The sequence below is a fragment of the Paraburkholderia sediminicola genome, from assembly GCF_046027355.1.
Lineage (GTDB): Bacteria > Pseudomonadota > Gammaproteobacteria > Burkholderiales > Burkholderiaceae > Paraburkholderia > Paraburkholderia sediminicola_B.
This window is the reverse complement of the sequence record NZ_JAQQEK010000003.1, coordinates 228,415-341,334: the sequence shown is the minus strand read 5'-3', so window position 1 is coordinate 341,334 and position 112,920 is coordinate 228,415. Positions and strand designations below refer to the sequence as shown.

At 62.0% G+C, this 112,920-nt stretch carries 110 protein-coding genes and 4 pseudogenes (2 of these 114 cut by a window edge); 67 read left to right on the top strand and 47 right to left on the bottom strand.

The window, feature by feature from the left end:
* A protein-coding gene (locus PQR42_RS07460) for an MFS transporter (RefSeq protein WP_408204489.1) crosses the window boundary here: on the bottom strand, positions 1-105 show its beginning. The gene continues 1,272 nt to the left of window position 1, outside the view; 105 of the gene's 1,377 nt are visible here — the first part of the coding sequence; the start codon lies at positions 103-105; its stop codon lies beyond the left edge, outside the window.
* 235 nt (positions 106-340) lie between these two features.
* Between PQR42_RS07460 and PQR42_RS07455 the strand changes: the two genes are divergently transcribed.
* Entirely contained in the window at positions 341-1,123 is a 783-nt protein-coding gene (locus PQR42_RS07455) for an IclR family transcriptional regulator (protein WP_408383225.1), read from the top strand.
* Here PQR42_RS07455 and PQR42_RS07450 read toward each other — a convergent pair.
* The 4 genes from PQR42_RS07450 to PQR42_RS07435 all read right to left on the bottom strand — a co-directional run bounded on the left by PQR42_RS07450 (position 1,097) and on the right by PQR42_RS07435 (position 5,009).
* Positions 1,097-2,203: an SDR family oxidoreductase gene (locus PQR42_RS07450; RefSeq protein WP_408383227.1), complete on the bottom strand. Its 1,107-nt coding sequence runs from the start codon at positions 2,201-2,203 to the stop codon at positions 1,097-1,099. The two genes, PQR42_RS07455 and PQR42_RS07450, sit on opposite strands and share 27 nt — an antisense overlap.
* Before the next feature lie 51 nt (positions 2,204-2,254).
* Entirely contained in the window at positions 2,255-3,118 is an 864-nt protein-coding gene (locus PQR42_RS07445) for an intradiol ring-cleavage dioxygenase (protein WP_408383229.1), read from the bottom strand.
* A 107-nt stretch (positions 3,119-3,225) separates the two neighbouring features.
* Positions 3,226-3,903: a hypothetical protein gene (locus PQR42_RS07440; RefSeq protein WP_408204493.1), complete on the bottom strand. Its 678-nt coding sequence runs from the start codon at positions 3,901-3,903 to the stop codon at positions 3,226-3,228.
* A 227-nt stretch (positions 3,904-4,130) separates the two neighbouring features.
* A complete protein-coding gene (locus PQR42_RS07435) occupies positions 4,131-5,009 on the bottom strand; it encodes an SDR family oxidoreductase (RefSeq protein WP_408383231.1) in 879 nt (292 codons plus the stop codon).
* Positions 5,010-5,126: 117 nt separating this feature from the next.
* Here PQR42_RS07435 and PQR42_RS07430 point away from each other — a divergent pair, with 117 nt between their 5' ends.
* Complete coding sequence (locus tag PQR42_RS07430) at positions 5,127-6,011, top strand: LysR family transcriptional regulator (protein ID WP_408383233.1); 885 nt, start codon at positions 5,127-5,129, stop codon at positions 6,009-6,011.
* A gap of 56 nt (positions 6,012-6,067) precedes the next feature.
* Here the strand turns inward: PQR42_RS07430 and PQR42_RS07425 are convergent, their stop codons facing one another.
* Together PQR42_RS07425 and PQR42_RS07420 are read right to left on the bottom strand one after the other, a co-directional pair.
* Positions 6,068-6,700, bottom strand: a complete 633-nt coding sequence (locus PQR42_RS07425; protein WP_408383235.1) for a Vgb family protein — start codon at positions 6,698-6,700, stop codon at positions 6,068-6,070.
* A gap of 32 nt (positions 6,701-6,732) precedes the next feature.
* The gene (locus PQR42_RS07420) at positions 6,733-7,953 is read right to left on the bottom strand and encodes a helix-turn-helix domain-containing protein (RefSeq protein ID WP_408383236.1); all 1,221 of its coding nucleotides are present in this window, start codon (positions 7,951-7,953) and stop codon (positions 6,733-6,735) included.
* 106 nt (positions 7,954-8,059) lie between these two features.
* Between PQR42_RS07420 and PQR42_RS07415 the strand changes: the two genes are divergently transcribed.
* The 3 genes from PQR42_RS07415 (at position 8,060) to PQR42_RS07405 (ending at position 11,986) form a co-directional block, all read left to right on the top strand.
* A complete protein-coding gene (locus tag PQR42_RS07415) occupies positions 8,060-8,827 on the top strand; it encodes a DUF899 domain-containing protein (RefSeq protein WP_408383238.1) in 768 nt (255 codons plus the stop codon).
* 204 nt (positions 8,828-9,031) lie between these two features.
* On the top strand, positions 9,032-10,669 hold the full coding sequence (locus PQR42_RS07410; protein WP_408383652.1) for a methyl-accepting chemotaxis protein: 1,638 nt from the start codon (positions 9,032-9,034) through the stop codon (positions 10,667-10,669).
* A gap of 258 nt (positions 10,670-10,927) precedes the next feature.
* Entirely contained in the window at positions 10,928-11,986 is a 1,059-nt protein-coding gene (locus PQR42_RS07405) for a porin (RefSeq protein ID WP_408383240.1), read from the top strand.
* Positions 11,987-12,046: 60 nt separating this feature from the next.
* Here the strand turns inward: PQR42_RS07405 and PQR42_RS07400 are convergent, their stop codons facing one another.
* On the bottom strand, positions 12,047-13,393 hold the full coding sequence (locus tag PQR42_RS07400; protein WP_408383242.1) for a PQQ-dependent sugar dehydrogenase: 1,347 nt from the start codon (positions 13,391-13,393) through the stop codon (positions 12,047-12,049).
* Between the two features lie 175 nt (positions 13,394-13,568).
* On the opposite strand from PQR42_RS07400, the gene PQR42_RS07395 reads away from it, so the two are divergent.
* Complete coding sequence (locus PQR42_RS07395; protein ID WP_408383244.1) at positions 13,569-14,462, top strand: SDR family oxidoreductase; 894 nt, start codon at positions 13,569-13,571, stop codon at positions 14,460-14,462.
* A gap of 226 nt (positions 14,463-14,688) precedes the next feature.
* Complete coding sequence (locus tag PQR42_RS07390) at positions 14,689-15,396, top strand: dienelactone hydrolase family protein (protein ID WP_408383654.1); 708 nt, start codon at positions 14,689-14,691, stop codon at positions 15,394-15,396.
* A 154-nt stretch (positions 15,397-15,550) separates the two neighbouring features.
* Here PQR42_RS07390 and PQR42_RS07385 read toward each other — a convergent pair whose 3' ends face one another.
* Positions 15,551-15,658 (bottom strand): SDR family oxidoreductase, encoded by a 108-nt coding sequence (locus PQR42_RS07385; protein WP_408204502.1) that lies wholly within the window; start codon positions 15,656-15,658, stop codon positions 15,551-15,553.
* Between the two features lie 127 nt (positions 15,659-15,785).
* On the opposite strand from PQR42_RS07385, the gene PQR42_RS07380 reads away from it, so the two are divergent.
* The 3 genes from PQR42_RS07380 to PQR42_RS07370 all read left to right on the top strand — a co-directional run bounded on the left by PQR42_RS07380 (position 15,786) and on the right by PQR42_RS07370 (position 19,428).
* The gene (locus PQR42_RS07380) at positions 15,786-16,685 is read left to right on the top strand and encodes a LysR substrate-binding domain-containing protein (RefSeq protein WP_408204503.1); all 900 of its coding nucleotides are present in this window, start codon (positions 15,786-15,788) and stop codon (positions 16,683-16,685) included.
* Between the two features lie 76 nt (positions 16,686-16,761).
* A complete protein-coding gene (locus PQR42_RS07375) occupies positions 16,762-18,348 on the top strand; it encodes an alpha/beta hydrolase family protein (RefSeq protein WP_408383245.1) in 1,587 nt (528 codons plus the stop codon).
* Between the two features lie 87 nt (positions 18,349-18,435).
* Positions 18,436-19,428 carry a helix-turn-helix domain-containing protein gene (locus tag PQR42_RS07370; protein WP_408383247.1) on the top strand — a complete coding sequence of 331 codons (993 nt, stop codon included), beginning with the start codon at positions 18,436-18,438 and terminating at the stop codon, positions 19,426-19,428.
* A 54-nt stretch (positions 19,429-19,482) separates the two neighbouring features.
* Here the strand turns inward: PQR42_RS07370 and PQR42_RS07365 are convergent, their stop codons facing one another.
* Positions 19,483-20,085 carry a phosphatase PAP2 family protein gene (locus PQR42_RS07365; protein WP_408383250.1) on the bottom strand — a complete coding sequence of 201 codons (603 nt, stop codon included), beginning with the start codon at positions 20,083-20,085 and terminating at the stop codon, positions 19,483-19,485.
* A 146-nt stretch (positions 20,086-20,231) separates the two neighbouring features.
* Between PQR42_RS07365 and PQR42_RS07360 the strand changes: the two genes are divergently transcribed.
* Both PQR42_RS07360 and PQR42_RS07355 read left to right on the top strand, forming a co-directional pair.
* Positions 20,232-21,482 (top strand): Zn-dependent hydrolase, encoded by a 1,251-nt coding sequence (locus PQR42_RS07360; RefSeq protein WP_408383251.1) that lies wholly within the window; start codon positions 20,232-20,234, stop codon positions 21,480-21,482.
* The gene (locus tag PQR42_RS07355) at positions 21,455-22,336 is read left to right on the top strand and encodes a GNAT family N-acetyltransferase (RefSeq protein ID WP_408383253.1); all 882 of its coding nucleotides are present in this window, start codon (positions 21,455-21,457) and stop codon (positions 22,334-22,336) included. Before PQR42_RS07360 ends, PQR42_RS07355 begins: the two co-directional genes overlap by 28 nt.
* 73 nt (positions 22,337-22,409) lie before the next feature.
* On the opposite strand, the gene PQR42_RS07350 is transcribed toward PQR42_RS07355, so the two are convergent.
* Positions 22,410-22,715 carry a panthothenate synthetase gene (locus tag PQR42_RS07350; RefSeq protein ID WP_408204511.1) on the bottom strand — a complete coding sequence of 102 codons (306 nt, stop codon included), beginning with the start codon at positions 22,713-22,715 and terminating at the stop codon, positions 22,410-22,412.
* A gap of 129 nt (positions 22,716-22,844) precedes the next feature.
* A complete protein-coding gene (locus PQR42_RS07345; RefSeq protein ID WP_408204512.1) occupies positions 22,845-23,477 on the bottom strand; it encodes a methylated-DNA--[protein]-cysteine S-methyltransferase in 633 nt (210 codons plus the stop codon).
* 281 nt (positions 23,478-23,758) lie between these two features.
* Here PQR42_RS07345 and PQR42_RS07340 point away from each other — a divergent pair, with 281 nt between their 5' ends.
* Both PQR42_RS07340 and PQR42_RS07335 read left to right on the top strand, forming a co-directional pair.
* Complete coding sequence (locus PQR42_RS07340; RefSeq protein WP_408383255.1) at positions 23,759-25,093, top strand: leucine-rich repeat-containing protein kinase family protein; 1,335 nt, start codon at positions 23,759-23,761, stop codon at positions 25,091-25,093.
* 82 nt (positions 25,094-25,175) lie between these two features.
* The gene (locus tag PQR42_RS07335) at positions 25,176-26,165 is read left to right on the top strand and encodes a substrate-binding domain-containing protein (RefSeq protein WP_408204514.1); all 990 of its coding nucleotides are present in this window, start codon (positions 25,176-25,178) and stop codon (positions 26,163-26,165) included.
* 69 nt (positions 26,166-26,234) lie between these two features.
* Here PQR42_RS07335 and PQR42_RS07330 read toward each other — a convergent pair whose 3' ends face one another.
* Positions 26,235-26,666, bottom strand: a complete 432-nt coding sequence (locus tag PQR42_RS07330) for a PRC-barrel domain-containing protein (RefSeq protein WP_408383257.1) — start codon at positions 26,664-26,666, stop codon at positions 26,235-26,237.
* Between the two features lie 193 nt (positions 26,667-26,859).
* Between PQR42_RS07330 and PQR42_RS07325 the strand changes: the two genes are divergently transcribed.
* The 3 genes and pseudogenes from PQR42_RS07325 to PQR42_RS07315 form a co-directional block, all read left to right on the top strand.
* Positions 26,860-28,023 carry an MFS transporter gene (locus tag PQR42_RS07325; RefSeq protein WP_408383259.1) on the top strand — a complete coding sequence of 388 codons (1,164 nt, stop codon included), beginning with the start codon at positions 26,860-26,862 and terminating at the stop codon, positions 28,021-28,023.
* A gap of 266 nt (positions 28,024-28,289) precedes the next feature.
* Positions 28,290-29,462 (top strand): glycosyltransferase family 9 protein, encoded by a 1,173-nt coding sequence (locus PQR42_RS07320; protein WP_408383261.1) that lies wholly within the window; start codon positions 28,290-28,292, stop codon positions 29,460-29,462.
* A gap of 138 nt (positions 29,463-29,600) precedes the next feature.
* Positions 29,601-29,923: pseudogene (locus PQR42_RS07315) on the top strand (ester cyclase); the annotation flags it as partial.
* Positions 29,924-30,075: 152 nt separating this feature from the next.
* Here the strand turns inward: PQR42_RS07315 and PQR42_RS07310 are convergent.
* Positions 30,076-31,302, bottom strand: coding sequence for an NAD(P)/FAD-dependent oxidoreductase (locus PQR42_RS07310; protein WP_408383264.1), 1,227 nt, complete (start codon positions 31,300-31,302; stop codon positions 30,076-30,078).
* A 228-nt stretch (positions 31,303-31,530) separates the two neighbouring features.
* Between PQR42_RS07310 and PQR42_RS07305 the strand changes: the two genes are divergently transcribed.
* Positions 31,531-31,992, top strand: a complete 462-nt coding sequence (locus PQR42_RS07305; protein ID WP_408383266.1) for a MarR family winged helix-turn-helix transcriptional regulator — start codon at positions 31,531-31,533, stop codon at positions 31,990-31,992.
* A 127-nt stretch (positions 31,993-32,119) separates the two neighbouring features.
* Here PQR42_RS07305 and msrA read toward each other — a convergent pair whose 3' ends face one another.
* On the bottom strand, positions 32,120-32,626 hold the full coding sequence (msrA, locus tag PQR42_RS07300) for a peptide-methionine (S)-S-oxide reductase MsrA (RefSeq protein WP_408204775.1): 507 nt from the start codon (positions 32,624-32,626) through the stop codon (positions 32,120-32,122).
* Positions 32,627-33,348: 722 nt separating this feature from the next.
* Here msrA and PQR42_RS07295 point away from each other — a divergent pair.
* Positions 33,349-34,095, top strand: coding sequence for a hypothetical protein (locus PQR42_RS07295; RefSeq protein WP_408493600.1), 747 nt, complete (start codon positions 33,349-33,351; stop codon positions 34,093-34,095).
* A 9-nt stretch (positions 34,096-34,104) separates the two neighbouring features.
* Here the strand turns inward: PQR42_RS07295 and PQR42_RS07290 are convergent.
* Positions 34,105-34,451, bottom strand: a pseudogene (locus PQR42_RS07290) (LysR family transcriptional regulator); the annotation flags it as partial.
* A gap of 411 nt (positions 34,452-34,862) precedes the next feature.
* Between PQR42_RS07290 and PQR42_RS07285 the strand changes: the two are divergent.
* Positions 34,863-35,420 carry a hypothetical protein gene (locus PQR42_RS07285; protein ID WP_408493599.1) on the top strand — a complete coding sequence of 186 codons (558 nt, stop codon included), beginning with the start codon at positions 34,863-34,865 and terminating at the stop codon, positions 35,418-35,420.
* A 608-nt stretch (positions 35,421-36,028) separates the two neighbouring features.
* Here PQR42_RS07285 and PQR42_RS07280 read toward each other — a convergent pair.
* Positions 36,029-36,394 (bottom strand): annotated as a pseudogene (locus PQR42_RS07280) (transposase); the annotation flags it as partial.
* A 74-nt stretch (positions 36,395-36,468) separates the two neighbouring features.
* Here PQR42_RS07280 and PQR42_RS07275 point away from each other — a divergent pair.
* Entirely contained in the window at positions 36,469-37,635 is a 1,167-nt protein-coding gene (locus PQR42_RS07275; protein ID WP_408493598.1) for a TolC family protein, read from the top strand.
* A gap of 55 nt (positions 37,636-37,690) precedes the next feature.
* Here PQR42_RS07275 and PQR42_RS07270 read toward each other — a convergent pair.
* The 3 genes and pseudogenes from PQR42_RS07270 to PQR42_RS07260 all read right to left on the bottom strand — a co-directional run.
* Positions 37,691-37,929: pseudogene (locus tag PQR42_RS07270) on the bottom strand (helix-turn-helix domain-containing protein); the annotation flags it as partial.
* 340 nt (positions 37,930-38,269) lie between these two features.
* A complete protein-coding gene (locus tag PQR42_RS07265; protein ID WP_408204521.1) occupies positions 38,270-38,542 on the bottom strand; it encodes a hypothetical protein in 273 nt (90 codons plus the stop codon).
* A gap of 87 nt (positions 38,543-38,629) precedes the next feature.
* Positions 38,630-39,055, bottom strand: a complete 426-nt coding sequence (locus PQR42_RS07260; protein WP_408204776.1) for an Ohr family peroxiredoxin — start codon at positions 39,053-39,055, stop codon at positions 38,630-38,632.
* Between the two features lie 291 nt (positions 39,056-39,346).
* On the opposite strand from PQR42_RS07260, the gene PQR42_RS07255 reads away from it, so the two are divergent.
* Positions 39,347-40,486, top strand: a complete 1,140-nt coding sequence (locus PQR42_RS07255) for an FUSC family protein (protein WP_408383657.1) — start codon at positions 39,347-39,349, stop codon at positions 40,484-40,486.
* A 39-nt stretch (positions 40,487-40,525) separates the two neighbouring features.
* Here the strand turns inward: PQR42_RS07255 and PQR42_RS07250 are convergent, their stop codons facing one another.
* Positions 40,526-41,437, bottom strand: coding sequence for a LysR family transcriptional regulator (locus tag PQR42_RS07250; RefSeq protein WP_408204522.1), 912 nt, complete (start codon positions 41,435-41,437; stop codon positions 40,526-40,528).
* 162 nt (positions 41,438-41,599) lie between these two features.
* Here PQR42_RS07250 and PQR42_RS07245 point away from each other — a divergent pair, with 162 nt between their 5' ends.
* Positions 41,600-42,700: an NAD(P)H-dependent flavin oxidoreductase gene (locus tag PQR42_RS07245; protein WP_408383272.1), complete on the top strand. Its 1,101-nt coding sequence runs from the start codon at positions 41,600-41,602 to the stop codon at positions 42,698-42,700.
* Between the two features lie 42 nt (positions 42,701-42,742).
* Here PQR42_RS07245 and PQR42_RS07240 read toward each other — a convergent pair whose 3' ends face one another.
* From PQR42_RS07240 to PQR42_RS07200, 9 genes are all read right to left on the bottom strand, one after another.
* On the bottom strand, positions 42,743-42,979 hold the full coding sequence (locus PQR42_RS07240) for a tautomerase family protein (RefSeq protein ID WP_408204524.1): 237 nt from the start codon (positions 42,977-42,979) through the stop codon (positions 42,743-42,745).
* A 60-nt stretch (positions 42,980-43,039) separates the two neighbouring features.
* The gene (locus PQR42_RS07235) at positions 43,040-43,750 is read right to left on the bottom strand and encodes an SDR family NAD(P)-dependent oxidoreductase (RefSeq protein WP_408204525.1); all 711 of its coding nucleotides are present in this window, start codon (positions 43,748-43,750) and stop codon (positions 43,040-43,042) included.
* A 215-nt stretch (positions 43,751-43,965) separates the two neighbouring features.
* Positions 43,966-45,129: a patatin-like phospholipase family protein gene (locus tag PQR42_RS07230; RefSeq protein WP_408383274.1), complete on the bottom strand. Its 1,164-nt coding sequence runs from the start codon at positions 45,127-45,129 to the stop codon at positions 43,966-43,968.
* Positions 45,130-45,371: 242 nt separating this feature from the next.
* Positions 45,372-46,136: a hypothetical protein gene (locus PQR42_RS07225; RefSeq protein ID WP_408383276.1), complete on the bottom strand. Its 765-nt coding sequence runs from the start codon at positions 46,134-46,136 to the stop codon at positions 45,372-45,374.
* A 10-nt stretch (positions 46,137-46,146) separates the two neighbouring features.
* Positions 46,147-47,013 (bottom strand): DUF2092 domain-containing protein, encoded by an 867-nt coding sequence (locus PQR42_RS07220; RefSeq protein ID WP_408383278.1) that lies wholly within the window; start codon positions 47,011-47,013, stop codon positions 46,147-46,149.
* Positions 47,014-47,077: 64 nt separating this feature from the next.
* Positions 47,078-47,374, bottom strand: a complete 297-nt coding sequence (locus PQR42_RS07215) for a hypothetical protein (RefSeq protein WP_408204529.1) — start codon at positions 47,372-47,374, stop codon at positions 47,078-47,080.
* Between the two features lie 111 nt (positions 47,375-47,485).
* Complete coding sequence (locus PQR42_RS07210; protein WP_408383280.1) at positions 47,486-48,052, bottom strand: lipid-binding SYLF domain-containing protein; 567 nt, start codon at positions 48,050-48,052, stop codon at positions 47,486-47,488.
* A gap of 208 nt (positions 48,053-48,260) precedes the next feature.
* Positions 48,261-48,959, bottom strand: coding sequence for a potassium channel family protein (locus PQR42_RS07205; RefSeq protein WP_408383282.1), 699 nt, complete (start codon positions 48,957-48,959; stop codon positions 48,261-48,263).
* A gap of 47 nt (positions 48,960-49,006) precedes the next feature.
* The gene (locus PQR42_RS07200) at positions 49,007-51,529 is read right to left on the bottom strand and encodes a hypothetical protein (RefSeq protein WP_408383284.1); all 2,523 of its coding nucleotides are present in this window, start codon (positions 51,527-51,529) and stop codon (positions 49,007-49,009) included.
* 249 nt (positions 51,530-51,778) lie between these two features.
* On the opposite strand from PQR42_RS07200, the gene PQR42_RS07195 reads away from it, so the two are divergent.
* Positions 51,779-52,540, top strand: coding sequence for a bestrophin-like domain (locus PQR42_RS07195; RefSeq protein WP_408383286.1), 762 nt, complete (start codon positions 51,779-51,781; stop codon positions 52,538-52,540).
* A 63-nt stretch (positions 52,541-52,603) separates the two neighbouring features.
* Here PQR42_RS07195 and PQR42_RS07190 read toward each other — a convergent pair whose 3' ends face one another.
* Complete coding sequence (locus PQR42_RS07190; protein ID WP_408383288.1) at positions 52,604-53,581, bottom strand: transporter; 978 nt, start codon at positions 53,579-53,581, stop codon at positions 52,604-52,606.
* A gap of 210 nt (positions 53,582-53,791) precedes the next feature.
* Between PQR42_RS07190 and PQR42_RS07185 the strand changes: the two genes are divergently transcribed.
* On the top strand, positions 53,792-54,076 hold the full coding sequence (locus PQR42_RS07185) for a hypothetical protein (RefSeq protein WP_408204535.1): 285 nt from the start codon (positions 53,792-53,794) through the stop codon (positions 54,074-54,076).
* A 39-nt stretch (positions 54,077-54,115) separates the two neighbouring features.
* Here the strand turns inward: PQR42_RS07185 and PQR42_RS07180 are convergent, their stop codons facing one another.
* Both PQR42_RS07180 and PQR42_RS07175 read right to left on the bottom strand, forming a co-directional pair.
* On the bottom strand, positions 54,116-54,382 hold the full coding sequence (locus PQR42_RS07180) for a DUF3734 domain-containing protein (RefSeq protein WP_408493614.1): 267 nt from the start codon (positions 54,380-54,382) through the stop codon (positions 54,116-54,118).
* 16 nt (positions 54,383-54,398) lie between these two features.
* Complete coding sequence (locus PQR42_RS07175; RefSeq protein WP_408383698.1) at positions 54,399-54,554, bottom strand: hypothetical protein; 156 nt, start codon at positions 54,552-54,554, stop codon at positions 54,399-54,401.
* Between the two features lie 497 nt (positions 54,555-55,051).
* On the opposite strand from PQR42_RS07175, the gene PQR42_RS07170 reads away from it, so the two are divergent.
* The 11 genes from PQR42_RS07170 (at position 55,052) to PQR42_RS07120 (ending at position 68,428) form a co-directional block, all read left to right on the top strand.
* Positions 55,052-56,581 (top strand): PAS domain-containing sensor histidine kinase, encoded by a 1,530-nt coding sequence (locus PQR42_RS07170; RefSeq protein WP_408493597.1) that lies wholly within the window; start codon positions 55,052-55,054, stop codon positions 56,579-56,581.
* 6 nt (positions 56,582-56,587) lie between these two features.
* A complete protein-coding gene (locus tag PQR42_RS07165) occupies positions 56,588-57,223 on the top strand; it encodes a response regulator transcription factor (protein ID WP_408204537.1) in 636 nt (211 codons plus the stop codon).
* A 190-nt stretch (positions 57,224-57,413) separates the two neighbouring features.
* On the top strand, positions 57,414-57,800 hold the full coding sequence (locus tag PQR42_RS07160) for a response regulator transcription factor (RefSeq protein ID WP_408204538.1): 387 nt from the start codon (positions 57,414-57,416) through the stop codon (positions 57,798-57,800).
* Positions 57,801-57,990: 190 nt separating this feature from the next.
* Positions 57,991-58,467: a glycine zipper family protein gene (locus PQR42_RS07155; RefSeq protein ID WP_408204539.1), complete on the top strand. Its 477-nt coding sequence runs from the start codon at positions 57,991-57,993 to the stop codon at positions 58,465-58,467.
* 29 nt (positions 58,468-58,496) lie between these two features.
* A complete protein-coding gene (locus PQR42_RS07150) occupies positions 58,497-58,910 on the top strand; it encodes a hypothetical protein (protein ID WP_408204540.1) in 414 nt (137 codons plus the stop codon).
* Positions 58,911-58,927: 17 nt separating this feature from the next.
* A complete protein-coding gene (locus tag PQR42_RS07145) occupies positions 58,928-60,175 on the top strand; it encodes an efflux RND transporter periplasmic adaptor subunit (protein WP_408204541.1) in 1,248 nt (415 codons plus the stop codon).
* A gap of 12 nt (positions 60,176-60,187) precedes the next feature.
* Positions 60,188-63,406: an efflux RND transporter permease subunit gene (locus tag PQR42_RS07140; protein WP_408204542.1), complete on the top strand. Its 3,219-nt coding sequence runs from the start codon at positions 60,188-60,190 to the stop codon at positions 63,404-63,406.
* Between the two features lies 1 nt (position 63,407).
* Complete coding sequence (locus PQR42_RS07135) at positions 63,408-64,946, top strand: efflux transporter outer membrane subunit (RefSeq protein WP_408383292.1); 1,539 nt, start codon at positions 63,408-63,410, stop codon at positions 64,944-64,946.
* Entirely contained in the window at positions 64,943-66,250 is a 1,308-nt protein-coding gene (locus PQR42_RS07130; protein ID WP_408383294.1) for a paraquat-inducible protein A, read from the top strand. Before PQR42_RS07135 ends, PQR42_RS07130 begins: the two co-directional genes overlap by 4 nt.
* Positions 66,243-67,844: a PqiB family protein gene (locus PQR42_RS07125; protein WP_408383296.1), complete on the top strand. Its 1,602-nt coding sequence runs from the start codon at positions 66,243-66,245 to the stop codon at positions 67,842-67,844. The genes PQR42_RS07130 and PQR42_RS07125 overlap by 8 nt, the downstream gene beginning before the upstream one ends.
* The gene (locus tag PQR42_RS07120; RefSeq protein WP_408383298.1) at positions 67,841-68,428 is read left to right on the top strand and encodes a PqiC family protein; all 588 of its coding nucleotides are present in this window, start codon (positions 67,841-67,843) and stop codon (positions 68,426-68,428) included. Before PQR42_RS07125 ends, PQR42_RS07120 begins: the two co-directional genes overlap by 4 nt.
* Positions 68,429-68,582: 154 nt before the next feature.
* Here the strand turns inward: PQR42_RS07120 and PQR42_RS07115 are convergent, their stop codons facing one another.
* The 4 genes from PQR42_RS07115 to PQR42_RS07100 form a co-directional block, all read right to left on the bottom strand.
* The gene (locus tag PQR42_RS07115) at positions 68,583-68,966 is read right to left on the bottom strand and encodes a hypothetical protein (protein WP_408383300.1); all 384 of its coding nucleotides are present in this window, start codon (positions 68,964-68,966) and stop codon (positions 68,583-68,585) included.
* A gap of 73 nt (positions 68,967-69,039) precedes the next feature.
* Positions 69,040-69,483: a hypothetical protein gene (locus PQR42_RS07110; protein ID WP_408383302.1), complete on the bottom strand. Its 444-nt coding sequence runs from the start codon at positions 69,481-69,483 to the stop codon at positions 69,040-69,042.
* A gap of 174 nt (positions 69,484-69,657) precedes the next feature.
* Positions 69,658-70,482: an isocitrate lyase/PEP mutase family protein gene (locus PQR42_RS07105; protein WP_408383304.1), complete on the bottom strand. Its 825-nt coding sequence runs from the start codon at positions 70,480-70,482 to the stop codon at positions 69,658-69,660.
* Between the two features lie 363 nt (positions 70,483-70,845).
* Positions 70,846-71,748, bottom strand: coding sequence for a LysR family transcriptional regulator (locus tag PQR42_RS07100; protein ID WP_408204548.1), 903 nt, complete (start codon positions 71,746-71,748; stop codon positions 70,846-70,848).
* 131 nt (positions 71,749-71,879) lie between these two features.
* Between PQR42_RS07100 and PQR42_RS07095 the strand changes: the two genes are divergently transcribed.
* Positions 71,880-72,794: a nitrilase-related carbon-nitrogen hydrolase gene (locus tag PQR42_RS07095; protein ID WP_408383305.1), complete on the top strand. Its 915-nt coding sequence runs from the start codon at positions 71,880-71,882 to the stop codon at positions 72,792-72,794.
* A gap of 20 nt (positions 72,795-72,814) precedes the next feature.
* Here the strand turns inward: PQR42_RS07095 and PQR42_RS07090 are convergent, their stop codons facing one another.
* Complete coding sequence (locus tag PQR42_RS07090) at positions 72,815-73,651, bottom strand: LysR family transcriptional regulator (RefSeq protein WP_408493596.1); 837 nt, start codon at positions 73,649-73,651, stop codon at positions 72,815-72,817.
* Between the two features lie 230 nt (positions 73,652-73,881).
* Here PQR42_RS07090 and PQR42_RS07085 point away from each other — a divergent pair, with 230 nt between their 5' ends.
* The 8 genes from PQR42_RS07085 to PQR42_RS07050 all read left to right on the top strand — a co-directional run bounded on the left by PQR42_RS07085 (position 73,882) and on the right by PQR42_RS07050 (position 84,300).
* A complete protein-coding gene (locus PQR42_RS07085; RefSeq protein WP_408204550.1) occupies positions 73,882-74,847 on the top strand; it encodes a sugar ABC transporter substrate-binding protein in 966 nt (321 codons plus the stop codon).
* Between the two features lie 71 nt (positions 74,848-74,918).
* Positions 74,919-76,538: a sugar ABC transporter ATP-binding protein gene (locus tag PQR42_RS07080; protein ID WP_408383307.1), complete on the top strand. Its 1,620-nt coding sequence runs from the start codon at positions 74,919-74,921 to the stop codon at positions 76,536-76,538.
* On the top strand, positions 76,535-77,536 hold the full coding sequence (locus tag PQR42_RS07075) for an ABC transporter permease (protein ID WP_408383309.1): 1,002 nt from the start codon (positions 76,535-76,537) through the stop codon (positions 77,534-77,536). The genes PQR42_RS07080 and PQR42_RS07075 overlap by 4 nt, the downstream gene beginning before the upstream one ends.
* A gap of 187 nt (positions 77,537-77,723) precedes the next feature.
* Positions 77,724-78,656, top strand: coding sequence for a ribokinase (gene rbsK / locus PQR42_RS07070; RefSeq protein WP_408383662.1), 933 nt, complete (start codon positions 77,724-77,726; stop codon positions 78,654-78,656).
* Positions 78,657-78,778: 122 nt separating this feature from the next.
* Positions 78,779-79,882, top strand: a complete 1,104-nt coding sequence (locus PQR42_RS07065) for a nucleoside hydrolase (protein WP_408383311.1) — start codon at positions 78,779-78,781, stop codon at positions 79,880-79,882.
* Positions 79,883-80,531: 649 nt separating this feature from the next.
* Complete coding sequence (locus PQR42_RS07060; RefSeq protein WP_408383313.1) at positions 80,532-82,205, top strand: CHASE2 domain-containing protein; 1,674 nt, start codon at positions 80,532-80,534, stop codon at positions 82,203-82,205.
* 2 nt (positions 82,206-82,207) lie between these two features.
* Positions 82,208-82,591: a hypothetical protein gene (locus PQR42_RS07055; RefSeq protein ID WP_408383664.1), complete on the top strand. Its 384-nt coding sequence runs from the start codon at positions 82,208-82,210 to the stop codon at positions 82,589-82,591.
* A 74-nt stretch (positions 82,592-82,665) separates the two neighbouring features.
* Positions 82,666-84,300, top strand: coding sequence for a M48 family metalloprotease (locus tag PQR42_RS07050; protein ID WP_408383315.1), 1,635 nt, complete (start codon positions 82,666-82,668; stop codon positions 84,298-84,300).
* 264 nt (positions 84,301-84,564) lie between these two features.
* Here the strand turns inward: PQR42_RS07050 and PQR42_RS07045 are convergent, their stop codons facing one another.
* The 3 genes from PQR42_RS07045 to pdxR all read right to left on the bottom strand — a co-directional run bounded on the left by PQR42_RS07045 (position 84,565) and on the right by pdxR (position 87,063).
* The gene (locus tag PQR42_RS07045; RefSeq protein ID WP_408383317.1) at positions 84,565-84,885 is read right to left on the bottom strand and encodes a DMT family transporter; all 321 of its coding nucleotides are present in this window, start codon (positions 84,883-84,885) and stop codon (positions 84,565-84,567) included.
* A 176-nt stretch (positions 84,886-85,061) separates the two neighbouring features.
* Positions 85,062-85,517 (bottom strand): carboxymuconolactone decarboxylase family protein, encoded by a 456-nt coding sequence (locus tag PQR42_RS07040; RefSeq protein WP_408383319.1) that lies wholly within the window; start codon positions 85,515-85,517, stop codon positions 85,062-85,064.
* Positions 85,518-85,641: 124 nt separating this feature from the next.
* Positions 85,642-87,063: a MocR-like pyridoxine biosynthesis transcription factor PdxR gene (gene pdxR / locus PQR42_RS07035; RefSeq protein WP_408204559.1), complete on the bottom strand. Its 1,422-nt coding sequence runs from the start codon at positions 87,061-87,063 to the stop codon at positions 85,642-85,644.
* 275 nt (positions 87,064-87,338) lie between these two features.
* On the opposite strand from pdxR, the gene PQR42_RS07030 reads away from it, so the two are divergent.
* On the top strand, positions 87,339-87,920 hold the full coding sequence (locus PQR42_RS07030; protein ID WP_408204560.1) for an LOG family protein: 582 nt from the start codon (positions 87,339-87,341) through the stop codon (positions 87,918-87,920).
* A 170-nt stretch (positions 87,921-88,090) separates the two neighbouring features.
* On the opposite strand, the gene PQR42_RS07025 is transcribed toward PQR42_RS07030, so the two are convergent.
* Positions 88,091-88,675, bottom strand: a complete 585-nt coding sequence (locus PQR42_RS07025) for a hypothetical protein (protein ID WP_408383321.1) — start codon at positions 88,673-88,675, stop codon at positions 88,091-88,093.
* Between the two features lie 123 nt (positions 88,676-88,798).
* Between PQR42_RS07025 and PQR42_RS07020 the strand changes: the two genes are divergently transcribed.
* Positions 88,799-89,341: a MarR family winged helix-turn-helix transcriptional regulator gene (locus PQR42_RS07020; protein ID WP_408204782.1), complete on the top strand. Its 543-nt coding sequence runs from the start codon at positions 88,799-88,801 to the stop codon at positions 89,339-89,341.
* A 62-nt stretch (positions 89,342-89,403) separates the two neighbouring features.
* Here the strand turns inward: PQR42_RS07020 and PQR42_RS07015 are convergent, their stop codons facing one another.
* On the bottom strand, positions 89,404-90,627 hold the full coding sequence (locus PQR42_RS07015) for an IscS subfamily cysteine desulfurase (RefSeq protein ID WP_408383323.1): 1,224 nt from the start codon (positions 90,625-90,627) through the stop codon (positions 89,404-89,406).
* A gap of 275 nt (positions 90,628-90,902) precedes the next feature.
* Here PQR42_RS07015 and PQR42_RS07010 point away from each other — a divergent pair, with 275 nt between their 5' ends.
* The 11 genes from PQR42_RS07010 to PQR42_RS06960 all read left to right on the top strand — a co-directional run bounded on the left by PQR42_RS07010 (position 90,903) and on the right by PQR42_RS06960 (position 100,670).
* Positions 90,903-91,433 carry a flavin reductase family protein gene (locus PQR42_RS07010; protein ID WP_408383324.1) on the top strand — a complete coding sequence of 177 codons (531 nt, stop codon included), beginning with the start codon at positions 90,903-90,905 and terminating at the stop codon, positions 91,431-91,433.
* A 32-nt stretch (positions 91,434-91,465) separates the two neighbouring features.
* A complete protein-coding gene (locus PQR42_RS07005; protein ID WP_408383326.1) occupies positions 91,466-92,944 on the top strand; it encodes a 4-hydroxyphenylacetate 3-hydroxylase family protein in 1,479 nt (492 codons plus the stop codon).
* 40 nt (positions 92,945-92,984) lie between these two features.
* Positions 92,985-93,371: a cupin domain-containing protein gene (locus PQR42_RS07000; RefSeq protein ID WP_408204564.1), complete on the top strand. Its 387-nt coding sequence runs from the start codon at positions 92,985-92,987 to the stop codon at positions 93,369-93,371.
* Between the two features lie 2 nt (positions 93,372-93,373).
* Positions 93,374-94,717 carry an amidase gene (locus tag PQR42_RS06995; RefSeq protein ID WP_408204565.1) on the top strand — a complete coding sequence of 448 codons (1,344 nt, stop codon included), beginning with the start codon at positions 93,374-93,376 and terminating at the stop codon, positions 94,715-94,717.
* Between the two features lie 59 nt (positions 94,718-94,776).
* Positions 94,777-96,012 (top strand): ABC transporter substrate-binding protein, encoded by a 1,236-nt coding sequence (locus tag PQR42_RS06990; RefSeq protein WP_408383328.1) that lies wholly within the window; start codon positions 94,777-94,779, stop codon positions 96,010-96,012.
* Between the two features lie 56 nt (positions 96,013-96,068).
* Positions 96,069-96,758 (top strand): DUF2848 domain-containing protein, encoded by a 690-nt coding sequence (locus tag PQR42_RS06985; protein ID WP_408383329.1) that lies wholly within the window; start codon positions 96,069-96,071, stop codon positions 96,756-96,758.
* A 47-nt stretch (positions 96,759-96,805) separates the two neighbouring features.
* The gene (locus PQR42_RS06980; RefSeq protein WP_408383331.1) at positions 96,806-97,576 is read left to right on the top strand and encodes an ABC transporter ATP-binding protein; all 771 of its coding nucleotides are present in this window, start codon (positions 96,806-96,808) and stop codon (positions 97,574-97,576) included.
* On the top strand, positions 97,566-98,327 hold the full coding sequence (locus PQR42_RS06975; protein ID WP_408383666.1) for an ABC transporter ATP-binding protein: 762 nt from the start codon (positions 97,566-97,568) through the stop codon (positions 98,325-98,327). The genes PQR42_RS06980 and PQR42_RS06975 overlap by 11 nt, the downstream gene beginning before the upstream one ends.
* A 14-nt stretch (positions 98,328-98,341) precedes the next feature.
* The gene (locus PQR42_RS06970; RefSeq protein ID WP_408383333.1) at positions 98,342-99,226 is read left to right on the top strand and encodes a branched-chain amino acid ABC transporter permease; all 885 of its coding nucleotides are present in this window, start codon (positions 98,342-98,344) and stop codon (positions 99,224-99,226) included.
* Between the two features lie 8 nt (positions 99,227-99,234).
* Positions 99,235-100,281 (top strand): branched-chain amino acid ABC transporter permease, encoded by a 1,047-nt coding sequence (locus PQR42_RS06965; RefSeq protein ID WP_408383668.1) that lies wholly within the window; start codon positions 99,235-99,237, stop codon positions 100,279-100,281.
* 128 nt (positions 100,282-100,409) lie between these two features.
* Positions 100,410-100,670 (top strand): hypothetical protein, encoded by a 261-nt coding sequence (locus tag PQR42_RS06960; protein WP_408383335.1) that lies wholly within the window; start codon positions 100,410-100,412, stop codon positions 100,668-100,670.
* A gap of 289 nt (positions 100,671-100,959) precedes the next feature.
* On the opposite strand, the gene PQR42_RS06955 is transcribed toward PQR42_RS06960, so the two are convergent.
* The 4 genes from PQR42_RS06955 to PQR42_RS06940 all read right to left on the bottom strand — a co-directional run bounded on the left by PQR42_RS06955 (position 100,960) and on the right by PQR42_RS06940 (position 103,711).
* Positions 100,960-101,145, bottom strand: coding sequence for a DUF3563 family protein (locus tag PQR42_RS06955; RefSeq protein ID WP_408383337.1), 186 nt, complete (start codon positions 101,143-101,145; stop codon positions 100,960-100,962).
* Between the two features lie 153 nt (positions 101,146-101,298).
* The gene (locus tag PQR42_RS06950; RefSeq protein WP_408383339.1) at positions 101,299-102,636 is read right to left on the bottom strand and encodes a sensor histidine kinase; all 1,338 of its coding nucleotides are present in this window, start codon (positions 102,634-102,636) and stop codon (positions 101,299-101,301) included.
* Positions 102,637-102,744: 108 nt separating this feature from the next.
* Positions 102,745-103,467, bottom strand: a complete 723-nt coding sequence (locus tag PQR42_RS06945; protein WP_408383341.1) for a TetR/AcrR family transcriptional regulator — start codon at positions 103,465-103,467, stop codon at positions 102,745-102,747.
* Between the two features lie 64 nt (positions 103,468-103,531).
* Positions 103,532-103,711, bottom strand: a complete 180-nt coding sequence (locus tag PQR42_RS06940; RefSeq protein WP_408204574.1) for a hypothetical protein — start codon at positions 103,709-103,711, stop codon at positions 103,532-103,534.
* Positions 103,712-103,945: 234 nt separating this feature from the next.
* Between PQR42_RS06940 and PQR42_RS06935 the strand changes: the two genes are divergently transcribed.
* The 9 genes from PQR42_RS06935 to PQR42_RS06895 all read left to right on the top strand — a co-directional run.
* Complete coding sequence (locus PQR42_RS06935; protein ID WP_408204575.1) at positions 103,946-104,152, top strand: hypothetical protein; 207 nt, start codon at positions 103,946-103,948, stop codon at positions 104,150-104,152.
* A gap of 304 nt (positions 104,153-104,456) precedes the next feature.
* Positions 104,457-105,968, top strand: a complete 1,512-nt coding sequence (locus PQR42_RS06930; protein WP_408383343.1) for a sugar ABC transporter ATP-binding protein — start codon at positions 104,457-104,459, stop codon at positions 105,966-105,968.
* Between the two features lie 17 nt (positions 105,969-105,985).
* Positions 105,986-107,011: an ABC transporter permease gene (locus tag PQR42_RS06925; protein WP_408204577.1), complete on the top strand. Its 1,026-nt coding sequence runs from the start codon at positions 105,986-105,988 to the stop codon at positions 107,009-107,011.
* A gap of 85 nt (positions 107,012-107,096) precedes the next feature.
* Positions 107,097-108,035 (top strand): ABC transporter substrate-binding protein, encoded by a 939-nt coding sequence (locus tag PQR42_RS06920; protein WP_408204578.1) that lies wholly within the window; start codon positions 107,097-107,099, stop codon positions 108,033-108,035.
* A 110-nt stretch (positions 108,036-108,145) separates the two neighbouring features.
* A complete protein-coding gene (locus PQR42_RS06915) occupies positions 108,146-109,444 on the top strand; it encodes an L-fuconate dehydratase (RefSeq protein WP_408383346.1) in 1,299 nt (432 codons plus the stop codon).
* Between the two features lie 186 nt (positions 109,445-109,630).
* On the top strand, positions 109,631-110,527 hold the full coding sequence (locus PQR42_RS06910; RefSeq protein WP_408383348.1) for a LysR family transcriptional regulator: 897 nt from the start codon (positions 109,631-109,633) through the stop codon (positions 110,525-110,527).
* 323 nt (positions 110,528-110,850) lie between these two features.
* Positions 110,851-111,723, top strand: coding sequence for a cyclase family protein (locus PQR42_RS06905; RefSeq protein ID WP_408383350.1), 873 nt, complete (start codon positions 110,851-110,853; stop codon positions 111,721-111,723).
* A 12-nt stretch (positions 111,724-111,735) separates the two neighbouring features.
* Positions 111,736-112,863 (top strand): CaiB/BaiF CoA transferase family protein, encoded by a 1,128-nt coding sequence (locus PQR42_RS06900; protein WP_408383352.1) that lies wholly within the window; start codon positions 111,736-111,738, stop codon positions 112,861-112,863.
* A 22-nt stretch (positions 112,864-112,885) separates the two neighbouring features.
* Positions 112,886-112,920, top strand: the 5' portion of a protein-coding gene (locus PQR42_RS06895; protein WP_408204583.1) for a thiolase family protein. The gene runs 1,105 nt beyond the window's last position; 35 of the gene's 1,140 nt are visible here — the first part of the coding sequence; its start codon is at positions 112,886-112,888; its stop codon lies off the right edge, out of view.

The window sequence follows — 112,920 nt, the reverse complement described above, 5'->3', positions numbered from 1 at the left end:
GTAAAGCGTGAAGTCGAACCACTCGAGCGCGGTGCCGACGGCCGCCGCCGTGACCGCCCGCGTGCGCATCGCGGCATGCGTGCCTTGTTGCGTTTCCTGAATCATGTTGTCTCCTTAACCGTCGCCGCACGGGATGCAGGTCGCAAGCGATGAGCGCTGCCAACCGTTTCCCGCTCGCTTGTCTGATCGATGAACTCGGGGCGCTTCGAATCGCTGTGCGCGTCGCGCCGCCTTGAAACCAAGGTTAGCACCCTTGGGTGGGATGCCGTTCCAGGGTGGAATTTGATCCCATAATGTGCAAAACTGCCTGCGCAAACCCCCGAAAAAGACGGAGACCGGCATGCCAGGCGTCACGGAGCGCACCCTCGCGGTACTCGAATTTCTCGCCACGCAAATGGAGGGAACGCCGCTCGCGATGATCGCGGACGAACTCGATATCCCGCGCAGCGCATGTCATCGGCTACTCGTCGATCTGAAGCAATGCGGTTATGTGCGGCAGTTGCGCGAGCATGGCGACTACGTGCTCACCACCAAGCTCGTCGGCTTGGGGCTCGGTTTTCTCGCGACGTCCGGCATCGTGGACATTGCGCAGACGATGCTCGACCGGCTCGCCGAGACATCCGGCGAACTGGTGCGGCTGGCAATCGTGGACGGCGACCGGCTGACGTGGGTCGCGAAGGCGCAGGGCGCGCTGAAGGGTCTGCGCTACGACCCGGACATGGGCATGGACACGATCCTCTCGTGCAGCGCCACGGGCCACGCATGGATGATGACCATGACCGACGAACGCGCGCTCGAACTCGTCTCGCGCCAGGGCTTTGGGCAGCCGAAGCAATACGGTCCCAACGCGCCGACCACGATCAGCGCACTGCTGAAGTTCGTGCACGCCGCGCGTGAACGAGGCTACGCGACAATCAACGAAGTCTTTGCCCCCGGCATGACGGCAATGGCCGCACCCGTGCAGCGGCGCGGCTATCCCGCCATGGGCGTGATCAGCATTGCCGGGCCGCTCGTGCGGCTGGACGAAAAACGCATGGCCAGCCTCGGCTCGACACTGCTCGCGGCCGCTTCGGAACTCGCGGCCGCGAGCCACGCGTCACCGCTGTTCAATCGAGGCCGCTAGCCGCGTGCGCGTATCGCTGGGAATGATGCGCTCCGCCTTCAACCGGTCGAACAGCGCGAAGAAGGCGTCGGGCGTGCTCTGATAATCGAGGAAGCCTGCCTGCCGGCTCTTGGTCATATCCGTGAGCACTTCCATCGGGCGGCCAAGGTCCGCGTCGGTGTGCCACCACGAGGCGAGCTTGCCGATGTCGGCCTCCTTCAGATCGAAGCGCGCGGCGATCTCGGCCCATGCCTTGCCGGCGTCCTGCATGCGGCCTTCCAGCGGACGTGCTTCGCCATCGAACGGTACCGCTTCGATACCGAAGTAGCCGGCGATTTGCGACCACATCCATTTCCAGCGGAACACATCGCCGTTGACCACGTTGAAGTCTTCATTGCGCGCTTTCGCTGACGTGGCGGCCCACTCTAGGTGGCGCGCGAGCAGCCGCGCGTCGGTCATGTCGGTGAGGCTGTTCCATTGCGCCTCGGATCCAGGGAAGACGAACGGCTGGCCGGTCTGCTTGCACAGCGTCGCGTAGACGGCGAGCGTCACGCCCATGTTCATTGCGTTGCCGAGCGCGAAGCCGATGATCGTGTGCGGACGATGCACGCTCCAACTGAAATCGTAGCGCTGCGCGGCGTCGAATAAACGGTCTTCCTGCTCGTAGTAGAAGTTGTCGACCGGCTGGCGGCCCTGCTCCTCGCGAAACGGTGTGATGGGCACCGCGCCGGTCGCATACGCTTCGAACGGGCCGAGGTAATGCTTGAGTCCTGTCACGAGCGCGGCATGCTCGAGTGTGCCTGACGGACCTACGGCGTCCATCACATGACGCACCATCGCGCCATTCACGCGGATGTTGTCTTTCTCCGTGGCCTGGCGCGACCACGCGGTCAGGAACACATGACTGAACGCTTGGCCGGCGAGTGCCTCGCTGACGGACTCGGCCGACTGCAGATCGGCCGTAATCGATTCAATCGCCGGCGACACCGGCGTGCGTCCGCGCGAAAGTCCGGCGACGTGCCAGCCGTTCGAAAGCAACTGGTCCGCAAGATTACCGCCGACAATGCCGCTCGCGCCGATGATGAGTGCTCGTTTTTCCATGAGAGTAAAGCTCGGTAAGGGATGGTTGCTGCGATAGGAAAGTGACCCGCGTCACGCGGATCGGTTCAGCACGAAGTCGAATTCGAGCGTGCTGAACGGCGTAGTCATGGACGTACCGTCCGTCGCCGTGCCTGCCTCATGGTGCTTCCACTGTGCGACGAGCGATGAGCGAACGCCGAACACCGCGTCCGAATCGAGGTACTTATCGCCTTCGCGGAACACGTGGGTCACGAGGCGCTCATAGCCCGGCGCCGTGATCATGAAATGCAGATGGGCCGGACGCCACGGATGCCGGCCGAGCGCCGCAAGCATGCGCCCGACCGGTCCGTCGTGTGGAATCGGATAAGGCTCGGCGACGATGGAACGGAAGTGATAGCGCCCGTCGTCGAGACTATGGAGCACGCCTCTGGCGCGATGCGTGTCGTCGCCGGCGTGTTGCACATCATAGAAACCGTCCGCGTCGGCTTGCCAGACTTCGATGCGTGCATTGGCCACCGCTTCGCCGTCCGCTCCCTTGACGGTTCCCGACACGAAGCAGGGCTCGCCGCGTGCGCCGTTCGATACGTCGTCGCCGTTTCGATAGGCGGGCGCGCCTTCGACGAAGAACGGCCCGAAGACCGTCGCTTCCGTGCAGCCCGGCGGCTTGCGGTTCGCCATTGCGGTGACGAGCATCGATAAGCCGAGCGTGTCCGAGAGCAGGATGAATTCCTGGCGTTTGTCGTCGGTGATATGGCCGACGTCGGTGAGGAAACAAATGCCCTGTTCCCATTCGTTCTCGGTCAGATTCACCTCGCGCGCGAACGCATGCAGATGCTGCACGAGGCTCGTGACGATGGTTTTCAGCCGCTCGTCGCCCGCGTGCGCGTGGCGCGCCAGAACCGCTTCGGTGATCGTATTTTCGTCGAGATTGCGCATGACCGTGGCGTCTCCATCCTGTCGGTCATGCGATTATCGGCTTGTTTGGAGGCGGGCGCAGGCAAGCGGGTTGCGCTGCGCGCGCCGTTCGGATTTACAGCTTGAAATTAGTGGTTATTCCACCATTCGGTGGCTTTCTGTTTATCCCAGGCGGGCAGCACTTCACGATCAATCGACGCATTGGTCAGCGCCGGGAAGTCCTTTTTGAATGCCGTCACGTCGTCGTCGAACTGGTCAGTCACGCTGATGTCCCACGTCCCGCCGCTGAAACCGGCGACCGCCTGATCAACCAGCGGAATGACCGGCCCCGCGCGCAATTCACCGTCTTTACGTTCGACGATCGTGGCGTCGATATGACCGAGATACACGATCGAATTCGGCTTGATTTCGACCACTTCGTGAAGCGGCGTAAAGAACATGCCGTGGAACGGGAATATGCCGCTTTGACCGGTAATGCCGCGCATCACATATTTGCCCGGCGCCAGCGGAAGGCGAATGAAATAATGATTACCCGTGTCGCTCGTCGTGGTGGCCTGATCGTCGAATTTGAAATTCAAACGGTCTTCGCGCGAGTCGGCCGCGCCGCGCTCCATATGCACGACGATAGGACTCGGCTGATAACTCGTGTGATAAGCGTTCTTGAGCGTCACCGTCATTAACGCATACGAGTTTTTCGTGGTGTCGACCGAACTCGTCGATGTGGTCGGCGACATGGTGGAAACAGTCGCGCAGCCTGACGTCAATAACGTGCCGGCAATGGCAAAGAGTGCGATGTACTTTTTCATTACGGATTGAAGGGAGTGTGGTTTGTACTTGGGCCAAAATTAGCGTTGTTTATGCGGCGTGAATGATGTGACACACGGAGCATGCCGTGTAAACGACAGCGCGAGAGAAAAACTTGAGCGTGTTTTTAAATTGATGGCTTTAGAAACTCCGACAGTCAATCCGCTTATTCAAAAGCAGCAGTACGTTGAATCGGGCAACCCATTGCCGGGTCGCCCGATTCAAACGCTCAACCCTTCGCCCAGGCCGCCGCCATGTCCGCCGCGAAGCCCCGATAAGATCGCGGCTGCCGGCCGAGCAACGTCGCGAGATGATCGATTTGCGCTTGCGATGCGACCGCGCCGTCCTGTTGATAGCGGCTCATCATCAGGCGCATGTCGTAAGCGAGCCAGCCCGGCGCGGCCGCTTTCAAACGCTGTTCCAACACGTCGAGGTCGTCGCCGCCGTAGCGCACGCTGCGTCCCAGCGCTTCAGCCCAGATCGACACCACGCTTTCCGACGTGATCGCGTCGGGGCCGACCAGTTCATACGTCTCGCGCGGCAAGCCGCTTGCGGCCCGCTCGCGGCGCAGCAGTTCGCGCGCGGCGGCCTCGCCGATATCGCGCACGTCGACCATCGAAATACCTTTGGCGCCGATCGGCATGCCGTACACGCCGTGCGTCAGCAGCGGCTCTTTCTGGCGCACGTCGTTCTGGATGAAATACGCGGGGCGCAACACGGTGGCCGGCAGATCGCAGTGCTCAATCATGCGCTCGACCGTATGCTTGCCGGTGAAGTGCGGCACGTCGACATACTCGGCGCCCTTGAACACCGACAGATACACCACGCCTTTCACGCCGGCTTCACGCGCCACGCTCAGGGTCTGCAGCGCTTGTGTCAGTTCGTCCGGGGCATTGGGTGCGAGCAGGAACAGCGTGCTCACGCCGCTCATCGCGCGGCGCAATCCGTCCACGTCGGACAGGTCGCCCTGGACTGCGGTGACGCCGCCCGGGAATTGCGCTTTTTCCGGCGTGCGAGTCAGCGCGCGCACTTGGGCGCCACTGCCCGCCAGATGTTCGAGAACCTGCTTGCCGACTACGCCGGTACTGCCGGTTACGAGGATTGCCATGACTTTCTCCTTGGGGTTGGATGGGCTGAACGTCAGCCCGTGGACACACAATAGATGTTCCATTTGAGTAGCGAAAGTGCAAAAATCCAGACACTTCGTCTCATATTTGGAACGATCATGGATTTGACGTCGCTCGCCGATTTCAATGCGGTGGCGCTGCACGGCGGCTTCGGCCCGGCCAGCCGGGCGCTCGACCGCCCCAAGGCCACGCTGTCGCGGCGGGTGGCGGAACTGGAGGAAACGCTTGGCGTGCGGTTGATCGAGCGAGGCTCGCGCACGCTGCGGCTGACCGAAGAAGGTCTCGTGCTGCACGAGCGCACGCGGGGATTGATGGCGGAAATTCAGGAGGCGGGTGAGGCGGTGGCGTCGCGCGCGCCGGTGCCACGCGGACGATTGCGGATCAGCGCGCCGGTCGTGTTCGCGCACGTGGTGCTGGTGCGAATCGCGACGCGTTTTGCGTTGGCGTATCCGCAGGTCGAACTCGAAGTGGTTGCGGAAGACCGCGTCGTCGATCCGGTGGAGGACGGCTACGACCTGGTTATCCGCATCAATCCATCGCCTGACCAGCAACTCGTGGGGCGGCGCATTCTCGGCGACGAACGGCTCGTGGTCGCTGCGCCCACGATGTCGATACCTTCCCAACCCGCCGGCGACGCTGCCGCGTTGGCGGTGCCCGCGGTCGTGTTGGTGGCGGCATCGGCGGGTGCGAGTTGGAGCGTGCGCACGGAAGGCGGAGTGAGGGCGCTTGCGCCGATGCCGGTGCTGCGGCTCTCATCGCTGCTGATGGTGCGCGACGCGGTGCTCGATGGGGTGGGCGTGGCGCTCTTGCCTAAATTGCTGGTCGAGCAGGATGTGACGGCGGGACGGCTCGTGTGTTGGGGTGTAGCGGATGGGCCGCCGGTTGAGATCTGGGCGCTGTACAACTCGCGGCGGTTGCTAAGCGCGAAGGTGCGGGCGTTCATGGATCTGCTGCAGGACTTGCCGGGATGCGAGCGCAAATAGGCTGATGCAGATGCCGATTGCGGCTTGCTTTTGCAATCGGCGCCCACCGCACAATCTCACTTAGGCCGGCGCACCGCACGCACCTTGCCGCTGCTCCCGCCGCCGCAAAAGAACCGATCGCCGCCATCGGATTCAAGCCCCGACACGCTGACACCAGACGGCATCTCCAGTCGCTCCTGAACTTCGCCAGTGCGCGGATCGATGCGCCGCAATTCGCTTTCATCGCCCTCCCACGTGCCGTGCCAGAGTTCACCGTCGACCCAGGTGACGCCGGTCACGAAGCGATTGGACTCGATAGTGCGCAAAATCGCGCCCGTCTGCGGATCGACTTGATGGATCTTGCGCTCCCGATACTGTCCGACCCACAACGTCCCTTCGGCCCACGCGAGGCCCGAGTCGGCGCCGCCACCCGGCGCGGGAATCGTGGCGAGCACGCGGCCGGTCTTGGGATCGATCTTCTGGATACGGTCCTCGGCGATCTGGTACAGGTGTTGGCCGTCGAAGGCCGTACCCGCGTGCGCGGCGACGTCGATCGAGCGGACCGTCTTGCCGCTCTCCGGGTCGAGCGCGTTCAACGCGTCGCCCGTCGCGAACCAGACGTGCTGGCCGTCGTACGTCACGCCATGCACCCGTTCCACACCCGCAAAGGGTCCGTACTCGTTGATGATTTCGGCGGCTGATCGTTTCATGGTTTGTCCCTCGTGGTTGTCGTGTTGCCATCCTAATCAACCGGCAACGGAGCGGGGAGTAACAAGGTCGTCGTGAATCCGGGCACGGGCGGCGTCATCCAGCGGCGCGCCCGCCCTCGGCCCAGCGATTGCACCTTGCCTTGCGCCGCGAGTGTATCGAGGGTCCGCTGCACGGTGCGCTGGCTCGCGCCGAGCGCCAGCGCGAGGGCCGAACTAGCCCACGACTCGCCGTCGGCGAGCAAGGCAAGCACGGGCGCATGCTTGTCCTCGACGGGCCGCGCCAGCACGACCACCTCTTGCGCATGTCGCGGCACCAGCGCGAACCCGCGCCGCGTCGCGCTCACGCTGGCCACGGCGCGAAGCACCGAACGCAGCCGCCCGAGTTCGACCCGCAGGCGCGCGCGATGCGATTCATCGGCGACCTTGGCCCTGAAGGCTCGCGCGACGAGCACGTCGCGCGACACGTCCTTCGGCCATGCTTCGGCCAGCGCACGGGCAAGCACGAACAACACCGGGCGGCTGGCGAGCGAGATCACCTCGCCCGCGTCGCGCACAACATGACGGCACGCGTCCACGATCAATGCCTTCGATGCCAGCAGCGCTTCCACCTCGTCGAGCAGCAACGGTCGTTCCTCACCACGCGCGAGCAGTCGCGCCGCCGGTGCGTTCAGAACGAGTGCGGCGTTGTCGACCTCCGTTATCAGCGCAGGGATACCCGCGAGACCCGCTGCGCGCCGGGCTCGTTCGAGCGCGGCGCGCGCCGCTTTGGTCTGAAGACGGCGCAGCGCGACACCCGCCACGACCAGCTCGTGCGCGGTTCTCAAAGACGGTGGGAACGGCGTGGGATCGAGCCCGGCGAGCGCGCGTTCGGCTTCGTCGAGACGGCCGATCAGCAGCAGGCGCCGCACCGCGAGATAGCGCGCATGAGCGGCGTTGAGCCGGTCGCCATGCGCTTCGAGCGTGGCGCGTGCGGCGTCCAGGGCCTTGGTGGGCCAGTTCAGATCGCGCGAGACGAGCGCGATCTCGGCCTCGGCGACGATACACCGCGCACGAGCCACCGGCTCTCTCGCACCGAAGGCACGCGCGGCGCTTCGCACGAGCGCCTTCGCCCGCACCAGATCGCCGAGCTGCGCCATGGCGATGCCGCGTAACGCGAGCGCGGGCGCGTCGTCGCGCAAGGCGACGCGATTCAGCGCGCCGAGCGGATCGCCCGCGGCGAGCGCGCGCGCCGCCGCCGTGACTAGCGAGTCCATGGTCCAGGCGATTCACGCCACACTTGTCACTCCCGTCGTTCGAAGCCCGGGGCTAATCTAGCACGACCAACCCACAGCACTTCGCATAGCGAAGCAAGGAGGCAACATGACGACGAAACACAGCATCGGCACACGGGAAGAATGGCTGGCCGCGCGGCTCGAACTGCTCGAAGCGGAAAAGGCGCTCACGCGGCAGAGCGACGAACTGGTCCGGCAGCGGCAGGCGCTGCCCTGGGTCCGAATCGACAAGGCATACCGGTTCGAGACCGATGAAGGCAGCGCCTCGCTGGCCGATCTCTTTCAAGGACGCTCGCAGTTGCTCGTCTATCACTTCATGTTCGGTCCGGACTACACCGCGGGCTGCCCATCGTGTTCGGCGGTCGCGGACGGGTTCAACGGCTCGGTGGTCCATCTGGCGAATCACGACGTTGCAATGACGGCGGTATCGCGGGCGCCGCTCGCGAAGCTGCAAGCGTACAAGCGGCGCATGGGATGGACGTTTCCGTGGGCGTCGTCGGCCGGCAGCGACTTCAACTTCGACATCAACGTCTCGTTCACCGAGCAGCAGCAGCGCGAGGGAAGCGTCGAATACAATTTCCAGCGCGGCGGCCATGCGATGGATGCGACGCCTGCGCCGGCGCCCGTGGTCGAGTTCGCGGCCGCCTGCGGAACCGACGCGCCGACGTATTCACTCGACAGGCCCGGCATGAGCGCGTTCTTGCTCGAAGACGGCGTCGTTTACCACACGTATTCCACTTACGGACGCGGCGTGGACGCGCTGTGGGGCATGTATCAGTGGCTCGACCGCGCGCCCAAGGGACGCAACGAAACGGGTGTGTGGTGGCGTCGGCATGACGAGTACGAGAAGCACTGAGGCAACTGCGGGCCGAACGCATTGCGGTAGCTCAGGCTCACTCACTCCTCGCAAAGGGTTTCTCTCTACACAAAACATGCACGCGATTGCCGATAAATGAATCGGGTGGTCGCATTCATGCAACGGCGCGCCGATTCCAATATCGGCACCTGTTGCCATGATGCGGCCCGGCTCGATCATTCGATACCGATGTGGGGCGCGTGCATGGTCCGATTCAGTTTCACACAGAAGCTCTGGCTGCCGCTGGTCGTCAGCCTCGTGGCACTTCTCGCCGTGTCGGTGTCGGCGGCGTGGCTATCGCGGCAGACCCGCATCGAGGAGCGCAAAAACGATCTGGTGAATGTGGCGCATGTCGGGCTCAGTATCGTGACGGAATATGCGGCGCTGGCGCAAAGCGGCGCGCTCAGCGAAGCGGACGCCCGCCGGCAGGCGCTCGAACGGCTGCGCGGCATACGTTACGGCGAGGACGGCTATTTCCTCGTCATCGATTCGACACCGCGCATGGTCATGCATGCGATGAAGCCCGCGTTGAACGGCAAGGATCTTGCCGGCACCGCCGATGCAGACGGCCGTCACCACTACGTGACATTCGCAGCGGTCGCGCAGGCGCCGAATGGCGGCTTCGTCGACTACGTGTTCCCGCATCCGCAGGACCCGCCCGCTGCCGCAGTCGGCAAGATCGGCTACGTCGTGCGTTACGCGCCGTGGGACTGGATCATCGCAACGGGCGCTTACGTGGACGATATCGACGCCGCGTTCAAGGAGTCGCTGTATTTCGTCGGCGGAATCTTTGCCGTCGTGGCGCTGCTGCTCTCCGCGCTTGTCTCGCTGACCAATCGCAGCATCCAGCGCACGATCGGCGGCGATCCGGCCTACGTCGCGCAAGTGGCCGGCGAAATCACGCAGGGCAACCTCGCCATTCCTATCGAGCTCCGTCACGGCGACGACTCGAGCTTGCTGTACACGATGCAGCGTATGCGCGACGCGCTCGCCCACACGATCGAACAGATCAAGGGCGCAGCCGACAAGGTGGCGACGGGCGCGCGCGAGATTGCCGGCGGCAACTCGGATCTGTCGGCGCGCACGGAGAATCAGGCGGCGTCGCTCGAGGAGACCGCGGCAAGCATGGAGCAAATGACAGCGATGGTGCGACAGACCGCGGAGAACGCTCAGACAGCGAGCCAACTGACCGCCGGCGCGGAGCAGATCGTCAATCGCGGCGGCGAGATGGCGGCGCAAGCGGTATCGACGATGCAAGAGATATCGACGGAATCGCACAAGATGGTGGAGATCATCTCGGTCATTGAAGGCATCGCCTTTCAGACCAATATTCTCGCGCTGAACGCGGCGGTGGAAGCGGCCCGGGCCGGCGATGCAGGGCGGGGTTTCGCGGTCGTCGCCGGCGAGGTTCGCACGCTCGCGCAGCGCAGCGCGGCGGCCGCGAAGGAAATCCGGACGCTGATCAGCCGCGCGGTCGACAAGGTAGGCACCGGCGCCGAGTTCGTCGGGCAAACCGGCGCGACGATTCACTCCGCGCGCGAGGCCATTGCGAAAGTGTCGGGCGTCATGCGCGATATCGCGGCGGCGGCCGCCGAGCAAAGCGCCGGCATCGATCAGGTCGGCGACGCCGTCGCTCAGATGGATAGCGTGACGCAGCAAAACGCGGCGCTCGTCGAGCAGGCCGCGGCGGTGGCGCAGACGCTGACTGAACAGGCGCGGCTGCTGCAGGTGTCGATCAGCCAGTTCAACTTGCAGCAGCAGGCTTCCGGTGAGGAAGCCGGGCCGTTGCGGGTCCATACGTCGTCGGCGAAAGAAGCACGCGGATTCGCAGCCGTCGTTTGAGCGTTGTTCCCCCATGGACGCACCTGAACGCTCCGAATTAAGAGCGCTGAAAATTGCAAACCGGCTCAGGTCTGTTATGTTCGCTGCTGGACGGTTCAATGCCTGTTCACATCCCACTCGTGATTCGGCGGCGAGCGTCCTGTCTCAACATGGCAGAGCTTCGTTCCCGGAACACACGTTCGACGTGCCTATGGAGGACTGCATCTGGTCGGTGCCGCGAAAACTTCACTCGACAAGCCGCGACGAAAGTGGGATCCGGTGGCGCAGGTCGCCGCCTGGAGCCATCGCGTGGGCTGGCGCGCGGGCATAGGCGGCGCGGCGCTGCTATTTTGCTTGCAGAGCGTGGCGGCCTCCGATGGCGGCGCGGGCACCGTCACGCTGTATGGCGTGCTGGACACCAGTCTCGAAGTCACCGATCCGGGCTCCGGCTGGACCCCGCGTCTGGACTCGGGTGCCTATCGCGGTTCGCGGGTCGGCTTGCGGGGCAGCGAGCCGCTCGGCAACGGCACCGACCTGCTCTTCACGCTGGAAAACGGCTTTAGCTCGGCCGACGGCACGCTTCAGACTCCGGGTGTGCTATTCAACCGCCAGGCGTGGATCGGCGCGCGCAACGCCTGGGGCGAGGTGCGTTTCGGCCGGCAATATTCGCCCATCTATATCCCGTTCAAGGGCGACCTGGATGCGTTCGGCGCCGGCACGATCGCGTCCGGACTGAACAACCTGTCGAAGATCACACCCTACGCCAGCAACGCGATCGAGTATCTGTCGCCGGTCGTCGGCGGATTCAGCGCGACCGTCATGACGGCCACGCGCGATCCGTCGGAGAACGACGGCAACGGTATCGACGGATACTACGTCACCGCCACTTATCAGCTCGACAACCTCAGGTTGTTATACGCGCATCAGCAGACGCACGGCGCCAGCGCGCTGCGGGCGAATCTCGGCGGCGCGACGTACGCGATCGACAAAGTGCGGGTGTGGCTCGCGTTCTTCAACGGCGATGGCGGCACGCCGCTCTATCACGGCGCGGGCGGATCGCTCTCGGCGCAATACAGCTTTTCCGCGAATGCGCGCGCGTCGCTGGGCTATGCGCACGTGCGCGACTATACCGGCGCCGGCGCAAGCGCCGACCAGTTCAGCATGGCGTTCGAATACAACGTTTCGCGTACTTTGCTGTTCTATTTCAGCGCGGCGTATCTGGCGAATCACGACGATGCCAGCTTCACCCTGCGCGGCGTCAACGTGACCGGGCTGCCGGTCGCGTATCCCGGCGCGCCGGTCAAGGGTGTACAGCTCGGCGTGCTGGAGCGGTTCTGACTTGCGCGACTAGGGTGGATCATCCGTTGTTATGCCGGCAAGCGGATGGCGGATCCGCTGTCATTGAACTGGCGGCGTGCCAACTGCCGCGCCGGTATCGGTGCGCGGGGCCACGCGCCAGACCGTATTACCGACGTCGTCCGCCACCAGCAGCGCCCCACGCTTATCCAGCGCGACGCCGACTGGCCGACCCACGGCGTGACCATCGGCGGTCAGAAAGCCGCTCAGGAAATCTTCCGGCGCGCCCGCGGGTTGGCCTTTGACGAATGGGATGAACACCACCTTGTAGCCGCTATACGGCTTGCGATTCCATGACCCATGCTGACCGACAAAAGCGCCGCCGCGGTAATGCGCCGGGAACAGCGTCCGGTCGTAAAAAACCAGCCCGAGCGACGCCGTATGGTTGCCGAGCGCATAGTCCGGTGCGATTGCCGTGGCGACCAGGTCGGGGCGTTGAGGTTTGACGCGCGTGTCGACATGCTGGCCGTAATAGCTGTAGGGAAACCCGTAAAAAGCGCCGTCTTTCACGGCAGTCATGTAATCCGGCACGAGGTTGTTGCCCAGGTCGTCCCGCTCGTTGACTGCGGTCCACAGCGCGCCGCTCTCCGGCTGCCAGGACAGTCCGTTGGGGTTGCGCAAGCCTGTCGCGAAGGGCCGCATCTGGCCGGACGCCACGTCGAATTCGAGAATCCGTGCGCGGTCCGCTTCGGCCTCGGCGCCGTTTTCTCCCGCGTTGCTGTTCGATCCCACCGTCACGTAGAGGTGCTTGCCCGAACGGTCGGCCAGGATGTTTTTGGTCCAGTGATGATTAATTGGGCCAGCCGGCAAATCAGCCACCTTCACGCCAGGCGTGTCGATGTGGGTCGCGCCGGGCGTGTAGTCGAAGCGCAGAACGGCGTCCGTATCGGCGACATAGAGTTGGTTGCCGATCAGCGCCATCCCGAACGGCGAGTGCAGGTCACGGAGGAACACGGTCTGTTGATCGGCGACGCCGCTGCCGGTCGTATCGCGCAATAGCACGATGCGGTCGGGGCTCGGCGTGCCCGCTCCCGCGCGTTTCATGACCTGTTTTCTAATCCAGCCGAATACGCCGCTACCTTCGTCGTGCTGCTTGGGTGCATTGCTTTCCGCCACGAGCACGTCGCCGTTCGGCAACGTGTAGAGCCAGCGAGGGTGAGTCAGCCCGCGGGAGAATTCTGTCACGACAAAGCCGTTTGGCGCGGTTGGGAGAAAGTCGGCGGCCCGCGACTGAACGGGCGCGATATTGACCGTGGTAATCAGCGACGACTCCGGCGCGGGCAATACCGGTGAAGGGCCAAAGCCGGTATCGGTGGGACTCGACGGTCCTGCCGCGCACGCGGCGAGCGGCAGCAGCATGAATAAGGCAAAGCGGTTTAATTGACGCATCCCGCGCTCCGGACATTGAAGATGCACGACCCATCTTTGGTGAGAGCAGCAAGATGCTTGCCTGACATCTGAATGGCTGATCCTGTTAGTGCGTATACCCCTAAAACGTCACTACTTCACCTCTGAAGGAAACCCGTCGATAGTCGACCTTCGTTTTCAACTGGAGGGTCTTACGATGCGCGTCTTTGTTACCGGAGCGACAGGATTCGTCGGCTCCGCCGTGGTTGCCGAACTCATTGCCGCCGGACATTCCGTACTCGGCCTTGTACGTTCGGACGCCGCAGCCGAGTCTCTGGCCAGGACCGGAGCGGAGGTCCAGCGCGGTTCGCTCGAGGACCTCGATAGCCTGAAAGCCGGGGCGGCCGCTGCGGACGGCGTGATTCATACGGCGTTCAATCACGACTTCTCCCGATTCGCGGAGAACTGCGAACTGGACCGGCGCGCCATCGAAGCGCTCGGCTCCGTGCTCGTCGGCACGGAACGTCCGCTGCTCGTCACGTCCGGGGTCGCGCTGCTGGCGTCGGGCCGCCTCGCGACCGAGGACGATGCGCCGGTTCCACGCTCCGACGCCTATCCTCGCGTGTCGGAGGCGACGGCCGCGTCGCTGGCGGCGCGTGGCGTGTGTGCGTCGGTGGTTCGTCTGCCGCCCTCGGTGCATGGCGACGGCGACCATGCCTTCGTTCCACATCTGATCGGCCTGGCGCGCGAAAAGGGCGTCTCGGCGTACGTCGGCGAGGGCCTCAACCGCTGGCCCGCCGTGCACCGGCTCGACGCCGCGCGCGTCTACCGGCTCGCGCTCGAACGCGCCGTCCCCGGTAGCCGGTATCACGCCATTGCCGAAGAAGGTGTGCCGTTCAAGGAGATCGCCGGTGTGATCGGCCGACGCCTGAACGTGCCGGTCGTCGCGCAATCCGTTGATGAGGCGGCCGACCATTTCGGCTGGTTCGCGCTGTTTGCCGGGATGGATGCTTCGACTTCGCGCGAGCAGACGCGCAAGCTGCTGGACTGGGAACCGAAGCAGCCGGGCTTGATCGCCGACCTCGACCGGCCGCGCTATTTCCAGACCTGAGGCGCAACCTGCCGCTCTGCCTTTTTGATGGCCGTGGATTCCATTGACGAAGCGGCGCGGCTTTTCATGGCGTTGCAACTCGACCAGGTCAAGCTGGTGCTGAGCGGCAAAATCCTTCGCTGCACGACGCGCTGTTCGCATCGGCCGGCCGGACGCGGCAGTGGGCGAGCAGAACCTGCCACGCTGGGACTATGCTAGCGACTTCGTCTACTTCGAGGAGCAACTGATGAAACAGGCAGCAGGTTCGATGATCACCTTTAGCCGGCCCGACGGCCAGCAGATCCAGGGCTATCTGGCCAAGCCGGAGAAGCTGGAGGGCGCACCCGCCATCGTCGTGATTCAGGAGTGGTGGGGCGTCAACGAACAGATTCGCGGCGTCGCGGACCGGCTCGCGCAGGCCGGCTATCTGGCGCTGGTGCCCGATCTCTTTCGAGGCAAAACGACGGTGGAAGAGGAAGAAGCCCACCATCTGCTCGACGGGCTCAATTTCGGCGACGCCGCGACTCAGGATGTGCGCGGCGCTGTCCAGTATCTGAAGCAGCACGCGACCAATGTCGGCGTGACGGGCTTTTGCATGGGCGGCGCACTGACCTTGCTCGCGCTGTGCAATATCCCCGAAGTGTCGGCCGGCGTGGTCTGGTACGGTTTCCCACCGCTGGAATATATCGACGCATCGAAAATCAAGGCGCCGCTGATCGGTCACTGGGCGACGCAAGACGAGTTCTTCGTGTCCGAAACGGTCGACGCATTGGAAAGCAAACTGAAGGACGCGGATGTCGACGTCGAGTTTCATCGCTATCTCGCACACCACGCGTTCGCGAACGAAACGGCGGTCGGCCCGGGCCGTATCCCCAGGACGCAGTTCGATTCGGTGTGGTCGCAATTGGCCTGGGATCGCACGCTGACGTTTTTCGGCCGCACTTTGTGGAAGTAAGCGGCTCGCTTGCCGCTTGAGACGCGCTCCGTCCGGCTAACCGGGCGTCGCGCGCCGGGTCGCGCCGGTGAAGTCTTCGGGTGTACCGCCACGTATGGGCGGCACTCCAGAAAGTCTTCCCGGCGAGATCGCAAACAGAATCGCCTTCACGGATTCAGAGCTTCGAACCGCCGTCGACATGCAACGTCTCGCCGGTAATCCAGCGAGCGGCATCCGAGACGATAAAGGCCACCGCGCCGCCGATATCATGCGGTTGCGCCACGCGTTTCAACGTCTGTATAACCCAGCGTCATCGCGCGCCGCGAGCGATGACAGCAGCACCACGCTGATGGGCATGCCTGTCAGGCATACCATGCAAAGAAGACTCAAACAGAATCCAAAGAGGTTTTATGGAGCTTCGACATCTGCGGTACTTCGTGGCGGTCGCCGAAACGGGCAGCCTGACGGTGGCGGCGGAACGGCGTCTGCATACGTCGCAGCCGTCGCTGAGCCGCCAGATTCGCGATCTTGAAGACGAAGTCGGCGCCGAGCTGTTCAGCCGCAGCGCGCGCGGTGTCGAGTTGACCGCGGCGGGCAAGGCTTTCCTCGACCATGCGCGGCTCGCGCTGTCGCAAGTCGACGCCGCCACCGAAGCCGCGCGCCGAGCCGCGCGGCCCTCCAAACAGGTTTTCGCGCTGGGATTTCTGACCGGCGAGGAAATGACATGGCTGCCGCGTGCCATGCAGGTCTTGCGCGACGAACTGCCGAATATCGACGTCACGGTGTCGAGCCACTATTCGCCGGACCTCGCCGACGCGCTCGCGCGCGGCAAGCTCGACCTTGCGTTCCTGCGCGCCGAACCGGGCTTCGATCTGGACTATCGGGCAGTCAGCAGCGAGAAGCTCATCGTGCTCATGCCGAGCGACCATCGCCTCACCGAGCGAAGCGCGATCCGTCCAGAGGATTTTGCCGGCGAGACGTTCATCATGGCGTCGAACAAGGCGCGCGTACTGCACGACGTGATCCAGCGCTATCTGGACGAAAACGGCATCACGGTCGCGCCCGAACATGGCGTCGACAACCTGGCCATGGCGATGTCGCTGGTCGCGTCCACGCGCGGGCTCGCGCTGATGCCCGAGTATGCGACCAACCTGCTGCCGTGGTCGGTGGTCTGCCGGCCGTTGGAAGGCGAGACGCCGACTATCGATCTCGTGATCGGCTATAGCAGGTCGAATACATCGCCGGTGCTGAAGCTGTTTCTTTCGAGGGCCGAAGAGCTGATGGCGCATGTCGAGGACCCATCGCGCTGAGTCGACCCGTTTACCTATACTCCTCTCACTCTGCAAGGCCGCCACTCGTCGTCATACCAACAAGACGGAGCCTCACATGTGGGTAGCTATCCGAAACGCGGCCCTCGGGTTGCTGGCATGTTTCGCCTTGGGCGCCTGTGCTGGTGCGCCTGCCGATTCCCGGTGCGGCGAAGCGTGCAATTCCCGCGGCCAGCTTCTCGATCACCGTGTCACGTCGACGCTGAGCGCCGCGGCGTTTTCGAAATTGCTGGCGTCGAGCGCGGGCGGCCGGCGGCTCGCGCAGATTGCCGGCGCACCCGCGTGCGACATCGAGATCGTGAGCTTTCGTTACCGGACCATCGGCGGCGCGGGCGAGCCCACTAACGCGAGCGGTGCCTTGATGATCCCGTCAGGGCGTTCGGCGGCATGCAGCAGACCGCTTCCGCTGATGCTCTATGCACACGGCACCACCGCGTATCGCAACTACAACCTCGCCGATATCACGCAAACGGACCCGGGCAACGGCGACGGCGCCGGGGAAGGCGTCAGCGTGGCGGCCATGTACGCGGCGCAAGGCTATATCGTGGTGGCGACCAACTACGCGGGCTACGCCGGCTCCGATCTCCCGTACCACCCCTATCTGAACGCCGACCAGCAATCCGCCGATGTGATCGATTCGCTGCGGGCTGCGCGCGTCGCGCTAGCAGGGATAGAGCCGGAGAGAAAGCCGCGCGAAAACGGCAAGCTGTTCGTCACCGGCTATTCGCAAGGCGGCTTCGTTGCGATGGCGACGCATCGCGCGCTGCAGGCGGCCGGCGTCAAGGTGACCGCATCCGCACCGGGTTCGGGTCCGTACGCACTCGCCGCCACCGCCGACGCGCTCATCGAAGGCGAGGTCAACCTGGGTTCGACGCTCTTCTCGACGCTGATCGTGACGGGTTATCAGCACGCTTACGAGAATATCTACCGCCGGCCCGGCGACTTCTACGAAGCGGCCTACGCGCCGGGTATCGAAACGTTGCTGCCGAGCCTGCAGCCGCTCAATACGCTATTCACCACGGGCAAACTGCCGTCCGCGCATCTCTTCAGCAACGTGCCGCCCGCGCCGCAGTTCGCGGCGATGACGCCGCCTGCTTCACCGCCTTTGACGCCGCCCGCGTTGACACCGTTCTTTGCCGCGGGATTCGGCGATGCCAACCTCGTGCGCAACGCCTATCGCCTGACGCTGCTGGAGGACGCCGCCGCCAATCCCGACGGTGCGTTTCCCAACCCCACAATTGCGATGAAACCGGCCGCGAATCCGCTGCATCCGTTACGCCAGGCGTTCAAGCGCAACGACTTGCGCAACTGGCTGCCGCTTGCGCCGGTACTGATGTGCGGTGGCGAGTCGGATCCCACGGTGTTCTTTTTCAACGCGCGCATCGAGCAGGCGTATTGGCAGAACGCCAAAGTGCCCGCGGGGCTCACCTCCGTGCTGGATGTTGACTCTCCCGTTGTCGGGCCTGACGATCCGTATGCGTCCATCAAGCGGGAGTTCGTGAGTGCGAAGGCGCAGGTCGCGAGTCAGGCCGTGGCCGGCGGTGCGACCGACGGCGGGGCGTCAGCGGTCCTGCGGGCCTATCATGGCCAACTGGTCGCGTCGTTCTGCATGGTGGCGGCGCGGGCGTTCTTCGCCGACTTCTGAGCGCGTGCAAGGCGGAAATTTTGCCCCCGAGCGATGTTCGCGAAGTGCGGCTATCATGCGCAGACAACGAATCTGGCGGGGAAAACCTTGACAACCGAGTCCGTAACGAGAGATGCGGCTCCCGCGGACTGCATCCATAGCCACTTTAGTACGCACCACGAAGCGCCGCGCGCGCAGTTGCCCGCGTGGCGCGACCGTCTGGGCCATTTTCTCGATGTACCCATTTCGCGCCGGCAACTGGCCGACGGCTTCAGTGGCGTGATCGACAGCTACCGCGTGGCCGATCTGGCATTCATGGACTGCCGCACCGATCCGGTCTCGCAGACGCGATCCGTCGCGCGCATTTCCACGGACTCGGTGCGCCAGTTCGTATTCCACGTGGCCGTGGAAGGCACGATCGAAACCGGCACCGGGCCGCATCCGAAGCGCAAGGCCACGCAGTCCACGCCGGGCATTCTCGCGCTCGATATGAACCAGCCCATGCACATGGACCGAAGCGCCTGCCGCGTGCAGGCGCTTTTCCTGCCGCGTGAACTGGTGGAATCCGTTTTGCCGGAAGCGGAGTCGATTCATGGCAGCGTGATCGACTATCACTCGCCGCTTGCGCGCATGATTCCCGGGCAACTCGCCGACCTGTGCCGGAGCTTGCCCACGATGAGCGGGCAGGCGGCGTACGACGCCATCCAGAGTTGTGCATTGCTGATCGCGGCGGCCTTCGGCAAGGAAACCGGTTTGAGCGGCAATGCGCGCGCCGCTGCTCGCACCGCCATGTTTGCTGCGGCGCGTCGTTATATCGATGCCAATCTCGACCGGATGGATCTGACGGCCGACAGCGTGCTCGCCGCATCGCGACTTTCCCGGGCTACGCTTTATCGATTGTTCGAGCCCGAAGGTGGGCTGGCCGCGTACATCCGCAACCGCAGACTGCGCGAAGCCGCCGATGATCTGCATCGATACCGGAATAAAGCGATCGTCGAGATCGCTTATGGCGTCGGCTTTAGTAGCGCGTCGGATTTCACTCGCGCGTTTCGTCGCGCTTACGACATGTCGCCGAGCGATTTTCGGGCGCTGACGCGATAGGGATGCTGGCTTGTCACGGTGGGCGTGAATTCGCGCTTGCGTGTCGAACCATCGCTAAAGCGACAGCCAGCCACGTTCGATCGGCCACGCCAGCAACCTGCGATACAGCGCGACCAGTCCGCGGGTCACGCTCGCGCCGGCGAGCCGCCACAGCGGCGCGACCAACAGGAAGGCCACGCTCGCCACGACGATGGCGCCTGCCATGTCGAGCGGAAAGTGAACGCCGAGAAAGATGCGCGCCCAGCCGACCGCGAGTCCGGACAGCACGATGAGCAAGCTGTACCGTCTCGCACCGCCGATGAGCAAGGTCAGCGCGATGCTCGCGAAGATCGTCCCGTGATCGCTGGGAAACGACGGGTCCGGCGCGTGTTCGAGAAACGTATGGCCGATGCCCATCACGAACGGCCGCGGATGCGGCCACGCCAGACCGATGAGCTGGTTGATGCCGAGCGCGAGGAACGACACGCAGCACGCGCGTAGCGCGGTTTCGCGCTGAGGTTCGTCGCCGGAGAGCCACATCGCGATCAGGCAGAGCGGCACGAGATAGATGACGTAATCGGCGACCGAGCGCGCGAGGTCGAGGTGCCACGCGGGTGTCGACGGCGTGGCGTTGATCATCAGAAAGAGCGCCTGGTTGAACGCTTCGAGTGTATGCATACGGTGTGTTTTTCGATGGACGTCGGCGCCGCTCCGGCGCACTGATGTCGAGCGATGATAACGAGCCAAGCTTAGGAAACGCTTAGCCCGTGTAATCTGTCGATACGGCAGGGCATCATGAACCAACAATCGAAGGAGATGAGAACGTGGTGAGGATCGATCCGGACCGGTTGCTGACCGATCTCAAGCGGCTGCGTAGTTTCGGCGCCACGGGCCCAGGCGTCGTTCGGCTGGCGCTTTCGCCGGTGGATCTGGCGTCGCGCGAGTGGCTGGCCGGGCGCATGACGGAGGCGGGACTCGAGGCGGTGATCGACGGCGTGGGGACTGTGTTCGGACGCTCGCGCAACAGCGGGCCCGCGCTCGTGATCGGCTCGCATACCGACACGCAGCCGACCGGCGGCTGGCTCGACGGCGCGATGGGCGTGATCTACGGGCTGGAGATTGCGCGCGCGTTGGCCGAGAACGACGCGACGCGTCACCTCGCGGTGGACGTGGCATCGTGGATCGATGAAGAGGGCACGTTCTCCGGCTTGCTCGGCAGCCGCAGCTTTGTGGGCGACAACGTCGACGGGGCGATTCGCGATGCCACGAATCGGCAAGGCCAGCGTCTCGAAGACGTGCTCGCAACCGCGGGGCTGGCCGGGCGGCCGCGTGCGCGCTTCGAGCCGGGCCGGCAGGTTGCCTATCTCGAACCGCATATCGAGCAGGGCGGCCGGCTGGAAGCGGCCGGCAAGTCCATCGGGGTCGTCACCACGATCGTCGGGCTGCGCGAATTACGGCTGCGCTTCACGGGGCAGCGCAACCATGCCGGCACGACGCCCATGGCGATCCGGCGCGACGCCGGCGCGGCGTTGGTCGCCTTTATCCCGCAGATGAACGAAGCATTCGCGCAACTCGCGGATGCGGATACCGTCTGGACGGTGGGCCGCATCGACCTCGACCCCGGCTCGCTGAGCGTCGTGCCGGGCGCGGCCGACATGGATCTGCAATTCCGCGACGCGAACGCCGCGCGTTTGCAGGCGATGGAAGACCGGCTCGCCGAACTGGTGCGGGACTTCAATGCGCGCGGCTCGGTGAGCGTAGCGCTGACGACGATCGACGAACCGATGCAACCGGTGACCATGCACGCGTCGCTCGCGGATCATCTCGCCCGCGCCGCCGACGCGGTGGCGCCCGGCCAATGGATCCGCATGCCGAGCGGCGCCGCGCACGATGCGCAGGTCATTGCTCGCTGCATGCCGGCTTGCATGATGTTCGTGCCGAGCATCGGCGGCGTGAGCCACGATTTCATCGAGGATACGGCCGAGGCGCACATCGTTCTCGGCTGCCAGGTCGCGGCCACGGCTGCGGCGGCGATTCTGGAGGAACAATGGGCGAAACGAGCGTGGCGAACGTGAACGAATCAGGCGATTTCGTCGTACGCACGATGTCGGCCGAGGACGTCGCCTTGGCGGTCGAATGGGCCGCGCAGGAAGGATGGAACCCCGGTCTGTACGATGCCACCTGCTTTCGTGCGGCCGACCCCGACGGGTTTTTCATCGGCGAATGGCGCGGCGAGCCGGTGGCGTGTCTATCCGCGGTCGCGTATGGCGAGGATTTCGGCTTTATTGGCTTATATATCGTGAAACAGGCGTTTCGCGGTCGAGGCTTCGGCATGCGCGTCTGGCAGCACGGTATGGACTATTTGCGAAACCGCAATGTCGGTCTGGACGGCGTGGTCGCCCAGCAGGCGAACTACAGGAAGTCCGGATTTCAGCTTGCCTATCGCAACATCCGCTTTCAGGGCGTCGCGCAAGAGATCGCTCAGGGCGAGCACTATGCAGACGTGTTGAACGCTTCAGCGCTGCCCTTCGAGTCCTTGAACAGCTACGATCGGCAATGCTTTCCCGCGGCGCGCGAGCGCTTTCTCGCTGCGTGGCTCGCGCAGCCCGGCGCGATGGCGCGCGTCGCGGTGCACGACGGCCGGGTGGTGGGCTACGGTGTATTGCGGCGTTGCCTGACGGGTTACAAGATCGGCCCGCTCTTCGCCGATAACGGCGAGATTGCCGGTGGTCTGTTTTCTGCGTTGACGTCGAGCATTCCGGGCGAAGTGTTTTTCTTCGATGTGCCGGAGATTAACGTGGATGCCGTCGCGTTGGCCGAACGGCACGGCATGACGAGCGTGTTCGAAACCGCGCGGATGTACACGCAGGAACCGCCTGCTATTTCCATGGAACGCGTGTTTGGCGTGACATCGTTCGAGCTGGGTTGACCACAGCACAGCGTGATGATGCTTGATTACGCAGCCATCGGCGGTGCCAGTCGCGGACCGCCAATGGCAAGCACTATTTCCATTTCGAGCCGAGATTTTCCAGTCCGGCTTTCTTCAGGTCTTCCGGCAACATCGCAATGCGCATTTCGCAGTCGGCGTTGAATTTCAGAAACCACGGCTCCGCGAGCGCGGGAATCGACGATGCGTTGTCGACATCCACCACGACGACTGCTCCGCGTGCCCCACTCTGCTCGGTGAAGTAGACGGCCTCCGGTTTGATCTCTTCCAGTATTTTCCCGATCACTTGCCCGGCGGTGCCATCACGCACCATGGTGTTGAACGGTTCGTGCGGGATTCGTATGTTGAGAAGCATGCGCATGTCATCCTCCTTGTTGATGCCCAAAGGGCTTCTTAAGGATAGATGCTTTATGCGGACGGCAATGTAATCTATGGTGAAGCGTTCAACGCGACGTAGTGAGTCCGCTGCCATTGCGGACCATGCGTCCGGTCAGTTTCCAAACAGCGAGGCTTGCGTGCCGCGGCTCGGCGCATGGCGCGCGGGTTTCGTCTGAGCCTCGGATTTGACCTGAGCCTTGACCGCGGCCCTTTCTTCGAGCGCGAACATGTCCGTTTGCCCGTCCGCTTGCTCTTCGATCGAAGTCTGTCCGGCTTCGAGCGACAGCAGCAGCATCTTGTTCGCCAGGCCACCCGCAAACCCGGTCAAATCGCCGGACGCGCCGATCACCCGGTGGCACGGCGCCACGATGGAAATCGGATTTCTGCCGTTCGCCGCGCCGACCGCCCGCACCGCATTGACGTTGCCGATCTGCGTCGCGATTTCCGAGTAGCTGCGCGTCTGGCCGAACGGTATGGTCAACAGTGCGGCCCACACCTGCTTCTGGAAGTCCGTTCCCTGGAAAATGAGCGGAAGGTCGAATTCGTGCCGCGTGCCGGCAAAATACTCGTTCAACTGCCGTTCGGTCTCGATCAGCACAGGCTGGTCGTTCGCTTCGACCAGTTCTCCGAGACGCACGCGGTTCGGCTTGTCGTGCTCCCACAGAATGGCGGCGAGGCGCTCGCCGTTTGCAACGAGTTTCAACTGGCCGACGGGCGAGTCCATCAACTTGTAGGCGTATGTCACTTTGCTTGCTCCTGACTGGTTGGAGGCACAGATGCTGCAAGGCGAGTCTGCGAATACACGCGCCAAGCGCGCCGATATCCGACAGTGTGAGCCTCGTACTCTCTGATTGCGCTCCGAATCTTGCTGTCCAATTCCTCGCGACCGATGACGGTCGGGCGGCTCGTTGTTCTGGACGGGACGATGCATCACTGTACAACCCTTTTCGCGCCAGGCTCGTGACTCAGTAGAATTGATACCTTCGATACGAAGCGCACCCGCAACCGGACCTCTCTTTCACGACTGTGACGACGACACTTGAACAATTGCGGGCCGGCCAACTCGCGGGCACGCGCCGGCTGAAACTGGCCGGCGGCCTGACTGAATTTCCGTGCGAGATTTTCGACCTCGCCGACACGCTGGAAGTTCTCGACCTGTCGGGCAACGCGCTAACGTCGTTGCCCGACGATCTGCCACGGCTCACCAAGCTGCGCATCCTTTTCGGTTCCGACAACCCGTTCACCGAATTGCCGGAAGTGCTGGGACAGTGCTCGCAATTGAGCATGGTCGGCTTCAAGGCCAACCGCATCCGGCAAGTGTCCGGCAAAGCGCTGCCACCGCAATTACGCTGGTTGATTCTCACCGACAACGAAATCGAAGCGCTGCCTGCCGAAATCGGCGGCTGTACGCAATTGCAAAAGCTGATGCTCGCGGGCAACCGTCTGCGGACGCTTCCAGAAGAATTGGCCGCCTGCTCGCGGCTCGAATTGCTGCGTCTCGCGGCGAATCAGTTCAGCGAACTGCCGGCCTGGTTGCTGCGTCTACCTCGGCTGTCCTGGCTGGCGTACGCCGGCAATCCGTTCAGCGAAGCGCTCGAAGCGGCGGCGCTGATCGACACGCCGATCGCCGCGATTGCGTGGCCTGACTTGAAGCTCGAGGCGGCGTTGGGCGAGGGCGCTTCCGGTGTCATCTATCGCGCGGAGCTTGCGGGTCAGCATGGCGCGTCCCGCTCTGTCGCGGTGAAACTGTTCAAGGGCGCAGTCACCAGTGATGGTTTGCCCGACTGCGAAATGGCAGCCTGCATTCGCGCGGACGATCATGCGAATCTGATCCCGGTGGCGGGGAAAGTGAAGGATCATCCCGCAGGCACGCATGGCCTCGTGATGGAACTGATCGATCCGCAATTCACAAACCTCGCCGGTCCGCCGAGCCTCGAATCCTGCACGCGCGATATCTATGGCGCTGACACGCGCTTCGATATGGCTTCAGCGTTGGGCATTGCGTACGGAATCGCGGCGGCGGCGTGTCATCTGCATGAGCAAGGCATCATGCATGGCGATCTGTACGCTCACAATATCCTCTATGGCGGACAGGGGCGCGCGTTGTTGGGGGATTTCGGCGCAGCGTCTTTCTATGATCTGGACGATCGGAACATCGGTCTCTCGCTTCAGCGCCTCGAAGTCAGAGCCTATGGTTGTCTGCTCGAAGAGTTGCTAGAACGATGCGACTGGCCGCAGGCGCAGGCGAACATCCAGGCGCGCTTAATGGAGTTGAAGGACAATTGCTTGAGCGAGGCTATCGATAGCCGGCCGTTGTTCGACGAAATCGCAGCGTGTTTGCTCGCGCTGAAGGACGCTTGATGAGCGGCAGGCAGTGCCACGGCGGCCTTTCATCCGAGTGCAATGCTGTGATTCGTCAGCCCGGCCCAGAAGGAGAGATTCGATGATGCAGAAGACGCCCCGAAGGACGTCCTCTCGGGGGATGCGCCGCCGCGTGGTGTTTGCCGGCGCGCTGGCCGCAGCCGGCATCGGCGGCGCGACGGATGCAGCGGTCACACCGGGCAGCAAGCTCAAGATCGCGCTCGTGCTGAAGTCGCTGAGCGATCCGTTCACGGTGGCGATGGCGAACGCCGCGCAGAACTACCAGCAGCATTACGCATCGCAATTTGATTTGACGGTACGCGGCACGGCCAACGAAAGCGACACGGCCGGGCAGATCCGCATGGTCGAGGACATGATCAAGGCGAAGATGAACGCGATCGTCATCGCGCCGACCGATTCGAAGGCGCTGACGGCGGTCGTCGCGCGTGCGATCAAGGCGGGCATCATCATGGTCTCCATCGACAATCCGCTCGACGAGGCGTTTCAGGATGCGGCCGGCATTTCCGTGCCGTTCGTCGGCCCGAACAATCGCAAGGGCGCGCAGCAGGTGGGCAATTATCTGGCGGAGCGGCTCAAGGCGGGCGATCAGGTGGGCATCATCGAAGGCAGCGCGGCCGATCGCAACGCACAGCAACGCACGGACGGCTGCCGGGATGCGATGAACGCGGCGGGCATCAACATCGTCGCGGTTCAGGCCGGCGACTGGGAGTATGGCAAGGGGCGCGACGCCGCCTCGAAGATGCTCAGCGAGCATCCGCAGATCCGCGGGCTGCTGTGCGGCAACGACAATATGGCGATGGGCGCGGTCGACGCGGTGCGCGATGCGGGCAGAACCGGTGGCGTCTACGTCACCGGCTACAACGATATCGATGCGATCAAGCCGTTGATCGCCGATGGCCGCGTGCTCGCCACGATCAATCAGTTCGCCGCGCGGCAAGCCGTATTCGGCGTCGACGTCGCGTTGAAGGCGGTGACCGAACAGAAGAAGCAGAGCGAGTTGTCGAGCGTGATCGAAACGCCGCTGCAGCTCGTCACGGCAGCGAATCACTGAACGCGAGCCTTCATGCGGCTGCAGCGAGAGCGAGTCGTCTCACTCTCGCGTCACGGCCTGTCGCCTCGGTTATTCCACTTTGACCTTGTGCGGCTTGGTTGCTTTTTCGAGCTTGTTGTACTCGAACTCAGGCACCGACTTCAGCGCATCCTTCGTCGCAGCGGCGAGGAACAGGTTGCCGTCGCGGATCTCGAAGTGATCGACCGGGATCGCCACATAGTGCTTGCCCATGCCGAGGAAGCCGCCCACCGACACAACCGCATATGTCGCTTTACGGTCCGGCGAAATGATCACGTCGTAGATGCTGCCGACCTTGTCGTTCAGATCGTTGTAGACCGGCTCGTCGACAAGGGCCCGCCGCACGCTCCAGCCCTTCAGCAGCGCATTGGTTTGCTCGACCGTGCCACCGAGCGGTTGCAGTCCGGCAATCTGCGCGTAGGCGCCTTGTGAGGCGCAGATTGCGGCCAGTGCGGTCGCGCAGATCAGCGTTTTTGCTTTCATTTCCGGCTCCTTGTTGTCTGTTCAACAGTCAGCTTCATACGTAGGTACGGGGAAGCACGTGACGTGCCCGGACTTCGGCGTAAATCGTCATTCGTTCCTCGCGATCAAGATTCAATTGCTGCGGCAGGGCTGTTTGTCGGGCGCCCGTTCGCCGACAATCCTTCGCTTGTGATATCTGGACGGGAGAATAGGCATGAAACCAACCTGGGCACTGCTGGCCCTGGCTGTCGGCGCATTCGGCATCGGCACCACGGAATTCGCGCCAATGGGCTTGTTGCCCGTGATCGCGAACGGCGTGGGTGTCTCCATTCCCGCCGCGGGCCTGCTGATCAGCGCCTATGCGCTCGGCGTCATGCTGGGTGCGCCGTTGATGACGCTCGCCTTCGGCAGGCTGCGCGCGAAGAAAGCACTGATCGCGCTCATGTCGATTTTCGTCATCGGCAATCTGCTCTCGGCGATGGCGCCCGGCTACTGGACGCTGCTCGCCGCGCGCCTCGTGACGAGCCTGAATCACGGCGCGTTCTTCGGCATCGGCTCGGTGGTGGCGGCGAATCTCGTGCCGCGCGAGAAGCGCGCGAGCGCGGTCGCCACCATGTTCATGGGCCTGACGATCGCCAATATCGGCGGCGTGCCGGCGGCGACCTGGATCGGTCAGCAGATCGGCTGGCGCATGGCGTTCGCCGGCACCGCCGGGCTCGGTGTGCTGGCGATTGCCGCATTGGCTGTCGCGCTGCCGCGCGGCGACGCGGGCAAGATGCCGGACATTCGCCGCGAGTTGCGCGTGCTGGCGCGCCCTGAAGTGCTGATGGCGATGGCCACCACGGTCATGGGCGCCGGCGCGATGTTCACGCTCTACACCTATGTGGCGCCGGTGCTCGAGAATATGACGGGCGCCTCCGCCGGCTTCGTCACGATTGCGTTGGTGCTGATCGGCATCGGCTTCACGATCGGAAACGGGCTGGGCGGACGGCTCGCTGACTGGTCGCTCGACGGCAGCACGAAGCTGTTTCTCGGCGCGCTGGCGGTCATCATGGTGGCGCTGCCGTTCGTTCTCACCAGCCATGTGGGGGCGTTGATCGGCCTGCTCGTATGGGGCGCGGCCACGTTTGCGATCGTGCCGCCGGTCCAGATTCGCGTGATGCACGCGGCGGCCGACGCGCCGGGGCTGGCGTCGTCGGTCAATGTGGGGGCGTTCAATCTCGGCAATGCGCTGGGCGCCGCTGCCGGCGGCGCGGTGATTTCGGCGGGATGGGGCTACACGGCCGTACCGATTGCCGGCGCGGTGCTGGCTGCGGCGGGCTTGATACTGGTGTTCGCCGGCCGTGCAGCAGATCGTCGCGCGGTCGAGACCTGCTGATAGCGAGGCGCACAACCGGGCGGCGTCCCCGGCGGGATTCGCTGGGGACCCGGCAAGATCGCCTCGGTTGGACTCGGACGCGGCGGACGCATAAACAGTCCACGGTTCTGTACGCCCGGCCACAGAGCGCGCGGCGGCAACCAGGCACAATCGGAGTGATATCCGGGCGGCGCCTGCGGCGCACCTGCGCCCTGCGTGCCCGGGCCGCCTCCCGCGCGAACCGATGCACGGCGACGGCGACCGCCACCTGCCGCATTGGAGAAGCAATGGGTTGGAAAAGTCTGCTGATCGAAACGCCGGTCTGGTTGATGGGCCGTTTCCACCCGCCACGGTTCGATCCGAATCGCGACACACCGCGCGAGATTCTCGTGCTGCGCCCGAACGATTTCGGCGAACTGCTCACCACCACGCCGCTCTTCGAGGCGCTGCGCAAACGCTTTCCGACGACGCGCCTGATCGCCGGCGTGGGCAGCTGGGGGCGTCCGATACTCGAGAACAATCCCTTCGTCGACGAGATCGCGGAGATCGACGCGCCCTGGAACAACAAGCTGGTCGAGGACCGCTCGCACGGCAACGTGTTGCGTTTTCTGTGGAAGTCCCCGCAGGTCGCCGCACTGCGCGCGCGCGGCGGCTTTGATGTCGGTATCGACGTGCTCGGCAGCTATATGGGCGCGCTGCTGATGATGCGCGCGGGTGTGCGCTATCGCATCGGCGTGCGCGGGTATCGCGGCGGCTGGAGCGGGTGTCAGGCGTTTATCGAATTCGCCGCCCGGCAATGCGGACGCGCCGCGCTCGCGCAGGGCGAACTGCTCGGCGCGACGGCGCTGCCGGAAGCGCGCCCGCAACTGTTCCTGACCGACGACGAGCGTGCGACTGCCGCGCGGATCTGGAATGCGGGCAGCGTGCCGGGGCGTCGCACCGTGCGGTTGATCGTCGGCGTCGGGGCCGGCGTTCCGACCAAGGCATGGGACGCACGCCAGGTCGGCGTCGCGCTCGCGCGGATCGCGCAGACACTGGAAAAAGCCGGCGACGCGTGCGACATCGTGATCGTCGGCAGCAAGGCGGATCAGGCGCGCGCCGCCGAGGCGAGCGCCGCGGCGGGTCCTGGCGTGCCGGTCCGCTCGCTGGCGGGCGAGGTGCCGATGCGCATCGTGTTCGCTCTCACCGAAGGGGCCGGCGTCGTGCTGACGAACTCGTCGATGCTGATGCACGTCGCGGCGGCGTTTCGTCGTCCGACGGTCGCGGTGATCGGCGGGAGCGTGACCAAACCCGACAGGCACGACGCCATCTGGGGTTATCCGCCGCCGTATCGCAGCGTGTCGCCTGAGCAGTATGTGGCGGGCGAGCATGCGCGGAACTGGCCGAGCGTCGAGCGGGTCGTGCAGGCGGTTCTGGAGGCGGTCGGTACGCAACGCACTCAGGTCGGCGCGGCAGCCTGACGTCGAGCCGCTGGATGTGCACGGCTGACACTGCCAGGGAGGCAGCCGCTGCGATTCCCGAGCCGTCATCCACGACGGTAGAATTTCAAGTCTTCCTGCCTCGCAGCACGGACCTTGTACAAGGGCGGAGAAATTGCCGTGGACACGACCGACCTCTCCAACCTCTATCGGAATTACATTGCCTGCCTGAGCAGGCAGGATTGGCCGAATCTCGGCCAGTTCGTCGACGACGATGCGCACTACAACGGTCAGCGCATTGGCTTATCCGGCTATCGTCAGATGCTGGAGAGGGACTTCCGTGAAATTCCGGATCTTCATTTCGACATCCAGTTGTTGATTTCCGATCCGCCTTATATAGCCAGCCGGCTCGGTTTCGTCTGCACGCCAAAAGGCACGTTCCTTGGCCTTGCCGTCAACGGGAAGCGCGTTTCTTCACGGAGAACGTGTTCTATCGATTCCGCAATGGAAAGATCGAGCAGGTATGGTCAGTGATCGATAAGGCGGCCATCGAAGCGCAGCTTGAACGTTGATTCACCAGTTTGCGGGCTGCGCGTGACATTCGCTTCCACGCCGCATTTGCGTCCGTTTTGCGTCGCGCGCGAACACCGCCGGTTTAACGGGCGGCGGCTGTTGGCGGCGGAGTCTGTACGACGGGCGCGGCAGCTTGGAGGATGTCGTCCCGAAGGCGAGTACGTGGCGGATAGATGCGTACGCAGTTGATGGTTTGCTTGGTCGCTTTGGCGGCGTCGCCTTCAGACACGAGATGCCGGTCCCAGCCCTCCGTGTACACAGCGCCCCAAGGACCGAGATCGAGAATGGTCGTGTACCAGTCGATATGAAGCGGCAGCATCTCGCCGCCGAACAGATCGCAGACGACGTTGTGACCGGCATAGCGTCCCATCGGCCGGCTGTGCTGACATGACATGACGGATGGCCGCGCGCCGTCGATCAACACGCGCGCGCAATCGCCCGCAGCGAATACATGCGCTACGTTTTCCACGCGCATGAATGCATCCACCGGCAGGCGTCCGAACGGATCGAGTGTCACAGGGATTTGCGCGGTCAGCGCGTTCGCGCGCATGCCGCCGCACCAGATCACCGTGGCCGCTTCAATGCGCCGGCCGTTCGTGAGTTCGACGCCTTCGGCGTCCACCGACTGCAAGGACACGCCCGCGAGCATCTCGACGCCGAGGGCGTCCATCGCGCGCTCGATGACAGGCTGCGCGCCGCCCATGGCCTGGCCGATTTTCGCCGAGCGATCGGCCAGCACGACATGCACGGCGTCGCGATGCGCGTCGCCCGCGATGCCGCGCAACCGCGCCGGCAGTTCGGCCGCCAGTTCGATTCCGGTCAAGCCGGCGCCGACCACCACAGCCGTGAACGCACTCGCCGCACTCGCGCGCGACGGCAAGCCGCGCAGATGCTCGGCGAGTTTCGTTGCGCCCGAGAACGTATCGACGTCGAATGCGTGCTCGGTCAAACCGGGGATATCGGGGTGGACGAGTTGGCTGCCCGCCGCGATGACGAGCCGATCATAGGTCAGCGTTTGCGTCGGCCCTTGGGTCCGAAGCGTGATGTCGCCGTTCGCCACATCGATGCCGGACACCGTGCCTTCGACGAGCCGCACACCGATCGGCTCGAGAACATCGGCCAGTGGCACGCGCGTGTCGTCCAGGTTCTGTTCGTAATTCCGCACCCGAATACTGTGGTACGGCGTGCCGTTGATGACGACCACCTCCACCTGATCGGCGGGAACGCGCAGTTCGTCGAGTTTGCGCGCCGCGCCCACCGCGCTCCACAGTCCGGCGAAGCCTGCGCCGATCACCACGATCCGCTTCAAGACGTTCTCCCATGGGAAATTCGTGCGGACCTTCAAGTCATCGGCGCGGCGGCCGATTTCAAGGTCATGATTGTTTGCGCTCGTAGCTTACTCGTGCCGACGAGGACGGTGAAGCCGATCGTCAGTGCTCCTCCGCCAACCAGGCAAATTTGACGCGATTACGATATAATCGCATGCGATGTATAATGTCGTTAGCGAGGCGTCAGCCTCTACTCAACGAGGACGCAGATGAAATCGACCGACCAACCAGCTTCCGCGGATGTGAAGCTCTCCGACTTTCTGTGCTTTGCGGTCTATTCCGCGAACCTGGCGTTCGGCAAGGCTTACAAGCCGATTCTCGAAGAGCTTGGGCTAACGTACACGCAATACATCACGATCATTGCGCTGTGGGAGGAGGACAACCAGACCGTCAGCAGTCTGGGTGAGAAGCTGTTCCTCGAGTCCAACACGCTCACGCCGATCCTGAAGAAGCTGGAGGCGGCGGGTTATGTGGAAAGGCAGCGGGACCCTGAAGACGAGCGTCAGGTGCGGGTCGGCTTGACGAAAAGCGGTCGGCGGTTGCGAGAAAAAGGCCTGAACATGGACCTCGTCGAGGCAACCGGCCTCGCGCCGGACGAGTTCTCGAAAGTGCAGAAGGCGATCGTGACGCTGCGCAACAATCTCGTCAAAGCGGTTCAGAACGGGGATTGAGCGGCGGACCACGCGATTCATGCGCCCGTCAGGCGCCTTTCCAAACGAAGAAGCCCGCGAACGATGTCCGCGGGCTTGTTTTTGTTGCGCCACGGTGTTGCTCGCCCGTTGGCGCTTGATTTAACCTTCAGCCGCGCTCGGGTAGCTTCCAGTTCGGGCGGACGAAGTGGCACGTGTATCCGTTGGGAATGCGCTCCAGATAGTCCTGATGTTCCGGCTCGGCTTCCCAGAACGGGCCGGCGGCAGCGACCTCGGTGACGACCTTGCCGGGCCAGAGGTCGGATGCCTCGACGTCGGCGATGGTGTTCTCGGCCACTCGCTTCTGCTCATCGTCGAGATAGAAGATGGCCGAGCGGTAGCTCATGCCGATGTCGTTGCCCTGGCGGTTCTTCGTCGTCGGATCGTGGATCTGGAAGAAAAACTCCAGGATCTTGCGGTAGCTGATCTGGTTCGGGTCGAACACGATTTCTAGCGCTTCGGCGTGTGTGCCGTGGTTGCGGTAAGTGGCGTTGGGCACGTCGCCGCCCGTGTAGCCCACGCGCGTGGACAGCACGCCGGGGTAGCGGCGCAGCAGGTCTTGCATGCCCCAGAAGCAGCCGCCGGCCAGGATGGCGGTTTCGGTTTGTGTCGTCATTTCTATCCAATCCTTTTCGTTGGTGGTTGGCTTGCGGTTTTGTCGGATGCGGTCCTGCAAGGATGCCAGAGATCGGTGTGGCCGGTGTTGTACGCTTCGTGGAGCGGGGCGCGGGTTTATGGGTCTTGTTTTTGCTGCAGCGGGTGTTGGGCGTGTGCTTTGTGGTGTTGGCCTTTTCTTGGAGTCACGGTGGTCTATTAGCGTTGCCCCTGTGCCGGGCAATTCTACCGTTGCATGGATTCGAATAGAGTTGCATAAGTCAACAAAATCAAGCTCTTGGGTTGCATGGGGTTGCATAGAGTTGCATACGGAAATTCCCCTAAAACTTCCCTATGCTGGTCTGTGCGACCTCAACCAACCTGAGGGCACGACATGGCACGCTACGCGATCAACCGCGATTTTCTCGAACCCATCCGCCAGGCCGGCGGCACCGGCCGCCCTGCGCGGCTTCGGCGTCAACCAGACCAGCTCGCGCGCATCCGACGTTCGCTTTGACATACTCAAGCGCCCCCGGAACGGGGCGCAATGTCGAGTCAGTAATTTGAAGGCGCGATTGCTCGCGCCTCTCCCCAACGCAGGTCGCATAGCAAATATCAAGGTTAGATAAATGCCCCGACGTTTCGCGACAGTCTTGCTGACCTTTCCGAAACCCTGGCACTGGTAGTTTCTTTCATGATTGCAACGCGCGCTAAAAAAGCGCCAGAGTAATAAAAACGAATCCATTGATTTCAATTGCCTTGATGACCAAGACGCTAAAAATAATATTGGCGGCCGCTGCAGTTGGCGTAGCGGCAATCTGCTTTTCGGTTGTGAAACTCGAACAAGTCAAGTCAAGCAATTCCGCGCGTTGGATGAATCCGTTTTCAAAACAGTCAGCGGCATACCGTGAGGCTGAGAAACTCCATCAGTGGATGCTAGGCAATGCGAAGTTGACTCATGCAACACAAAACCTAGAGCCAGCCGACAAACTGGACTTCGCCGGTCAACTGGCAACAAAGGGACGGGCGCGATTGTCGACGGATCTGCTTGAACAGCGTTTGCCGCTCGTTGAGCGGGTGCTTAGATCACTGAATGCGCGCTTGTGTGCCCGTTTTATACGGGGCGAGATACCCGATCGCGAGCTCATTGGCTACGCCATTCCTGTCATGGAGTCGTTCAGCGAAGCGGAGGCGAAGGCGTGGTTTGCCGTGAGCGAAGCTGCCATTGAGGCCGAGTTAGACGGATTGCCAATTATTGTTTTATCGACTGAAAACGCAAAGCAGGCGATCTATCAGATCAGACAATCGATGTATGAACCGCAAGGCCACGCGTTCGGCTTGGGGTTAGCGAGCTTAGAAACAGAGGGCGACCAAGAGGCATGCGCGACAGCGCAGACTCTCTACTCCAAAGGAAACTCCCTATCCGAACCATATCGTGGGTACATGGCCAGACTACTTCTAACCGGAGAAGATGGGCACCAAAAGCGTTGACAGGTGGCCAGCACCTACCAGCGTGTGACGTTCTTTCATTAGCAACTCCGAATGCGCGCTCCTAACGCTTCGCGTCCAAACCGGATATTGCAATGACAGTCGTCGGTCGGCTCGGTGCGGATCGACAACTCAACATCGGGCAGTGCGCGAGCGAGTGAGCCGAGAAGTGGTGAAAATCTTTGGGTCACAAAAGTGGGAGGCATGGAGACAATCAGGCGTCGCGCTCCAGTTTGCTTTGCGAGTTTGCGGCATCCGCGCTCGATTATGTCGAAGGCCTCGGCAAGACAGGGCCGCAACTGTGCGCCCGCCGTCTCTTCAAAAAAGCGCAACGCGATCACGGATGGCAACCGCCGCACGGATCACCTGCTGTCTTTCCGATAGCTCAGGAAAATGAAGCGTCTGGAAGGTGCCGGTCCACTAGCATTCAGGCGAGCAGGCGGTCAAAGGGAGAAACCCCCGCCTGCTCACGCCTGCCCCTGTTCGCGGACCAGCAAGTCCATTCGATCACACCCCAGCGTTACCCACTAGCGTTGTGTCGAAATTTGACAAGTGACGGTCATCAACCAGACCAACTCGCGCTCATCCGACGTTCGCCTGGGCATGCTCAAGCACCCCCGGAACGGGGCGCGATGTCGAATCAGTAATTTGAAAGGCGTGATTGCTCGCGCCTTTCCGTAGGCTCGCACCTCTCCCTGATGCAGATCGCATAGCAGATATCAAGGTTATCGTCCCCTATTTACCAAGAGTTCGACGAATACCGAAAATGGTTGTTAAATAACAAGGAGCTAAAAGCTGTCAATGACGCAGCAGGTCCAAATGATTTGATGATGTTATCTGGACGATTGGCGGCGAAAGGAATGCCCCGGTTGCCAACGGACGTACTTGAGCAACGGTTTTCATCCGTTAACAAAATATTACCGTCGCTGAACACCCATGTTTGCGCTACGTTCATAAAGGGAAACTTTGATGCTACAGAGTTTACGGCGCAGTCGGCTTCGACAATGAACTCATTTAATTCAGAAGAAGCGAAAGCATGGTTTTCTGTTGCTAGAGCCGCAATCGAGGCGCAACTACATCGGTCGCCACTCATCGTGCTTCCCACTGAAGACGCAACGCGAAGCATTGTCAAGATTGCCAAATCAATGTATGCACCGCAATCCAAGGAATTTATTGCAAGATTGGCTGGGCTGAAGACGGCGTCTGATGAGGACGCTTGCGCGACGGTGCGAACTCTTTATTCACAAGGTAATTTTTTACCTGAACCTTATCGTGGGTATGTCGCAAGAATGCTGCTCACCGAGAGCGAGGGCAATGAAAAAATTTAATATTTAATTTCAGAAAAAAATTTAATACGAATTCCAATTTGTCATTTTCCATTTATTTAAGCAATAGATTGAGTCAATCAGAAATGCCAACCTTCACAATTGCGGATTACTTCGGTCCACTATCCGACGCTGGTGCATCCATGGCGTCCGCCGCCGAGACGGCCGCCGGGGGTGATCGCGTCAATGCTCTCAACTGATATGACTTTCCGTGTCAATCTGGATCGGTTTTCGTTTTCCATCCATAGGCGCGTGAATTTCCTGAGGGCGACGTAGCAGTAAGTCTCGACGGTGGATCACACTTCTATGAGCGAAACTTTGTCAAGAACGCCTACGCCAGAATCTTCATAACATGTCTCCGTGTGTTTGGTCTGAAGTCGCTGTTGCGCTCGTGAGATGAACCAGCATCTCACCACCTTCTATCCGCTGGCGTGTCGCCAGCCTCATCCTGCATGCGCGTTACGCCGGAATCTTTCCGGGAACATGCCCTATCTGAAAATATTCGGTTGCTTCAGCAACCCAGCGTGATCACGGGCATGTTCACTCCAACCGTATTGCTACGAAACTGCCTGGCCGAACCTTTACCTCCTTCCTGCGAAACCTGAGGGGACTTAAGCTGACTTGAGGTGCGCGCCTTCGGGCATGACTCCGTCTTTCAGATAGCGCCACAGTGCAATGGCAAGACGTCGCGCTACTGCGACGATGGCGATGCGACGTGCGCGTCGGTTCGGTCCTGTGCCCTGTGTGCGTTGGTCAAACCATTTCGTTAATGCGCTGCCAGGCTGATAGCGCAGCCAGGTCCAGGCGATCTCGATCAGCAGTGCGCGTACCCGCCGGTTTCCCTGTTTGCTGATCCCCTGGTCGACCTGGCTTTCGCCGCTGTCGTAAGGCTGCGGCACCAGTCCGACGCACGCACCGACTTCGCGGCGGTTGTTGAACTCCCGCCAGAACAGCTCGAGGGCAAGACGGGAAATACCATGACAAGACGGCGGTCAGCGATAACAAGAATTTCCGCATCGGAACTGGGGACACCGTTGTCGATGCATCGCCCTTGTCAGAAAATCCGTATTCGCTGTCGTCTCCCATGCGCCGTGAATATGACGAATTCCGCAAATGGGTGTTGGGTAATAAAAAATTAGTCGCTCTGAGCCCTTCAAAGAATCCAGGCGATCTGTTAAGCCTTTCAGGCACGCTGGAAGCGAAGGGAGTGTCTAAACTATCAACAGAACTATTAGAGCAGCGTCTGTCAGCGGTAAGCAAGATATTGGCGACTCTGGATGTTCATACATGCAGTACGCTCATCCGAGGCGGGTTTAATCTCCCCGAGTTCACGATCCAAGCCTTTCCGGTAATGAACTCGTTCGATGAAAATGAAGCGAAAGCATGGATGCAAGTTAATAGGGCTGCCATCGAAGCACAGCTAACTGGATCGCCAGATATCGTGTTGCCAACGTTTAACCGGGCGAAGGCCGAAGGCGACCTTCAGGCCGCTCTCGGCACACTCGCCGCAGACATGTTCCTGAGCCCGGATCAGCCGGTCACGATGCCGGCTGCTGAGGACGGCGTGGTGCCGGACCAGGATTTCACGGCGTCGATCTCCAGCATGATCGAGGAAGCGCAAACCATCCACCCGGCTATTGCTGCCGCTAGGGCGAAGCTCGACGCGGCGATTGCCAGCGAACAGCAGACACGCGCCGAAGGGTTGCCGAACCTGAGTCTGATCGCGAAATACAGCCAGAATAACCAGCCCGCCAGTCTGGGTCTCGGACAGCCTGAATTCGCCGCAACCGGGCGCGACTGGTATGTCGGCGTGCAGCTGCAGATTCCATTGTTCGAAGGGTTGAGCCGGACGTACAAAGTGCGTGAGGCGCAAGCCCAGACGGAGGTGCAGGCGGATACGCTCGATGAAGCCCGACAGCAGGTCGGGCTCGACGTATGGAAGAGTTACCAGGCATTGCAGACGAACATACAGAGCGTGGGAAACACCGCTACGCTAAAACAGCTTGCGCAGCGTTCGTTTGAAGTTGCGCGGCGTCGCTATGCGGCGGGTGTGGGAAGCATCCTGGAACTGCTGACCGCTCAAAAGGCGCTTTCGGACGCCAAGCAACAACGCATCCAGGCGCTCACAGACTGGCGTGCGGCGCGGCTTCAACTGGCTGCGAAGATGGGACGTCTGAATGCTGGTGATTTGCGTACGGAACACATTCCGCCGCAATAGTCAGGTTTGCCGCAGGCATATGGCTGCGCGCCGTCGCGAAGTGCGGTACAACCGCAAGTGCAACCACGCGGTGCTCGATCTCAGGGTGGTGCGATCCGGGCTGCAGAGCGGCCTGCTTGAACGGTCATGCAGACCGGCTTCACCCGACTCCGCGTAACGTTTGAGCCACTTGTAACCGGTCTTCGCACTGACGGCGTAGCGCTGGCACAACTCGCGCCGGTTTGCGCCTTTCTGCAAGGCCAGCTGAACAAATTCCAGACGTAGGTTCACGGTATCTCTCGGGTTCCACGACATGGCCAGCTCCGGAAAAAACGTTTCCAGAGTGTTACCCATGTCCCGATACACCTGTTACCTATGTCCCAGTTCCATACACCGCTGCAAAGAAAAGTAGGCAAAAGAAAGCAGCTCACACCGCCAGTTCTTAAGCGGGTCTCTCGCGCAGCCACGCTTGTGGTGCATCTGGAATCAGTGCTCTCGCACACTCCGCGTTCGTCACACAGCAGTCATTCTTCCGGCGGCGCTGCGCGCGCCGTCGCGGTCGTTTGCCTGTCGACCGACAGGCAAAGCCCAGCGTGCTGACCTGGCATTTGGCAAGCAAACCGGCCGCGCTGCGTGTCGGGGCCGGCTGCGCGCTTTAGTGACGTGCGTAAAGATTGTCGTGAGGCGCGACGGCGGCGCGGCTCGCGGACTCGGAGTGGCCGGAGGCGACACCGCCATACGCCGCTTGCGAGCCGGCTGCGTCGTCGGCATTCGCCGCGACGGTTTGCGCGCTCTGCCCGCGCTGCGACGCCGGGGCGCCGACCGAAGGCCGGTAGAAGGGCGCCGGACCATAGCCGCTGGCGAACGCGGGTGCGGCGGCGGTAGCAGAAAGGGCGACGAGCAATGCAGCAACGAATTTGGTTTTCATGATGGAACTCCACTTAAAAGATGTTTGGTGACAGGCGCGAACCTTGCCGGATCGCGCCCTGAAATGCCGGTTCAGTGACGGAAAGGATCAGACCACGTTGACCACGACGTCGATGTTTCCCCGCGTCGCTTTCGAGTACGGGCAGATTTCGTGCGCTTCATGCGCGATGGCCTCGGCGACTTCGCGCGCCACGCCCGGCACGCTGACGTCGAAGCGGGCCTGCAAGAAGTAGGCGTCCCCGGTCATGCCCAGATCCACCTCGATATCCACCGACAAATCGGCCGGAAGCGTCACCTTCTTCGCCTGAGCCACGAGACCGATCGCGGAGATGTAACAGGCCGACCAAGCGCCCGCGAACAACTGCTCGGCGGTCGGATGCGCCTGGACGCCCGGGAACGCGATGTCGTCGCCGCCGCCTTTGGCCGCCGACAGATTGAGGTCGACGCGACCGCCGCGGCCGCTGAACTTCGTGTGGGTTTTGCCGGTGAGCAGGACAGTTTCGATCTTGGTCATCATGAATTCCTTGAGTAAGAGAGGGTGTCAAATCGCTTTAAATCGCATGCGATGCGATCGCATGCGTCGAATAATGATCGAGAAGTTCGGCCTTGTCAAGCGCATAAGATTAAAACGCGTACGATTTATTGTGATCAGGGCCACGATTGGTCGATGGCCGTCAGGACGCGGTTGTCTAACCGGGCTGGAGCAACAAGCCGCTGGCAACGATTTCCGGCCGGTCCGTGCCGTTCCTATCGACTAGACTACGGGGTAGCCCAATCCGACGCGCACCACGCCGTGAAGCGAAAGATGATCCCGGAGGACGACGAGCAAAAGATCGGCGCCGACGCGCAAAATCGCGCGGCGAGCGATGGCATTCGAGGCGAAGCCACCGGCGAGGGCGGGCGTGGCGCCCTAGTACGGGCGAGGACATGGCTGGAGCAGATGGACCCCGGCACGCATCGCCGGATCAAGGGACTGCGGCTTATCACCGCCTACGGGATCGCCGCCGCGCTCGGGACGTTGCAGGACGTCACGCATGGTCTGCCCGGCGCGACGCTCGTTGCTTCGCTGGCCGGCAACTTCGCACTGTGGGCCAGCGTCTCGGAAGCGCGCGTCACGCGGCCCGAATCCAGCCGCGATCTGGCACTCCTGTGTGCCGCCGCCGGGCTCGGCGCTGCCATGTTCATCGCATTCGCCCCGCTCCTGCAGGCAATCGGCAAATCGGGCCCGGAACTGACGCTCGTCACAGGCGCCTTTCTGGTCGGCTACCTCAAGCGCTTCGGCATTCTAGGTGCGGGAATGGGCTCCCAGATATACATCGGGCAATTGCTGGCCTACAACGTCCGTCTGACGCCGGTCGATCTGCCGGCCGTCGTGGTGGCGGGATTGATCGCCATGCTCGCGTCGATTGTTCCGCGCCTGCTCAGCGGCCCGGCGGAGCGTCCCGCCATGACGGTGCTTTCGCCCGTCAACGTGCCGGATCGCTGGAGACTGTCGGCTGAACTCATCATGGGCCTGCAGGCGGCAAGCGGCGCGCTGGTCGTCGTTGCCTTGAACGAGACGATCGGACTCAAGGAGTCCGCCTGGGCGATCACCGCAAGTACCTACGTGGTTGCCGGCTCCGCGAGCGGCACAGCGGAACGCGTGCGCCGACGGATCATCGGCACCTTGGTCGGCGTTCCGGTGGGTCTAGCCTGCTTGCCGCTCGTCGAGCACGTGCCGCTGCTCGCCTGGGCCGCCGTCGCGGCCGCCATGATCATCTACGCGATGGCGTTGCCCGATCGCTACGACATCGCTTGCGGGGCGTTCGCCTTCACATTGATCGTGACGCTGGCGATCGGCGGCGTGCACTCCATTTCGATTCTTGGCGCGCGCGCCTGGGAGACGCTCCTCGGCGGCGTGCTTGGACTGCTGGCGGCGAAGTTCATCTTCCCGCTGCGCGTGTAGCGGGCCGCTGTGGAGAGCGTCGCGCGGCCATCCGCAAGCCTACGATCCCAGCTTTTCCATCAGGAAGTCGACGAAACTGCGCACGCGCGAGGACAGATGCCGCGCATGCGGATAAAGCAGAACGAATGGCCGCGAGCAACCGCCATAAGGAATGAGCAATTCCTTGAGCGTTCCCGCGGCAATGTCTTTCTCGACGATGAACCGATAGGTTTGAAAAATACCCGCCCCGTGACGCGCGAGCGTTGCCCCGGCAAGCACGTCGCCCGACGACGTGTAGCCGCCGCTCGTCATCGTCTCGACAACTTCGCCTTCGTATTTGAACAGCCACGGAAGATTGCGGCCGGTGCTCGGCAACGCGTACTGGACACAGTCGTGATGGATCAGGTCGTCCGGCGTTTTCAGTTTGGCTGCGCCGCGCAGATAAGCCGGCGAAGCGACGACCACCAGTTCCGCGTCCTCGATCGTGCGCGCGATCAGCCCGGAGTCTCCGGGCGCCGCGCCGCGAATGGCCAGGTCGAAGCCTTCTTCGCCAAAATCGATGTTGCGATTGCTGAGATGTGTTTCGACCGTCACGCCCGGATAGCGCTTGCGAAACTCGGCCAGCAGGGGAAGCACGCGGTAGTGTCCATACGGCGTCGGCATGCTGATGCGCAGCACGCCGGTCGGCGCGGTTTGCTGTCCGGTCGCTTCGCGCTCGGCTTCGGCGAGCTGGGCCAGCGCCAGGCGACATTGTTCGAAGTACCGTCGTCCCGCATCGGTCAAACGGATCTGCCGGGTGGTCCGCACAAACAATCGCACGCCGAGGCGCTCCTCCAGACGCGCGACCGTACGGCTGACGGCGGCCGGTGTGACGCTCGCGGCATTCGCGGCCTCGGTGAAACTCTCCAGTTCGGCCGCCAGACAGAACAGTTCGATACTGCCCAGAAGGACATCTTCAAATTGACGCTGCATGGTCTCTTGGCGAAGTGCCTGATCGCTATCTTGTCCAGGCAGAATGCCGCCCGGAACGGCCGCAACGCGAACGCAACGGCAGCGCGGTCGCGATGGATGCGGAACGAGGGTTCATACGGAATATCAGGACTATATTGTAGTGAGACTCGATGAGGAAGCGACATGACCGACCAGACCGACAACCGCGCCTTGCTGCACGTGCTGGGCATCGACAAACCAATCATTCAGGCGCCGATGGCGGGTGTCAGCACGCCCGCACTGGCCGCGGCTGTTTCCAATGCAGGCGGGCTCGGCTCGTTGGGCGTCGGAGCGATGAACGCTGACGGCGCGCGCAAGGTGATCAAGGAGACGCGCGCACTGACGGGCAAGCCGTTCAACATTAACGTTTTTTGTCATCAGCCTGCGCAAGCGGATGCGGCGCTCGAGCAGCAATGGTTGAGCTGGCTTGCGCCGCACTTCGAAAAGTATGGGGCGACGCCGCCGGCGAAGCTGTCGGAGATCTACACGAGCTTCCTTGCGGACCCCGCGATGCTGGCGGTCTTTCTGGAGGAGAAGCCGGCGATTGTCAGTTTCCACTTCGGCTTGCCTTCGCCCGATGTCATCGCCGAACTGAGGAAGGCGGGCATCAAGCTGCTTGCCAGCGCGACCAATCTGGAGGAAGCGGCGCAGGTCGAAGCGGCGGGCGTCGATGCGATCGTGGCGCAAGGGATCGAGGCGGGCGGGCATCGCGGTGTCTTCGACCCGGATGCATTCGACGACAGGTTGGGCACGTTCGCCCTGACACGTTTGCTGGCCAGGGAATGCCGGCTGCCGGTGATCGCCGCCGGCGGCATCATGGACGGCGCCGGCATTGCTGCGGCGCTCGCGCTCGGCGCTCAGGCCGCGCAGCTTGGCACGGCCTTTGTGGCGTGCCCGGAAACGTCGATCGACGAGGGTTATCGTCGCGCGATGCTCGGCGAGGCGGCTCGCCGCACGATTTTCACGGCGGCGATCTCCGGGCGGCTGGCGAGAAGCATGGCGAACAGCTTCACGGCGCTCGGCGCCGACGTGCATTCACCCAGGCCGCCCGACTATCCCATCGCCTACGACGCCGGTAAGGCGCTGAATGCGGCAGCGAAGGCGAAAGGGGAGTTCGGCTACGGCGCGCAATGGGCAGGCCAGGCCGCCGCGCTGGCAAGGTCGTTGCCCGCGGCGGAACTGGTGGCGCAGCTGGAGCGCGAACTGAAACAGAGCATTGAGCAGCTGCGGCAGTTCGCGAACTAAAAACTGCAAGACCAACGAGTTGAGCGATCCCCGTCCGGACGCTCAACCCGGCTTCTGGGCTAGCTGCTTGCGATAGGCCTCAACCGGCAATCCGCCCCAGCCCCAGTTCTCGGTGTCCACTTCTTCGATGACAACGAAGGTCGCTGCGAGCGGCTTGTTCAGCACGTCCAGCAGCAACTGACTGACGCCTGCGATGAGCCTGGCTTTTTCGTCGGCCGTGACGGCATCGTTGCCGGGTTTGGAACCTTCGCGGGTCACCTGAATTGTGACGATAGGCATGGCGTTCTCCGTAATCCTCGGTTGACGTGAAGGGCGCCGGTCAGCGGCGCCCTGGCGTGATCAGTGGCCTGCGCTCTGGCCGCCGTCGACGTGCAGGATTTCGCCTGTCACGAACGGCGCCGAATCCAGATACAGGACAGCGCCCACGATATCGCTCATTTCGCCCATGTGCCCGACCGGATGCAGCCCGCCGAGCGCCGCATGGGTTTCTTCCGCATGCATCGGCGACTTGATGATGCCCGGCGAGACGGCATTCGCGCGGATGCCTCTCTTCGCGTATTCGATCGCCAGCGACTTCGTGGCCGCATTCAGGCCGCCCTTGGTCAGCGAGGCCAGCACCGAGGGCACGCCGTCGATGGCGTGGTCGACGAGGCTGGTCGAAATGCTGACCACGTGACCGCTGCCATTCTTTTCCATCTCGGCGATGGCGAGTTGCGTGATGAAGAAGAAGCCGTTGAGGTTCACGGCGGTGACGTTTGCGTAGTCTTCGGCCGTATAGCTGGTGAAGGGCTTGGCGACGAAGATGCCGGCGTTGTTGACCAGCGTGTCGACGCGGCCAAAGCGGGCGATGGCTTCGGTAATCACGCGCTGCGCGGTGGCCGGGTCGCCGATATCGCCTGCCACGGTCAGGATGTTGGGATCTTCCGAGGGCTTGACCGAACGTGCGGTGGCGACGACGCGGTAGTCGAGCTTGCGAAATGCGTTGACCAGTTCGGCGCCGATGCCTTGCGATGCGCCCGTAACGACGACGACTTTTTGTGACGTGTTCATGGCTAAATCTCCGGATAAGTAACTTGGGATCAAATGCTGATCGGGCCAGCGGCTCCGATGGGTATGAAATCTAGGCGCATTGGCGCCGATCTCGAACACCCGCCATGGACAAACAGTCTTGCGTGGGAGGTACAAATGGATTTTGCGGTGGGTGGGCGCGCGAGGCCTACGCCGCGCCCGACGTCGCTAAGCGCTGCTTGCGGCGCTAGCGCGATTCATTTCTGGCTTTCCGCCGAGGCCATGCGAAAGACCGAGAGGCCTTCCATCGGGTCCAGTGTTTCCCGCCAGGGCGCGCGCTTCAGTAAGCGGACCGTGTCTTCGTAACCAGCAAGCCAGCGCCGCTTGATGCCCGCCGACGAAAAATCGATGTCCCTGTTCAGGTCGTCGTTATCGAATGCCGGAGCGTCGAGTTCCAGCACCCGCATCGTCGTGCCGCAACCCCAGCCGAGGAGATCGCGGACCTCAGGATCGTCGCGTACCTCTTCGGGGAGATGCCGGCCGAGTTCTCGAATCACGTGGCGCAAGCGGTGAATCTGCTTCTGTCGATCGAGATGACTTTCCGCGCGGCTCGAATACTGAATGTCGCGTTGCCGGCTCATGACCTGCAAGATCGACTCGGGTTCCGGACCGCTCGAAGGCCATAACTGCACCGAAAAAATCACCGAGTCGCGCCGCGGCCGGTCGTCGAGCACGGCTTCGAGCGGCGTATTCGAATAGATGCCGCCGTCCCAGTACGATTCGCCTTCCAGTTGCACCGCTGGGAAGCCGGGCGGAAATGCGGCGGAGGCCATCACGTGTTCGACGTCCAGCAGCGCGTCGCGATTGGTGAAGTAGCGCATGCGTCCGCTGCGCACATTGACGGTGCCGACTGTCAGCCGCGTCGCCTTCTGATTCAGGTAGTCGAAATCGACTAGCGAGGACAGGGTCTCGCGTAGCGGTCCCGTTGAATAAAAAGCGGCCTGATCGGAACGAACGCGTGCCTGAATGCCCGCCCAGGATTGCAACTGCGGAGTAAAAAACGACGGCACGCCTTGAGTGACCGTGGCGAGGTCGCGCAGCCAGTTTGCGAGTCCCGGCAGCCAGTTTGCCGCTTCGATGCCATGACGTGCCACGCCGTTCCAGAACTGGGTCAAGCGCGCCATGCGGTTCTCGGGCAAATTGCCGGCGATGATCGCGCCATTTATCGCGCCGATCGACGTGCCGATGACCCAGTGAGGTTCGACTTTGCCGTCATGAAGTGCCTGATACACGCCCGCCTGGTACGCGCCGAGGGCACCGCCGCCCTGAAAGACGAGGACAATCTGGCCGGGAATGTCCGGCGCGGCGTCCGGCACGCTGGCTGCGTCGGTTTGAGGTTCGACGTGCGTTTCGTTGCCCATGACAAGCCTCCAGGACACATGCTGCGGTGTCGCTGATTTTGCCACGGTATGGTGGGCGCAACGGTGAAACCGACTGGTGTTAAGAGAGACGGCCGCGCGAAGTCATTACGTACGCTTCTGCCCGCTTTCACGCGGGTCAATTATTCGATGCATTCGCAGCTGGGTCTGTGCGACGTGTTCATCCGAGCGCGGTTCTTCATAGCAGTGGAGGGCGCTCTTGTATAACCGGGCCGGCACCCGCATCATGGCGCCGGCACCACACGATAATAGACACCGTTGGCGCCATAGGCAGGCGCAAACCAGGTGTTGCCGCATAGATAGTACGTCGTACCGTGAACGTTCGGAGCAACACAGCCGGCCGGCAGTACGGCATACACCGCTCCCATGGCAAAGCCCGGGTTGGCGGCGGCGCCTGCCGCGACACCCGCGTTGTAGGCGGTCGAAGTGGCCGCCGCCGTGTTGGCGGAGGCGATGGCAGCGCCGGCCGCAACCCCGACCGCTACTCCCGCGGCGGCGGCGCCCGCTGTGGACCAACCTCCGCAGTTGTAGCATCCGGAACCATACGTATTCACGGTGACGGGCGGATGGTAGGCCGGATAATGCGCGCCGTAATAAGGACTGTGATACGCCGTTGCTCCGGAAGCGCTCGTATAGCTTGTGTAACCGGAGCCCGTCGCGTGGTACGCGCTGCCGCCATATGCATTGCTCGCAGACGTGCCTTGACCGTATGTGTGGGTCGCGCTGCCTCCATACGGATTGGTCGCGGTCGTCTGTCCCGAACCGGCCTGATGGGTCGCCGTGTCGCCGTAGCGGCCAGTGGCGGTGGTCCCTTGTCCATACGTATGGGTTTCGCTGCCGCCTGCATAGTTGGTGCGGGTCGTGGAGCCCGAGCCGGGGGCATGATAAGTACCGCCGCCGTAGGCGTTCGCATGCGACCACGCGAGCGCATCGGCCGTGACAAGCACCGGCATCAGCAGAGCCGCCAGACGGATGACGAGGTTCTTCATGTTCGTCTCCTCACTGGACTTTGTGATGCAGCGCTTTCGGCGGCGGCTTCATACCTGGCGCATCCGTGGCGTCGGGACGCGCGAATGCGATGCGCGCCGCACCGCTTATATCGGGCGCCGTGAAAGCGTCCGCAGCCACAGGTCTATCCAATTGCCAGTCGGACAATTCCAGCACGTGACGCAACCGCAAGCGATCGTTCAGATAGATGGCGTAAATGCGCCGTGGCAGCTTGTCTTCCGCTCCGATCCAGATCTGCACGAACACGCCTCCCGTCACGTAGGCCACCATGTCCGTCGTCGTCGCGCCCACCACTTTCGATTGGCCGATATAGAACGCCGTCGTCAAGCCATCGGCAATGTCCTTGTACGGATCCGCGACGATGACATCGGTAAACGGGAAATAGATCGCGCCGGAATCGAACGCGGCCTGCAGCGCGGCGTCGATCGTGGGTGGCGCATCGGCAACCGCGACGAGTTTCTCCGCGGGCGCGACGGCCGTCATGGTCTTGCCGTCGTAGTAGAAATCGGAAGCCGGGCCGTCGTCGAGTGTGACGACTCTCAGCTTGTCGGGCCGCTGCATGACGACTTCCGAGCGGGTGGAGTAGACGAGGGGAGTGCCGAGGCGGCTCGGGCTTTCATACGAGACGACCGCCGTGAACGACATGGAACGCGCCGCGGCGAGCCGGGCGCACGCTGCCTTCAGTATATCGACCGCACGCGGCTCGAGCCCGGGCTTGAACGTGGGCACTGCGCTTTTCGCCGTCGTCTTCGCGGCCACTTTGGCACTGTGCGGCGGCTGTTGCGCGTAGCCGCCCGTTGTCAGAGCGAGGCCAAGTGCGATGACCACAATTCGCCGAAGCAGGTTCGCGTGAGTCATCAGAGCCTCGTGGGGTCAGTGCGTTTGCGGCGTGTGCTGCCGGCGATGCCGACGACCGTCGCAATCACGGAATCATGCCGCACTCGAACAACTTGTTGGCGACCGGCGCGGCGACTCTATCGATGAAAGCGGCACGCATCTGCGGATCGTCATGCAGTAGCTGCAACGCCTGCTGTTCCCGCTCGGGCTTCGGGGCGTTTTTCTTCGCGCGTTCCTGCCACAACTGCTCACATGTTGCCCCTTGGTACTTCTGAATCACTTTGCCGGCGACCATGTCGAGCATCGGATATTGCTGGGCGATGGCCGCACTGGCGAACAAGGCCGCGGGAACCATCGCCAGCCAGTTGAGACGCTTCGTCATGGTTCGCTCTCGCTTCGTTGGATTCGCACTGCCGCGCTGAAAAACGGACTGCAACGACGACGCTTCGCCTGCGCAATGTTCACCTTGCGCAGGCGAAGCGACACTTGAAGATCAAGGCGTGTATTTAGTGATCTTCTGGCCTTGCACGCCCAGCCCCGCCATCAATCCCTGCTGTCCGTAGATGAACGCGTAGACGTCGTCCTTGAGCGTGGTGGTGGTCATGGACTTGCCCATCCCCTCGTCCACGACGACCACACTAGGGCCCATGCCGATCGACCATCCATCGGTGGAATTGAGGTAACTGATGGCCGAGTCGGTCATCAGGAACATGGCTTCCGAGAACGTCTGGCCGCCGGCCTGCAGCCCGTAAGAGACCGCGCGCGCTGTGTAGTACCCCATCACCGTGCCGTCAGGCGCGAACATCACACCCTTGCCGCCTTGCGCTCCGGCAATGAATCCGACTTTCAGAATATCGGGGAACACGAGCACGGCTTTGGCCGCTTTCTGAAGCTGTTGCGTCCGCGGTGCACTGGTGGCCAGTTGTTGTAGCGACGCGCGTGCCTTCGCTTCGAGGTCCGGGTCGGTTCCAGGCGCCGCGCCTGCCTGCTGTTGCGTCGAACAGGAAACCGCGACTAGCAGCATGGGAATAGCGAGGGCAAGCCGAAGGTACTTGAACATGTTCGTGCTCCATTCAGGGAAGTGACGTCACGCTAAAAACGCGGCTCGCGCGTCGGATTGTTCGCGGCTCGAATACGCTGTGTGATCGGGCGGCCGATCTTGTTGACCGTTCACGTCGGTTGAAATAAATAGTGGTGTTGGCGAGACCTAAAGACAATTGGACCTTGGTCCAATAGCGCGCGGACAAACGACACTTGGCGGCGATGGTTTAAGACGCATCTCTGCCGCGGTCGTCGGCGGCGACGTGCAGCGACACGAGCCGTGCTAGCACGATGGCGGGATAAAGCTGGCCGATCAGCGCCTCGAGAATCGCGAGCGATCTTGCAATGTGAGTGACCGGCGTGATGTCGCCATAACCGACTGTCGTCAGCGTGACGAAGCTGAAGTAGAGCCAGGTGGCGCGATTGTGTGGCGCGCTCTCATGCGTCATGCCCGCATAAGCAGCCGGTATGTGGCTATTGACGAGTTGATAAGCCTCCGCCCACACCACGCCGATCAGGATGTACAACGCCACCGCACCGAGGATGCGGTCGAACGTTGCGCGACCCGTACCGAATACCTTGATGCCGACCACCGCGCCAAGAATGGCTAGCGACAGAAGCGCCGTGACGTCAAGCAGGCCGGAGATCCTGTCCAGTGGGAGAAGCCACGCGGTGCTGCGAATCATGATGGCCGCGCCGGCGGCCGCCGAGACCGTCACGCATTGCCTGCGGTTATCCGACACGGCCGCGATCCCACTGAGCAGAATCAGCGACAGCAAGACGTCTCGCGCGATTCGCACCAGGAAGCTATTCGGCGCGAGGGCGAACGGCACGACGAACACGTCGAGTATGAGCAGACAAAGGAGCAGCGCCATGCTGCCAACGCGCAAGCGTCCGGTGCGATCACGCCGCCGCCCGAATGTCATTGCCGCTCCTGGTTGGCCGTCGTGTGCGGCTATGTCGGGCGTTGTCGTTAGCGGCGCAAGCCGCCGCCTCTTGCGCCGATGCCATTGCCGGCCGCCCCGCCTGAGCCGCCGGATTGAGCATAGCGTTGGGTTTGAGCGGCGCCTCGCTGACGGTTCTGCATCTGTTGATTCAGATCGTTGGATGAGGGCTGCGCATTGCCGGTCCGGCCAGCGCCGCCAGAAGTGGGTTGTGTCTGCGCGACGGGTCTCGCCGCGGCCTGTGCCTGAGGGGAGCGCGGTGGCTGGCTCGACTGCATGGCCTGTTGCGGCGCTCGCGTCGTGTTGGGCTGCGTCGCGACCGGGCGCGGCTGCTGAGCGTTCTGTCCATTCCTGGGCGCCGCGGCTGCGTTAGCCGATTGCGAGTTCGTGGCGCGTGTCGGCTGAGTCTTTTGTGCGTTCTGTTGCGTTGCACCGGTGTTAGCCGCGGCGGTCGTTCGCTGCGTCTGCGTGGAGGATGGCTTTGGCGATACGGATTGCGTCGTCGGCTTGTTCACCGTGTTCCATGAGCCGTTGTCGTATTTCTGCCAGCTGCCGCCGGTGTTCTTGTAGACGTTGCCGTCGCGTCCCGCATAGAGATCGCCGTTGGCGGTCTTGCCCGCGACGGCTCTGCCGTTCGCCGTGCTGCCGGCCACCGCTTTGCCGCCCGCTGAATTCTGATAACGCCCGACCGAACCATTCGCGGTGGTGGTGTGTTGGGTCGCGGCCCATTGATTGCCCTTCGTCACGACCGAACTGCCCCATTGTCCGTAAGCATTCGATCCCTGACGGGTTGCGCCATAGGCGCCCGTGTACGGGTTGTAAGCCTGACCAACGCTCGCGCTGCCGTATCGTCCGGAAGCCGTCGCGCCGCGCGCGTAGGTGCCCGTATTGGGGTTGTACGACGCGCCCCAATGCGCGCTGCCGGCCGGGCCATAGACGCTGCCACGTACGCCGCTCGCGCCTGTGTACGGGTTATAGACCGGATACCCATACGGCGCGGGTCGCGGATAGTAGACCGGGTACGGCCCGTAACCGACCCGCACATAAGGCGGATAGTAGTAGCCGTTGCCTTGCGCGACGATCGCACCGATGGCGGCGCCCGCGATGAACATGCCGAGATAGCCTGCGGTATAGCTCGCCTGTACGGCGCCACCCGGCACCACCTGTTGCGTCACATACGTCACGTTATAAACAGGCGAGGCCGGCGGAATCGTATAGATCACTGGCGGGACGGAAGTGCTGGTGGTCCACGGACCGCCCGGCGCCGGCGAATCGAACCATACGCCGCGTGAGCAAAGATAGTAGTGGTTCTGTACCTTGATGATCTTGTCGGGCGTGTTGGTCGCATACGCGAGCTGCGTGCCTTCGATCGGCGCGAATTGCGGCTCGCCGCTGTAGGCCACTTTGACCTGCGCCGCCGCCGCGGCCGGATCGACCTCGACGGTGGTCGGAATCTGCGCGAGCAGCACCGCGTCGTTGGCCTCGGGCGTGCCCGGCACGGACGCGAGCACGCGCGCGGCGGGGCTATTGCGTGGAATGCCGGCGAAATCGGCGGGCAGCTTGTCCGTCGCGTAAGTCCACGGACCACCCGGCGCGGGCGATGAAAACCAACGCCCCGCGGTCAGATAGTAATAAGTCTTCGTCGGTGTGTAGACGAATACATCGCTATCGGTGTTCTTCGCGTAAACGAGCCCCGTGCCTGGGATCGTGGCATAGACCGGTTGGCCGTCGAAGCTGATCAACTCGGCGGGCGTGTTGCTGTAGAACACCGCCGGGGGCTTGCCGGCCCGTTTCGCCGGCGCTGGGATAAACGGTTTCAGGTCGGCCCAGGTAGGGTCGGCGGACACTTTCGTCATCTTGCTGGGCAGCGTTTTGATTTCCGCCCAGCCGGTCTTCATATCCGTCGACACGAGCCATCCATTGCCAGTAAACAAATAGTATTGGTGGCTGGCATTGTCGACGAACAGCGGCCAACTCGCGTTGACCACGAACGTCATATCCGAATCCTTGATCGGCGCAAGCACCGGATCGCCGTCGACGAACAGCAGCAGTCCGGGGCCGAAGCTCACGAAGATCACCGGCGGATCGCTTTTGATCGCCGCGACCGGCGCAGTCTGTTTCTTATCGAGGCTGGCCGCGAGCCGGTCCATCGACAAGGTCAGCGACGCCTGCGGATTGAGAAACTTTCGCACCACCTGATCGAGCTTTTGGGCCGTCGCCTCGTCCGCGCCGGGGAAAGAGGTGCCTGTGATGCGCGGATTGCTCAAGCGCGCGTTGCGGGTGTCGATATCCACATCGGTGTGCGCCTCTATCGTGACCACGCCAACTTGCGGCTTGCCGCCGCGCGGTGTCACGCTCACCGCCATCCGGCCGGTGAGTTCCCTGAAGTCTTTCCATTCGTCAATCTGCGGCTGATAGTAGGTCAGCGTTGCATCGTCGCGCACGATTTCACGCGGCCAACCCGGGTCCAGTGTGGCCGCGCGGCCGGCGTGTATCGTTGATAACACAAGCACCAGCGTCAACACACGGCTGGGCAGTTTCAGGTTGGACATGGTGCACCTCACCGCGCGAGGCGGAATGACAGCACGGGCTCAGTGCGAGCGCGGCGAGGAACGGCGAGTCAGATCGCCGGCCCGCAAGCAACGTAGTGCGGCAGGGTCGTTTGCCCCACGGCAGGTCAACTCTAACCATAAGATGGCATCGGCGAGAGGGCAATTGGACCTTGGTCCAATTGCACGCTGCAGTGCGGCGAGCAAGATGTCGAAGCGCAACGTACATCATCGAAGCCGGAGGACAGGGCGGTGAACCATATCTTCGACGCGTTGATCGTCTTCGTTTGCGTTGTCGGCAGTGCGTTGCTCGGTTCGTATCTGCGCCTGATTCTGCCGCAACATCACCTCACCGATGAATCGACCGGCGTAGTGAAACTCGCGACCGGGCTTGTCGCCACCATGGCCGCCCTGGTGCTCGGCCTGCTGATCTCGTCGGCAAAAGGCTCGTTCGACACCATGAATAACGAGCTTTTGCATAGCGCGGCCGAGATCGTTCGCCTCGACCGCGTGCTCGCTCACTATGGTCCGGAAACGCAGGAAATCCGCGGTGCGCTGAAACGCACGACCGAAGCGTCCATGGCGACCATGTCCTCCGGCGATCCCTCGCAAATCGCCAGACTGAGCAGCCCCGAAGCAGTCGCGCGCGGAGAGGACTTCCAGCGCCGGGTTGAAGGGCTCACGCCGCGCGATGACGCGCAGCGTGAATTGAAGGCGCGGGCGCTGCTACTGGTCGACGACGTGCTGGCGACGCGCTGGCTCGCATTGCTTCAGCAAGCCGGCACGATTCCGCTGCCGCTGCTCGTCATTCTCGTGTCGTGGCTGGCGATTCTTTTCGGCACGTTCGGTCTGTTCGCGCCGCGTAATGGCACGACCATGACAGCGCTCGTGATGTGCGCGCTATCCACATCCGGGGCGATCTTCCTGATCATGGAAATGAATACGCCGCTCGGCGGCATCGTCAAACTTTCGTTCGCCCCGATGCGCGCGGCGCTCGACATTCTTGGGCATTGAATACGGCCCATTAAACGGCCGCTGCTGCATATTCACCGCGCGGCTCGCATAGCCCGGCGTCGATCAGCGATTGAACCACCTATATTGAAGCGCGACCGAGACAGTCTGAAAATTGCCGCCGACACGTGTCTCCAGCCCGCGCGACCATGCCAGTTTGGCGGACCATGTCTTCGTGAGCGGCACCGACAGCGTGAGGCCATATCGCACACTGATCTGGACGTCCTGATCCTCGACGCCGTTCACGCTCGTCCGTCCACCCGTGAAGTACGTGACATCCGCGGCTAGCCACCACCCGGGGCGCCAGGTGTAGCCGCCGTGCAACTGGAAGGTCGGCATCGGATTCTGGCTACGCCGATGTCCGCGGAAGAAATCGGTATTGTCGGTGAAGAACCAGACGCCTGCCGCGCCGTCAATGAACCAGTTGCCGATCGGCTGCGACAGCCCGACTTCCGGCTTGAAGGACCAGCGGTTGGCCCCGATATTGATCAAACGCGCCGGTACGTATTGCCCGGTCGGTGCCAACACGGTCAGGCTGACACCAAGAATCGTGCTGGGTGTGCGCCGCACGAATTCTTCCGGTGAGAGGGCGGGGTCGCCTAGTATGTTCATCGCGAACCTGAAGCGCAAATCGCCCATTCCTGAACGGTACTGATGCTGGGCGACGCGCGCGACGTCGCCCGTCACATTGGCGTTCGCGTAGGGAACCGACAAGGCCGCGGTCGCGGTATGCCCGGCGACGCCGAAGCTGTGCGAGTAGCCGAGCGAAAAGATGTTGATGCGGGCCTGTACGTTCGTGATCGGCAGTGACGGATCGAAAGAAACATCGCCACTCGAGCGCGCATAGTCGAACACCGCGAAATTGGTGCCGACCGGCACGGCGGAATAGGCGCGCGGCTCCATCTCCTGCGCGTGAGCCGAAGTCACCGAAACGGCAACCAGCAGAACGACGCCGAACCACGGGTAAACATCAGGCTGTGCAGACCGGTTTCGGCGGCGCGATCGGATCGAGCGCGGCTGCACGGCGGCGAAGGCCAATTCCATGAACGACCCGATAAGGCAGGCGAGGTGCTAGGGGAGCGACGGTGCACAAGTAGAGCGAACGCGGGCACATTGGCACGGCTCCATGAAGCGACAGGAATGCCGCTTCCTACAATAGGACCAAGGTCCAATGCGTACGAGCGTGGATGGGGCTAATCTGAAGAACGTCGCGGGCACGGCCGTGTCGACACTTGCTGCCTTTGGGAGACGTTCATGAAAGTGCTGCTCATGCTGTTAGGCATCGCGCTGTCTTCCAGCGTATTCGCGGAATGCGTCACTAACGCGCGGGGTATGACCGAATGCAACAACGGGCAGGCGGCCGGAGGCTATAACCCGAACACCGGCAATGCATGGAAGTCGCAAAGAAATGCGAACGGCGTCGCCACGACCACGACAAGCAAAGGGGGTGAAGCAAAGACCAAGAACGGTAAGGGCGTATATAAGAGTCCGAGTGGCAAGACCTGCTACCGCACCGCCAACAATCAGGGCTGTAATTGACACGGAAGCGGTAAGTCCGTGCGCGTGCGGCGCGCAAGGTCAACCGGCCGCGTCCGTCAGATCGTAAACGTGTACGCCATGGCCCAGATCCTTGGCTTCCCGCCATTGCGGATCGGCAAGCGACTTCTGGGCGTCGTGATATCCAAAATCCCACAACTCCATGACGGTTGCGCGTGAGAATTCATAATCCTTGAAGTTCGCCGAACGCCGTAAAGACTGAGCGTTCCGACGCCGGTCTGCGGCGCGGCAAACAGCCCCTGCATGCGTGGGCTGAAAAAGCCTGGCACGCCGAAAGTCACGCTCGATGCCGCGCTCATGAAATTCAGGAGCGGACGCATGGAATCGACCGATTGTAGGCGTACACGCCCGCCTGATACGCGCCGAGCGCGCCGCCGCCTTGCGGAACCATGACGATCTGGTCGAATTTTCCCCAGCCCGCGTTGGCGTTGGGGTTTTCCGCTTCACGTGACTTCACCATGAGCATTCCACCATCGGATGACGGATGTACCGGAAACAGCCTTGGGGGTGTCGAAAATCAGTTGATACCGAGGCGGTTATGCGGGTCGGAGTAGTCACATTTATTAAACGAAAATTATTAAGTTATCCAACGTATTGTCAATGCGGAACACGGACAATTGGACTTTAGTCCTATTCGGCAACCTGCACGAAATAGGTGCCAACAAAATGCTTTATTTTTGTTTACATGCTCCTGTTTCCATACTAGGATAAATTTTACTGGTCGGAACTTCTTGTCAATCGTAACAATTGCCGGCCCAGGTCATTTGGCCCGAAGACGCCCTCCAAATGTGTCTTCGTTAATTCGTTAACGGTCTGATGGGACCATAAGCCGGTTTTTCGAGGCCGGCCATCAATAACAGGCTTCCTGGTCCAGAGGCGTATCCTCACGTCGTCGTCCAGCACGAACTTTTGGCCGCCAATCTCGCGGTACCGACTCTCTAAAGAGGCAGTTCGGTCATGAGTATCGTCATGCCTGCTATCGTCGTTCTACAAAGTGCGATCATTCTGTGGTTGCTGATGCGTACTTTCCGGCGTGCCATATCGCTATGCCTAGCCAGGCTTAAACCGCCAACTATCCGCGCCAATAATCTCGAATGCGCGACGATTGATGGATGTGCGGCACCGCAATCTCTTGTGGCCATGGCGAACAACGCGGATTTAAGCGAATCGCCAGTAAAGCCTCGTCAGTCGCGGCACGCAAGCCGCGAACATCACCGCAATTCCGCCGATTTTTCCAATGCGCCGGACAGCACTCAATCCGCGTCACGCGTGCGGCGCCGCTTTACCGAGCGGCTGCGCAACATGACATCCGCGAGAACCGTGCACCCGCAACCATGCGTGGACCATACGCGCACAGTCGATGCTGTCGCTCCTGTGAGCGGCGAGCATTATTTTCGTGAGGCGTTGACCTTGTTGCCGGTCGGAATTCTGATGCTTGACGAGCGCGGCATGATGACGATGGTTAACCCGCAGGCCCACCACCTATTCGGTTACGAGCGCGAGGAACTGATCGGCAAGCCTGTCGAACTACTGGTTCATGGACTGGGTTTCCAGAGCAATGCCGGGCTTTGGGCCGAGCCGTTCGTGATACCGCAATCGCGCGGGCGCGTGCCCTTGGACGACCTCTGCGCACGCCGCAAGGACGGCACCGAGTTGCGTGTCGAGATCGAATTGAATCCATTTCACTTTGACGGCGCGAACGTCACGCTCGCCTTCGTGATCGACAAGACCGACCGCTACGAATTGCGCCGTCAGCGAGAGGACCTCGCGCATCTCACGCGGGTATCGACCATGGGACAACTCGCGTCGTCGCTCGCTCACGAGTTGAACCAGCCGCTCACCGCGATTCTCAGCAATGTGCAGGCTGCCCAGCGATTCATGACGGCTGATCCGATCGATCTGGCGGAACTGCGTGAGATTCTGAACGATATCGTTCAGGACGATTACCGGGCAAGCGAAGTGATCCGCCGCATTCGCGCCGTGGTCAAGAAAGGCGATCTCGACGTCATTCCGCTGGATCTCGCGGCCGTCGTGCGCGATGTGGTGGCGCTCGTCCATAGCGACGCGATCGTGCGCGGCACGCGCGTGACGCTCGATATCGACACCGCGTTGCCGCTGGTGCGTGGAGACAGGGTTCAACTACAGCAGGTGATGCTCAATCTGTTGCTGAACGCGTTCGATGCGATGGCCGACGTGCCGCCCGTGGACCGGGCAGTGTCGGTCACGCTCAAATCGGTGGACAACGGCATGGTGTTGGCCGCGGTTCGCGATCGCGGCCATGGTTTGACCGCCGATAAGCTGGACAAGATCTTTAAGCCGTTCTTTACATCCAAACCCCAAGGGCTCGGGTTGGGCTTGTCGATTAGCCGTTCCATCATCGACATGCATCGCGGGCGACTATGGGCCGAAAACAACGACGATCGAGGCGCGACTTTCTACGTGGCATTGCCGGCCGGCGATGCAATGGAAGAGGATGAGTCGCGATAAAAGGCCATGACTGATTCTGATTTGCTTGTCTTCGTTGTCGACGACGATGATTCCGTGCGCCGCGCTTTAGCGCGCCTGATCCACTCCGCGGGCTATCGTGTCGAAGCGTTCGCCACTGCCCGTGCGTTTCTCGAGCGGCTGCGCGCGACGACCTCGCCGGCGTGTCTTGTGCTCGATGTGCAACTGCCCGATCTCGACGGTCTGGCCTTGCAGCGCGAGCTCAAGGCCGAGCTGCCGATCATTTTCATCACAGGCCACGGCGATATTGCAATGACCGTGGGCGCGATGAAAGCCGGCGCAACCGATTTCCTCGCGAAACCCGTGAACGATGTCGATCTGTTGCGCGCGATCAAGGCGGCTTTCGAACGCGTCGAGCAAACCTATGCGATGCGCTGCGAACTGGACGCGATCCGTGTGCGTCTGGATAAGCTCACGCCCCGTGAGCGCGAGGTCATGGCGCTCGTGGTGACGGGCCGCCTGAACAAACAGGTGGCCGGCGAACTCGGCACGGTCGAGAAAACCATCAAGGCTCACCGCGCGCGCGTGATGGCGAAGATGGAAGTCACGTCGCTGGCTCAACTGGTCCGCATCGCGGACAAGGTCGGCGTCGGCGACGCCGGCGCAATCCACGCGACAGGCTGAGGCAAGTTCAGCCCGTCAGAGGCGTATGGCCACCCGGGTCCGTGTCGATCCGGGCGCGCCTCGCGCGCTCATCGCGCTTCGCACCCGTCCTCACGGGACCAAGGTCCACTATACCGGAACCTCTCGGCCTCATAGGCTGTGATGTGGGGGAGTGCGTCACCTGTGCGCTCCCGGACACCGGACTACCTCAATGGGAAAACTCAAACCATTCGTTGTCGTCGTCGATGACGATGAATCGGTGAGCCGGGCAATCAAGCGATTGCTGCGCTCCATCGGGATCGCCTCCGAAACCTTCGCGAGCGGCGATGCGTTTCTCGACGTCCTCGCGTCGCTGCCGTCCTATCAGCCGGACTGCGTGATTCTGGACGTGCAGATGCCGGGGCTCAATGGACTTGAAGTCCAGCAGCGTCTGTCGGGCAGAGGCATCCCGGTCATCTTCATCACCGCGCACGACGAGATCGGCGTGCGAGAGCATGCGCTCGCAGGCGGCGCGGTCGCTTATCTGCGTAAGCCGTTCAATGACGAACTGTTTGTCAGGACCGTGCGCGCCGCACTTGAAGGCGTCCCGCCCGCCTGAATCGATCGCATCGGCCCGCGCCGTGCAAGGCGGCGCTATGGGACCAAAGGCCAATTGCTATCGAACGAAGCGAAATCCAATAATTGATTCAGCCGAAAAGGTCGACGCCGGCAGCCTCCGACTCGCTGCCGTTCGCATGCGTGGATGAGTCGGCGGCCTACCGGCCTGACAATCGAACGGGACTTCCACCATGCTACGGAACATGCGGCGGTTGACAGGTGTGCTTGCGCTGGCGCTGGCGTGTTCCGTATCCGCACAGCAGCCCATCGTCTATCCGGCCAAAGGCCAAAGCGCCAGTCAGCAGCAGAACGATACCGGTCAGTGTCGGCAATGGGCGACGCAGACGACCGGTATCGATCCGGTCGCGCTGGCGCAACAGGGCGCCAACCAGCCCGGCGCGCCGCAGCCGCAGGGCCAGCGCCTGAAGGGCGCGGCGGGCGGCGCGGCACTCGGCGCCGCGGTCGGCGCGGTGGCCGGCGACGCGGGTAAGGGCGCGGCCATCGGCGCGATTACCGGCACGGCGGCCGGTGGCATGCGCGCGAGGCGCAGCCAGCAGAATGCCGCCGAGCAAACCCAGGCGAACCAGCAGCAAACCCAACAGGCGTTGGCCACCTACAACCGCGCAGTAGCGGCGTGCATGACGGGTCGCGGCTACACGGTCCAGTAAAACTCGCGGGCAGCGGGAGAGGAATTTCCATGAACAGGAAAGGCATACGTCTCGCGCTTGCGGTTGCGGCGCTGACGAGCGGGTTCGGCTTGACGGTCCTGTCGGCCTCGGCCGCACCGGTCGACGGCAGCAAGCCGCTGCTGTGCGCGACCATCGATGCCCACGACTGCGATGCCGGCGAACTCTGTCTGCGCGCATTGCCCGCCATGCTCGGCGCGCCGCAGTTTCTCCGTATCGACTTCGCGAAGAAAACCGTGGTCGGACCGGAACGCACCACGGTGATCCGCTTCATGGACAGCGGGCCCGATCAGATCCTGATGCAAGGCACCGAGATGGGTTACGCGTGGACGATCGCACTCGACAAGGCGCAAGGCACGATGACGGTCACGCTCGTCAATCACGAAGACACGCTCGTGCTGTTCGGCGCCTGCACTGCCTCGTAGCCGTAACAGGTAATCCCATGAAATCTGCCAGCCTCTCGATCTCCCCGTCACGCGTCCGGTCGACCCGCGCCTGTCTGGTACTGGCCGCGCTCGCCTTGTGCCTCACTGCGTGCCATAAGGCGCCGACGCTGCCGACAGCCGGCCCGATCGAGGTCACCGTGATGCCGGTCAAGCAAGCCGACACGCCGGTCGATTTCGAATTCACCGCGCAAACGCAGAGTTCGCGCGAAGTCGAAATTCGCGCGCGTGTAGACGGCTTTCTCGACAAGCGGCTCTATACCGAAGGGCAAATGGTTCACACGGGGCAGACGCTGTTTCTGATGGACTCGAAGCCCTTCGACGCCGCGCTGCAAACCGCCAAAGGCCAACTCGCGCAGCAGCAGGCGCGGCTGACCGTCGCGAAGGCGAATCTCGCGCGCGTGATTCCGCTGGCCGCGCAAAACGCACTGAGCCAGAAGGATCTCGACGACGCGACCGGCAACGAGAAGCAGGCGGCCGCCGCGGTGATCGCCGCACAAGGCCAGGTGCAGACGGCGCAGCTCAATCTCAGCTACACGACCATCAAGTCGCCGCTCAACGGCTTGTCGAGCTTCGCCAGGCAACAGGACGGCAGCTTCGTGACCGCTTCTGCATCAGGTCTGCTGACCTACATTTATCAACTCGATCCGATGTGGGTCAACTTCAGCATTTCAGAAAACGAGTTATTGAGGTACCGCGATGAGGTCGAAAAAGGCCACCTGCGTTTTCCCGCCAATAACGATTTCGAAGTGACCTTGATCATGGCGGACGGCAGCGAGTTTCCGAACCACGGCCATATCAACTTCATGAATCCGGCCTTCAGCACGGAGACCGGTACCTTTCTCGTGCGCGCGTCGTTTGCCAATGCGCAGGGCACGTTGCGCCCCGGTCAGTTCGTGAAGGCGCGCGTGTCCGGCGCGTCCCGCCCGAATGCGATTCTGGTGCCGCAACGCTCGGTCCTGCAGGGCGCGAAGAGCCACTTCGTGTGGGTCGTCGACAACGACTCGAAGGCGCATCAGCGCGTCGTGGAAGTGGGCGAGTGGCATGGCGACGACTGGTTCATCACCCAGGGACTGCAGCCGGGCGAACGTGTGGTGGTCGACGGCGCGATCCGCGTGGCCGCCGACGTGCCGCTGAAAATCGTCGCGGCGCCGGCCGCGCCCGCTGCGCTCAACGCGCCGGCCGGCGGTAAAAGCAGTTCGAAGGAGTCCCCGCCCGCCGCGACTGCCACCACTGCCGCGCAGTAAAGGGACCGCGAGATGAACCTCTCCCATTACTGCATCGACCGGCCGATCTTCGCGTCGGTGCTTTCGATTGTCATCACGCTCGGCGGCGCGGTGGCCATGCTGAATTTGCCGATCGCACAGTATCCGGACGTCACGCCGCCGCAGATCACGATCTCCGCCACCTACCCCGGCGCCAGTGCCGACGTGGTGGCCAACAACGTGGCCGCACCGATCGAGCAGCAGGTGAACGGCGCCGACAACATGATCTACATGAACTCGTCGAGTTCATCGACCGGCAACCTGACGATCAACGCGTTCTTCCAGATCGGCACCAATCCGGAACTCGCGCAGGTGGATGTGCAGAACCGCGTGAATCTCGCGCTGCCGCAATTGCCGACTTCGGTGCAGTCGCAAGGCATTCAGGTGCAGAAGAAGTCGTCGGCGTTCATGATGGTGATCTCGATCTATTCGCCGAGCGAACGCTACGACGCGACCTACATCGCCAACTACGCGAACATTTACGTGCTCGACGCGCTCAAGCGCATACCCGGCGCGAATCAGTCGGCTATCTTCGGCACGCCGGACTACGCGATGCGGATCTGGCTGAAGCCCGACCGCATGGCGCAGCTCGGCATCACGGCGGGCGACGTACAGAAAGCGGTCGCCAACCAGAACCAGCAATTCGCCGTGGGCCGTCTCGGGCAGTCGCCGACCGGCGCGCCGGTCGAGCAGTCGTTCGCTGTGACCACGACAGGCCGTCTGAACGAACCCGCAGACTTCGACAACATCATCATCCGGGCGGCGAGCGGCGACGCCGCCATCGTGCGGCTCAAGGACATCGGCCGCGCCGCGCTGGGTCAGAAAGACTATTCGATTCGCAGCCGCTACCAGGGCAAGCCGGCCACCGTTATCGCGGTGTACCAGCAGCCGGGCGCCAATGCGCTCGACGTGTCGAAGCAGGTGCGCGCGACGCTTGCGGAGATGCAGAAGAGCTTTCCGGAAGGCCTCGAATACAGCATCGCGATGGACACGACGGAGTTTACGCGGGCGTCCATTTCGGACGTCGTGCACACGTTTTTCGAAGCCCTCGTCCTCGTCGTGATCGTGGTGTTCGTGTTCCTGCAAAGCCTGCGTGCGACGCTGATTCCGGTGATCGCGGTGCCGGTGTCGATCATGGGCACCTTTGCGGGGATGCTCGCGCTCGGCTTCTCGATCAATATGCTGACGCTGTTCGGCATGGTGCTCGCAATCGGCATCGTGGTGGACGACGCGATCGTCGTGATCGAGAACGTCGAGCGGAACATGAGCGTGCACAAGCTCAGTCCGAAGGAGGCCGCCAAGCGCGCCATGGACGAAGTGGCGGGCCCGGTGGTGGCGATCGTGCTGGTGCTGTGCGCGGTGTTCGTGCCGGTGGCGTTCCTCGCTGGCATCACGGGGCAGTTGTACAAGCAGTTCGCGATCACCATTGCGATCTCGGTGGTGCTCTCGGGGCTGGTTGCATTGACGCTGTCGCCGGCGCTGGCGGCGCTGCTGCTCAAGCCGGGCCACCATGAAAAGAAAGGCTTCTTCAGGTGGTTCGACAGAAACTTCGCGAAGATGACGGATCACTACACCTCCGTCGTCAAGCTGGTGATCAAGCGCTTCGCGATCGCGCTATTGCTGTTCGTCGGCATGATCGCGCTGGCGGTGGTAATGATGCGCTCGATTCCGACCTCATTCCTGCCGCCAGAGGACCAGGGCTATCTGCTCGGCGCGATCATCATGCCGGACGCGGCGAGTCTCGATCGCACCGGTGACGTGTCGCGACACGTCACCGATTACTTCATGAAGCAGCCGGCGGTGAGCAGCGTGACGATCGTCGACGGCTATAGCCTGCTCGACAGCCAGAACAAGAACAACGCCAGCACCTTTTTCATCGGCTTCAAGGGTTTCGACGAGCGCTACAAGTTCGCCAACATCAAGACCCAGAATGCTCGTGCCGTGTTGATCGACGCCTATGAGAATCTCTCGAAGATCAAGGAGGGGATCATCCTGCCGGTCAATCCACCGTCGATTCCGGGGCTTGGCACGACGGGCGGCACCGAGATGTGGATTCAGAGCAAGGGCGACGCGACCACCACGCAGCTGGCCGGCGTGGTGGACGATTTCGTCGCGAAGGCGAAGAAGCGGCCGGAGCTGTCGCGTGTCACGTCCACGTTCAACGCGTCCTCACAGCAGTTGCTGGCCGACGTGGACCGGGATAAATCCGAAACGCTCGGCGTGCCAATCGAAGAGGTGTATAGCGCGATGCAGACGATGTTCGGCTCGCTCTACGTCTCGCAGTTCAACCGTTCGAGTCGGCTGTGGCAGGTCATCTTGCAGGCCGAACCTGCATACCGTTTGACGCCGATGGATCTGAGCCAGTTGTACGTGCGCAGCAAGACGAACAGCATGGTGCCGCTCAAGGCGGTGATAACGACGAAGTATGTCACCGGGCCGGATCTGGTCACGCGCTTCAACAACTTCCCCGCTGTGAAGATCACAGCTAACGCCGCGCCTGGCTACAGCTCCGGGCAAGTCATCAGCACACTGGAGGAAGTGGCCGAAGAGGTGATGCCGCCTGGTTATGGCGTGGGCTGGAGCGGTGAGGCGTACGAAGCGCGGCAAGCGGGCAGTACCTCGGGGCTGGTGTTTGCGTTCGGTCTCGTGATGGTGTTCCTGATTCTCGCCGCTCAATACGAGAAGTGGAGCCTGCCGTTCGGCGTGTTGATGGCGGTGCCGTTTGCCTTGTTCGGTGCGTTGCTCGCGATTCTTTTGCGTGGCCTTGAAAACGACGTGTACTTCCAGATCGGCTTGACGATGCTGGTCGCGCTGGCGGCCAAGAACGCGATTCTGATTTTCGAATTCGCCGTGCTCAATCGCGAATCGGGCGAGTCGGTGTACGACGCGGCCGTCACGGCGGCCACCGAGCGCCTGCGGCCGATCGTGATGACCTCGCTCGCGTTCATTCTCGGTTGCGTGCCGCTGGCCGTCGCGCTCGGCGCGTCGGCCAACAGCCGGCACTCGATCGGCACCGGCGTGATCGGCGGCATGCTCGGCGCGACGGTGATCGCCGTGTTCTTCATCCCGATGTTCTTCTACGTGCTCGAGACGATGTCGGAGAAGAGTGGCAAGAAGAACAAGCCGGGCGAGAGCGGCGGAGCAGTGGTCGTGCCGCCGCCGGGTTCAGGCGGCCCCACGACCACGCCGTCCGCGCAACGTGAGGGTGACTGACATGCGAGGCCTCGCGTTCCCGCTGCGTTTAGCCCCCGCGTCGCTGCTCGCCCTGGCGCTGAGCGGCTGTCTGTTCGGCCCAGACTACGTGCGCCCGACCGTGGCGACGCCCGCGAACTATCGTTTCGCAGCCGGTGAAACCGTTGAGGTCGCCAATGCCGCCTGGTGGGAGCAGTTCAAGGACCCGGTCCTGAACGATCTGATTCTGGCCGCGCTCGCGGACAACAAGGACGTGAAGATCGCCGCCGCCCGCGTCGACCAGTTTCTCGGCCAGTTCGTGACGACGCGCTCGGCACTGTTTCCGCAGATCACCGCGGGCTTCGACGCCTCGCGTCAGCGTGCGTCCATCGCGGGCTTGAACACGCTGCCCGCCGGCGTCAGTCCGGTCTTCAACCAGTTTCAGGCGCCGTTGATGGCGGCCTGGGAAATTGATCTGTTCGGACGGGTGCGGCGCGAGACCGAATCGGCGCGCGCGAGCCTGCTGGCGAGCGAGGAGGGCCGTCGCGCGACGATTCTTTCGCTGGTCGCTTCGGTGGCCACCGCTTACATCAATCTGCGCGATCTGGACCAGCAACTGGCCATTGCCACGGCGACGACCGAGAGCCGCGCGGGATCCGTCAAGGTATTCCAGGCGCGTTTTTCAGGCGGCGACGTCTCGCAGATGGAACTCGCGCAGAGTCAGTCCGAATATGAAGCGTCGCTCGCCACGATTCCGCAGCTCGAAACACAGATCGCCCAGCAGGAAGACGCCTTGTCGGTCCTGCTCGGGCGCAATCCGGGTCCGATTCTGCGTGGCCGGGACCTGACCGACCTCACGCTGCCCGCCGTGCCGGCGGGTCTGCCGTCCGATCTGCTCGAACGCCGGCCCGATTTGCTGCAAGCCGAGCAGAATCTCATCGCCGCCAATGCCCTGATCGGCGCCGCACGTGCGCTGTATTTTCCGCAAATCTCGCTGACTGGCCTGTTCGGCACCGCCAGCGGGCAATTCTCGAAGCTCTTCACCGGACCTGCGCGCATCTGGTCGTACGCGGGCTCGCTGACGGTGCCGATCTTTACCGCAGGCAGCATCAGCGGCCAGGTGAGTCAGGCGGAAGCGCAGCAGCAACAGGCGTTGTTCCAGTATCAACAGGCCATCCAGACCGCGTTCCAGGAAGTTGACGACGCGCTGATTGCCGTGCAGAAGTCGCGTGAACAACTGGTGGTCCAGGGGCGCCAGGTGGATGCGTTGCGCACGTATGCGCGGCTCGCCAGGCTGCGTTTCGAAGGGGGCTATACGAGCTACATCGAGGTGCTCGATGCCGAGCGCAGTCTGTTCAACGCGCAGCTCAGCTACACGCAAACCAACGGTCTCGTATTCAACTCGCTGATCAGTCTTTATAAGGCGATGGGTGGCGGCTGGGTTGTCGAGGCGGAAGCCATGACGGGCAGAGTCATGGGGCAGGGACCCGGCGTGCAGACGAGCAAGCAGGCCGCCAATCAATCGCCAGCTGAGTCGGCAAGTCCGGCACCGGCGCCGGCCGCCACGGAGCAGCCGAAATGACCACGGTGACCAACGCGCCCACTGTCACGCCTCCGCCGGCCGAACCCATTTCCCTGGTTGCCTGCCACGAATGCGATCTGCTGCAGCGTGAATCCGAAGTGCGTGGCAACGGCACGCTTCGTTGCTGCCGCTGCCACGCGGAACTCTATCGCGCGCATCCGGACAGCACTGACCGCGCGCTCGCTTTTACGCTGACCTGCATCGTGCTGTTCGTCATCAGCAACCTTTATCCGATCGTCGGGCTGGCCGTCAACGGCGACCTGGTCGAAACGACGTTGCTCGGCGCGGTGCGCGTGCTCTACAAGGACGGCATGTGGCCGCTCGCGGGCCTTGTGCTCGCGACGACCTTCCTGATGCCCCTGATGCAGATGACGAGCATGGCGTATCTGCTGGTGCCGATGTGGCTGAAGCGCGCGCCGTATCACGCCGATCTCGTGTTTCGCCTGATGCATCTGGCGCAGCCATGGGGCATGACCGAGGTGCTGATTCTTGGCATGCTCGTGGCGCTGGTCAAGCTGGCGCACATTGCCAGCGTCGTGCCGGGCGTCGCATTGTGGTCGTTCGGCGCGTTGATGCTGTTGCTCGCGGCCGCTGCCTCCGCGTTCGACCCGCGCGCGCTGTGGCAGCGCATGGGCGGCTTCGACGATACGGCCTCCCGCACTGAGGCATCCGCCGCCGCTTCGGCTCATACGGCCCTGCGTTGCGGGCTGCTGAGTTGTCACAGTTGCGGCCTGCTGGTGAAAGCGACGTCACACGGGCACGGCGCAAGTTGTCCACGCTGCGGCTCCCATCTGCATGCGCGCAAACCCAACAGCATCGCGCGCACCTGGGCGTTCCTGATTGCCGCGGTCGTGCTGTATATCCCCGCCAATGCGCTTCCAGTGATGAACACGAGTTCGCTGTTCGGCTCCGAGAAGGACACGATCATGAGCGGCGTCGTCTATCTCTGGACCTCAGGCTCGTGGCCGCTTGCCCTGGTGGTGTTCATCGCCAGCGTCGCCGTGCCGATGCTCAAGATTCTTGCGCTCGTCTACCTCGTGATCTCCACGCAGCGGCGCTCGGTCACGCTCGTGCAGCAGCGCACCCGCATCTATCGGCTGGTTGAACTGGTGGGCCGCTGGTCGATGCTCGATATCTACGTCATCACCATTCTTGTTGCGCTCGTGCAGTTCAACGCGCTTGCCACGATCCAGGCGGGACCGGCCGCGATTGCATTCGGCTCGGTGGTCGTGCTGACGATGTTCGCGGCCATGTCGTTCGACCCGCGTCTGATCTGGGACGCGACGGAGGATCACCATGTCTAGGCCACCCGAGCTACCCGAAGCGGTGGCGACGCCGCGCTCGCGCTGGCGCATGCAGGTGGTGTGGCTGGTGCCGCTGATCGCCGTGCTGATCGGCGGCTGGCTCGCGGTCAAGGCGATCCTCGAGCAGGGCCCGACCGTCACCATCAGTTTCGAAACCGGCGAAGGGCTCGAGGCGGGCAAGACCAAGCTCAAGTTCAAGAATGTGGATATTGGCCTGGTCAAAAGCGTGACCTTGTCGAACGATCATCGAAGCGTGGTCGCCACCGCCGAGCTCTCGAAAGATGCCACTGGCCTGCTGGTGGACGACACGCGCTTCTGGGTCGTGCGTCCACGGATTTCAGGCGGCACGGTCTCGGGCATCGGTACCTTGCTATCCGGTTCGTTCATCGGCATGGACGTGGGTACTTCCACCAAAGCGCGGCGCAGCTACGTCGGGCTCGAGTCGCCGCCGGTGTTCGCGAGCGGTGTGCCGGGGCGTGAATTCGTACTGAAGGGCACCGATATGGGCTCGCTCGATATCGGCTCGCCGATCTATTTCAGACGGCTGCAAGTCGGGCAGATCACATCGTACAAGCTCGACGACAATGGTAAGGGCGTGACGATGCATGTCTTCGTCAATGCGCCATACGACAAGTACGTGCAGATCGATACGCGCTTCTGGCAGGCGAGCGGTATCGACGTGTCGCTCGATACGAACGGTGTGAAGATCAATACGCAATCGCTGGTGGCGATCCTGATCGGCGGACTGGCGTTCGAGTCGCCCGACGACACCGCCGACGAGCCGCCAGCCGCCGCGAACACGACGTTCGATCTGTTCTCCGACAAGGCGGAGGCGATGAAACGCCATGACCGGATCATCGACAGGTACGTGTTGAATTTCAAGGAATCGGTTCGCGGATTGACCGTCGGCGCGCCGGTCGATTTTCTCGGCATCGTGGTAGGCGAAGTGGCGGCCATTCATACAAGCTTTGATCCCGTCACCAAGCAGTTCAGCATCCCGGTCGACATCAAGCTGTATCCGGAGCGCATCACATCGCGCTTCGCGTCAGGCCCGATCGGCGGCAGGGTGACCAACGACCGGCAGAAACTTGCTCAAGCGCTCGTCGATCATGGCCTGCGGGCACAATTGCGTACCGGCAACCTGTTGACTGGCCAACTTTACGTGGCGCTCGATTTCTTCCCGAACGCACCCAAAGCGAAGGTGGACTGGAGTTCGGACCCGCCCGCGTTGCCGACTGTCGCAGGCGGATTGCAATCGCTGCAGGATTCGGTGACCACGCTCATCGCCAAGCTGAACAAGATCCCATTCGAAGCGATCGGCAAGGACGCGCATCAGACGCTACGTGACGCGGATGCGCTGCTCAAGCGGCTCGATTCGGAAGTCGCGCCACAAGCTACACAGACCCTTGCAGCGGCGAAGTCCGCGCTCGATTCCGCGAACAACGCGCTGCAGCCGGATTCCGCGCTATCGCAAAACACCGGCGACGCGATGAAGGAACTGGCACGCACTGCGGCGGCCTTCCGTACCTTGGCGGACTATCTCGAACGCCATCCAGAGGCGCTGATCCGGGGCAAGCTGGAGGATAAAAAATGAAGCGCCTTTCGCTATCCGTCGCCGTGGCACTCCTTGCCGGCATGCTGTGCGCTTGCGCTTCATCGCCGAAAGCCGACTTCTATACGCTGAGCCCGGTGGCGCCGCAGGCAAGCAACCCACCCGCAACGCCGGTCACGGTGCTGATCGGTGTGGTCACCGTGCCTGAACTCGTCGACCGGCCACAACTCGTGGTTCGTACCGGCGACAACAAGGTCGATATCAATGAATTTGCCCGCTGGGCCGATCCGCTGAAAAGTCAGATTCCTGGCGTGATACGCGCCGATCTCGCGCGCTTGCTGAACAGCCCGCTGGTATCGACCTACGCGATCGGCGGCGATCCGGCGTCGGCTTTTCGGGTCCAATTGGATGTTCAGCGCTTCGATGCGGCGCTCGGCGGCGCTGCGACGGTCGACGTGTTGTGGTCGGTACTCCCGCCAGGGAAAAAACCGCTGCTAAGCGGACGAAGCACGGTCCGTGAGCCTTGCGCCGGCGCCGGCTTCGATGCGGTAGTGGCTGCATACAGTGCGGCGCTGGCAACGGTGAGCCGCGATATTGCCGCTGCGATCCGTCCGGTTTCGCCCTGATTCGCACCCGTGCGCGATGCCGGGCGAACGACATTTCAAAACTTGATACCTACTCCCGCAAAGACTGCGGGCGGCTCGGCTACGGCTGGACCATCGACGCCGGGGCGCAGGCGCAAATTCCCGGGTGATTCGTCTAGTCGAGCGGCGTGAAGCGCTACGTTTTCGGCAGCTTGGATTTCTTGCCGCGCGCTCGCGGCTTCGGCTCGACGCCCACGCGCGGATCGCGGGCGAGCACCAGCGCCGTCAATTGTTCGGCGACGGTTTCAAACGCGGGATCGTCTTGCGGTATGTAGAGCCATTTGCCGAGTACCGGATGCGGCCGCAAAGCCGGCATTTCACCGATGAGCGCGGCGTGGCGCTCGTGCGACGTGCACACCAGCAGGCCGTTCCACGGCTTGTCGCGATCCGCGGCAATGAGGCACAAGAGCCCGTCGATATAGGCGGCGTCGCTGCCGAACATCCGTTTGCTGATGTAAGTCGGATCGCGTTCGAACGCGTCGAAGATCCAGATGAGCGAGTTGCGCACGGATGAGGGCATCGGCGTGAAGTCCTTGACGACGTGGGCGATGAGGAGCGAAAAGCATAGCACCACGCCGCTCGGCCGCCCTCCGTCAATCGGTGCAGATCACCGCGGTCAGCAGCAACGGAATGACCGAGTGCACCTTGGCGGTGCTTCCGGCCGCGCGCACGCGCTTTTCGACCGACTCGCTCGGCGCGGATAGCACCGCGCCGTATAACGGGCCCGCGAGTGCCTGGCCGCGGCCTTTCTTGAACATGCCGTCGTCCGGCTCGTAGCCGAGCACGGCGTAGACGCGAAAGCCGAAGACGGTCATGTCGCTGCCGTGCACGGGACGAAACGCGTTGACGGAGTTCGTGTCGACCCGCATGGGATTGGACTCGATGTAGTTGTCGTCGATGAGTTGCGTGATGAAGGCGTGGGGCCGCGCCTGGCAGTCGAACTGTGCGTCGAGCGCGTAGGCATGCGAGGCCGGCGGGCAGAAGCCGACGCTTGAGACGAGGAGTGCGGCAAGCACTCTGAAAGGACGAGGTTCCATGGCTGACGGCCCAAACTGCGGGCGTCGGCAGGCCAACGCACGCTAGCCATTAGTCTCTCATGGCTGTGTGAACAGCGTACGTGCGTCAGCGAACCATGGCGATGGCGCAGCCACATCCGGTCTGACGCCCGATCAGCGCCTCGACGGTCTTGCTCCTCGCCACCTCTTCAAGCCTCACGCACGGTTCTGGAACAGCTCATTGAGTTGCGAGCCCGGCGCCGCGCCGGCAAAGCCGTCGAAGCGGCCTTGGGCGAGCGACTGCGCCGCCTGCATGAAACCGCCCCACGCCGCGCGGGCCAGCGCGCCGCCGACGCTGATGCGCCGCACGCCGAGCGCGGCCACGTCCTGCAGCGTGAACGCCGACGTTGAACCGATCAGCAGATTGACGGGCTTCGGCGCCACGGCGGCGACCACGGCCTCGATCTGCTCGCGCGTCTGAATGCCCGGCGCGTACAGACAATCGGCGCCGGCCTCGGCATAGGCCTTGAGGCGCGCGATCGCGTCGTCGAGATCGGGCGAGCCGGCGAAGAAGTTCTCCGCCCGGCCGACCAGCAGCGTATCGCCGCCGTTTTCGTCGATGGCGCGGCGCGCGGCGCTGATCCGTTCGACGGCGACCTCGATGGGAAAGAGCGGCGCGGCGGCGTCGCCGGTGGAGTCTTCGATCGACAGGCCGGCCACGCCGGTCTCGACGGCGAGCCTGACGCTTTCCGCGACCTCGTTCGGCGTGCTGCCGAAGCCGTTCTCGAAGTCCGCGTTGACGGGCAGGTCGGTCGCTTCGACGATCTTACGTAGATGCGCAAGGATCGCGTCGCGAGGCAAGCTGTTGTCGGCGTGTCCGGTGGACCAGGCAAAGCCGGAACTGGTCGTGGCGAGGGCCTGGAAGCCGAGCGTATGCAGATAGCGCGCGCTGCCGGCATCCCACGGATTGGGCAGGACGAAACAACCGGACGTGTGCAGTGCTTTGAACGCGGCGCGCTTCTCGGCGACGGTGCGGGACATGGCGTATCTCCTGAAAACGGGCGAGCCTGAGCTGCCCGTACTGGTTATGCGACCTCGAGGTCCACGACCGGGAAGTCGGTTTCGGTGTCCGCTGGACGCGGGTCGGCGGCGTGGCGGAGCCGCTTGCGGCGGGTCTCATCATCCGTGAAATTTACTCTTTTGTGTGCGACATACGTATGTTCGGAGCGGCTTCGCCGCTCGCCAGCCTCGTGACTGCTCTGTGTTTGCGGGCTTCCCGTCAATGCGACGGCGTTAGCGCGCTTTTCGTTGGGTCAACGATAGAGGAACGGACCTGCGGGTTCACGCTGAAAAATGATGGATTTCCCTTGACGGCCGTGCGCGCCACGCCGGACGACGTATTAGTTACTGGGCCGGCGCAGTGGAACCGGCACGCAGCGACTTCTTCGCCGCGCGAACGAACGCTACGAAATTCGCCACCACGGGATCGTCGCGCGTGGTCTGCCATGCCAGTCCGACACGCCAGCGGGCGGCGGCATCGCGCAACGGCAGCACCCTTGCGTCGCGTAACAGGTATTGCGCGCGCGAGGGCAGGAATGCCGCGCCGACGCCCGCCGCCACGCCGGCGAGAACCGATTGAATGTCGTCGGCTTGCTGGATCACCTTGGGCACGAAGCCATGTTCACCACACCAGTGGTCGATTTGTGCCGCGAGGCCAGGACCGCGTCCGCGTGACAGCGCGATGAAGCCGGGCTCGTTCAATTCCTGCAGATTCGAAGGAACGCGTTTCCAGCGCGCGTACTGCGGTATCGCCAATGCCAGGGCCTCGTCGAGTATCGGCAACGTCGACAGGCCGGCGTCGGCGGGCAAGCGCAGGAACCCGACGTCGAGCTTGCCGGCGAGAAGCCGCCGGGTTTGCTCCGCGGAAGAAAGATCGTTGAGCGTGACGCTGACATTCGGATGGAGCTTGCGAAATTGGGCGATCAGTTGCGGCGCCTCGGTCAGGGTCGAAAGTCCGAGGCCGACGCGCAGATAGCCGCGCGTGCCGCTGCTTGCTTCGCGCGCACGCGCAAGGATGTTGTCCGCGTCGCGCACCAGTGCCTCGGCGTCGGCGAGAAATGCTTCGCCGAAGATCGTCAGTTCCGCGCCGTGCCGGCCGCGCTCGAACAGCCGCGCGCCAAGGCTCGCTTCCAACGCCACGATCTGCTTGCTCAGAGCGGGCTGGCTGACATAAAGCGCTTCGGCGGCGTGCCCGAAGTGGCGGAGTTCAGCGACGGTCAGAAAGGCGCGCAGGAGTTTGAGTTCCATTCCACGAAGTGATTGAACGCATAGAATTTTTCATTTTACTTATCGAAGGGGGAGCGGTCCAATGGTGGCGTTCCATTCATCCGGTCGTGAAGATGTTCTCCTCCACTGTTCCATCGCTTCGCGTTGCAGCTATGTCGCTTGTTTCACGTCCCGGCGACGCGGCGCATAACGTCGCGCGCATTGCGGATTGCCTGGCGCTTGCGGTTGATAAAGATATCGGGCTGGTGGTATTTCCGGAGAGTTGTATCGGCGGCTGCGGGAGCACGGCAAAGCTTCATCGCGCCGAACTCGACGCGCTTGCCGAGCCACTCGACGGACCGTCGATCCGCGCGGTGGCCGATGCGGTCGAACGCTCCGGCGTGGCCGCCGGTGTCGGGATCGTCGAGCGTGCAAGCGATGGGCGGTTGTTCAACAGCTACGTGGTGTGCCTGCCGGGTGGCGTGCGCCATTGCCATCGCAAGCTGCACGCGTTCGGGCATCGGCGGGTCAGCAGCGGCGACCGGTTCACCGTGTTCGATACGGTGTGGGGCGTTCGCGTGGGCATCCTCATCGGTGGTGACAATTATCTGGTCGAGAACATGCGCATGACGGCGCTCATGGGCGCGACGCTGCTGATCGCGCCGCACCGCAGCGACGGCGCAAACCGGACCGGCGATCGGCGAACGCGGTCGGTTTCGATGGAGCAATCGTTGCGCCGCTTGCTGCCGGCCCGAGCAGGCGACAACGGCATGTTCGTTGTCTTCAGCGAAGGCGTGGACGTCGACGGCCCGGAACAGTCGAGCGGCGCAGGGATGATCGTCGATCCATGCGGCCGCGTGCTCGCCGAGAGCAGCGCGCGAGACGCACTCATTTCCGCCGATCTGGACAGGGACCTGATCGACGCAAGTGCGGGGCAGCAATGGCTCACGGCCCGCCGCCCGGAACTCTACGGTTTACTGACCCGATCCGGCCATCAAGCGGCGGATTTCGAGCCACGCAGCGCCTCTTCCCGAGGCGCGATCGCGCTCAGCTTCGCGCAGGTCAGCCGCAATCGGCCGATACGCTAGCCTTCGTTTGTCAGGCGACGTTAGCGGAAGATTTCGGCAATCAGGTTCGCCACGGTCCGGATCCGCTCACTGTCGCGCAGAGCCGGATGCAACACCATCCACACGTCCTGATCGAGCGCCTTGATGTGCTTCTCCACGCAGACGAGATCGCTGGTCGTGTCGCCGGCTAGCTGGGCGAGTATGCCGAGTCCGGAGCCGCCCAGCACGCCGTCGAACACGCCCATGCCGTAGCTGCTGCGAAGCGACGGCGCGGGCGCACCGGGCAGCGCCTTCAGCCATTGCGTCGCCGGATGGTCCGGTTGACGGTCGTCGTAGCCGACGAACGACAGCTTGTCCCACTCCTTCTTGACTATCGCCGCTTTGTGGCGGAGATAGTAATCACGCGAGCCGAACAGCCCGAAGCGGATCCTGCCGATGCGGCGAACATACAGGTCACCTTCTTCCGGGCACTCGGACCACAGGGCGATGTCCGCCTCACGCCGCGCAAGGCTGTACGGGCGCCGAGATGTCAGCACTTCGATCGCGAGCCCGGGCAGCCGGTCCTGAAACGAGCCGAGCAGCTTCAGCAGAATGTACGACGGCCATTCGACGGCGTTGATCCGTACCGTGCCATGCGCGGGTGCACCGCCGTTCACGTCCGCGGCGCGTTCGATCTGGTGCGCCAGATCCTCCATCTGCTCCGCCCAGGCCAGCACCTTGGCGCCGAACGCCGTCACGGTACAACCCGACGGCACCCGGTCGATCAACGGTTCGCCCAGCCGCCGTTCGAGCTCCGTAAGGCGGCGCGACAGGGTCGGCGCGCTCAGGTCGCACGCCGCGGCGGCCGATCGCATGGTTCCCTCGCGGGCGATCGCCACCAGAATCCGAAGGTCGTCCCAGTCCACGTGTTCCATTTTTTGAAACGATAGGTTTTGAAATTTGGCATAGCATAACGCAGTTCGCGAGGATAGGATTGGAGCTGGCCATACTTGCCCGGCATCACGCGAAAGACCTGAAGGGTTGAGCAAGTGGTGGCAAGTGCGGCGTTCCTACCCATCACACGACTCAACGGCTCTCAGTAGACCGAACGAGCGATACGGAGACATCAATGATTCGCCATTTCCTACCGGCGCGGCGTCGCGCCATCGCAGCCGGCGCAGCCTTCCTTGCCGTGTCGATTTTGCCGATGCCCGCGGCATTCGCCCAGGCCGCCCATAAACCGAAAGTCGCGCTTGTCATGAAGTCGCTGGCAAACGAGTTCTTCCTGACCATGGAAACGGGCGCCAAGGATTATCAGAAGCAGAATCCGGCGAAATTCGACCTGGTCACCAACGGCATCAAGGACGAGACGGACACCGCGAATCAGATCCGCATCGTCGAGCAGATGATCGTCTCGAAGGTCGACGCGCTGGTGATCGCGCCGGCTGACTCGAAGGCGCTGGTGCCGGTTCTGAAGAAGGCGGTCGATGCCGGCATCATCGTGGTCAACATCGACAACAAGCTGGACAACGACGTCCTCAAGTCGAAAGACCTTAATATCCCGTTCGTCGGGCCGGATAACGCCAAGGGCGCGCAGAAGGTTGGCGACTACCTGGCCAAGCACCTGAAGTCGGGCGACAACGTCGGCATTATCGAAGGTGTCACGACCACGACCAACGCGCAGCAACGCACCGCCGGCTTCAAGCAGGCCATGGCGTCGGGCGGCATGAAGGTCGTCGCGTTGCAATCGGGCGAGTGGGAAATCGACAAGGGCAACGCCGTGGCGAGCCAGATCCTCAACGCGAACCCGGACGTGAAGGCATTGCTGTGCGGCAACGACAACATGGCGATCGGCGCTGTGTCGGCCGTGCGCGCGGCCGGCAAGGCGGGCAAGGTGCAGGTCGTCGGCTATGACGACATCAACGCAATCAAGCCGATGCTCAAGGACGGCCGCGTACTCGCCACCGCCAATCAATACGCCGCCAAGCAGGCGGTGTTCGGCATCGACACGGCTCTGAAGGCGATCTCCGAACATAAGAAGCAGTCTGAATTGTCCGGCGTCGTCGAAACGCCGGTCGATCTGGTCACCAAGTAAGATTGGTGCAACGCGTGGCCCGCTCCGTCCAGGGGCCACGCGCCTGATTTACGTCCAGCCTGATCACTCTGATGTCCACTCCCATTTCATCCCTTGCTGACGCAGCGCCCGTGCTGCGCGTTCACGGTATCGGCAAGACCTATGCCGAGCCCGTGCTCGCCGATGTCTCGCTGGAATTGCGCGCGGGCGAAGTGCTGGCGCTGACCGGCGAAAACGGCGCGGGCAAGAGCACCTTGTCCAAGATCATCGGCGGCCTCGTCACGCCGACTACCGGTTCGATGACCCTCGGCGGCGCGGCCTACACGCCGGCCAGCCGCAAGGACGCCGAGGCGCTCGGCGTGCGCATGGTCATGCAGGAACTGAATCTGCTACCCACTCTCTCGGTGGCCGAGAACCTTTTTCTGAACCGTTTGCCGCAGCGCGGCATGTTCGGCTGGATCGACCGCGCCAAACTGCGCGAGGACGCGCGGCACGCCATGGCGCAAGTCGGCCTCGACGCGATCGATCCCGACACGCTGGTCGGCACGCTCGGCATCGGGCATCAACAGATGGTCGAGATCGCGCGCAATCTGATCGGCGACTGCCGCGTGCTGATTCTCGACGAACCCACCGCGATGCTGACCGCCCGCGAAGTCGATCTGCTGTTCGAGCAAGTCGAGCGGTTGAAGGCGCGCGGCGTCGCGCTGGTGTACATCTCGCACCGGTTGGAAGAGTTGAAGCGGATCGCGAGGCGCGCTGCCGTGTTGCGCGACGGCCGGCTCGTGCATGTCGACGAGATGGTCAATCTCACCACCGACCGTCTCGTGACCCTGATGGTGGGACGCGATATCGGCGACCGGATCGATCTCGGTGAGCGGCGCATCGGCGAGGTGGCCTTCAAGGTCAGCGGCATGACGCGCGAGCCGGTGGTGCGCGACGTGTCCTTCGAGGTCAAGGCCGGCGAGATTTTCGGCATCAGCGGACTGATCGGCGCCGGCCGCACGGAGCTGATGCGACTGATTTACGGCGCGGACCGCGCCGACGCCGGCACTGTGTCGGTCGGGCGTGAAGGCGGCGCACCCGCGCCCGTGACGATCGCCTCGCCGTCGGACGCCGTGAAGAACGGCATCGCGCTGATCACCGAAGATCGCAAGGGCGAGGGACTGCTCCTGACCCAGCCGATTGCCGCCAACATCTCCCTGGGTCACTTGCGTTCGGTGTCGAGCAAGGGCGTGGTGGACGGCCGTCGCGAGGCGGCGTTGGCGCACCGGCAAATCGACGCCATGCGCATTCGCAGTTCCGGGCCGTCGCAACCGGTGTCGGAGTTGTCGGGCGGCAACCAGCAGAAGGTGGTGATTGGCCGGTGGCTCGCGCGCGATTGCACGGTGCTGCTGTTCGACGAACCGACGCGCGGCATCGACGTCGGCGCGAAGTTCGACATCTATGCATTGATGGGCGCGCTGGCTCGCGAAGGCCGCGCGCTGGTGGTGGTATCGAGCGATCTGCGCGAATTGATGGCGATTTGCGACCGGATCGCGGTGATGTCGGCGGGACGCATGACGGGCTTGTTCGAGCGCGGCAACTGGACTCAGGACGCGCTGCTGGCTGCGGCATTCGCGGGCTACGCGAAACGCGATGACATGCTGCACGAGCCGATCGAACCCGACGCGAAGGCGCCCGACGAAAGCAAATTAGTGGAGTATCGAGCATGACCGTGGAAACCAGCCTGCCTACGCTGCAGAACGAACCACCCAAAAACGCGAAGCCGCTCGGCACGCGACTCGGATTTTCGAACTACCTTGGATTGCTCGGCGCGCTCCTCGGGATGATCGTGTTGTTCTCGCTGTTGAGTTCGCACTTCCTCACCTACGACACGTTCAGCACGATCGCGAACCAGATTCCCGATCTCGTCGTGATGTCGATCGGCATGACGTTCGTGCTGATCATTGCAGGCATCGATCTGTCGGTCGGCTCGGTGCTGGCGCTCGGTGCGGCGCTCACGAGCGTCGCGGCCTTGCAGTGGCATTGGCCGGCGCTGCCCGCGGCCTTACTCGGCATGGCGGGCGCGACGCTGACCGGCTGCGTGACCGGCGCGATTACCGTGGCGTGGCGGATTCCGTCGTTCATCGTGTCGCTCGGCGTGCTCGAAGCGGCGCGCGGTCTCGCGTATCAGTTGACCAACTCGCGCACGGCTTATATCGGCGACGCCTTCGATTTCCTCTCCAACCCGGTCGCGTTCGGCATTTCGCCGGCGTTCATCATCGCCATTGTCGTGATGGTCGCCGCGCAGTTCGTGTTGACGCGCACCGTTTTCGGCCGCTATCTGATCGGCATCGGCACGAATGAGGAAGCGGTGCGGCTCGCGGGCGTCAATCCGCGGCCCTACAAAATCGCCGTGTTCGCGATGATGGGTCTGTTGGCCGGCCTGGCTTCCCTGTTCCAGATCTCGCGGCTCGAGGCTGCGGACCCGAATGCTGGGCAAGGCATCGAATTGCAGGTGATCGCGGCGGTGGTGATCGGCGGAACGAGTTTGATGGGCGGGCGCGGTTCGGTGACGAGCACCTTCTTCGGCGTGTTGATCATTTCTGTGCTGGCCGCGGGTCTCGCGCAGATCGGCGCGACCGAGCCGACCAAGCGCATCATTACGGGAGCCGTGATTGTCGTGGCTGTCGTGCTGGATACTTATCGAAGCCGGCGTCGCGCCGCATAATTGGACCATTTCGTGGATGGTCAGCAACTTTGTATGGGACCAGAGTAAGTGCTGAAGCGCTAGCTCCGGTCGACAGCTTTGCATGGGACCAGAATAAGCGCTAAAGCGCTAACTCTGGTCGACAGCTTTGCATGGGACCAGAGTAAGGCGCTAAAGCGCCAACTCTGGTCGACAGGAGAAAATGAAAGTGTCGAAAGAAACGAAGCAGGGCCGGGTGCTGGTAGTGGGCAGCATCAATACGGATCTTGTCGCCCGTGCGCCGCATTTGCCGCGCCCCGGCGAAACGATTGGCGGACATGAGTTCTCGCAGGTTGCCGGCGGCAAGGGCGGGAACCAGGCTGTCGCCGCCGCGCGCATCGGCGCGCAGGTGGCCATGGTCGGCTGCGTCGGCAAAGACGCGAACGGCGCGCAACGGGTCAAGGATCTGGAAACGGAAGGGATCGACTGCAGCGGAGTCGAGGTCCATCCGAGCCAGCCGACCGGTGTCGCCATGGTGACGGTGTCGGACGACGGGCAGAACACCATTGTCGTGGTTGCCGGCAGCAATGGCGAACTCACGCCGGAGAGCGTGGCTCGCCATGAAGCGGCCATCAAGGCTTGCGATGTCGTGGTGTGCCAACTGGAAACGCCGTGGGATTCCGTTCACGCGACGCTCGCGCTGGCTCGGCGGCTGGGCAAGATCACCGTGTTGAACCCCGCGCCGGCAACTGGGCCGTTGCCGGCGGAATGGCTGCCTCTCGTCGACTACCTTGTGCCGAACGAGGTCGAGGCCGCCATTCTGGCCGGCCTGCCGGTCGAATCGCAAAGCGGCGCGCGGCGCGCAGCGACGGAGTTGCAACAGGGCGGCGCGCGCAATGTGATCGTCACGCTCGGCGCGCAGGGCGCTTATCTACTGGTCGAGGGCGGCGAGGGCATGCATTTCCCCGCGCCGCAGGTGCAAGCGGTCGACACGACTGCGGCCGGCGACACTTTTATCGGTGTCTTTGCCGCGCAACTCGCCTCACGGCAGCCGCTGGAAGGCGCGATCAGCCTCGCGCAACGCGCGGCATCGATTTCCGTGACGCGCGCGGGCGCGCAGCCGTCGATACCGACTCGCGCGGAGGTCGAAAGCGCAGCCTGACACGGATGCCGGTTGTGACATGAGGCGGTCCGTATTGCCACTTTCGGTGGCTCGACGTTGATTTATCGACACCATCTCGCGATGGTGTTCTCTTGTTAATCACGCTCTCGAATGGACGAAACATGAAATCACAATGCATAGGCATACTGATGATGTCGCTAGGACTGGCCGCGTGCGGAGGCGGCATATCGACCACTGATCCTCTCGCCAATGCGCCGAAGGTCATTATCGATTCAGACTTCAACACGATGGGCGACGATGGCCAGCTTTTCGCCATGACCACGCAGTTGATGGGGCAAGGCAAGGTCAATCTGCTCGGACTCACCGTCGTCACCGGCAACGACTGGCTGCTGCAGGAAGAATCGGATGCGCTCAAGGCAGTGGAGCGCATGGGTGTGCAGAACGTCGTGGGTGTGTACGGCGGCGCCGACTATCCATTGCAATACGATGTGGCGAGTATTCGCGCGCAGCAGGCGGCCAATCCGCAAGGCTATTTTGGCGCGTGGAGCCGGCCGGAACCGACGTCGCAGTCCCAGCTCGTTGCGCCGCCGGATGGGTTCGCCGTGTCGACGAAACTGCAGTCGCAGAGCGCTGCGGACTTCATGATCCAGACCATCAAACGTTATCCGAACCAGGTCACCGTTCTCGAGGTCGGGCCGCCCACCAACCTTGCCACCGCGATCATGAAAGCGCCGGAGATCGTGCCGCTGATCAAGCGGATCGTTTATATGGGTGGTGCGATGGCGGTGCCGGGCAATGCGAACGCGGTGGGAGAACTCAACTGGTGGTTTGATCCGCTCGCTGTGCGCACGGTGTTGCAGACGTCGATTCCACAAGCCGTGATTCCGCTCGATGTGACGAATACGGTGCCGCTGACTCAAAGCGTGTATGACCAGATCGTCAATAATCCGAGCAAGCAGACTGCGGTGACGAGGGCGTATGGGATTGCCAATGCGGGTGCGTTCGCGAGTAATACTGATTTGTTCGATACTTTGACGATCGCGTATTTCCTTGATCCTACGTACGCTACGCAAACGAAGAGTGCTTACCTGGATATCGACACTACGAGCGGTGAAGATCAGGGGCATGTGAAGGTGTATCCCGATCAGCCGGCGGCAGGTGCTTCGCCGCAGAAGATTACGTACGTTACGCAGTTCGATAACAATCAGTTTTTTAGTCTTTATGTTGATCTGCTGACGCGGCCGGTGCCGATTACGTTGCCGTGACGGTGCGCGTGACTCTCGGTCGAACTCGATGGAGGAGTTCTTCCGAGGGTGTGTCTCAGCGCCTGGCTATTTGTTCAACTCCCAGTGCTCCTGGCAAAGCTGGGTATTCAAAGTGGCCCGTGTCGGTTTATCGGCTCGACGCGCGCCACTACCCAAAATTTGTTGCCACTTACGGCCATTCGACGATCGTCACAGCGCGCGTTCGTGCAACCGGAGCGCGCCGCCAATTCCATTTCGCTCGTTGTCGTGTGCCTGATCAGACGCTGGTCGTCTTGATCGCCACGGTGCGCAACAAACCGCAACTGAATAGTCGTAATCCGCCAGCTCTGCGCCGTTCGAAAACTTGGGTCAGGCGTTCGGCTGGCAGTCGGGAGACTGGTGGCGGCGAATTGCTAACTATCGGCTGATCTACCCAGCGAAGACCTTATCTGGGTGAAGTCGGAGTGGTGGCAGAATCTTAGTCATCCAGATAAAAAATAGCATGCGTGCGTCGCGATTGTCTTTATTCATACGAAGCTGATCGCGCAAAAAATTCGTCAATGGCTCCCCCGCTTCGTGTTTACCCGATGAAAATTAAGCTAACGCAAAGACTGAGGATTTTCTAGACTCCTTTCTGTCGTTTCGTTCCACTGAGACTCCAGGCCGGAAAATGGCGACGCAGAACGAAAAACAAGGACCGGCACCTGAAAAGCACGAAGGAATCGGCTGGTGGCATTTGCTCGGGCGCGCCGCTTTGTCAGTTGCGTTAGGTCTCCTGCTTGCTCTCCTGGTGCCAACCCGCTTTACGGAGGAAATGGGTGCGCAGACGATGGCGCGGTATGCTGCGCCTTTCTCTGGCTATTGGTTCGACATCGGCAGCGAGCGTGAACGCGACCACAAAGGCGAACGCGAAATCAAGCGCGAACAGGAGCAAGCGAGCGAGGAGACGGAGGCCGTCTGGAATGACAAGGACATCACCGTACTCGTAATCGACCGCGAGGCTCTTAAGACGCAGCAAGAAAAAGGCTGGCCCGCTCACTACAAATTTTACACCTGGCTACTACGGATTCTCGACAAGCATCGACCCGCGAAGGTCTTTATTGACGTGATTCTTTCGCAGCCCAAAGACGACACGTTCGGCGCCTTCAAGCAAGCGGTCGCGGATCTGGTATCGCACGAGACGAGTGTATATCTGGCTGCCCGCAGGACGGAAGACAACCGGCTTGCCACCAATGACGACTTGGACGAGGCCCCGGAGTTGAAGGCCGTGAAACGCGTCGGCATTGAATTTTCTGCCCATGCGGTTGACCGGCTCGCATGGACCTATCCGCTCGTCTACGCGAAGGAAGAACACAGCAACGAGCAAACAGGAGGCACCAATCGAATCCCGGACAAGGAGGTGAAGTGGCGCAATCCTTCGCAAGGCAATTGTCCATTGAGTGCAGCGTTCGCGATTTACGAAGATGCTTCCGGCAGGGGTGGACTGGAAGCGCAGTGCGATGAGCCCCGATTCATGTCCGTTACCTGGCCACTGGACACGGCTGCGGACGGCCTGCGATGGCTTGAATCCGACGACGAAGAGAGTGAGGCGCGCCGTGGGTTTTGGGTGCGAGCGGACAAGGGCGACCACGACGAGCAGATGTATTGCACTTCGAGCGACAGCGAGTTAAGGCTCCTGTGGCGCGCCGAGGCGCGCGCTTTTTTGCGCTCGACGAGCCGCCCGCTCTGTGTGCACTATCGGACCATCCACGCAAGTCAGCTCGAACTGATGTCTTGTGAGGAGCGCATCGCCGCGTTTCGGCACCGCATTGTGATGATCGGCACATCGTTCGATTATTCCAATGACTTCGTCCTCTCGCCGCTGAACGACCGTATTCCAGGCGTGTTTCTGCATGCCGCCGCACTCGACAACCTTTTTAGTCATCGCGGCAAACTGGACAACATCGAAGCCTGGGAGCCTCATCTCGACATGCCTGCTCTCAGGTGGGGCAAGCTTTTGCTTTTGAGTGGCATTGGTTTCGTCTTGATCTTCCTCTATGCGGCCGTCAAGAAAAAGATTCGGCAAGAATTCAAGGGTTTCTATCACGAGCGCAGCCATTGGAAGAAGCGCTTTTCTTGGCACTGGTGGAGTGCGAAGGTACTCACGGCCGTTTTCAATATCCTATTGTTCGTTGCTAGCGGCGTTGTGCTTGTGACATTTGGCGTGGGGATGATCGTATTCGGCACGCACTTGCATGTGCCGTTCCTTTTGATTGCGCATGTCCTCGCCTGCACGATCGCAGTCGAATGGCTTGAGTGGAGCGAACACCTGTTCAACTGGATCACGGACAGCAAGGAGAAGTGATCATGCAAAAAGTTCGAGATGCGCGGCAGCGGATCAAATACGCTTTCGTGGTCGCAACAACGGCCGCAGTGTTCACTACAGCAAGCGGCGGCATGGCCATCGCTCAAGAGCCGACTTATGTCGACGCGCCGAAACCAGGTGGAACAGTGAAGCTTTACGGCGCGCCGGACATAAAGAGCAGTGCGATTGACGCGCCGACATTGCCGCTTGCCGTGCAGGGCGCTTCCGTCAGCGGCTTTTACCCCGTGAAAGTCGACGGCAAGCCCTATTGGGTGAGGGGCATCGATGTCAAGGTCGTTCGCAACGCACAGGCCGCCCGCTGCAGTAAGTCTGCCGGCGTTCAGGCCGCCGGCACGCTCGGCGCCGCCACCAACCGGTGCCAATAATCATGCATACCGGACGGCGATACTTCTGTGGTGCATGCGCAAGCCTTCTACTCGGCGCATGCGCGGACGTCAAAATGCCAGGTGCCCTGTCGAACCTGAACATCGGTGGTGGTTCATCGAAAGGACCGACGCTCGACACCGTCGGCGCCATTCCGCCGCCGCCTTCTCGCGATTGGCCCGACATCAAACTCGACCTGATGAACGCGCGAGCCGACGGCTGGGGCCTCGTGCCGATGCCCGAGATGGAGGCGTATCTGAATGGCCTGCTCGCGACGATCAAGAAAACCGCGGGCACGCCGAACTATCCGGGCTCGGTGCATATCATCTCCGAGACCGGACTCAACGCGAATTCGAGCGCGGGTGGCAACATCTTCATCTCGGTCGGCTGGCTGCAGTCAGCCGAATCGGAAGACGAGATATTTGCGATTCTCTCTCATGAGTTCGGCCATATCTACCTCAACCATCACGCGATTTTCGACGCGCGCACAGCGGGCGATACGTCGCTTGCCATCGTCTCGCTCGCCTGGACAGTGACGAACAAGTCGCCGACGTCCAACACATGGAGCGGCGTGGACAATATCGCAGTGGTGCAGACACTCGGCACACGCGTGCTGTTTCCCGCCTGGCAACGCAGTGTCGAGGAACAGGCAGATCGGTTCGGTGCGACGATCAGCCTGCGTTGTGGCTATTCCTATGTGGACGGCTTCAAGGCTTTCTTTGAACGCGTCATTGCATACGATCAGGAAGCCAAAACCAGACGTCAGAAGCTGCGCGAGAAGCAACTGCAAGCCGGGCGAGAGAAGGCAGGGCAGCAGGCCGCGGCGCAGGCACGCACTCAGCCGCTCGCGCCGTCCGTCGGCGGCAGTGCAGCGCAAGCGGTAAACCAGCTCAGCAGCATCGGCGAACTGCGCGACGCGGTCGCACAGTACACGTCCGCACGTGCGGGCGCGCAGGCGAGCGTCGCGGAGAATCTCTTCGACGCGCGCGCGGTGATCGACGACCAGATCTCAGCTCAACTCGAAACTTTGCACGACAATCACGGCGATCCAGCCGCTCGCGAAGACAACTTGACCGAACTCGTGCGCCCGATGCTCGGAGATAAACTACCCGATCCACGGATCGAGCCGTGGAACGCCGCCCGCAAGCGCGGTTCCACGCCACTCATTCTGGCCCACTACAAATCCATCTCCGACATGCAAGATCTACAGGCGACAGGCAACTACTCGCAAGCGCTGCAAGTAGCGACGACGATCGCATCCGGCCCCACAGCCGACCATGCTTATCCCGTGTTCCTGTTGTCGAATCTGATGACGCTATCGCGGTCGGGCCAGTCGGATGCGCAGACGCAAGTGCTGCGGCGCAATCTGGGCTCACGCGACCGCTCATGGGCGGTACAGACCAATCTTGCCAACCGTATAGGGCAGAAAGACCCGAAGCAAGGCGAAGCGTTTTTGCTGCAACAGTTCGAGTACTTCGGCCGGACATCGGTGACTTGGCCCAGCGTTGTCTCGTGGTATCGCGAGCATGGGGATATCAACCGCGCCAAGCAGTTGGCTAACACGTGCTGGACGGAGCATCCGGAAATGCGTGCTGCCTGCGTCGCCGCTTCGCAGGCGCCCGCGCAAAAGAAGAGCGACGACCAGGCGGGCGGGTTCAGTAAGGCGGTCGACAAAATGCTCGATCAGGCGAAGGGGTTGTTGCCGAAGTGATGAGTCGTGTGCCAGCAAGGCTTCAGCTCGGTATCCGGTATCATCCCGCCCGACGCGCTGAACGCGGGAAAGTGCGCCGTCAATGTCACTACAGCGAAGCGTATTGCCGTAATGGACGACAGAACGGCGTTAGCGCAAGGCGAGGCGGAAGAATTCAAGAAAGCCGTCGAGGCGGCCGGAGGAAGTATCGCCGTTTCCGAATTTACGAACGACTTCCAAAGCGCTGGGATGTGCCGGTGGCCACTTGACCGTCGGCACTCTCCTTTAATTTCCCGAAACCAACTTGAGTCCGATAACGCCTGCGAGGATAAGAATAATGCAGAGCACCCTCATCGGCGCAGCGGAGTCGCCCAGCATTACGATTCCCAGTATCGCGGTGCCCGCTGCTCCGATGCCGGTCCAGACCGCGTAACCGGTCCCCACTGGCAGCGTACGAAGCGAGATTGAAAGAAGAAAGACACTCGACAGGCCGGTGGCGACCGTGAACAGTGCGGGTGTCAATCGCGTGAAGCCTTCAGACCACTTCATGCCGAAGGCGAATGCGATCTCGAGAATACCGGCGATACTGAGTAATGCCCATGACATGCGTGACAGGTCCGTTCGTTGATTCGCCAGGTGTTGCGCCCGGCGAAGTGGGAGCCACATCCGGCTCGATCCACTGATGCAAATGTGGGCCGGAAAGCGTCAACCCCGGCCACTCCTCGAAGAAGCGAACGCTACCGAGTAGACGTTTCCATGCGAAGCGTCCGCTAATGGGGAACTCAAGCTTTGGAAGCAGCAGCCGGGGGCGTACGGAACGTGATGCCGAATCGATTGAAGGCGTTCATCAATCCAATCGCATATGTCAGATCCGCGAGTTCCTTCTCGCTGAATTCTGCGGCTGCGGCTTCATAGTCAGCGTCGGGAACGTGGGTTTCGGCTACACGTGTCACGGTTTCCGCCCAGGCGAGCGCGACCCGTTCGCGGGTACTGAAGACTTCACCCGAATCGCGCCACACGGGCACGAGTACGAGCTTGTCGACCGTCACGCCAAGCTTGAGCAGATCGCGGGTATGCATATCGATGCAGTATGCGCAGCCATTGATTTGCGAAACACGTAGATACACAAGATCGACGAGTTCTTGTGAAAGGCCGGACTTTTGAAGTGTGACGTACACGCCTCCGAAGGCCTTGTAACCTTCGGGCGAAGCTTTGGCATAGTCGATACGGTGGCTCATGACGAATCCCTTTGTTTAATGATTGAGAGACTCTATCGTGATGCATCTTGGTCTATGGAAGAAGAACCATAAACCGTCTTATTCACCAGGCCATGATTGACTGTCTTGACGGCTGCCGCCACCGTTAAATCAGCTTCAAAATACGTCTGCCAAGATCTTCGGCGGTACGCTGTGTGTCGATATTCGTGAAGCTGAGAAGTAAGGCCGAAGCTCCATCACTGCCCATGGTCCAATCCGTCAACGCTTCCGCGTACAGGCCGTCTTCCCGCATGCGTGCAACGAACCGGCGATCTGAGCGTCGGCCTTGCAATCGCAAGATCAAGTGCATACCCCCTGGTTGCGAATCGATCCGCATGTGTTTGCCCAGCACGCTTTCCAGGCCCGCAACTGTCGCTTCCCGACGCTCGGCATAGAGCTTACGCATCCGTTGAATATGGCGTGCGAAATGCCCTTCCTTGATAAAGGCAGTGACGATGGCCTGCGTAAGTTCCGGGCTGCCACCCGCAAAAGCCTGAATGATCTGCTCAAACCTCTCGACTTGCGTTTCCGGCACGACAAGATAGGCAAGCCGGATACTCGGAAGAAGCACCTTGCTGAACGTGCCCGCATAGAGCACTCGTCCGTCACGGTCCAGGCTTTTTAGCGCAGGCAGAGGACGGCTGACATAACGGTACTCGCCGTCGTAATCGTCCTCGATGATCCATGCGTTATTCCGTGTGGCCCAGTCCAGCAACGCCTGACGCCGGGGCAACGACAAAGATACGCAAAGCGGACTTTGATGTGCAGGCGTGACCACCGCTGCGCGCGCCCGTGGCGCCAGCTTGAGTCCGTCGGAAACGACCATGCCGTCCCGGTCTACAGGCACCGGGACCGCTGTGATATTCATATTCCCCAACAGTTCGCGAGTAGGTGGATAGCCGGGATTTTCAAGCCAAACGCGGTCTCCTGCCTTCAGCAGCGCATGAGCAATCAACGCGATGGTATGACGATATCCCGATGTCACGAATATCTGCGAAGGGGAGCAGTTGATGCCGCGCGAAACCTGAAGATAGGCGGCGATCTCGGCACGCAGTTCCGGCAGGCCATATACAGACGGATGAACCATATCCGATGGTTGCATGGCACGTATGCATCGCGCGCCCAGGCGTGCCCAGATTTTTCGAGGAAACGCATCGACGGCGGGCAAGCCCATCTGGAACGGCCAGATCGAATCCGGACGAAAACTGGGCGCGACAGTGCTGCTATCGGGCCGGGACATCGCACCGACAACCGGCGTTCGCGGTTTGAGGTCTGGCGTCACGATGGTTCCCGCCTGGCCACGTGGCTGGATATATCCCTCGGCGGCTAACAGGGAATAAGCAGCCTCGATAGTGCCTCTTGCCAAACCCAGTTCCTTGGTCAGCGCACGTGCCGAAGGTATTCGATCGCCCGGCTTCAACACCCCGCTGGCGATCGCGGCGCGAAACCGATCATAGATCTGTCGATAAAAAGGGGCGGCCGCTGTCGAATCCAACGGCGAGATACTGCTGCTCTTGGCGACGGGCATATGGACTGGTCAGCCTTGCAAAAACAGTGGAAAGAGATTACGCCATGATGACCCGGAGTGACAATTCGAAGCAAATCAAAACGCTGGTGAGCAAGCTTGCGGAATCATGGATCAGTTCATATGTCGATTCATGGACCTTTTTGACGGACCATGCGGTTCGTAGAATGGCTGCCTGTCTCGCGCTTCAGAGCCGGATCGCGCGTTGGGCGGCCTCGGGACGTTGAGGATTCGAAGCGACGGGGCGACGACCGTCACCATAAGGGAGTTCACGCGATATGCCGACACGATCAATCAAAAGCATTGCCGTGTTTTGTGGATCGAACTACGGCGCCGCAGCAGAGTTCGCTGACGGTGCGCGAGCACTCGGCGACGCTTTGGGAAAAGCGGGAATAACGGTCGTCTATGGCGGAACGACAAAAGGTCTGATGGGCGTCGTCGCCGATGCTGCTTTGGCTGCCGGTGGCAACGTACATGGTGTGATTACCGAAAGCCTGCATCAGCGTGGGCAGTCGCATTCGGGTCTGACTCACCACGAAATCGTGCAGACCTTGCGTAGCCGAAAAGAACGAATGGTCGAGCTTGCCGATGCATTCATCGCCCTGCCAGGAGGCATCGGCACCGTTGAAGAACTGATGGAGGTATGGACGATGAACCAACTCTCGGAGATCGATAAACCTGTAGGTCTATTGAACACTGCCGGTTTTTTCTCAGCGTTTCTGGGGTTTATCGACCATATGGTTGACACGAAATTCCTGCCGGCGGCGCATCGGCATTCGATATCCGTGGATGCTGACGAAAACGCCTTGATAGAACGACTTCACAACTACGCACGTGTCGACGTGCCCAAGTGGCTGTAGCATCTCTTAGGGCCGACCCGGGGCACTGTGAGATCGGCTATCGCCAGCCCCGCACCCATCTTCAATCTCCAGCCAGCGCCCACTCAAACAGTTCACGTTTCGTGCGAACGCCCGTTTCACATACGACTCCGCCGTCCGCGTCCAACCCGCCGACAAATAGATGGAGCTACTCAATGAAACGCGGCGGGTTGTTTGAATGGAAGGGCGAACTCGCCGTCGGAAGACGTAGCGATGAAGCTTGCCAACCTGTCCCGCAGCTCCGCCGGCGGAAGCCACGGATAGAGCAAGGACGCTTGTAGCGCGTTCAACTTTTCCGCACGCGGGTCGGGGACGGCGTCCATGCGTTCGATATGAATGTGTAGCTGGGCGATCCGATCCGCCTTGCCGATCTCGTTTCCGAAGCGCCACTGATACATACCCTTTCCGATCCGCAACGACCCGGTCTCCTTCTGCCGCATGACGACAAGCCACGGCATCGAGCAGGTTCGACCTTCATCCACCTGCGGTTCCGCGCACACATAGTAGGTCCGGCATCGGTCGAAGCGTTCGCCGAAGTCGGAGACAAGCGTTTTGGCGATTGCAGAGGCGCCGAGCACGCGACGGGGAAAATCGATATCGTCGGTTGCAATCGAAAAAGTCAATTCAGCATCAGACGAGAAGCATTCGGATATCAACTCCGGCCGATTCATATCCTTGGCCCGAAGGTAGCATTCAAGCAGTGGCCGGACGGACGAGGCCGAGAGGGAAGTATTCATAGATCTGCCTCAGATCGAAGTGAGAGGAGCCGCGAGGGCCGCTCCGGGCAGGGCGCGCTCACCTTTGAAGTATAATTACCTTTCAAAGGTAAAAGCGCGCGCGGCACTCGGAGTGGAGAGGTTATGGCTAAGAATCAAGAGGAGGTTGTTCTGACGGTAACAAACCCAGCCTGTCTGGTCGACGGCTCGGACGCGGAGTTTCGGCATCTGGTGAACGGATTGCTGCCATTCGCGGCGCGCTTACTGTCGGTTCGGGATGGGTTCGGCACGCTGATCGGCCTCACGGGAATTCAGTATTCGTTGCTTATCGCGATCGCCCAGCTTTCGCATGATGATGTCGTGACGGTCAACCAGTTGGCTGACCACCTGCATTTGAGCGGAGCGTTCATTACCATCGAAACCGGCAAGCTCAAAAAACTCGGCTTGATCGACAAACGGTCCCATCCCGAAGACAAACGCAAGATGCGATTGACCGTCACAACGGCGGGTTCCAGGCTGCTGAAGGAGCTTGCCACGAAGCAGCAGCACATCAACGACGTGCTGTTCGAAGGCGTGACCAAAACCGAGTTCAAGGTGCTCTGTTCGGTGGTGGATCGCCTGGTCGCCAACGGCGATCGCGCCACGCTCGACCTTTCGCACCTGATCGCGCGGCAGGAAAAACGCTAGCGATTCGCCCACCGCTGTCTGGCGTGAAGAAGCGAATCGGCGCGATTCTTCGCGCCGCCCGCTCAATGCGCGGCCCATTGAATCGTGCTCAGATCGATCCCTTCGAGATGCATGTCCCAAAGCGGACTCAGCGCGCGCAGTTTTTCCACGGTGCTTTGCACCTGCAGAATCACCTGGTCGACTTCTTCCTCCGTGGTGAACCGTCCGAGCGTGAAGCGGATCGAGCTGTGCGCCAACTCGTCGCTACGGCCGAGCGCTCGCAAGACATACGACGGCTCCAGCGAAGCCGACGTGCACGCTGATCCTGACGAGACCGCGACTCCCTTGATGCCCATGATCAAGGATTCGCCTTCCACGAAATTGAAGCTGACATTCAGGTTGTGCGGAATGCGGTGCGTCATGTCGCCGTTGACGTAGACCTCTTTCAGCTCTTTCAAGCCTGCCAGCAGCCGATTGCGCAAGGCCCCGACGCGGCGGCTCTCGGACGCCATTTCTTCCTTTGCAATTCGAAACGCTTTACCCATGCCGACGATCTGATGGGTGGGCAGCGTTCCCGAGCGCATTCCCCGCTCATGGCCGCCGCCGTGCATCTGCGCTTCGATCCGGATGCGCGGCTTACGGCGCACATACAGGGCGCCCACGCCTTTCGGGCCGTACACCTTATGAGCCGTCACGGTCAGAAGGTCCACATTCAGCGCATTCACATCAATGGCAATCTTGCCTGCCGCCTGCACGGCGTCGCAATGAAACACGATGCCTTTGGCGCGGCACATGGCGCCGATCTCGGCAATGGGCTGCACGACGCCCGTTTCATTGTTGACCATCATGATCGACACGAGAACCGTGTCGGGCCGCATCGCATTCTCTAGCGTGCCCAAATCCAGCAGGCCGTCCTGCTGGACGTCCAGGTAGGTCACTTCAAAACCCTGTCGTTCCAACTCGCGACACGTGTCCAGTACCGCTTTGTGTTCGGTTTTCACCGTCACGATGTGGCGGCCCTTTCCCTTATAGAAATTGGCCGCGCCCTTGATCGCCAGATTGTTGCCTTCGGTCGCACCGGAGGTCCAGACGATTTCGCGCGCGTCCGCTCCTAGAAGCTCGGCAACCTGGGTGCGAGCCGTCTCCACGGCGTCGTCCGCTTCCCACCCGTAACCATGGCTGCGGGATGCGGGGTTGCCGAAGCTCTCGTTCAGGAACGGAAGCATGGCTGCGACGACCCTCGGATCGACCGGCGTCGTTGCGCTGTAGTCCATATAAATCGGACGAGATGACTGCTTGGTTTGCATGGTTTCTATTCCAGAAGGCCGGTCGATTCGTATTGGGCGAATGCCGGCAGTTGCAGCGAACGGAGTGTAGCGCGGAGTCGAGCGCCTCCTGGCCAACATCCATCCAGCGAGTAGGGTCGTCGTTTCCATGCCATCTTCAAATCGGGGTTTACGATAGCTTGATTAGCTTTATTAAACAGCATGTAATAAAAGCTAAGTAACAAAGCTAATAAACAACGCTTTGTGTGATGAATTCTAGCATCGCCCGATCGGCGGTGCGCTGGAAGGAGGCCGAGATGAGTGAAAGCACTGTGACGTCCAAGGACAACGCGGACATGCAACGTCAGTTCCGCACGGCGTTGTCGATGTTCGCGACAGGAGTGGCCGTGATCACGGCGCCTAGAAACAATGCGCCGCCTATCGGTATCACCGTCGCGTCGTTCAACTCCGTTTCGCTCGATCCGCCCTTGATTCTGTTTTCCGTCGACCGCCGAAACCTGAGCTTGCCCGACCTGAGCGCGGTCGGCACCTATGCCGTGAACGTGCTCGAGGAAGCCCAGCAGGATTTGTCGAACCGCTTCGCCAAGGCGAACAGCGACAAATGGGGAGGCATGGCCGACGTTTCGGAGAAGCGCGCTGACGCGGTTCTTCTGCCCGATTCGCTAGCCACGTTCGAATGCGAACCCTATGCGCAGTACGACGGGGGAGATCACGTCATCTTCGTCGGCCGCGTCAAGAAATATCAAACCCGGTCGGAAGGTCGACCGCTCGTCTTCTTCGGCGGCCGATACCACACGCTCAACGGTGCTCACCAGCCTTCCGCCTGAGCGCATAGCTGCCCCAATTTCTGGAGAACATCATGATCAAGAACGGCACTCAACATATCGCGTCGCTGCGCGATGGACGGCAGGTCTATATCAACGGCCAAGCGGTCGGCGATGTGACGGCGCATCCCGCGTTTCGCAATTCCATCCGCAGCTACGCGAACCTGTACGACTTCCAGGCTCGCCCGGAGAACGTTGAAAAGATGACCTTCGCGTCGCCTGATACCGGGCGTCGCATCAGCAAGATCTGGCAACTGCCTACCTCATACGACGAACTGGTCGAGCGGCGGGCCGCGCTCGAAGCATGGACGGAGCTCCACTACGGCTTCATGGGCCGTTCGCCGGATCACGTCGCTTCGTGCATCTCGGGCATGTACATGGGCATCGAGGTATTCGAGCAGTACGATCCGGCGCGCGCCGGCGCCTTGCGCGATTACTACAAATACGCGCGCGACAACGACCTCTTTCTCACCTACGTGATCGTCAATCCGCAAGCCAATCAGGCGAAGGCGGCGCACGAGCAGGAGGACAAATATCTTGCTGTCGGTATCGTCGATCAGGATGCGGAAGGTATCACCGTGCGCGGCGCGAAGATGCTCGCCACCAGCGGCATCATGGCGAACGAGGTTTTCTGCAGTTGCATTCAGCCACTGCGCCCGGGCGACGAGATGTATGCGCTGTCATTCGCCATACCCATGAATGCCAAGGGTATGAAGGTGATGTCGCGCAAATCATACGAAGAGAACTCGCCTTCGATTTTCGACAATCCTCTGTCGAGCCGATACGACGAAAACGACGCAGTGCTGTACTTCGATGACGTCAAGGTGCCGTGGGAGCGCATCTTCGTGGCCGGCGACGTGGCGATGTGCGCGAAGCAATTCCACGCGACGCCCGCGCACAGCTACCAGAACTACCAATGCCAGGTACGGCTGATGGTCAAGTTGCGTTTCCTCGTCGGTCTGGCGCTGAAGATCACGGAAATCAACGGGACCAACAGCTTTCCGCAAGTCCGCGAAACGTTGGGGCAACTTGCTTCTGAAGCATCGATGGTGGAGGCGTGGGTCTACGGCATGGAAGCGAAAGGTCACGTGGAAAACGGCTACTTCGTGCCGGACCGCAACATGCTTTACGGCTCGCAGGTGGTGACCCAGCAACTGTATTCGAAGGTGCTCAACTCGCTGCGCGAACTCGCGGGCGGCGGAATGATCATGCTGCCGTCGAGCATTCGCGACTTCGAGAATCCGGATCTCCTGCGCATCATCGAAAAGACCCAGAAATCACCTGTCTGCAGCCCCGAGGAACGCGTCAAGTTCTTCAAGCTCGCGTGGGACGCCGTCGGCTCCGAGTTCGCCTCGCGTCATAACCAATACGAACTGTTCTATGCGGGCGCGTCGTTCGTGACGAAGGGCCACGCATTCCGCACATACGACTGGCCGCGCGCGACAGGCCTTGTCGACGATCTGTTGTCGACCTATTCGCTCGGCGCTGAACTCGCGACGTTGCAGGCCGCCTGATTTCGCATTGCACCGATTCCAACTCACACAGGAGAGCAGCATGGCAATCAACAAACTTCATGACGAGTTCCGCACGCTGGAAATGCAGCAGGGCTGGCAATTGCCGGAAGGCTACGATCCCGCTTCCGGCGCGCAGGAACTGATTCTTTCCGGCTCGCTGGATACGGACAACAGGAAAGGCAGCCGCACGCGTTTGCTGCGCTTGCCTGCCGGGCTCTTTACGAAGAAGCCGTTCGTGCACGACTACTGGGAAGAAGTGTTTCTCGTGGAGGGCGACCTGACGGTCGGCAACGACGACAGCGGTCAAGGCGGCACGCCGTTCAAGGGCTACACCTATGCGGTGCGGCCGCCTGGCGCCTACCACGGTCCGTTCAAGTCGGAAAAGGGCTGCGTGCTGCTCGAGATTCACTACTTCGATCCGGCCTGATCATGTTGCCCGCCATCGACGCCCTGTGTGTTCAACTCGCCAATCGCCATCTCGACGCACAGGCGCTGCTTGCCTCATGTGTCGAGAACATCGAAGCCGATGGGGGTGAGGGCCGCAGAGTCTTCCCGCACGGCATCAGTCCCGCGGCGGCCACGCAGGCGATGACGAGCGATGCGCTGCGTCGACACGGCGTCGCGGGCCCGCTCGCGGGAATCCCCATGTCGGTCAAGGATCTCTTCGACGTACAAGGCGAGATCACTCGAGCGGGGGCGCGGGTTCTGCCCGAGCGGGCAGCCGCGCGCGATGCCATGGCGATTGGCCGGTTGCGTGCGGCCGGCACCGTATTCGTGGGCCGCACCAACATGACGGAGTTCGCGTATTCGGGGCTCGGCATTAATCCGCACTACGGCACGCCGGCGAATCCGTTTGATCGCGCGGCGGCGCGCATTCCCGGCGGGTCTTCGTCCGGCGGGGCGGTGTCGGTGGCGGACGGCATGGCGGCAGCCGCGATCGGCTCGGACACGGGCGGCTCGTGCCGGATTCCCGCTGCCTTGTGCGGCGTGACCGGTTTCAAACCCACCGCTTCGCGTATCTCGCTGGACGGCGTCGTGCCGTTGTCATCCAGTTACGACTCGGTCGGATCGCTGGCGCCGAGCGTCGCGTGTTGTGCCTTGATCGATTCGGTCATGGCAAGTGACACGGAGGCGCCAACGCCGCTTGCTCCGATACGTGGCTTGCGGCTCGCCGTGCCGACGAAACCGGTGCTCGACGACATGGACGCACACGTGGCCAGCGCATTCGAGCACACGCTCTCCAGACTCACGGCAGCCGGCGCGATTCTGCGAGAAGTGGAATTCGACAGCTGGAATGCACTCGCGGAATTGACGCAGCACGGCGGTCTGGTGGCAGCCGAAGCGTGGGCGTGGCACGTCAACATGATCTGCAGTCAGGCGAATCAGTATGACCCGCGGGTTCTGTCCCGCATCCGTTTCGGCAGCCAGCAAAGCACAGCCGAATTTCTCCGCACCAAAGCCCGCCGCTCGCTGCTGTGCAGGCAGGCTGATGTCGAATTGCAGCCGTTCGATGCCGTGATGTGTCCGACCGTGCCCATCATCGCGCCGCGCATCGCGGATCTTGCCGACGAGCGTGTCTATACGTCGACAAATCGGTTGCTGCTGCGCAATCCATCGATCGCCAACATGCTCGATCTGTGCGCCTTGTCCATTCCTTGTCACGAAGCGGGCCGCGCGCCCGTCGGCGTGATGTTGATGGGACGGCATATGAGCGACCGGCGTCTGCTTTCAATCGGTGCTGGTGTCGAAGCGATTCTGCGTCAAACCGGCTGACGTCGCGCGCTGGCCAGCCGTCCGGCACCACGCTCGCTATCTATATCAAGGAGGAGTCCATGTTCAAACGTCTCGCGCTTACCGCCGTGTCAGTCGCGGCCATGCTGTGCACCGCTTTGCCCCATGCCGCCGAACCGGCCATGACCAATGGCGGTGTGGTGAAAATCGGTGTGCTCACCGATATGTCTTCCATCTTCTCCGACATCGGCGGAAAGGGCTCCGTCGTTGCTGCGCAGATGGCCGCGGAGGACTTCGGCGGGAAGGTCAACGGCGTCCCCATCAAAGTGATCAGCGCCGATCATCAGAACAAGACGGATGTGGCTGCCACCGTCGCGCGCGACTGGTTCGATAACCAGCACGTGGACATGGTCGAGGACTTATTGCCGTCCTCCGTTGCGCTGGCGGTGTCGAACGTGGCGAAGGAAAAGCATCGGATCGCCATTGCGAGCGGCGCCGGAACGACGCGTCTTAGCAATGAAGACTGCTCGCCGTACACGATTCAATACTCGTACGACACGTATGCGTTCACCACGAGCCTCGTGAAGTCGATGGCGCGCAGTGGCGACAACACCTGGTTCTTTCTGACTGTCGACTATGCGCTCGGCGCGTCGCTGGAAAAGGACGCGACCGCCGCGCTGACCGCATCCGGAGGCAAGGTGGTGGGCAAGGCGAAGCATCCGATCAACTCGGCGGACCTGTCGTCCTATCTGTTGCAGGCTCAGGCATCGAAGGCAAAGGTGATCGGCCTCGCCAACGCCGGCAGCGACACTGTAAATGCGATCAAGACGGCACGCGAGTTCGGCGTGATCGGGCAAGGCAAACAAAAAATCGCGGGCTTGCAGCTATTTATCAGCGATATCAACAGCCTTGGCCTGCAAGCGGCGCAGGGAATGATGCTGACCACGCCTTTCTATTGGGACCGTGACGATGCAAGCCGCGCCTGGTCGCAACGTTTCTTCGCGAGAACCGGGCGCATGCCGACGTTGGTCCAGGCGGGCGTCTATTCGTCGACGCTGCATTACCTGAAAGCCGTCAAGGCAAGCGGAACCGATGCGGCCGACACGGTCATGGCGCAAATGAAGAAGACCCCTGTCGACGATTTCTTCGCGAAGAACGGCACGATTCGCGCCGACGGCCTGATGGTCCACGACATGTATCTCGCCGAGGTCAAGAGCCCGCAACAGTCCAAAAAGCCGTGGGACTACTACACGATCAAGCAGGTCATTCCGGCGCAGGAAGCGTTCGCGCCGCTTAGCGCGAGCCGTTGTCCGCTCGTGACCGCGAAATCCAACTGAATCGAATCGCGTGTGGCCGGGGAGCGTAGCGGGCACACGCCTACAAGGAGTCTGTGATGAAAGAAATCTCTTTTGAGGTCGAGGACTGTCAGGGTTTGTTCGAACGAACGATCTCGATCGACACGCTGGTCATCGCCGGCTGGACCGGCCGCGATACCGTCGCGATGGAAAAACACATTCGCGAACTGGAAGAGTTGGGCGTCAAGCGCCCGGCTTATACGCCGGTCTTCTACCGTGTCGCGGCCGAACGGCTCGAACCGACACCGAAGATCCAGGCGACAGGTACGCAGAGCAGCGGCGAAGTGGAATTCGTCCTGTTGAAAGATGCTGGCGAAACGTTCGTCGGTATCGCGTCCGACCACACCGATCGCGAAGTGGAAACCTACGGCATCACCGTATCGAAACAGATGTGCGGCAAGCCGTGTTCGCGCAAGCTCTGGCGCCTCAGCGAGGTCGCAGGCCATTGGGACGAACTGGTGTTGCGTTCCTACGCGACGATCGACGGCGAGCGCGTGCTTTATCAGCAGGGCAAGGTGACAGCCATGCGTGCGCCGCAGGATCTGCTCGACGAGTTCACCCGCCGGGACGGCCGGTTCGTCGATGGCACGGCGATGCTCTGCGGCACGCTCGCCGCGTTCGGTGGCATCAGGCCGGCCGAGCGCTTCGACATCGAACTCGAAGATCCGATCCTGCGGCGCTCGTTGACCCATAGCTATGCGATCGAGACGCTCCCCGTGGTCGGCTGAAGCCGTCTTTTTACAACGCACGCGTCCAATGGACGAGGAGAGCGGGCATGGCGCACACCGACCTGATTCTTGAAACCAGCAGCCTCACCAAGTCGTTCAACGGCTTTACGGCGGTCAACGCCGTCGATTTGCGTGTTCGGCGTGGCACGATCCACGCGCTGATCGGACCGAACGGCGCAGGCAAGACGACTTGTTTCAACCTGCTGACCAAGTTTCTAACGCCGACGTCAGGGCAGATTTTCTTCGACGGCAAGGAGATTACACGCGCGGCGCCGGCGTCGATTGCACGACGCGGGGTGATTCGATCGTTCCAGATATCCGCGGTCTTTCCGCATCTGAGTCCGGTGGAGAACGTGTGTATCGGACTGCAACGCGCGCTCGGCGTGTCGTTCCGTTTCTGGATGAGTAGCGCGGTGCTCGGGCGGCTCAGGACACGTGCGCTGGAATTGCTCGATGAAGTGGGCCTCGCGGCATTTGTCGACGTGAAAACCGCGGAACTCTCATACGGTCACAAGCGTGCGCTCGAAATTGCTACGACGCTCGCGATGGACCCGGTGCTGATGTTGCTCGACGAACCGACGCAAGGCATGGGGCACGAGGATGTCGATCGGGTCACGGCGCTGATCAAGAAGGTATCGGCAGGCCGAACGATTCTGATGGTCGAGCACAACATGAAAATCATTTCCAGCATCTCGGACACGATCACTGTACTGCAGCGCGGGGAGATCCTGGCGGAAGGCGCATACGAAGCCGTCGCCGCCGACCCTCGGGTGCGGGAAGCCTACATGGGGACCGAAAATGGATCGCTTGAACACTGAACGCCTGAAGATCACGGAGTCGGCGGATAACCACGAAGCGTCTGCCGATGTTCTGAATATCAAGGGACTTCATGCGTGGTACGGGGAATCGCACATTCTGCACGGCGTGGAGGTTCGTGCCGCACGTGGCGAAGTGGTCACGTTGTTGGGGCGTAATGGTTCCGGGCGCAGCACGACGCTCAAATCCATCATGGCTTTGACCGACGCACGGCGAGGTTCGATCTGCGTGAATGGTCGAGAAACAATCGGGATGCCGCCGCAAGCCGTCGCGCGACTGGGAGTGGGTTATTGCCCGGAAGAACGCGGTATCTTCGCGGGCTTGTCGTGCGAAGAGAACCTGCTGCTACCGCCGCGGCTGCCGGTGTCGAACGCGGCCGGCATATCGCTCGAAGAGATCTACGAGATTTTTCCAAACCTTGCGGAACGCAGAGCAAGTCAGGGCACGCGCCTGTCGGGCGGCGAGCAGCAGATGTTGGCGATCGCGCGGATTCTGCGCACGGGAGCCAACCTATTGTTACTCGACGAAATTTCGGAGGGACTGGCGCCCGTGATCGTCCAGACGCTGGCGCGCGTCATCACGCTCCTCAAGTCGCGCGGCTTCACGGTACTGCTGGTCGAACAGAACTTTCGATTCGCCGCGCCGCTCGCCGATCGCTTTTACGTCATGGAGCACGGGCAGATCGTCGAAACATTCGACGCAAGCCTGCTAGCCGAAAAGACGGGCGTGCTTCAGGAACTGCTCAACGTTTGAACAGGAAGATCATCGTGGAACTCTTTGGTATTCCGCTTGCGGCGTTCTCCAGCCAACTGGTCCTCGGTCTCATGAACGGCTGCTTCTATGCTGTCTTGAGCCTGGGCTTGTCCGTCATTTTCGGGCTGCTGAACGTCATCAACTTCACGCACGGCGCGTTCTTCATGCTCGGTGCGCTATTTGCGTGGATGGGCACGAACTATCTGGGGCTCGGCTATTGGCCGATGCTGATCGCCGCGCCGTTCGTGGCCGGGGCGTTAGGGGCGCTGGTCGAGCGGACCATGCTGCGCCGGATCTACAAGCTCGATCATCTTTACGGTCTGCTGCTCACGTTGGGCCTGACGCTGATCATAGAGGGGCCGTGCCGGTCTTTTTATGGCGCATCGGGCATGTCTTATTCCGCGCCCGAAGGGTTGATGCAAGGCATGCAGTTGGGTTTCATGGTGCTGCCCGCGTATCGGGGATGGGTGGTGGTGGCCTCGTTGCTCGTGTGTGCCGGGGTCTGGTGGACGATCGAGCGTACGAACCTCGGTGCGCTGCTCCGTGCGGCGACAGAGAACCCCAAGCTGGTGGCGGCATTCGGCGTCAACGTGCCGGCCATGGTCACGCTGACCTACAGCAGCGGGGTGGCACTTGCCGCGCTGGCCGGCGTTCTCGCCGCACCCGTCATGCAGGTGTCGCCGCTGATGGGCCAGAGCGTGATCATCACCGTGTTTGCGATCGTCGTGATCGGCGGCATGGGATCGATCGCGGGGTCGGTCATCACCAGTCTATGCCTTGGCCTGATCGAAGGGCTGACCAAGATGTTCTATCCGGAAGGGTCGGCGACAGTCGTATTCGTGATCATGGCGCTCGTGCTGCTCGTGCGCCCAAGCGGTCTTTTTGGCAATTCGAAGTGAGACACATCATGCGAAATTGGATTGTAGGGGTTGTCGTGTTGGGCTGTTTGGCCGTCGCTCCGTGGCTGGGTGCCTATCCGGTGTTCTTGATGAAGCTGATGTGTTTCGCTTTGTTCGCGTGCTCACTGGATTTGCTGCTCGGTTACGTTGGCTTGCTATCGTTCGGGCACGCGGCATTCTTCGGCGGGGCCGCTTTTGTCGCGGGCAGCACCATGCGGGATCACGGCTTTTCTCCGGAAGTGGCGCTCCTTCTCGGCACCGGCGTGGGCGCGGCGCTCGGGCTGATATTCGGACTCTTCGCCATTCGGCGTAAGGGAATCTATTTTGCAATGGTGACGCTGGCCTTTGCGCAGATGCTGTTCTTTTTCTGCGTCCAAGCGCCGTTCACGGGCGGTGAAGACGGCTTGCAAGGCGTGCCGCGCGGACGTCTGTTCGGCGTGCTTCCGCTCGAGAACGATCTAACACTGTATTTCGTGATCCTGTCGATTACGACGGTCGTCTTTCTCTTTCTTGGCCGTGTCATTCATTCTCCATTTGGGAGAATCCTCACGGCGTTGCGAGAGAACGAAGCACGGACGATTTCCCTTGGCTACGACGTGGACCGCTTCAAGCTTCTCGCGTTCGTACTATCAGCGGCAATAGCGGGGCTTGCCGGTGCGATGAAGACCCTGGTGCTGGGCTTTGCGACGCTCTCGGATGTGCATTGGACGCTATCCGGCACGGTCATTCTGATGACGTTGATCGGCGGCCTTGGTACGCGGCTGGGTCCGGTGGTGGGGGCGGTGATCGTCGTCGTGCTGGAATCCCGCTTGGCTGCGTTTGGTGGCTGGCTGGCCGACGTGACGCAGATCGCCTGGTTTCAGGGGTTGGGCGAGTCGGTCAGTTTGTTGACCGGCGTGATGTTCGTTGCCTGTGTTTCGCTGTTCAGACGCGGCATTGTCGGGGAATGCGCGCAATGGATGGAGCGGCGCGGGCGGATGCGAGCCCGCGGTCTCGAACGTCCGGCGCAGCACGAAGCGGTGCGGACAGGGCTGGCCGAGGGACAAGGCGGGTAAGCCGGACTCGCTCATTCAGCGCTAATTCTGGGCGCGCAATATGTCCTCGTGGCTGGCCGGGTTGCTTTGCAAAGAACAGGTCACCGCCGCTATCTCGTGTTGAGCATCGACTTCGAAGGGGAATTACCATGAACAAGATTTTTTGCACCACACTACTCGCCGCCATGATCGCTTTGCCGACCGCGGCGTTCGCACAACCTGTCACGCAGGTCGATGAAATGCAGGTCGAGATGGTGGCCTATGAAGTCGTCGGCGTCGATTCACCGCAGATGCCGGCGCACTCCGCTCCGGCTATCGGCAGCAAGGGCGCGCATGTTGGCGCAATTCCGGCCGAACTGCTGCGTCCGAACTCGAACGTGGGCTTGAATTCGATTTATCTCCGTCACTAAACAATGACGCAGACAGAAAATCGCAACCGGCGATTACGCCCGACACATGTCGGGCAGTAATCGCCGGTTCAACGCTTGCGAGTCGTCAACTATTTATGCACTGGCGCGTTCTGACGCGCATGCCAGGCGACGCGGACCGCGTCCGCTTGAGCGGATCTATGTCGATATCGGGTGCCGACAGTACTGGGCTTCCCAGCTTCCGGCAATGTGCGCGGGCACGGACCGACCATCGCAGTCCACCCGCGTTTCAAGCTCAGCTATTGCACTGCCAAGCCGCAGTAGACGCGGTTCAATCGGCCTGCACTCGGGACGCGTCGCGCGAATAAAACGCAAACGGTTGATGGTTCATCTCGAGCATCCGCATGCGGCTTTCGAGGTCGGCGAAATCGACCGATTCGGCCAGAAACGCGTCGCGTTGACGGTCTCGTGAGTTGAAGAAGAGTGAACCCAGACCCTTGGCAAATTTCTCAAACATGACGCGCTCCGTTCGTTAGTACGGCGAGCGTTATGAATGAATGGCCTCGAAATGAAGCACTGCCCGTCGATAAACATCATCGTAGGCGCGAAGAATGAGTTGGAAATGAGCGATGAGCGCCGCGCTGTTTCCGGCTACCGGATAGGCCCCCCATCAAGCAGCGCCGTCCGGTTCAAGCGGAAAACTGACCGTCGCAACAATGCCGGACTGTCCATCGCTGCGATTTCGCAGCGTCACCGTCCCGCCATACCGCGTCACAATCGCCTTCACAATCGACAGCCCGAGCCCACTCCCTTCAATGTCCGTATTGGCGCGAAAGAAACGATCGAATACGCGGGGCAGCAGGGTTTCGTCGATGCCGGGACCGGTGTCCGTCACTTCGACATCCACCATGCCGTTCCGCACACGGGTCGATAAATCGATTGTGCCGCCGTCGGGCGTATAGCGGACCGCATTGCTGACGAGGTTCTTGATCACGGTGCCGACGTCGAGCTCGATTGCGCGCACGTTGGCGTTGACCATTTCGTCCGCGCCGATATCGATGCCGCGCTGCATGGCAATCGGCAATACATCGGCAATGGCGTTGACGACGGCGGCCGCAACATCGACGCTGACCATCGCCCGTGTCAGAGATTGGCCGACGGGTGGCGCGTCCGCGCGCGCGAGCCGCAACAACTGCGAAATCAGATTGCTGCTTCGCGTGATCCCGCCTTGAAGCGCGCGAAACCGTTCCTGATTGCTCGGCATGATGTCGCGTTGCAGATTATCAGCCTGCAATTGCAGCGCCGTGAGCGGCGTTCGCAACTCGTGCGCCGCGTCGGAAATGAATTTGCGTTCGCTCTCGATGGAGCGGGCAAGTCGCTCGATCATCAGATTGATGGAGCGGATGAACGGCAGCAATTCGGTGGGCACACCCGCGAGCGGCAGCGCCTGCAGATGGTTCACGTCGATAACGCGGACCTCGTTGCCGAGCCGGTTCAGTTCCCGCAACGAACGACTCACGACGAAGATAACAGCGGCCCAGACGAGCGGAATCAGCACGACGATCGGCCATAGGGTCTTGGTCGCGGCGGTCTCCTCGATCTCATGACGTACGGACAGGCGCTGCGCGACCTGGACCGTCTGAGCGCCGTCGCGGGCCGTGTAGATGCGCCACCGTTCGCCATTGACGACCGGCGACGTGAAGCCCGTGGCCGCATCGCGCGGCAGGAGCAGTGACGGCTCGGTGGACCGCACGGGCTGTGTTTCGCCTTCTTTCCAGATGACGATGAAAATATCGCGGGCGTCTTGCGACCCGCGCGCCGGAACTGTCGGGATGCCGTCGCCGAAGCCGACTCGCAAACGCGATGCGACCTGTTCCATGCGCAGGTCGAGCACCGCGCTCATCCCGGCCACGCAGAACTGGTAGGAGCTCACACCCTGCAGAATGGCGAACAGGCTGACCACGGCGCCGATTGCGATAACGAGTTGGTTGCGGAGCGATTTGAGCATGGAGGTGAACTTCAGGAGGAGGGGGTGGCCAGGACGCGAGAGGAAGCATGCCTTCCCGTCATTGACTTCAGGATGAACGTTGCTTCATCGCGGCGTGAGCCCTCCGGTTCATTTGCGGCCTTTGCCTGCGGGCTCGGCGGGAACGATCTGGACGTGCTCGATCGCGGCTTCCACCAGATCCTCGGCGCTTCGTATGCCGTCGGCGGATGCGGCCAGCGCATTCAGGCGTCCGTCGATCAGAAGCAAAGCAAGCCCGTGAACGTAGGCCCAGCCCGCAGTCATGGCGATGGCCTGAGCCGCGGTGAGCCGGCCGAACGAGGACTTATCCTCTTCCGCGCGTTCGCCTGGCGCGCCGAATACGCCGGCCAGGGCGCGCGCCGACACTTGCCGCGCCTGCGCGAGAGCAGGGCGCGCCGCGTCGAGCATTTCATTGCGTGACATCAGGTGCAGCAAATCTGGATTGGCCACCGCGAAGTTGACGTAGCCGCGGGCGATGGCTTTGCGCCGCGCCTGGCCCGCTTCGATACCGCCCGCCTGCTCCGCCATGGAAGCGGCGAGCCGCCGGTGTCCGCTGGCGGCAAGTTCGCTCAGCACACCGGCCGTGTCGCCGAAATGATGCTGGGGCGCCGTATGCGATACGGCGGCCTCGCGCGCGATAGCGCGCAACGTCAGGCCGCGAATGCCGTCGCGCCGTAGTACGACCTCCGCCGCTTCAAGCAATGCGTGGGGCAGCGCGCCGTGATGATAGGGTTTGTCGCGTGACGAGTGATCGGCTGGGGCTGCGGTTTTTGGAGGCGCGGACGCTCTGCGGCGTGACGTTGCTTCTTTCATGTTTGTTAGTCGGGTTCAGTATTTTTACAGTGAAAAGATATATTGACCGGCTGAAAGGGAAAAGTCAAAATCTTCGCGCTGAAAATATCCACGGGAAGTGTTTCTCGCGTGACTGCCGATGTTTGACGACATGCCGGCGCGTCTCGCCGGCCACACCGACCAGCAGCAGGAAGATCGAACCGGTGGCCGCGGCACTCGCGCTCGCCACCGAGATATCTATGAGCCATTCAAGCACGTCGGCCATGGGTCATCCCCTTCGTTACCATGACGATGAGAGTATCGGGCTTGAATTAGCGGTGAATTAGCACGGCTTCAGACTACCGTAAGGTTCGTGGCCGGCGGTCGGTACACCGCGAGGCCACGCCGCGCGCCACCAGACGACCTGGACCATTGCCGGCCAACCTGGTAGCATCACGCGCAGAGACGCCGTGGATAGCCGGCGGCCCTCCAACTCGCTGGACATCGATATAGATTGGGTATGGAAAAGAAACGATCGCGGATTCGCCGGGAAGCGCTGTGCCCGCCGATTGGCGCGCTGCTGCGCTACCGGGCGCGCATCGTGCGCGTCGTCGCCGAAGCGCGCGGCCAACGTGCGATGATCGAATCGCTCGACACCACGGGCCGCACTTTTGTCAGCACCGTGAAATGGAACAGCCTGCGCGAGCTCGGCGCTCAACTGTTCTGATATCGAAGGCCAACGCATCGGCCTGAAATCGGCGACAAATCAAATAGTGGGAAGCTGGCGCGTCACGCATTCGCCTCATGATATTAGGGAATGCCTAACCTTGAGCCGGCAACGTCCAGCGTCGTAAAATCGTGGCACATCGATTTGAGGGCCCAGCAATGCGTCTGGCTTCTCGTTGCGATTTCAACCGCGCTTTGCACCGTGATACCCGGCGGCGCCCGGCCCAGGGGCGTTCCACGCTTTTTCGATCCGCTCCTCGCAATGAGGCCAGCGGCGCTCGCGGATTTGTCGTTCGATCCGCGTCATGACCCCGCTCATTTCCGTCAAACGGCTCAGCAAGCGCTTTCCCGGCGTGAGGGCGCTTCACGAAGTCCAGTTCGAACTCACGGCGGGCGAAGTCCACGCGCTAATGGGCGAGAACGGCGCGGGCAAGTCGACGCTAATGAAAATCCTCGCCGGCGTGTACACGCGGGATACGGGCGAAATTCTCTATGACGGCCAGCCGGTTGATTTCCAGAGCCCGCGCGAGGCGCAGGCCGTGGGCGTCGGCATCATTCATCAGGAACTCCAGCTGATGAACCACCTGACCGTCGCGCAGAACATGTTCATTGGCCGCGAGCCGCGCGGGCGCCTCGGCCTGTTCCTCGACGAAGACAAGCTCAACGCGCAAGCGCACGACATTCTCGCCCGCATGCATGTGAGCCTCGATCCGCGCGCGGTGGTCAGCACGCTCACCGTCGCAAGGCAACAGATGGTCGAGATCGCGAAGGCTTTGTCCTACGACTCGCGCGTCCTGATCATGGACGAACCGACCTCGGCGCTCAACGACGCCGAAATCGCCGAGCTGTTCCGCATCATCCGCGAGTTGAAGAGCCGGGGCGTGGGAATCATCTACATCTCGCACAAGATGGACGAGCTGAAGCAGATTGCCGACCGCGTCACCGTGTTGCGCGACGGGGAATATGTGGCCACGGTCGCGGCGAAGGACACCAGCGTGGACGCGATCATCGGCATGATGGTCGGTCGAACCTTGACCGACACTGCGCCTTCCCAGCACATCGCCAACCAGGGCGAGGTCGCACTCGAAGTCACCAAGCTGAACGCCGGCCCGCTGGTCAGAGATGTGAGCTTCGCGCTGCGCAAGGGCGAGATACTGGGCTTTGCAGGCTTAATGGGCGCCGGTCGCACCGAAGTCGCCCGCGCGGTGTTCGGCGCCGATCCGATCGAGTCGGGTGAGATCGTCGTGAAAGGCGTGAAAGCGACGATCAGGAATCCGAGCGATGCGGTGGCGCGCGGCATCGGCTATCTCTCGGAAGACCGCAAGCGCTTCGGTCTTGCGACCGGAATGAGCGTCGAATCGAACATCGTGATGTCCAACTTGCGCAAATTCCTGTCGCTGAATTTTTTCCTGCGCCGCGCGCAGATACGCAAGACCGCCGCCCATTTCATCAGTCTGCTCGCCATTCGCACGCCTTCCGCGACGCAGGAAGTGCGGCTGCTCTCGGGCGGCAATCAACAGAAAATCGTCATTGCGAAATGGCTCGAGCGCGACTGCGACGTGCTCTTCTTCGACGAGCCGACGCGCGGTATCGACGTCGGCGCCAAAAGCGAAATCTACAAGCTGCTGCGCTCGCTTGCCGACCAGGGCAAGGCAATCGTAATGATCTCGTCGGAACTGCCGGAAATCCTGCGCATGAGCGACCGCATCGTCGTGATGTGCGAGGGCCGCATTACCGGTGAACTTTCAGCGACGGGAGCGACCCAGGAGCGCATCATGCAACTGGCGACGCAGCGCGAACCCCTAAACGTGGCGTGAGCCTCGAGAGGTCTTTCATGACATTGCAATCGGATACTTCGGCGCTGGGTAATAAAAAGAGGTCCTCGGGCCTTAGAGCCCGCATCTTCACGCCGACCGCCTTGCAAAAGCTGCTCGCCTTCGGGAGCCTGATCCTGCTGTTGGTGTTTTTCAGCTTCGCGTCTCCCGCTTTCATGCAGATGGACAACATGCTCGGGATTCTGCAAGCGACGGCGGTCAACGGCGTGCTGGCGATTGCCTGCACGTTCGTCATCATCACCGGAGGCATCGACTTGTCGGTCGGCACGTTGATGACCTTCACGGCAGTCATTTGCGGCGTGTTTCTGACCTACTGGCATTTGCCGATGTGGACCGGTGTCCTTGCCGCGATTGGCACGGGCGCGATCTGCGGGACCGTTTCGGGCACCCTCACGGCGAAGATGAAGATACCGCCGTTCATCGCCACGCTCGGCATGATGATGCTGTTGAAAGGCCTTTCGCTGGTCGTCTCGGCCGACAAGCCGATCTATTTCACCGACACCGAAAACTTCTACATGATTTCGCAGGACTCGCTGATCGGTGATCTATTGCCGAGCCTGCCGGTTCCAAACGCGGTCCTGATTCTGTTTTTCCTGGCGGTGGTGAGTTCGATCACGCTCAATCGCACGGCGCTCGGCCGCTATACGTTCGCGCTCGGCAGCAACGAGGAGGCGGTGCGCCTGTCCGGCGTGAATGTCGATCGGTGGAAGATCGCCATTTACGGCCTGAGCGGAGCGATTTGCGGCGTCGCTGGGCTGCTCATTGCATCACGCCTGAATTCGGCACAGCCGGCGCTAGGCCAAGGTTACGAACTCGAAGCGATCGCGGCCGTGGTGATCGGCGGGACCTCGCTGAGTGGCGGTGCGGGCACGATTCTGGGCACGATCATTGGCGCGTTCATCATGAGCGTGCTGACCAACGGTCTGCGCATCATGTCCGTCGCGCAGGAATGGCAGATCGTGGTGACCGGTCTCATCATCATTCTCGCGGTCTATGGCGATATTTTGCGGCGCAAGAAAAGCTGACGCAACGTTAGGCAGGATAAGGAATGGAGCGCCATAAGCTCCCCAACGGCTGAAGTTGATAGCCCATCTTAGGAGGAGAAACACCATGTTGAAAAGAAAACTAATCGGTGTCGTGGTTGGCGTTGGCGCTCTCATCGGCGGGACGAGCGTGACGTACGCGGACACCTACATCCCGCTTATTTCGAAAGGGTTCCAGCATCAGTTCTGGCAGGCCGTCAAATCCGGCGCGGAACAGTCGGCCAAGGAGCATAACGTCAGGATCACCTTCGAGGGTCCGGAAACAGAGGCCATGGTCGACAAGCAGATCGACATGCTTTCGGCCGCGCTCGCCAAGAAGCCGCAGGCGCTCGGCATCGCCGCGCTCGATAGCAAGGCGGCCATTCCGCTATTGAAGCGCGCGCAGGCCTCGAAGATACCTGTCATCGCCTTCGACTCCGGCGTCGACAGCGATATTCCGCTGACGACGTGTGCAACGGATAACCTCGCAGCGGCCGCCCTCGCCGCCGACAAGATGGCCGAGGCGATCGGCAATGCCGGCGAAGTCGGCGTGATCGTGCACGATCAGACGAGCCGCACCGGCATCGATCGCCGCGACGGCTTCCTCAATGAAATGAAAGCGAAGCACCCGAACATCAAGATCGTCTCAGTTCAATATGGCGGCGGTGACCATTTGAAGTCGGCGGAAATCGCCAAGACGATGATTCAGGCCAACCCCAATCTCAAGGGCATTTTCGGGGCGAACGAAGGCTCGGCGGAAGGTGCTGCGATCGGCGTGAAGGAATCGGGCAAGAAGCTCGTGCTGATCGGCTACGACTCGGGCAAGGAACAGAAGGACGACATCAATTCGGGTTTGATGGCCGGCGCCATTACGCAGAACCCGGTCGGCATCGGCAAGTGCGTGGTCGACTCCGCGGTGAAGGCGCTCAAGGGCGAGAAGCTGCCCAAGAAAGTCGACACAGGCTTCTACTGGTACGACAAGACCAATATGACCGATCCGAAGATCGCGGCAGTGCTCTACGATTGACCGTCGCTTGTTGAGCGTGTCGAGAGGGAAGGGTCGCGGCGTCGTTCGACGCCACGGCCCTCTTTGCATTTAGAACGAAGTCGATGGCTGTCGCAGAGGAGCGTGTTCAGATGCCCACGATCACCAAGCTGTCCGTCCGTGACATTCGGTTTCCCACCTCGCGCTCACTGGACGGCTCCGATGCGATGAACGCCGCGCCGGATTATTCCGCCGCCTACGTCACGCTGGAAACCGATTCGCCCGACGCGCTCACCGGCCACGGCCTCACCTTCACGATCGGACGCGGCAACGAGATCTGCGTCACCGCGGTAGAGGCGCTTGCCCCGCTGATCGTCGGCAAAAGACTCGAGGATATCGCCGCGAACATGGGCGCTTTCTGGCGCGCGCTGACGTCGGATAGCCAGCTGCGCTGGATCGGCCCGGACAAGGGCGCGATTCATCTGGCGACCGCCGCTGTCGTCAATGCGGCCTGGGACCTGTGGGCCAAAGCGGAAGGTAAGCCCGTGTGGAAGCTGCTCGTCGACATGGGCCCCGAAGAGCTCGTGCGTTGCCTCGATTTCCGCTACGTGACCGATGTGATCACGCCGCAGGAAGCCACTGCGATGCTGCACCGTCATGCGAAGACACGGGGCGAACGCGAAAAGGAAATGCTCGCGCAGGGCTATCCCGCCTATACGACATCGGCGGGCTGGCTCGGTTATGACGACGACAAGATCCGCCGGCTCGCGCGTGAAGGCGTCGCGCAGGGTTGGACGCACTTCAAGCAGAAGGTGGGCGGCAATCTCGAAGAGGATATGCGCCGCGCTCGCATCCTGCGTGAAGAAATCGGCGAGGATCTGAAGCTGATGATGGACGCGAACCAGGTGTGGGATGTCGACGAAGCGGTCGCGAACATGCGGCGCCTGGCGGAATTCGATCCTTGGTGGATCGAGGAGCCCACGAGTCCCGACGACATTCTCGGCCACGCGGCCATCCGTCAGCGGATTCGGCCTATCGGCGTCGCGACGGGCGAGCACTGTCATAACCGGGTGATGTTCAAGCAGTTGCTGCAGGCGCAGGCCATCGACTTCTGTCAGGTCGATAGCTGCCGGCTGGGCGGGCTGAACGAGGTGATCGTCGTCCTGCTGATGGCGGCGAAATTCGGCGTGCCGGTGTGTCCGCATGCGGGCGGTGTCGGATTGTGCGAGTACGTCCAGCACATTTCGCTGTTCGACTATATCTGCGTGTCGGCGTCGCTGGAAAACCGGGTGCTCGAATACGTGGATCATCTGCATGAGCATTTCGTCGATCCTGTTGTGATCCGCAATGGCCGTTATATGCCGCCGCAACGTCCGGGCTACAGCGTCGAGATGCACGCGGCGTCGCTCGATGAATATGACTTTCCTGAGGGACCGGCCTGGAAGGGCTGAGGTGCCGCGCTTTGGCGTGGATTTGCCGAGTCCTCAGTTTTCGTGCGTCGCCCGTTTACGGGAAAACACTGCCTCCGCTCAATCCTCCCGCTCCCTTCAGTTGGTGCATCATGCCGCTTGATATGCGCGGGCGAGCTTTCGACCGAATGAAAGCGCGCGGCGGCGATCACGAGGAGACGGCGGTCGATGAACATACAACAGCTCGAAACGTTCTACTGGATCACCCGGCTGGGCACCTTCGCGGCGGCCGGCGAATATCTTCATACGTCGCAAGCCAACGTGTCCTCACGAATTCGCGAACTCGAAAGCGAGCTCGACGTGCTGCTGTTCGAGCGTATCGGCCGCACCGTCACGCTGACGCTCAAAGGCCGTGAACTGCTCGCGCATGCGGAGCGCGTGGTGGCCGAAGCGGCGCGCTTGCGGGTTGCGGCGGGCAAGCTCGTGGTCGGGCAGGGACTGGTGCGCATCGGCGTCGGCGAGGTGATTGCAATGCGCTCGCTGATCACCATCATCAACCGGCTGAAGGAGCGCTATCCGGGCCTCGACGTCGAATTCGATGTGAATCTGAACGCGAATCTGCTGAGCAAGCTGGAACGAGGTTTGATCGACATCGCCGTGGTGGGCGGCCCGGTCGACGATCCGGACACCAAGCTCGTGCCGATCGGCGCGATGAACTTCGTGTGGGTCGGCGCGCCCGCGCTGCTCGGCGATCTGACGAGCGCGCGGCCTCGCGATCTGGCCGCATTGCCGATCATTTCCCTATCGCGCGATGCACGTACTTTCTCGGTCATGCAGGGTTGGTTTGCCGACGAGGCCGCCACGCCCACCACGATCAACTACTGCAACAGCCTTTCGACAATGCTCAACGTGGTGCGCGCCGGTATCTGCATCTGCATGATGCCGTTCGAACTCGTCACCGCCGACCTCGAGGCGGGCACGCTACGCGTGGTGACGGCCAATCCGCCTTTGCGGCCGCTGCCGTTTTTCGTCGCCACGCGCGCGGAAAGCATCGACCCGGCAGTGGCCGACATTGCGCAGATCGTCGTCGACGTCACACGTTTGCCGAGCATCGACACGCAGTAAGCGTAGCTGCGTTCGCGCATCAGTCACGAAATTCGCTCTACGTCTACGCGTTTTTTGAAAACGCATCTACTGCGGCGCAGCAACACGCTTGCGCCGCACAGGGTTGTCCCTGATCCCCACCCCTTCAGCGTCAACTGACGCAACCCGCCAGGCCCCGCCGCCGCGCGCTCACGGCGCGGTCACGCCAAAACTTATCGATATCGACAAGAACTTCCCGTTTGACCCTCATAGGGGCCGCCTCTTAACGTGTGTTCACGGAGACAGCGTTGTGCAGCGACATGACGACATGACCGGACTACGTCAAATCCAAAGGCGAACGGAACATGAAAGAAGCATGGCAGCGCTGGGGCGCGGAGGATGAGCGCGGCGCACTCAATCTGATCGGACCGGAACAAGTGCGGCGCGCGATATCGCTCGTGAAATCCGGCGAAGTGGTGAGCCTCGCGCAACCGCTTTCGGCGAAGACGCCCGGTCCGAAACACCGCTGTGGCCTGCAGCATTTCATGAATCGCGATGGCGGCGACTACGCCGCGGGTGGTCGCCGTCCGGGCGGTTTTCAGTTTTCCGAAGATAGCGTCGTGATGCCTTTGCATATCGGCACGCACATCGACGCGTTGTGCCACGCATGGTACGACGACGAACTCTACAACGGCTTTCCCGGCAACACGATTCGCAGCACGACGGGCGCTGTGCGGCTCGGTGTCGACAAGATGCCGCCGATCGTCACGCGCGCCGTGCTGCTCGATTTCGTGCAATTGCGCGGTAAAGCGCTTGCGCCGGATTATTCGATCGGCCGTGCCGATCTTCTCGAAGCCGCAGCGGCCGCCGACGTCGAGATCGGCCGCGGCGATGCGGTGCTGATCCGCACCGGCTGGCTCGAAAGCCAGGCGGGCGTGACGGATGTCTCGTTCGATATTGAACCGGGCATCGACGTAGAAGCAGCACTGTGGCTCGCGCAACGCGACGTCGCGGTGATCGGTGCGGATAACTACGCAATCGAAGTGCTGCCGTTTCCGGCAGGCCAGGTGTTTCCCGTGCATCAGCGTTTGATTCGCGACTACGGCGTGCCGCTGCTCGAAGGCCTGAGCCTGAAAGAGATTGCGTCGCGCAAGCGCAGCACGTTTCTGCTGATGGCGAGCGCACTTCCGATCGTCGGCGCGACGGGCAGTCCGCTCGCGCCGACGGCCGTGCTTTAACGGAGCGCGCGAATGTCCCGCTTCAATTCATTCATGCAGGGCGTACGGGTACTCGACGTCTCCGCCTACATTCCCGGCCCGCTCGCCGGCCTGTTGATCGCCGACATGGGCGCGCAGGTCATCAAGATCGAGCCGCCCGGCGGCGACGGGATGCGCGAACTGGGTCCGCGCGATGACGCCGACGTCCCCGTGTTTCATGCGGCGATCAACGCGGGCAAGACGATCTGCCGGCTCGACCTGAAATCGCCGCAGGGCGTCGCCACATTCCTGCGTCTTGCGGACGAGGCCGACGTCGTGATCGAAGGCTTTCGTCCCGGCGTGATGAAGCGGCTTGGCATCGACTACGCGACGCTCGCCGCACGCAATCCGCGGCTCGTCTATTGCGCGCTTACCGGATACGGTCAACGCAGTCCCACCGCGAACGAGGCCGGACACGACGCGAACTATCTGGCCGCCTCCGGCGTCTTGCATCGCAACGGCAATCCGCCGCGCTATTTCGATCCGCCGATTACCGATGTCAGCGGCGCACTGTTCGCGACGATCGCGATTCTCGGCGCACTGCATCGACGTGGCGTGGATGGCGCCGGCTGCTTCATCGATCTGGCGCTCGCCGATACGCCGATGCTGCTGCAACAGTTCGCGCTGGCGGGCTTCGGCGCCACGGGTGTCGCGCCGCAGACGGACGAAACCTATCTGAACGGCGGCGCGGCGTACTACCGCGTGTACCGCACCCGCGACGCGCGGCACGTGGTGCTCGGCGCGGTCGAGCCGAAATTCTGGCGGGCGTTCTGCGAGGCCGCGCATCAACCGGCATGGCTCGCATATCACCAGGACGCGTTGCCGCAAACGGAACTGATCGGCGAGCTCGACGCGTTCTTCGCGACCTTGAGCGCCGCCGAATGCATCGAGCGTTTCGCCGCGGCCGATTGCTGCGTCACGCTCGTGCTCGATCTTGGCGAGGCCGTCGATGCGCCGCATCACGTCGCGCGCAATCTGCTGCGCCTCGGTCCGCATCACGATTTACAGGTGTTGTTTCCCGCGTGGATCGACGGCGTGCCACCCGCCGTGCGCGGCCCATCGAAGACGACTGCCGATCCGGCATTCGCGGCTTGCTTCGACGGGCACCGGTCGACTGTTTGATTTCAACTAGAGGGACTCTCATATGACTTACAAGGTTCAGCCCGGCGTCATCGGCTG

Excerpts from the sequence above, each read along its gene's own strand:
- PQR42_RS07455 (WP_408383225.1), top strand. The coding sequence starts at position 341 with ATGCCAGGCGTCACGGAGCGCACCCTCGCGGTACTCGAATTTCTCGCC.
- PQR42_RS07450 (WP_408383227.1), bottom strand. The coding sequence starts at position 2,203 with ATGGAAAAACGAGCACTCATCATCGGCGCGAGCGGCATTGTCGGCGGT.
- PQR42_RS07445 (WP_408383229.1), bottom strand. The coding sequence starts at position 3,118 with ATGCGCAATCTCGACGAAAATACGATCACCGAAGCGGTTCTGGCGCGC.
- PQR42_RS07440 (WP_408204493.1), bottom strand. The coding sequence starts at position 3,903 with ATGAAAAAGTACATCGCACTCTTTGCCATTGCCGGCACGTTATTGACG.
- PQR42_RS07435 (WP_408383231.1), bottom strand. The coding sequence starts at position 5,009 with ATGGCAATCCTCGTAACCGGCAGTACCGGCGTAGTCGGCAAGCAGGTT.
- PQR42_RS07430 (WP_408383233.1), top strand. The coding sequence starts at position 5,127 with ATGGATTTGACGTCGCTCGCCGATTTCAATGCGGTGGCGCTGCACGGC.
- PQR42_RS07425 (WP_408383235.1), bottom strand. The coding sequence starts at position 6,700 with ATGAAACGATCAGCCGCCGAAATCATCAACGAGTACGGACCCTTTGCG.
- PQR42_RS07420 (WP_408383236.1), bottom strand. The coding sequence starts at position 7,953 with ATGGACTCGCTAGTCACGGCGGCGGCGCGCGCGCTCGCCGCGGGCGAT.
- PQR42_RS07415 (WP_408383238.1), top strand. The coding sequence starts at position 8,060 with ATGACGACGAAACACAGCATCGGCACACGGGAAGAATGGCTGGCCGCG.
- PQR42_RS07410 (WP_408383652.1), top strand. The coding sequence starts at position 9,032 with ATGGTCCGATTCAGTTTCACACAGAAGCTCTGGCTGCCGCTGGTCGTC.
- PQR42_RS07400 (WP_408383242.1), bottom strand. The coding sequence starts at position 13,393 with ATGCGTCAATTAAACCGCTTTGCCTTATTCATGCTGCTGCCGCTCGCC.
- PQR42_RS07395 (WP_408383244.1), top strand. The coding sequence starts at position 13,569 with ATGCGCGTCTTTGTTACCGGAGCGACAGGATTCGTCGGCTCCGCCGTG.
- PQR42_RS07390 (WP_408383654.1), top strand. The coding sequence starts at position 14,689 with ATGAAACAGGCAGCAGGTTCGATGATCACCTTTAGCCGGCCCGACGGC.
- PQR42_RS07380 (WP_408204503.1), top strand. The coding sequence starts at position 15,786 with ATGGAGCTTCGACATCTGCGGTACTTCGTGGCGGTCGCCGAAACGGGC.
- PQR42_RS07375 (WP_408383245.1), top strand. The coding sequence starts at position 16,762 with ATGTGGGTAGCTATCCGAAACGCGGCCCTCGGGTTGCTGGCATGTTTC.
- PQR42_RS07365 (WP_408383250.1), bottom strand. The coding sequence starts at position 20,085 with ATGCATACACTCGAAGCGTTCAACCAGGCGCTCTTTCTGATGATCAAC.
- PQR42_RS07355 (WP_408383253.1), top strand. The coding sequence starts at position 21,455 with ATGGGCGAAACGAGCGTGGCGAACGTGAACGAATCAGGCGATTTCGTC.
- PQR42_RS07350 (WP_408204511.1), bottom strand. The coding sequence starts at position 22,715 with ATGCGCATGCTTCTCAACATACGAATCCCGCACGAACCGTTCAACACC.
- PQR42_RS07335 (WP_408204514.1), top strand. The coding sequence starts at position 25,176 with ATGATGCAGAAGACGCCCCGAAGGACGTCCTCTCGGGGGATGCGCCGC.
- PQR42_RS07330 (WP_408383257.1), bottom strand. The coding sequence starts at position 26,666 with ATGAAAGCAAAAACGCTGATCTGCGCGACCGCACTGGCCGCAATCTGC.
- PQR42_RS07325 (WP_408383259.1), top strand. The coding sequence starts at position 26,860 with ATGAAACCAACCTGGGCACTGCTGGCCCTGGCTGTCGGCGCATTCGGC.
- PQR42_RS07320 (WP_408383261.1), top strand. The coding sequence starts at position 28,290 with ATGGGTTGGAAAAGTCTGCTGATCGAAACGCCGGTCTGGTTGATGGGC.
- PQR42_RS07305 (WP_408383266.1), top strand. The coding sequence starts at position 31,531 with ATGAAATCGACCGACCAACCAGCTTCCGCGGATGTGAAGCTCTCCGAC.
- msrA (WP_408204775.1), bottom strand. The coding sequence starts at position 32,626 with ATGACGACACAAACCGAAACCGCCATCCTGGCCGGCGGCTGCTTCTGG.
- PQR42_RS07265 (WP_408204521.1), bottom strand. The coding sequence starts at position 38,542 with ATGAAAACCAAATTCGTTGCTGCATTGCTCGTCGCCCTTTCTGCTACC.
- PQR42_RS07260 (WP_408204776.1), bottom strand. The coding sequence starts at position 39,055 with ATGACCAAGATCGAAACTGTCCTGCTCACCGGCAAAACCCACACGAAG.
- PQR42_RS07255 (WP_408383657.1), top strand. The coding sequence starts at position 39,347 with ATGATCCCGGAGGACGACGAGCAAAAGATCGGCGCCGACGCGCAAAAT.
- PQR42_RS07250 (WP_408204522.1), bottom strand. The coding sequence starts at position 41,437 with ATGCAGCGTCAATTTGAAGATGTCCTTCTGGGCAGTATCGAACTGTTC.
- PQR42_RS07245 (WP_408383272.1), top strand. The coding sequence starts at position 41,600 with ATGACCGACCAGACCGACAACCGCGCCTTGCTGCACGTGCTGGGCATC.
- PQR42_RS07240 (WP_408204524.1), bottom strand. The coding sequence starts at position 42,979 with ATGCCTATCGTCACAATTCAGGTGACCCGCGAAGGTTCCAAACCCGGC.
- PQR42_RS07235 (WP_408204525.1), bottom strand. The coding sequence starts at position 43,750 with ATGAACACGTCACAAAAAGTCGTCGTCGTTACGGGCGCATCGCAAGGC.
- PQR42_RS07230 (WP_408383274.1), bottom strand. The coding sequence starts at position 45,129 with ATGGGCAACGAAACGCACGTCGAACCTCAAACCGACGCAGCCAGCGTG.
- PQR42_RS07225 (WP_408383276.1), bottom strand. The coding sequence starts at position 46,136 with ATGAAGAACCTCGTCATCCGTCTGGCGGCTCTGCTGATGCCGGTGCTT.
- PQR42_RS07220 (WP_408383278.1), bottom strand. The coding sequence starts at position 47,013 with ATGACTCACGCGAACCTGCTTCGGCGAATTGTGGTCATCGCACTTGGC.
- PQR42_RS07215 (WP_408204529.1), bottom strand. The coding sequence starts at position 47,374 with ATGACGAAGCGTCTCAACTGGCTGGCGATGGTTCCCGCGGCCTTGTTC.
- PQR42_RS07210 (WP_408383280.1), bottom strand. The coding sequence starts at position 48,052 with ATGTTCAAGTACCTTCGGCTTGCCCTCGCTATTCCCATGCTGCTAGTC.
- PQR42_RS07205 (WP_408383282.1), bottom strand. The coding sequence starts at position 48,959 with ATGACATTCGGGCGGCGGCGTGATCGCACCGGACGCTTGCGCGTTGGC.
- PQR42_RS07200 (WP_408383284.1), bottom strand. The coding sequence starts at position 51,529 with ATGTCCAACCTGAAACTGCCCAGCCGTGTGTTGACGCTGGTGCTTGTG.
- PQR42_RS07190 (WP_408383288.1), bottom strand. The coding sequence starts at position 53,581 with ATGGAATTGGCCTTCGCCGCCGTGCAGCCGCGCTCGATCCGATCGCGC.
- PQR42_RS07185 (WP_408204535.1), top strand. The coding sequence starts at position 53,792 with ATGAAAGTGCTGCTCATGCTGTTAGGCATCGCGCTGTCTTCCAGCGTA.
- PQR42_RS07175 (WP_408383698.1), bottom strand. The coding sequence starts at position 54,554 with ATGGTGAAGTCACGTGAAGCGGAAAACCCCAACGCCAACGCGGGCTGG.
- PQR42_RS07170 (WP_408493597.1), top strand. The coding sequence starts at position 55,052 with ATGAGTATCGTCATGCCTGCTATCGTCGTTCTACAAAGTGCGATCATT.
- PQR42_RS07165 (WP_408204537.1), top strand. The coding sequence starts at position 56,588 with ATGACTGATTCTGATTTGCTTGTCTTCGTTGTCGACGACGATGATTCC.
- PQR42_RS07160 (WP_408204538.1), top strand. The coding sequence starts at position 57,414 with ATGGGAAAACTCAAACCATTCGTTGTCGTCGTCGATGACGATGAATCG.
- PQR42_RS07155 (WP_408204539.1), top strand. The coding sequence starts at position 57,991 with ATGCTACGGAACATGCGGCGGTTGACAGGTGTGCTTGCGCTGGCGCTG.
- PQR42_RS07150 (WP_408204540.1), top strand. The coding sequence starts at position 58,497 with ATGAACAGGAAAGGCATACGTCTCGCGCTTGCGGTTGCGGCGCTGACG.
- PQR42_RS07145 (WP_408204541.1), top strand. The coding sequence starts at position 58,928 with ATGAAATCTGCCAGCCTCTCGATCTCCCCGTCACGCGTCCGGTCGACC.
- PQR42_RS07140 (WP_408204542.1), top strand. The coding sequence starts at position 60,188 with ATGAACCTCTCCCATTACTGCATCGACCGGCCGATCTTCGCGTCGGTG.
- PQR42_RS07135 (WP_408383292.1), top strand. The coding sequence starts at position 63,408 with ATGCGAGGCCTCGCGTTCCCGCTGCGTTTAGCCCCCGCGTCGCTGCTC.
- PQR42_RS07130 (WP_408383294.1), top strand. The coding sequence starts at position 64,943 with ATGACCACGGTGACCAACGCGCCCACTGTCACGCCTCCGCCGGCCGAA.
- PQR42_RS07125 (WP_408383296.1), top strand. The coding sequence starts at position 66,243 with ATGTCTAGGCCACCCGAGCTACCCGAAGCGGTGGCGACGCCGCGCTCG.
- PQR42_RS07120 (WP_408383298.1), top strand. The coding sequence starts at position 67,841 with ATGAAGCGCCTTTCGCTATCCGTCGCCGTGGCACTCCTTGCCGGCATG.
- PQR42_RS07115 (WP_408383300.1), bottom strand. The coding sequence starts at position 68,966 with ATGCCCTCATCCGTGCGCAACTCGCTCATCTGGATCTTCGACGCGTTC.
- PQR42_RS07110 (WP_408383302.1), bottom strand. The coding sequence starts at position 69,483 with ATGGAACCTCGTCCTTTCAGAGTGCTTGCCGCACTCCTCGTCTCAAGC.
- PQR42_RS07105 (WP_408383304.1), bottom strand. The coding sequence starts at position 70,482 with ATGTCCCGCACCGTCGCCGAGAAGCGCGCCGCGTTCAAAGCACTGCAC.
- PQR42_RS07100 (WP_408204548.1), bottom strand. The coding sequence starts at position 71,748 with ATGGAACTCAAACTCCTGCGCGCCTTTCTGACCGTCGCTGAACTCCGC.
- PQR42_RS07095 (WP_408383305.1), top strand. The coding sequence starts at position 71,880 with ATGTCGCTTGTTTCACGTCCCGGCGACGCGGCGCATAACGTCGCGCGC.
- PQR42_RS07085 (WP_408204550.1), top strand. The coding sequence starts at position 73,882 with ATGATTCGCCATTTCCTACCGGCGCGGCGTCGCGCCATCGCAGCCGGC.
- PQR42_RS07080 (WP_408383307.1), top strand. The coding sequence starts at position 74,919 with ATGTCCACTCCCATTTCATCCCTTGCTGACGCAGCGCCCGTGCTGCGC.
- PQR42_RS07075 (WP_408383309.1), top strand. The coding sequence starts at position 76,535 with ATGACCGTGGAAACCAGCCTGCCTACGCTGCAGAACGAACCACCCAAA.
- PQR42_RS07065 (WP_408383311.1), top strand. The coding sequence starts at position 78,779 with ATGAAATCACAATGCATAGGCATACTGATGATGTCGCTAGGACTGGCC.
- PQR42_RS07060 (WP_408383313.1), top strand. The coding sequence starts at position 80,532 with ATGGCGACGCAGAACGAAAAACAAGGACCGGCACCTGAAAAGCACGAA.
- PQR42_RS07055 (WP_408383664.1), top strand. The coding sequence starts at position 82,208 with ATGCAAAAAGTTCGAGATGCGCGGCAGCGGATCAAATACGCTTTCGTG.
- PQR42_RS07050 (WP_408383315.1), top strand. The coding sequence starts at position 82,666 with ATGCCAGGTGCCCTGTCGAACCTGAACATCGGTGGTGGTTCATCGAAA.
- PQR42_RS07045 (WP_408383317.1), bottom strand. The coding sequence starts at position 84,885 with ATGTCATGGGCATTACTCAGTATCGCCGGTATTCTCGAGATCGCATTC.
- PQR42_RS07040 (WP_408383319.1), bottom strand. The coding sequence starts at position 85,517 with ATGAGCCACCGTATCGACTATGCCAAAGCTTCGCCCGAAGGTTACAAG.
- pdxR (WP_408204559.1), bottom strand. The coding sequence starts at position 87,063 with ATGCCCGTCGCCAAGAGCAGCAGTATCTCGCCGTTGGATTCGACAGCG.
- PQR42_RS07030 (WP_408204560.1), top strand. The coding sequence starts at position 87,339 with ATGCCGACACGATCAATCAAAAGCATTGCCGTGTTTTGTGGATCGAAC.
- PQR42_RS07025 (WP_408383321.1), bottom strand. The coding sequence starts at position 88,675 with ATGAATACTTCCCTCTCGGCCTCGTCCGTCCGGCCACTGCTTGAATGC.
- PQR42_RS07020 (WP_408204782.1), top strand. The coding sequence starts at position 88,799 with ATGGCTAAGAATCAAGAGGAGGTTGTTCTGACGGTAACAAACCCAGCC.
- PQR42_RS07015 (WP_408383323.1), bottom strand. The coding sequence starts at position 90,627 with ATGCAAACCAAGCAGTCATCTCGTCCGATTTATATGGACTACAGCGCA.
- PQR42_RS07010 (WP_408383324.1), top strand. The coding sequence starts at position 90,903 with ATGAGTGAAAGCACTGTGACGTCCAAGGACAACGCGGACATGCAACGT.
- PQR42_RS07005 (WP_408383326.1), top strand. The coding sequence starts at position 91,466 with ATGATCAAGAACGGCACTCAACATATCGCGTCGCTGCGCGATGGACGG.
- PQR42_RS07000 (WP_408204564.1), top strand. The coding sequence starts at position 92,985 with ATGGCAATCAACAAACTTCATGACGAGTTCCGCACGCTGGAAATGCAG.
- PQR42_RS06995 (WP_408204565.1), top strand. The coding sequence starts at position 93,374 with ATGTTGCCCGCCATCGACGCCCTGTGTGTTCAACTCGCCAATCGCCAT.
- PQR42_RS06990 (WP_408383328.1), top strand. The coding sequence starts at position 94,777 with ATGTTCAAACGTCTCGCGCTTACCGCCGTGTCAGTCGCGGCCATGCTG.
- PQR42_RS06985 (WP_408383329.1), top strand. The coding sequence starts at position 96,069 with ATGAAAGAAATCTCTTTTGAGGTCGAGGACTGTCAGGGTTTGTTCGAA.
- PQR42_RS06980 (WP_408383331.1), top strand. The coding sequence starts at position 96,806 with ATGGCGCACACCGACCTGATTCTTGAAACCAGCAGCCTCACCAAGTCG.
- PQR42_RS06965 (WP_408383668.1), top strand. The coding sequence starts at position 99,235 with ATGCGAAATTGGATTGTAGGGGTTGTCGTGTTGGGCTGTTTGGCCGTC.
- PQR42_RS06960 (WP_408383335.1), top strand. The coding sequence starts at position 100,410 with ATGAACAAGATTTTTTGCACCACACTACTCGCCGCCATGATCGCTTTG.
- PQR42_RS06955 (WP_408383337.1), bottom strand. The coding sequence starts at position 101,145 with ATGTTTGAGAAATTTGCCAAGGGTCTGGGTTCACTCTTCTTCAACTCA.
- PQR42_RS06950 (WP_408383339.1), bottom strand. The coding sequence starts at position 102,636 with ATGCTCAAATCGCTCCGCAACCAACTCGTTATCGCAATCGGCGCCGTG.
- PQR42_RS06945 (WP_408383341.1), bottom strand. The coding sequence starts at position 103,467 with ATGAAAGAAGCAACGTCACGCCGCAGAGCGTCCGCGCCTCCAAAAACC.
- PQR42_RS06940 (WP_408204574.1), bottom strand. The coding sequence starts at position 103,711 with ATGGCCGACGTGCTTGAATGGCTCATAGATATCTCGGTGGCGAGCGCG.
- PQR42_RS06935 (WP_408204575.1), top strand. The coding sequence starts at position 103,946 with ATGGAAAAGAAACGATCGCGGATTCGCCGGGAAGCGCTGTGCCCGCCG.
- PQR42_RS06930 (WP_408383343.1), top strand. The coding sequence starts at position 104,457 with ATGACCCCGCTCATTTCCGTCAAACGGCTCAGCAAGCGCTTTCCCGGC.
- PQR42_RS06925 (WP_408204577.1), top strand. The coding sequence starts at position 105,986 with ATGACATTGCAATCGGATACTTCGGCGCTGGGTAATAAAAAGAGGTCC.
- PQR42_RS06920 (WP_408204578.1), top strand. The coding sequence starts at position 107,097 with ATGTTGAAAAGAAAACTAATCGGTGTCGTGGTTGGCGTTGGCGCTCTC.
- PQR42_RS06915 (WP_408383346.1), top strand. The coding sequence starts at position 108,146 with ATGCCCACGATCACCAAGCTGTCCGTCCGTGACATTCGGTTTCCCACC.
- PQR42_RS06910 (WP_408383348.1), top strand. The coding sequence starts at position 109,631 with ATGAACATACAACAGCTCGAAACGTTCTACTGGATCACCCGGCTGGGC.
- PQR42_RS06905 (WP_408383350.1), top strand. The coding sequence starts at position 110,851 with ATGAAAGAAGCATGGCAGCGCTGGGGCGCGGAGGATGAGCGCGGCGCA.
- PQR42_RS06900 (WP_408383352.1), top strand. The coding sequence starts at position 111,736 with ATGTCCCGCTTCAATTCATTCATGCAGGGCGTACGGGTACTCGACGTC.